Raw genomic sequence first — 115,343 nt, forward strand, 5'->3', positions numbered from 1 at the left:
GTATCTGGATTACTAAAAATGTCTTTATTATAAAGTTGTTCTAATTTTAATACCTGATTTATCGCATTAACTATTACTTTTTGCTGGCTTTTATCGATAGATTTTTGATTCTTTATATCTTGCATAACAGTTTCAAAATCTTTTGAGCCATCTTCCGTATTTGCTTGTAACAACTGTGCAATCCAATTTGTAAATGTCTCATCCATTTTTTGTGTGAATGTATCCCACTTAATATTTTCTACTGAAATCCCACTGTGGTTCCAAAAATAAATATGAGGCGCACCATATAATTTTTTAATGTTCGGATTTGTTTTTGCTTTTTCTTCTAGTGTCTTAAATTCTCCCTGTTCTTTTATATAATTTTTATAAATGTTTGCCATCGAGACAGGGTTTTTATCAGTTAGATACAATCTGAATCCATATTCTTTATTCTTATTAATAGAAGGATATTGATGTGTAAAACTAAACTGTATATCGGAATCAGCAGTGAAATGAATATTATCATTATACATATTGTCAGCTATATACATAATGGAATATTTAGATTTATTCAATGCAAAGAATCTCATAGAAAAACTTTCTACGAATGACATGTCTTGATCTTTTAAATATTCTTTCCAGTTTGGGTCATTGCTAGGTATATTTTTCCCTTCCGATAAGGGTAACGTATAGCTGTCCGCACTTACTTTAGGCCATGTAAATTCATTGGCTCCTTCAGACTTAGTAGATTTTAACTTAATACTTAAATAGGATTCTTTCTTTTCAATCTTCACATCTATTTGGTCATCTGGATAATTCCAAGATATACAATCATCTTTTTTTATTAGATTTGTTATTTTTTTCTTCGGTAGTGGTAAGGAAGCACTTTCTCTTACACCATCTTTTTCCACAAAAATCTCACCAGTTTCAGGATTCACATCAAAAGTGAAATTTTTGTATTGAGAAACCACGTTTTGTCCCTTTGTTGTAATATCCTTTTGTTGTGCATAACTTAGGGATGGTAATGTAAGACATATTGAACTCATCAAGATTGGAATAACTAGCTTTTTCATTTTTTTATTCATATTTATAAACCTCCTTATTTGTATTTCTATGATACAAATACATTGTGACAGGAATGTGACAATGTATTCATTGAAGCAAAATTATTCCTTTTTATTTAGCTTCATGATGAGTGGCTCAAAAAAGAACGAATTCTTGCCGTGCCCCATGCCCATCAACTTAAGAAATTTTAGTACCCCCAAGTACAAAAAACGGTTATTCTTTCTAAACTAAACAAGAAAGAATAACCGTTTTTTGTGTTGATTTGGAATAAAGATTGATAAAAATAAGAATTTTAATAGTGATTTATCTATATACAAAAATAAAACGTTTAGAACAAATTAAACTGTTGGTAAACTATCTAAATAACAACTAAGCACTCATTTGCTTTCTATAATAAATATAAAAAATTCCATACATTAGCAAAAGAATAAGTAAAACTTGTATTTCAACATTTTCTTGTAAAATAGTAGCTATCGGTTCTGGAAGATAAGGGGATTTTTGAGCACCACCTAGACCTAATGCTTTATTAACAATTCCAATTATACAAAAGAAAAAGATCCCTGACCAACTTGCTATAATTGCTTTATGTTTAATATCTTTATCTCTTTCATCATCTTTAATCCAAGGAGCTGATCCTTTATTACTTGTAAAAAATCCATTAATATAAGCCCACAATATAGCCCCCACAAAATATACTAAATAATTCATAATTCTATACTCCTTTCTTTAAAAAAAGTTCATCTACTGTTGTATTCAATACTTCTGAAAGATTAAAAGCTAATTTTAATGTAGGATCATACTTATTATTTTCAATTGCATTGATTGTTTGTCTACTAACCCCACATTTATTAGCCAAGTGCTCTTGCGACAATCCCTTTTTCTCTCTCAAATCCTTTATAATATTTTTCATATCTCTTCTCCATTTTTTATAATCAAAATGTCAAAAGTTTTTTACACATCAATTATAAAAAAACTCAATTGGATTGTCAAATGTTTTTGACACGATATATTACTATCAACTTAAGATGAAATTATACCCATAATTTATAGAAAGCGTTATTCTATTTGTAGAAATATACAGAAAGGATGGCGTTTTTGTATGAATCTATCGACTCAAGATGAGTTTCATTTGTTCGTTGAAGAACTACAACGATATCTATCTCTACATATTCTTCAACAACTTGCCCAAGAGACAGGCTTTGTAAAACGAAAAAGTAAGTATGGCGCACGAGATTTGGCTGCTTTATGTATTTGGATCAGTCAACATGTAGCAAGTAGTCCCCTTACTCGATTATGTAGTCAGCTTTATGCAAATACAACTACACTTATGAGTCCAGAAGGACTTAATCAACGTTTTAACCGATGTGCTGTTTTATTTCTACAGCGTGTATTTTCTCTTTTAATCAAAAGTAAACTAAACGATTCTTCTCAAATCTCAAACCAATACATTTCTTATTTTCAACGTATACGTATTTTAGATGCTACTATTTTTCAAGTACCCAACCATTTAGCTTCTATTTATCCTGGTTCAGGGGGATGTGCACAGACAGCTGGTATTAAGATTCAACTAGAGTATGATTTACATAGTGGGAAATTCCTCAATTTTCAAATGGAACCAGGTAAAAATAATGATAAAACCTTTGGTACAGAATGTTTGGATACCTTACGATCAGGAGATTTATGTATTCGAGATTTAGGATACTTTTCTCTAAAAGATTTAGACCAGATGGATCAACGAGGGGTATTCTATGTTTCTCGGTTGAAATTAAATAATAGAGTATATGTGAAAAATGAATCGCCAGAATTCTTTCGGGATGGGACAGTAAAAAAGCAATCTTTATATGTTTTGCTTAACCTTGAAGATATTATGCATCAGATAAAACCAGGAGATACTTATGAAATTCAGAATGCCTATATTGGACAACAAAAATTATCCTCACGAGTTATAATATACAGACTCACATCAACTCAAATTCATAGACGTAGGAAACAACAAACTTATGTTGAAAAGAAAAAAGGAGTTACATACTCTGAAAAAAGTAAACGTTTAACAGAAATCAACGTTTATATTACCAACATCCCATGGGAAATTGTTCCGATGGAACAGGTTCATGATATCTACTCACTACGTTGGCAAATAGAGATTGTATTTAAAACATGGAAGTCTCTTTTTGGTATCAATCATTGTTACAATATTAAGCGAGAGCGTCTAGAATGTCATCTTTATGGACAGTTAATCGCTATTTTTCTTTGTTCTTCCACTATGTTCAAAATGCGACAGCTGTTACTACAGAAAAAACACAAAGAATTAAGTGAATATAAAGCAATTTATATGATTCAAGATCATCTGTACTTAGTATATGAAGCTCTACAAAAAGACACCCAAGAAGCATCAAAAATTTTCCTTCGTCTGTTTGACCTCTTACAAAAAAACGGACGGAAATCCCATCGATATGAAAAAAAGACAGTATTTGATATTTTAGGTGTCGTTTATCAGTGTACTGTACCTAATCTAAAGCAGAAAACTGCATAATTTTTAAAAATACACCTTATCAAGGTTTATTTGGTATGCGTATTTTTTAAAAAAAATAAATAAAATATCCAGCATGTAGGCAACAAGAACGGAAGTTCATGGAATACCTAAACTTAGCTTGATGGGCATGGGGTACTGACGGCAAAACGCGGATTTTATACGCTAAGACAATTTCTAAAAATGAAATCTTATCTTTGCTACTGCAAAAAAATAGCCCCCCCTCCTCGCAAGAGGTGCTAGTTAACGTAAAATTCGTTATCGGAATTTGTTTAAAAAATATACACTCAACAATATGGTATAATGTGGATATTAAATCTTTTTGAAAGAGGGATCATAATGATAAAGAGAGGACTTATTTCAGGAATACTTCTATTACTTATCGTATCTGTAGAAGCTTATTTTAGTCGGGATTGGAGTCACATTTATTATGTATGTGGAACTTTCGGGTTAATTAGCATGGGGTTAGCTTTAGCTTACTTCATTGATAGCTTAATTTTAGGTAATAAAGGAACCCTATTTTCAAAAAAGGAAACCCTTTGATTGGCCGTATCGACCAATCAAAGGGTTTTTTAATAATGGCTATTCCAAATCTTATAGCAGCACTAGTTTACATCGTCATTTAATCAACTAAAAAAAGAGAAATTAAAGACCAAGCTTTCTCTTTTTTTAGTTATCTTCCTTCCCAGCGTATGATTCAACTATCTCCCTCGCAGACCTCCTGTTCTTATTTATTTCGATGATTTCATTTAATGATTTACTCACATCACTAAATCCCTGTTCAAATTTGACTCATCTGTAAAAGGATACCTTTGTAAACGCTCGTTCGCTTTTTAGGACGGTTCATTTGTAAAACTCACTAATTATAACTTTGTGCATAAATAATATAAGGAGTAAATTCCTGAATTTTTACAATATTTAGTATAAATAATATCAATTTACTATAATATGTAATTTATGTAAAATCATAATTAAGCTAAACTCTTCTTTAAATTCTTGCCCCTAACAAGGATTTAAAGACCATGCTATTTTTAGCTACAAATGCGTAAAAAGAAAAAAGCCAAATCTATACAGAATTTGGCTTTTTTCTTTGGAGTTCATGTAAATAACAACTTGAACCCACTACTCTTTTTCAAATGTAATTGTATTTTAGCATATTTTAAACGTTTTGTTGTTAGATTTTTTAACTTATCAGAAAGTTCCGGGTGAATATTTGGAACAATCTTTATCCTATGATATTGCCCCCTAACTATTTGTATATAATAGAAAGTAAAACTAAGTTCATGACTTTTTATAATTTGTAAAATTAATCATTAAATTCTTATAGCTAATGTGTACCAAAAGGTGTGTTTTGTTTTCGGTATAAACCTAAAATTATTTTCATACTTTTTGATATTGTACAAACAAATTAGTAATAAATTTCTCAATATGGATATTGTCACTAATTTTAGCTATAATATTTAAAATTAACAGTTAATGTAATATGATAAAAAAGTAATGGTTATCACCCTAGTTGTTTCTCCTTATACCATAGATAAGACCGAGTTCTGGTCTTATCTTTTTTATTTATATATTTTCTTGGGGGATGAATGGGTAGGCGGAATAGGGGTACAGCCGAGATACGTGTAAAAATAGGTCATAGAATTACTTTTATTTCCAGTTATGACCTATTGTGCTTATAGAGGTATTGCTTCTTCTATTGGATGAGGATTTTTTTGTAAATCAATTACATAATCGCCGAATCGTTTTATATGTCTACGATTCACAAAAGAAAGCATATGAGGTGTTCTAAAAATGAAAATACAAATTATATTGTTTGACGGCTTCGGAGAACTTGTCTCTTTCGCACCTTTTGAAGTACTCAAAAGAGCGATAGAAGAAGGGGCTCCATTTACGGTTGAACTAATATCAAGTGAATCAAAACAAGAAATTACTACTTCGTTTGGAGTTACGGTTAAACTAAATGATTTTTTACGAATGGATAATCGTCCAGATCTGTTAATTGTACCTGGTGGTGGCTAGAATCATAAAGCTGAACATGGGGCACGAAAGCAAGCAGAGCTTGGAACCCTGACCGAAATGATTAGAGAGATGTACAACGAAGGAACGATCGTTGCTGGGGTTTGTACAGGAGGTATGCTACTAGCTGCCTCCGGTATATTGAATGGTCGAAAGGCGACGATGCACTATTTGGCGCAGAATGAAATCAGTGAATACGGGGCAGAGCTTCTTCGTTACAGAATTGTTGATCAAGGGAATATTATCACGGCAAGAGGAGTCACTTCAGGACTTGATTTGGGACTTTGGATCACGGAAAGGTTCGCAAGCCCCAAAATTGCAGCTGCCGTTGAATATAGAATGGAATACGAGAGGCGAGGTGTTGTTTGGAGTTAATTTGAATTCTTTTTTATTGGGGTACGGAAACGATTCAAAGAATAACCCGCCACAACTGAAATTTTTTCCAATTTAGTGGGTGTTTTTTTATATTTTATGTAGTTTCCTATATGGGGTAGCACCACACCGCTATCAAGCTAAGGTTATGAAGTCCCCCCTAAACAAAAATTTTTATCTATCTACAATTCAGCTCATTTTTTCAGTTTGGGGTAACAACGAATTTCTTAAGTTGATGGGCATGTAAGGTGACCCCAATTATCCGATTACCACTCGAATTACAGGGGTTCACAGTGACCCATCTTCATACAGAACTTTTTTACTTTATTGCTTCAACTAAAAAGCAACCGTTTAATTGTGAGGTTACGCTTGCTGAAATTCAAAACCATCCTCTGATTTTACCGAGCACAGAAGGACTTGGAGTGCATTATTTGATTTTGGAAGCATTTTCGAAGGCTCAGCTACAACCGAACATTATTGCCGCATGCTCTGATATCTCCCTTTTATTTGATTTGGTTGCCTCTGACTTTGGAGGAGCTATTGTACCGGAAACCGTCATTAAACAATACAATAACGACGATATTGTTGCTTGCAAAATTACACATAGGGAGTTAGCTGCATCGATAGGCTTAATATGGCTGAAGAATCATTACCTATCACAAACCGCACAAAACTTTGCTAACCTTTTAACAACACACATGAATGATTGAGTCAGGTTTTAAAAAAATAAATTAGGGACAGTCATAACTGCCCCTAATTATTAAATGGGAAGAACCCTACTCGATGTTTTTATTGACTATAAAGTTAGCCCGCCATCTACAAGAACAATTGAACCGGACATATAGCTTGCCTTATCTGATGCTAAGTAAGCAACCATTTCAGCGAGTTCTTTCGGATCAGCATAACGACCCATTCTCATATTGGAAAACTCTTCTGGAACGTATCCACCTTTTGCAAACTGAGCTTCAACACTTGTTGTTAATGCTGTTTTCACACCGCCAGGACAGAGTGCATTAATGCGAATTCCTTTTTTCGTATATTCTAATGCAGCACCCTTGGTTAAGCCTACAACCGCATGTTTGCTTGCAGAATATACAGCTACACTGTGTTCAGGACGAACCCCTGCAGTAGAAGCAGTATTAATAATAGAGCCACTTCCTTGCTCCTCCATCACTTTTAACACATATTTCATTCCAAGGAAGACCCCTTTTACATTGATAGACATAATGCGGTCAAATTCGGATTCTTCTACTGAAGTGAAAGGTGCGAACTTTTGGATAACACCTGCATTGTTGAAAAATATATCAATACGTCCATATGTTTCGACTGCTTTATTTACATAGTTTTGCACATCTTCAGTTTTCGAGACATCGGCCTGGACGAAGATGCCTTCTCCACCTTGTTCTTTCACAAGTTTTAACGTTTCTTCTCCTGTTTCCTGATTGAAATCGACTAATACAACTGTTGCACCGTTACTAGCAAGTTTCAAACTGCTTGCTCTTCCGATTCCACTTCCTGCACCAGTTATGACAGCAATTTTATTTGATAATTCCATGTTTAATTCCTCCCTGCTTATAATTTCTTACATCAATCATTTTATTGCTTGTATAAAAATATATATTGTATTATCTTACGAATAATAGTATTTATTTAAGCATTCTAAAAATGTATCCAATTTCAAAAAAAATGAATGGAGTTTATGGAATAGATGGAAATAGTCATACAAGATTTACAACATATATGTGAGCTTATTTATGAAGTTCATCAAATACCTGTTTATTATGTCAATCAATTTGGTGAGATTGAATACGAATTTTCAAGTAGAGACTTACGGGATCATCCATATTACAGCCCGTTCAAAGAGCAGATCAGTGTCTATACTTATGAAGAGAATCCAAAGGATTTTCCTATCTTCTTTTCGAATTCAAATTTGAACTTTTTCTTTGTCAATCTAAAAAAAACGAACCTATTTTTAGGTACCATTATTTTAGGCCCTACCCTTGAGTCAGAAATATCTGATGAAAATATTAGCAAGATCCTTGATGCTTTTAAAGGAAACCTGAATAAAAGGAAACTCATTGAATACTATCATTCCATCCCCATTATTGATAGTCAACAATTCCTAACGATTAGTCTATTGGTTTATTATTTGATGTACCATAAAAAGCTTGATAAAACGATGGTCATCCAAAACAATAAAGCGTTGACCCTTGATATGATTGAATTAGAGAATCCGGATCTTGAGCTTTCAAAAGGGAGAAGGAATTTCATTTTTCATTCCAATCTTTCATATGAACGAGTTTTGCTTGATTATGTCAAAAACGGACGGATAAATAAATTAAAGGATATCTTCGATTACTCTATTGTCGGTGAGGCGGAATTAGGATTATTATCGAAACGAAATCGCCTAAGAAGTGAAAAAAATTTAATGATTACTGGAATTGCTCTTGTTTGCAGAGCGGCCATTGAAGGTGGTTTAAATGATGAAACGGCCTTTACCTTAAGCGATTTCTATATTCAACAACTCGAGGAATTAGGAAGCTTAAAAGCAATATTGAAATTAACGGAAGAAGCCATAATGGATTTTACCAATCGTGTGCACCAATTAAATGAAGAAAAATATTCTGCAACAATTACAGCTTGTCAACATTATATTTATGACCATCTTTATGACGATATCACACTTGATCACCTTGCACAAATGTGTCGTTTAAGCCCAAATTACTTATCATCACTTTTTAAAAAAGAAGTTGGTAAACCACTAAGTGAATACATTCAACGGCAACGAGTTGACGAAGCAAAAAAGCTATTACTTTTAACAAATTATTCGATTTTAGACATCGGCATGTGGCTGAATTTCAACGACCAAAGTTATTTTATAAAAATCTTTAAAAAATACACAGGTTTAACCCCCAGGCAGTTTAGAAATGATCATTTTTCCGATCATACAACGACATAATTATCTATCAATGAAAATTTGGGCAACAGATCAAATAGGGGTACCAGCACATCACCATCAAGCTAACCAGAATAGGTTGCCCCAAAATGATAAAAATGAACTTCGTTGCTATAAAAGGCATAGAATTTTCATTTTGGGGACATTAATTTCTTAACTTAATGGATACGGATTGCCCCCTGTTAGTATTAATCATCGTGAGTGAACTTCCTGTATTTCTTTTATAATCAGTTGAAGATTGTTCGTATATTCTTCCTCATCTACATTATCTATCCCAGAATGTTTAGGGATTACAATATAGGTACCTTTCGGAATTATAATGCAGTATGCTGACTCTAATTCCTTTACACTGTGTACTTTGTAACGATTGTATTCTAATTGTTCACCGTTAGAGATTATACATATATTTTTATTGTGGAGTTCAAACGAAATGGTTCCTATTACCCCACGATTTTTTTAAACTATCTTACGTATAAACATTATTGGTTTTACTTTTTGAAACAAGAAATGAATAATTATAGAAAAAACTATTATAAGGAAGGCTGTTCCTAACAATGGAATAAAGGAGGAAGTGTATTTATGTTTAGATATTTGATAATCAATAGTCCATGCTGAAAAAGAAAAAATATGAACAAATATCTCACTGTAAAGTAAAAGTCTTTTTGTAACGGTTGCTACTACGTATTTATAAGTATCTTCTGAAACATAGTAAGTTATATCCAAAAAGTCCACCACCCTTTTTAAGTAAGAGTATAATAAATTTTCTGTAAATAAAATACCCCCTAAAATGAAAAAACACGCTTTTTTAATTTGCCTTTTTTATCAAGGTTTATTAAGTTAATTTAATCAAACTTTGTTCCAAGGCTACAAAAAGAGCCTTTATCGATAATTACTTAGTAATCAAAGATAAAGGCTTTTAATTTCAATGTTTAGCTGTTGTTATATATATTTAACATCAGGCTATCCCTTCATCTTAATTTCACTATCTAATCCCGTTGGTTGAAGAAAGTTGTTGTCTGTTTTTATTAAGTGTCTTCGTCGCTTTTGTACTCCAAAATATCACCTGGTTGACAATCCAAAGTCTTACATATCGCTTCTAATGTTGAAAAACGAACCGCTTTTGCTTTCCCATTTTTCAGAATGGAAAGATTCGCCATCGTAATCCCAACCCTCTCCGAAAGCTCTGTTACGCTCATTTTTCGTTTTGCTAACATCACATCAATATTAATAATAATTGCCATATCCTCCACCTCAGACCGTTAAATCATTTTCTGATTTTATATTAATAGCTTCTTGTAAAAGTCTTTGGAGAACAGCAGCAAAAACGGCGATCACCATAGAGGCGAAAATAATGACCAATCCGATTGGTATGAAACTTGGAGGGTCAACTCTTTCCGCCATGAGATAGTAGAGTGGCATACCTAGCAGGTACAAGGTACTGATCGTGATGGCACAGTATTTTATATTCTTTAAAGCCTTTACCGATAATTCCGAGAACGCTTGGTTCTTATCAATATAGCTTAAAAGTTTAAAAGCTTGATACAGAGCAAAGTAAAAAGGTATCGCTGCCGCATACATATCGATTAAAACGAGAGATTTCAAATAAGCAATATTTGGATACAATTCTCCAGCAAAATTCCCGATCTTAGGCACCAAAAATATGCACAATGCAAGAACTGGGATTCCTATAAAAATAACAGCTAGCTTTAAAAAGAGTGTCGTAACTTGTTTCATAAAAAGCACCTCGCTTATTTAATGACAACATGATATTATCATATTATTTATCGTTTTACAATAAAATTATATTGTTTTTTATTATATTATTATTGTTATTGAAATATCCTTTTAATTTCGACAAAAATAAAAAGCATTTCTCATTACAAAGAAATGCTCTTACTTTAAAATGTTAAATTTACAACTTGTTCAACAAAACTTCCAAATAGTTTAATAGGCTCTGGTGCAAAATAAAATAATTAACTATAAATTTATCCGGACGCATATCATTCCCAGAGTAAATTATATCAACAGCAACTGTTACTTCTTTGGGAGGTGTTTCTTTCAAAGCTGCAGCCCATTCTTCTTCAATCTTCTTATATTCCTTCAAATTAACATCAGATAATTGCGATACCAAATTATCAATTTTAGGTGATCCTCCAAATCTATCACCTGCTAAATGCCCTGCATGGTCTTGTCCTTTTACTTTACCGGGTGTATTTTTACTATGTGATAATCTCTTCTCTCTTTCAGTTAATTGTAGCTTATCAGTTTCAAATTTTTCAATTCTTCCAAGACTATCGGTTTCATAAAAATAGTCAAACTCTCCTGTTTTATACCTAACATTCGGTTTTAACCTATTTTTTCTTCCGTTTGTAAAATGTTTCCTTTGTCCACTAATGTTTTAACTTCACTCACTTCAGCACTACTTTTACCCGTACCCTATGTTATAATCCCAAAATAAAAAGCACTTGTTGTCTTTAGTTGACAATCAAGTGCTTTAAGTTCATCTATTTTTAAGTAGCATTAAACTTGTAAGTTTTGTAGTAATAGTATGACACCTTTTGTATGTCATGAAAACTACTACGTTAAAACTAACGAGTTTGTACGAGCTCATTAGTTTCATATACATTCCATGTGTTTATATTCATCGCCCAATAAAATGTCATCTCACCTAAGGTCGTACTTCGTTTTCAGTTCTATCATTGCACGTAATACTTTATGATGGTACAACCATCATGGAGTATGTACTTTTTAACAGCCTATTCTTTTTCATCCATTTTCTGCTTTAAATATTCAGCAATTTCTGTTTGCCCAAATTCTCTAGCATATTCATAAGCATCCATATTCTTAATATTTTCTCCAGTGTATCTAATTGAAATATCTATTCCTTTTTCAACTAGAAACTCAGCTACTTCTTTATGTCCACCATAAATCGAACCAAATAATGGATTTCTTTTTGCTAAGCTCACATCTAATTCTGCGCCAGTCTCAATTAAATACTTTACTATCTCCAAATGCCCCGCTCCTGCTGCCAATCTTAAAGGGGAAGCATCAAATATATCACCTTTTGTATTAACATCGATTCCTTTATGGATTAAATATTCCACTATTCCAAAATGCCCTTTCTTTGCTGCAACATGTAACCACGTACCAAATGGTGTCATTGAATGTAAAGATTCTGGATTATCTCCTATTAAACTTTTTACTTCATTAATATCACCAATTTTAATTGCATTTCTTATTGCTTTATTTAAACTTTTTTCATCCATAACATTACCTCCTGTATCTCTACTATCTTGTACTAGCTATGTCTCCTAAATCTTTAAGAGTTTCAACAATATCATCAAAGTCACCGTCTATTGCTTCAACAACTCTTAACCGACTCACTACTTCCTCCAAAGCATCAAACCTGTGTTGTCCTATTACCGCATTTGGTGCCCAAACAAGATTTTCTTCACCAATTATCGGTTCTATTCCATACCTTCTTAATATTTCTTAACCTTCTTGAACAAGTACTTTTTGCTTCTGGCCAAGACCTTTTTAAATAGAATATGATGTGCATGTGGATTTATCATAGCAGTAGGTGGGTCACCTATTAGTCCTCTAAGATACTTACCAAAATCAAGTTTAATTAATGCTTCATTATATGCTTTAGTAATGCCTAAATCAGACATCTTTTTACTAATCTCAGACAACTCATCTACACTAAAAGTATTATTTTGAATAGCATTTTAAGCTTAATCATCTTTGTGGCATTGACACTACCAGCCTCGACTATATCATCAAGATAATCGCTTACAGCGTTACCCGTACCCTTAGCAAACGAAGCCTCTACACTCTTTATCTTATCATCTATAATCTTTTTACTCTCTATATGATGCTTATCAACCCAGCCATGGAAATATGTACCACCTTGCTTAATTGTTATTACACCATGTTCATTGATTTCAAATCTCTTGGTTTTGGCTGTCATATTATCTATGTTTTGCGGCATTCTTTTACCAAGCTAATACATCTTGTCATTTCCAAGTTTTCTATCTTTAAGCTAATCAGTTTTAAATAAACTAGCTCTCAGCTTGCTTATATGAATCTTTTATTTAAAATATCAGTTAAACAAATAATTTTCTTCTAAAACAAAAAGGGACATCTCATAAGCAAGTAAAACCGGCTTATGGGACAACCCTTTTTATTTCAACTATCTATTAATCATACAATTTGTTTAAAAGCTCAGTGAAATTACTTGCCACGTAAAATACATTTTCTCTCGCTACTTCCTCTGCTTCTTCTGTTGTAATCCCTTCACTTTCCATTAGCGCTTCTTTTTCCCATGCATCTTCATGTTCCCAAAAGACGACAATCGGATCTTCTTCATGATTTTTATAATCAAAGCAAATTAAATTCCCTGAAGGAGCAAACCCAAATGAAATTAATTTTTTAAGCATGTATCGCTAAAGTCATTACATACATCAACTATATATTCGTCACTATTTTCAGCAAAAGATAATAAGGCTCCAAAAAATTTTCACGATTATTCACATTAAATAATTCTAGTTCAACATTAATACTATTATTTACAGCTACACATTTTATATAATTACTTAAAAATTTGATACCTATTCCATTACCATTTTTTACACACCAATCACTTACAGCTTCATCAGCAAATTTCCATTCTACTTTACTCATTTATAGGCTACATATCCTATAAATGATTTTAAAATTGTCTCACCTCTTTAACAGAGTTTTTCCTGCTTAAAACTTCACAGAAAAATCTTGCAAGACAAACCCCAATCAAGTTTTTTACACATCATCTTCTCGCTTATTGCATCTCTATTCTTCATCCTTAAATTTCAATTGTAAAATGAGGTTTTCTAAACTATTAGTTATTTGTTTATACTCATTTAATTCAAAATCCTCAACAAAAATCTCACCTGTATTGTTGTCTAGCACTATTAACATCCCATTTGCTTCATAACCAATTGGGATATATTTACATATATCACCTTTAGATTCTGCGTAGTCTTTAACAAATGAAATAAAATAATCTGGTTCAACTCCCGGGATAACGGGGTGCAAATTAATATTATAAGAAGAAATCCATCCCGTTAATTCTAAAAACCAATACGAATTGAAATACTGCTTCACCGAATCATGTAACTGAACGTTATATTGACTTTCAATTTCATCGAAGTCAAATTCCACTCCCTTCTCTATTGGTTTCCAAGAAATATATCCATATTCATCTTCTTTACCTGTATATATAAATCCATCTACATCTTCATTCCATGCTATTTGCGGTAATGAATTGTTGTATTCCATCCATTTATCTAGAAATTTTTCAAAATAATCTTTTATAACCTCTTTCATATTAGAAATCACTCCTTAATAAGTTTCTGTAGTAACTCTGAATAAACTTTATCTTTACCCCATATTCCTGCTTCTTTTTCTATATTATGAATTCCACCGGAGCCTGGGTGTAGTTTTTGAGGCACAGGAAATGCTTGTCCACCTCCACCAATATGATGATGAACTAATTTATCTCCCCTAACACCTTTAACATCATATTGAGAGAAATATTCCCTAAACACCTTATCATTAACAGGGCTATCAGTAAACGGATTCCTACCTTCTATTATTGCCCTATTATTCGGGCTAAACGCTTCTGGATGTCGATCAAGTAGTTCCCTCCAAAAGTACTTTAAGTCACGTCTCCAACCTTCAGCATTAGTGTACTTTTCTCCTTTCCCTCCAAAAGGCATCTCAACGACTGTACGTTGATCTGCAATATAAACTGGATCTATATTTTGAAGATCTACATCACGATATGTTCTAATAGGATGATCAGTATCCCCTGTACCCTTACCAAAAACCTTCTCCCCATTCTCCTTCATAAACTGATAAACATCTTTCAAAGAGTCTAATCCTCTGCCTTCTCCCGTAGCCTTACCAAAAAACTCCTTCCCATTCTCCTTCATCGACTGATAAACATCTTTCAGAGAGTCTAATCCTCCGCCTCCTCCATGCCCAGCGCTAGCCAACGCAGTTTTAGGGCCGAAACTCGGGATCTCAATATTTTTAATCTTCTCCAAGGCATTCCTCGGCAACTTATTCATTAATGCCGTTATTTCTTCCAACTTACCAACTATTTTACCGCTTTTCGCGGCTGCTTGAAAGACTTTTGTACCCTCTGCGAATTTTCCGAATGCAGCTGTTCCTTTCACTGCGGCGGTTACTTCACCGACGCCGATAAAACAACTGCCAATATCAAATATCGCACCGCCAAGAGCATAAGGATCGGTCAATGCTTTTTCCACATAACCTTTTACGGAGTTAACTAGTGCCTTACCATACTTAGGATAATCCTGCCAGCTGATAATGGCTTGTCCAAGACTTTTTATCGTATTACCTGCTCCGTAAATATCGTCCAGTTTCCATTGTTCTGTTTCTACGCCGCGTATCGAATTAAAGCCCCACTCACCAAGCTCTGCGATTAGGAAACCTAATTTCGTTGCACCTATCGCTATCCCACTAATAGCGGAACCAGCCGCGCCTATAAAACCCTCTAACACCAAGGCTTTATCAGAAAGGTCTTTCAGTAAAGGAATGTTGTCCCCTACCCATTTTGTACCCTTTCTCAATACATCCCATTTCTCACCGGCACTCTTGGAAAGGTCTTGAAGCCAAGCCTCCAATGGATGATTTTCCGCCCATTCCTCTTGCTTTTTCTTCATTTCTCTTTCAGCTTCAAGTTTCGCTTCTTTTTCCGCATTCGTGATTTGTGTATCCATTTCATGAATGCCTTTTGCCAACGCATCTTGCGCAAAGAAAGCTCGAAGTTGCGGATCAGTATAAGATAAACTGCCCATGTCCCCTGCAATTTGAACTTGTTTGTTTAGGGCATTGAGAATGTTTTCCGCATTGCTTTCTGCTTTTTTGCTTTCAAATTGCTGTACTTTTTGAATCGTATCCTCTAGTTCTTTGCTGGCTGCAACCAGTTTTTCATCAAACTGGCTTTTCGGCATACTCAGTGAAATCAAATCACTTACGCTGTTGTAAATATTAGAGATGCGACTATCAAGTTCATGTTTCTTGGGTTGAAGATTGGAAAGTTTGTTTTGTGTTTGCAGTAATGCATCTTCCAGAATAACCGCATTCTCATCAGTTTCTCCCGTTGTTGACTGAAAATCCTGGAAAGTTGTCACCATTTCCCTAATAAGAATTTTATTGGTATCTTTCAACCCAATCACAACTGCATTTTGGTTATTATTGATGTCGTTGACAATCGCGTTTCCTGTTTCACCCTGCATGGCATCGGCCTGAATAATCCCATTCAATGCGTTTTTGGCTTGTTCAAGTTGTTCATTGGTTTTACTGGTGTCTTTTTGGAGTTTTTCCAGTACTTCCTTGAATTCCTTTAAATCTACTTGAAAGCCCACTTAATCCGCCTCTCTTTCTGGTGAAGTATGAATAGCTTCATAGAAAGCGAGCGCTTTATCTAGTGGTAAAAAGGCACTGGATAACTTGCCATTTGCTACTTGCATACTTCGTAAGAAAGTAAAAGCAAATTGTTCTTCCCATTCATTCGTCATCCCATGTGAAACAACTCGCTTAATCATCATATTGGACACATAAATCGCTGGTGTGTTGCTCATTTCACCAAATGGCCACAAGTAACCGAGATAATCTACCACATAATCGTTAAATCCCTCTCTTAACGGTACTTTGCGTCCTGTTAAAATCACGAGTTCTCCGAGTTCACTATTCTTGAACATATTTTGAATTACCTCTGGCATCATGTCTATGTCCAATTCCACAACGGTACCTAGCGGCAAAATTTCGCTATAACACGCATCAATCAAACCCATCAAACGTAAAAATTGAGAAAATGGAATGTCTAATTGCGTTTCTAATCGTTCAAAACGAATTGTCTCATTCGGATAATCAAACGTCACTGAGAATTTCGCACCAATTTTTGGTTTGTTTTCAAAGACATCTTCTTGATTTCGAAACGCCTTGTAAACTTCACGAAAAAGGGAAGGCTGATTCCCCAGCAAGTTACCCATTTGTAATAGTTCGTCAGTAATCTCTAAATCTAATATTTTGTCATTTTGTAAAACAACCTCTAAAAGTTCTCGTTTGTTATATTCGGCCATATTATTCGAACCTCGCTGTATTTTGTTTGATTACATTCGCCATTTTAGCATCTTCATCGACAATTTTGTCCGCGACGGCTTTCATTTTGCCTGTGTCAGCAGAAGATACTCCTTTAAATGCTTCTAAAGTTGTTCCGGCTTTCTCTACTAAATTGTGAAAACTCGTGAACCGAGATAGATTATTCTTGGTAATGTTCGGTGAGGGAACTTTCTCTATCCGACTAACTGCGTTCTCTGCTTTTGTGACTGCTCCTTTAAATCTCTCTTGATCTATACCTATTTTCCCCATTGGTATTTTCTCCTTTTTCGTCACTACTCAGCCACACATTTCATTTAGAAGTTTTCGGCATACAGATGGCTGCTATGAAGATAAAAATGGCCATGCACCTTGTTTCCTTTCTTTGTTTTCAAACGTTGCACGTGGCAGGAATAGTCCCTGACCGCTCCAATACATAGCTAGTCCCTCTCGCTCATTTAAAAAAGATGCTTTTTCTTTTTTTCATAGAGTGACTGAGTAGTTACCTTTTTCTATAACATAGCACGCAAACCGCTAATACTTGCTGAAATGCTCGCAATAGCGTCACCTATTATAGACTGATCCATTTCTAATAGAGTGATTTTCCTATTCATCGCGTTTAGCCTTTCATTGTGCTCCTCTTTATCTGCATCAAGTGCTGCCTTAATTTCATTTAATTTTGTATCGAATTTCTTACGACGTGCTCCTTGGAACTGGCTTGTTGTTAGACTCGTGCTTAAATGGGTAAACTCTTTCTTATAAGAATCAAAATGATGAAGTTCGCCCTGTAAAGATCTCTTTGCGGCTTTTAAGCGCTCTAACTTTTGGGCATTTGCCCTGTGGCTAGCCATTTTACTATCATAAGTTGCCTTAAATCGATCAACACTTGCATTGATATCTGCTATTCGTGCAGCTTCTTTGGCTTTATCTTCTTCTTGAGCCATAATGTTTTCCCTCCTCAAAATCTATTTCCCTATCAAGACTATCTTTCTGTTTGTAACTACTCAGCCATACACACCACTCGCAGATAAAGTGAAACCTTAATCAGCTCTCACCAATCGGGCGCATGCCAGCAGTTTATCTGCCACCTAACTTCTTAAGAAAAGCGGAAGCGGCTCGCTCAGAATCGCAGGACGTTGGAGCTCAAGGCAGAGAGGCGCTTTTGGCCTCGTCCGAGGGAGCGAAACGACCGGAGATTCTAGCCGCTAGAGCTGGACACTGCTTTTGCTGAATTTTGAGGTGGGAGTATTACTGCCCGCGAAGAGCGGGATAAAATGATCTACTCACTAACTAATTTCACTCGTCCTGCATTTCGTCCAACAAAGAAATGCGACTCATCTAATTCAACTGTTGGTTCACTATAATTAGATTTCACATTTATAAATCCTTGATCCACTAAACGTGTTCCAATCATCCCCGCTGGAATGTTTGCCCGTAATCGTTTATTAAATTCATCATAACTGTTCTCAATTTGTTTTTGATTGCCGTGGAAAATGAAATAAACACCTACTTTAGGACCATTTTTCAAATATTTATTGAATATTTCATCCGAAATAAATGTTTTATCGCCAAATATTTGCGCATCTGGAATATACACAAACATCGGTTGATTTTCACTTTGTGTCTCTCTTTCTTCTATTTCACTCATTAGATCATTAACAAAAGTACTGTACTCTATGTCTGACACAATCACATCGAAGCTTTCTTTGAATCTGCCAAATCGTTCGCTCCCATTAAACACAATTCTTTGTGCTTTCCCTTCAAAATGTTTGAAGTTTTGAACGATTATACGCTCAATATATTCCGTTTGCTGTGGCGTATCGTCTCCAATTACAAAATAACCATGTTCTTCTGGTACAAAACCAACGACATTTGTAGTTTCTTTACTTAGAGCAAGTGGTAGTTGTAGATTATCTAACATCCCTTGTACCTGTGGATTTGCATAAAAATCATGCATAGAGATCGTTTTAGATAACATCGGAATCTTGGTAGGACGTGTGCCCTTCCATTGCTGATTCATCTGTGCAATTTCTTGCTCTAAATTATTCAATCGATCAATATCATTTTTCCCATGAGTTGGTAAATAAATTTGAACTTCATGTGGCTCGTCTAGTTTGATTTGTGCTCGTCCAACAATTTCTTGCGGAATCAACGCATCACGTCCTACAACATCTCGAATTGCACCTTCTTCCACAAGGAATAGCCCAATATGTGATGGAATATTACTCGCCATACTCATTCTGAAGCTGTTCGTACGAAGAACCGTCATAACTGCATAGAGTCCCAAACTTGCTCCTTCTCGTAAAAGCTGATTTAATACAGATTCTATCGCTTCCTCTAAAGGACTCTCCTTAATTGAGTCAAAACCATCAACAATGGTAACAATCCCTGGCAACTGCTTTCCTGATTTCTCTTCATATTGAGACAGACTTGAGACACCATACTCTGTAAATGCGTCTTTTCGACTTTGAATTTCTTGGCGAATTCGTTTGAGGAACTTCATCAGTTTTTCTTCTTCCTCCAACCGAACAATATCCACCACATGCGGTAAATCTTTTATTGGAAGTAAACCATTCGTACCAAAATCAAATAAGTTAAACTGGACCTGTTCAGGATTGTTAATTCTTGATAAATTCATTACAAGAGTTTGTAATGCAGTGGATTTCCCAAAGCCTGGAGATCCATAGATTGCAAGGTGACTCAACTCTTCTAAATTAAGTAAAAAGTCAATTTGTTCTTGTCTTGATGGAATATCCATCAAACCAAATGGAACTGAAAGAGTTCTTTTCAAATTCCCTGAAGTTACTACATTAATCTTCGGACTATCAATTTCTGTTTTTAATGGAGGTAACCAAGGTTTTTCAGGAAGAACTGCATTTGTTTTTTCAGCATGAATCACAATATCTTCTACAATCGCGTCCAATTGCGTTTGTTTTTCCTCCTTTTTCATGGACACTTCATCATCTTGAGATAAATCTGTAGTTAACAATTCGTGCTGGCCCAATTGATTAATTAGCCAAATTCTTTCGTCTACTTTTTCTTCATATTGTGCATCTGGATTATAAGTTGCTCCACTCCACGCAGATTGAAACAGTTCATAAATTTCATTGTTTCCGACCTGTAAATACGCTCGTCCTGGTTGAGTAATCGTTGCTGCATCAGGTGTTTTAATAATTTCATTTGAATCACTTGGATCGGCTACTTTTAATGCTAATTTGAATCGTGAGTTTGACCAAATCTGGTCGTCCACCACTCCACTTGGCTTTTGAGTAGCTAAAATCAAATGAACTCCTAACGAGCGACCAATACGTGCAGTTGATACTAGCTCAGCCATAAAGTCTGGTTCATTTGCTTTCAATTCTGCAAATTCATCGCTGATTAAGAAAAGGTGCGGTAATGGCTCTGATGGATATTTTTTCTTTTCTACAGGATCAGTAATTTCTTTTCCCTGTTTGTACAACTTGGTATACCCATTAATATGATTAACACCAAATTCACCAAATTTCCGTTGTCTCTTTTGCAATTCTGCTCGAATACTTTGTAATGCTCTTGCAGAACTTGCACCGTCTAAGTTTGTAATCGATCCTAACAGATGTGGTAAATTCTTAAATAAATTCGCCATACCTCCACCCTTAAAATCAATCGGTAAAAAGCCAACGTCTTCTGGTGCAAAATTTACTGCTAAAGATAAAATATAACTTTGGACAATTTCCGATTTACCAGATCCTGTTGTACCTGCCACGAGTCCATGTGGGCCATGTGCTCGTTCGTGTAAATTCAAATAAACAATGTCATCTTTTCCTCGAACACCCAAAGGAACAGCTAATGACTTTGAAGTGTCTGCTTTTTGCCAACGAGTACTAATATTTAACTCTCCAACATTTTTTACATCATATAATTCTAGAAAGTCAATCGATTCTGGAATCGCATTTTTCTCTACCTCAACATGTTCTAAATTAGCTAAGCGTTGTATTGCTTGCTCAATTGGATAACTTTTAGGTAAATGGTTGGGAACAAAAAGTTGATTCACGTACTCATTATTATTATTAATTAATACCGCGGATTCGTTACTTTGATAATCAATAACTGTGGTTGCTGTCTCTGGCAACATGTTTAACGCGTCTTTCCCCCAAATGACCGTAACACCGTATTGACTCATATCTTCAGCTAAAAATTCATTTAATCCATGCCCAGAGAGCCAGCTCTCGTCTAAAATCGTAAACATATAATGCGGAGCAAAGGTTACTTTCTCATTGCCCGCCTCTTTGACTTGTTGCCGACGTTTTGTTAACAACTGATAGAACGAGTTTAAAACCATGTCACGTGTCTGTGAATTATGAATAATTCCTCGTAAATTTAAGCTCCGTATTTGAAAATGTGGCAACCAACGCCATGCATGCCAACAATCTTGATAATCTTCTTCTGGAACTAATGCTACAAATTCTACATCTCTATAAGAATGTAAAACGGAAAGCTGAAATAATATTGTCTGTACAGCTATTCGTAGTACTGTTTTTGTTCCTGCAAGTCCTAACGTTTGATTTAACATCGAGATGGCAATAGGTGCATCTTTTAACGTTTGATGTGGCCAAACAATTTTTTCTTCTGCAAAATTACTTAAAGCATCATCTTCTTCTCTTGAATGATAACTGACTTTATAACTACTTTGAATCTCTCCATGACCCAAACGAATACTTATAAAATCAGCATTTGTCATAGTTTTTTCATAAATTCGTGGACTATATTCTTTTGTCATCAAAGACAATGAATCCATGTCAGGGAAGTTATACGTTAAAGCTTCAAATTGCTTTTGAGAGAGCAACGACAATTCTTTTTCCTTTTGAATAAGATACTTTTCATAGTACTCACTTCGCTTAAGATTCTTTTGTTTCACTTCTTTCTTATTCGTAATATAACTTGAAACAGAGAACCCTGCCGTGAGTAAACTTACCCCCCCCATGCTTAACATCATAATAGGGTTTCCATTACTTAATACGCTCGTTGCACCACTTAAAACAACCATTGCCAATGGCGGAACAATCGTACGCAATAAATCACTTCTCCCATCAGTTTCCTCAGCTCTTGGAGGTTGAATTGCTATCTCTTCTTTAGGCTCTCGTAAATGAATTCTTGGACTACGTCTAAATTCAGGGAAATTTTTGGGGTATTCTGGAATAAATATCTCGTTAATAATCTCCCAAGAATTTAGTGAAAATTCATTGGTTATCTTACACAACTTAAATTGTTTTTCTCTCAATTCAATAAGCACACCATCAATAACAAGTTGATCCCCTACAGACAAAACTTTTTCTAATCGATCTACTTTCTTTCCATTAAAGTAAACTACTACCCCATTTGAAAACAGATTTAACTGGTAAGTTTCATTCTTTTCATTAAATGTGACCAGGGCAAAAGCCTTAGTCGGAATGGTGATTCCTGAGTCCTTTGAAGAAGAAATCACAAAATTTGTTTTCGGCTTGATAGTAGTTAAAACTTCTAATTTTTCATGAGGTAACGCGAGAATTCCGTCCTTCATATCACCTGTCCATGGATCTTGATCCAAGAACAAATGCGTGCCATCAAAAGAAATTTCATGGTTACCAATCTTAAGTGATGGCTTTGACATTGTTAGTTCGTGACGCGAAAATATATGACCAAATGAAAAAATATCATAGAGTACAGACGCTTTATTTACAATTTGATCATCAATTGGTACACCTTCACTAGATAATCTATTGTTTAGATTTCTGATCATCCGTCTTACCCTCCAATAACTTCATGTACTTTTCCATCTCTTCCTTATATTTCGAAAGTAATTCTTGTTTCTTCGCACCATTCATCTTGTTATCTGCATTTGTTACATCATAAACTTTTGTATAGGCGTGAAGAATATATTGATTATCTCCAATATTTTTAGCAATATTTAAGGCCTTTTCAAAGTCTCCTTTTCCTATATAGATCCAATAAAGTAATGTGTTATCATTTGATTTTTGGGAGATAGTCCCTAATACAGATTCTTTCTGCTCATTAGACAAGCTATCTAGTTGAATCGAGCTCACTGCTAACACATATAGTGCGCTTTTAGGAAGATTCTCTGGTTTGTCTTCCTTTAAAGAATCTAGAACATCTGAATAATTATTTGAAATAAACTTTGATTCGGCACTTATGATTCGTTTTTGCTGAGGTACAATATTTAATGAATATATCCCTACCCCTATTGAAAGACCTAATGTTGCAAGACCAAGAATAATTGTTCCCCACTTAAAAACAGTGTAATTCCTACTTTTCACCAGTATGCTTGTAGCATTTCTTTTTTCCTTTTGAATCGCAACTGTTTCCATTAGTAACTTGTCTATCTCTTCAAACGAAGAAGATTCTTGAATTTTTTCGGAAAAAGGATCTCGGACTGCACCGGCCCCATCAATTAGATTCTCAAAATCCAGTTTTGGATTTAAAATATAAAGAAGTAATGCCTTGTATTGTTTTAGATATACTTCTTCTGTTGAAAGATAAGGAATAACGGTATTCATTACGCCACGATGACCAATAAACAACTCTTCCCCAAAAATAAAGATATTTTTAGGATGGATAAATGGCGTTACTGGTTGGTTAAGATATTCTTTTAAGAAATTTACTTTTTGTGCTAAAAGAAGGCGATCAAATTCATCTAATTTTTTAACATATTGTTCAAGCGAAAAAGATAATTCATCTTTTTCATAAGTGATAATGACCTGTTCTTCATTCGCCACTTCTATCTTTCCAGTCAAAAAGTGTGGTGCTTTATTTAAAAATAACTGGAATTGCTTTACACCTGACAAAGAATATTGATTAGCTGTTAAGTGCACTTTAATAAAAGTAGATGTAGTTTCCTCTTTAATACCTATCAAACTATTTTTCATTTCCCCCATACTCTAGTGTTCCTCCAAACTCCCTATAATTTCTTTTACGGCTAATTGATCACCATCCGCCAATGGATATTTCGCCAATATAACATTTTCATCTAAACGAATTGGCTTATTTTTTACTTCCAATGAAAAATGAGTGGGCAATTCTATATTTACTAAAGATAATGAATCACCCAATAGTTCTTTCAATCTATTAGAAGAAACCTGATTAGGTATTGTTAAATCAAGTATTTGCTCATTAACATGAAGTTCGATATTAATCATTGTTCTTTCTGCCATTGTTTACTCCTTTTTCCGTATAAATAGGTTTGAAAATCTTTTACCTAATAACCAGCCTAAAATTAATATTCCAGTTACACCCATGCTTAACAGTATCCAGAAGGTCCATCTAGGAATTTCATAATTGGTATGTTCCACAGTTGCTTCATTTTCATTAGAAGCTGTGTAGTCTTTAGAAAACAGCTGCTTGGTAATTGTATCCTGTGGTTTCTTTTCTACACTCTCATCGGTAAGAAATACTTTTTCTTTTATACTTGAAGTACTCTTTCTATTTTCTTTCTCAAGTTCCTTATTTTTTGTGTTTTTGTCTTTTAAAAACAAATCTTCTATCCCTGTAACAGAATTATTATTTTTATGATTTTCTTTTTCATAAATCACGTTGTTATGAATCGTTAGTTTTCCATCTTCAGCATAAGCTAGACTGCTAAAACTAGTAAAAAGATTTGTCACACAAAAAGAAATTAGAAGAGAAAAAACGAGAAATTTTGGTTTTATCATTTTTTCCAAATTCGTACATCCTTTCTCCTAACAACATAAGCTATTGCTCTTGTTCAGCTTTCTCTGACTTTTTCACACCTGGAAAAGCAATGAAATTCGTACCAATTCCTACAACAATAATAATTACCAATAACAAGTAACTTTCCCATCCAACATGAATACCATTGCTTAGTGCTGTATAACCATTTTCTATGTTTTGAAGCGGTGAAAAACGATAAAGTAAATCGACAATACTACCCGGACGAGTATGCATTCCTAATAATGGTGTTAACATGAGATATAATCCTAAAAGTGAAACACAAACATAGAGTGTTATATTTTTAAACTGACGAGAAAAACCTGTTATTAATAAAGTTCCACCTAAAATATTTAGGAACGTGTAACTAAACCAAGAGATATTAAACACTCTCAAAATACTAAAAGTAGTTATTCCAGCAAAGAATAGTGAGATAATTAGACTGACACCTGTTACCTTCATAACATTAGGAACATTTAGCCATGCCCTTGTAGGTGTAATAAAAACCATATCTTTCGTAATTTCTCTACGTTGAATAGTACGACATAAGGAAATGCCGGTAATGACTGAAAGAACAGCTCCAACAAGCGTCATATAGTAAGGAATAATAGACGTTTGGCGAGTAGCTTCAAAACTTCCTTTTGTAGCAAGTGGGTCTGATAGAAAATTGAATACTTTATAATTATCTGCTCCACCTTGTTTGGTATTAGAAAGTACTTTGCTAAACTCTTCTGAGTATTGTTCATTTTTACTTGTATTCTTTTGAATTTGAGTGACTGAAGTATTTAAATTATTCAAAACAGTATCTGCATTTTTTTGAACATTATCTGTAGTTTCTTTTAACTCCTGAATTTTTGGAGAAATGTCATGAGCTTTCGCTGCAGATTTTTCTATACTTTCAGACGAGTTCTTTGAACTCTGAACTAAATCTTCCATTTCTTTTACTAAGCTATCTGTTTCTGAAGAAGTTGATATTGTATCGTTCTCTGCAGGATGTAGATTTTCTGCACTGTTTACAGATTCTTCTTGGATTTTTTCATTTTCTTTCCCTGATTGATACGTTTCATTAATCTGTTGATTGGCTTTCACAAACCAATTATTTAACTTGTCTGCTTCATTCAGAAACTTCTGAGGTTCAGTCATTAGATTTAAAGTTCTATATAATGTTTTTTTCGTTTCATCATCATTTTTATCCGTTGTTGATCCAATTGTTTCTTGTAAATCTTTTATTTGGTCTTCAATATCTGTATAGAGTTGATTTCCTTTATTCTTAAATTCTTCATAAATTTTATCTGTAATAGCATCTCTCTTTTGTTCATCTGTGATATTGTTATACATACGATAAACAGAGTTTGGATTTGCCAACTCTTCAAGAGTCTTCTCTTGATTTTCAGTTTTGTTAATCATATCTGCATAGCTATCAATAGATATGGAATTTTCTGGGTTACCAAATAAGGTAACAATTTGCTGTGCAGTGCTATCAAGCATTTGAAATTGTTTCAATAACTCAGGTAAGTCAGATATTAAACTCTTATTTACGTCTATATATTCTGCATAACTGGAATTCACTTGAGTTTGCTCATTAACAATCCATGAATAATCAACAGAGACAAAAGAGTTTTTCTTCATTTCTTCATCCAAAGTCCAATCTAAATCCGCCTTAAACGTTAGACTAAAACTTGAAGGTAACGACGGAAGATCCTTTTCTTCAGAGGTTGGCCTATTAGGATCATTTTCTGTTTCTGGTTTCGATCCTGTTTCTGGTTTCGGCTCTGCTTCCGGTTTCGATTCTGTTTCTGGTTTCGGCTCTGTTTCCGGTTTCGGCTCTGTTCCCGGTTTCGGCTCTGTTTCCGGTTTCGGCTCTGTTTCCAGTTTCGGCTCTGTTCCCGGTTTCGGCTCTGTTCCCGGTTTCGGCTCTGTTCCCGGTTTCGGCTCTGTTTCTGTGGGGTTCTTTTTCAATGAAATACTGAATTCATGATTAGAAACTTCACTCCACTCAGAAATGTACCCATATGATTTGAGTTTTTGATCCAATTCTGTTTTTAACACTGATAAAAGATCCGTCAAATTTCTTATTCCTAGACTTCCTTGTTCTGTATGGTCTGCCTCCAAAGAGATTCTATTATCTTTTGTTGGATCAATAGATATAGTGACCTCCCTACTATTTATAGAAATTATAGAGTCATGTTCAGAATTAGCTTCTAGATAGGAAAAGTTTCCTTCCTTTCCTATTTCTTTTTCAAAATTTTTCGCATAACGCCGAACTATAGTTAGCTCATCTTGGAATTTTTTGGATTGTGAATCAGTTATAATATTCTCAGCAATTAACTTTTGTAAAAGTTTTTCTAAAGTGTCTGCTGGAATATGTGATAGACTTTCTTCTATTATTTGACGATAACGATTATCTAAATTAACTTTATTTTCTTTTGAATCAGCCATTAGTTTCACAATCGCCTGTTTAATATCCTCCTCAGAAGCTATATCCGGATTTTTTTCTGCACTTCCATAATAAGTTTGTGCAATCTGTTTTCTTAAATCATTAAGAGTTTCAACTTGCGATTGCAATTGCTTAATTTCATCTTTTAGTTCATCAATTCGAGCAGTTTGTGTTTCTTGAAATAGCTTGGCGTTTAGCAAGAATTCCTTATAAACCCCAGCTGAATTCACTTCACCTGTTTCCGATGTATAAAAGTTTCCTAGTTGGTTAAACACTGATTGGTTCAAACCATCATATTTTGCTTTATATCCCGATAAATCAGATTGCCGTTGGGTTTCTAATTGCGTTTTCTGTAAGTTAAATTGATCCTCAAATTGCTTTAAGGAAACTTTTAACTTTTCATTTGTTTTATTGATATTTTCGTTAACTGATTTTTGGGCTTCTTTTGTCGAGGTACTGCCTGCTTCTAAGCTCTTATTATTACTATCCATTAGAGTTTTTACGGATGAAACAAATGCTTGTTGTTCCGAGAGAAAACCTTTATTATCTTCATCAAGAATACTCGAAACATTTGATAAATTATTAAATCCTCCCGACAACTCCTTAAATGGATTTTGAATATTTGTCATCAGATATTTCTTAGCATCAGTTTCTGCTCCAACAATTTTATTAACATTTCGTTGGGCTTCTGATAAATTTCCTACAATACTTGAGAAATACATCTGCACAATTCGTTGATTGAAATTTTTCAAAATATCATTTACTTGTGTTTGAACGGCTTGATTGGATATCTCATTTTGCCCTTTACGTACACGATAATTAATGGTCGCCTGTTCTGGTGCCATACTTTGAAGGGACAAAATACGTTCGGAGAAATCTTGAGGAATAATAATTTCTGCATCAAATTGACCATTCTCAATTCCTGCATTAGCAATATTCCTACTGACCGTCTGCCAACTATTTTTTGAATCTTGATTAATCAGAGTAACAAAGTCTGCACCTAGTTCATACTTCCTCCCCTCAAAAACAGCCCCTTTATCTTCATTCACTAAAACATATTGAATCTTGGATACTTTTTGATTTGTAGACCGGTACACATTATCATCTTTAAAACCAAAATAAGTGAAAGTCAAAATAAGAAATAATCCACCAAGTATAATGACGAGTAATGGAAAATAACTCTTATATTTTTTTATCAAAATACATTTCTTCCTTTCAGATAAATTAAAAAAGGTGTCAGCACAATGAGTTGCACTGACCCCTTTAAAAAAATTAACTTAAGCCAAACGAACCTGCATCCTGACGATCACGATCTGCGACAGTATCTGCATATTTGGTCAACTGCATATGAATACTTTGTAGTAAACTTTCCATTTGTTTCACATTACCTTCAAGCTGTTTGTATTGGTCCAAGTAAGCTCGAAAAGCTTCCCCCTGCCATTCTTGGGCAATCGTTGCATTCATAGAATTCACCTTACGAATAGCGTCTTCAATTTGTGAAGAAGCAGTTTGATAAATTTTCGCCTGAGATTTTAGTTGTTCGGGTGTGACTGTAATAGCTCCTGCCATAAAATCATCTCCTTGTTTTTGACTATCCATATGTACGGATAATATTATTCTAAAGCAATTTTCGTTCTATTGCAAGAATTTCCATCATTGGCAAAATATTAAACAAGAACGATTAGAATGTCATGTTTATGGAAAACCCATTTCCATTTTTTTATGTTCTTTTACTATGTTCAAAATGCGACAATTGATTCTAAAAAAGAAACAACAGGAATTAAGTGAATATAAAACAATTAGAATGATTCAAGATCATTTATACCTTTTGTATCAAGCCATACAAAAAAAAACCAAGAAATAACAAAGATCTTAATACGTCTGTTTCACCTCCTACAGAAGAATGGACGAAAATCTCATAGGTATGAGAAGAAAACAGTCTTTGATATTTCTTACGATTAGTCAATTGTTTTTTATAGATTTTTCACAGAGTAAAGGCTAGAGAATTCATATCATATATCCATAAATAAAAAGTCATACGAAATACCCCTAATATCTTTTAGTTTTTTTACTAGGGGAGAAATATGTTATGATAAATTAGGCTATGGTTTCAGGTAGTTAACCGATAATCATAGTGTGTATTATGTGTAATAAGGTAGAAGAGGAGCTTCAATAACTTATTTACACATGCGATAGACGCGACTTTATGACACTTGTTATAAGGTTGCGTTTTTAATTTATCATAATACTCGACAATATGGTTCTGTCCGTAACGCCGTTGTTTAATCATGTTCTGGATAATGAGAAAAAGAAGTTTCCGCAAGTGTTTATTTCCACGCTTATTAATCTTATCTTTGAAAAAAGTTTTTCCTGATTGAAAACGGCGTATATCAATACCTGCAAATGCATTGAGTTGTTTGTTATTTTTGAAGCGAGTAATATCCCCGATTTCAGCTAACAAACGTATAGCCGTATTGGGACCGATTCCTGGAAAACTAAGAATAATTGGATACTCTGTGCGACTTTCAGCTAATCGTACCATCTTCTCGATACACTGTTCTTTTTGATGAAGGAGCTCCTGATAGCGTTTTGCGTATGATTTGAGTTGTTCACATAAAACGTCATCCTGACGTACGGCTGGATAGGAATCCTTGGCAGCATCAAGTACTTTCATGGCTTTCTTTTCCGCAATGCTGATTGATATGTTTTTATTGGTATTCGTACGAATCCGATTCTTTATGACCGTTTTGGAAAGATTTTTAATAAGATCTGGGTGAGGGAACAACTGAACAAAGTTTAAAAATAAATCTGATTTAATTGTAAAAATCTGTTCCAATTCCGGAAATGTCAACTGAATGACTTTATGCATACGACTACGAATCACGGATAATTCGTCATCCAGTTCACTGTAAAACCTTGAGAGTGATTTTAATTGATAAAATAGGTGATCTGTACTTACCTTTTCTCTCCGGGAAGCCGTGAAATGAGTGAGAGCTAATTGATGTGCGTCGCTTCTATCGGTTTTATGAATCCGTAAGGAATCACATTGTAATTTCGCTTCTAAAGGGTTCAACAGACAGTATTCATACTTGTTATCTTGCATAAAACGCTCTAGTTGCCTGGAGTAAACACCGGTTGCTTCGAACACAATATGAGGTGATTTTCTATTTTCATTCGTAAGTTGGTCTATTCGTTTTCGTAGTTCCTCAAAATCAGGCTTAGAATGATTTATTTCACTTTCAAAAATACATTGTTTTTGAACATTATAAATAACCATATAACTCTTTCCCATACTAATATCAAACGCAATCACATGTCGCATATTTTGCCTCCTCATGTAGAGTTGAAGTCTTCACCTTACTCTTATCGATTCCCATTTCTTATACACGATCTCAGGGACCAACATACTAAACTGATTCAAATAAGGTAAGTGAAGAAGGTCTGTTTTGGGTACGGATTCGAGATCCCAATATCAAATCGACCTACTCTTCACTTCTACTATAAAAAAATAGTAGTGCAAACCAATGCCTTGGTCTACACTACTAATCTTAGTATGTTTTGAGTGTTGTCTATGAGTATAATAGATTAAGGAAACAAAAAAAACTGCATAATTTTTAAAAGTAGGCCCATTGAGGCCTATTTGGTATGCTCATTTTTAAAGACAGAAAATATTTTAAATGAAAGTTCATTTTGTTTCTGTTCTTAAGTTGATGGGCATGGAGTAGCACCAACAAAACGCGAATTTCGTACGTTAAGAAGAATTCTATAAAGAAAAAGGCGATTTCCTGTACGCAAAGGAATCGCCTTTTTTATGTTCTTACTTAATATTAAGTTCAATAAGATAATTAGTTTCTAAATTCACATAGAAAACGCTCTACATCTGGATACTTTTCACCTAGACTTTGGATAGGCTACACTGAACTAGACAAAAAAATTAAGGTCAAGTAGACTACAACTAATATATTTGAGGAGAATCTACTATGACGAACAATAAAAGAGAAAGAAGAACCTTTACAGCGGAATTTAAGCACCAAATGGTTCAACTGTATCAGAATGGTAAACCAAGGAAGCATTTCGCAAACGATCGTTACATCCATACAGGAATGAATAGATATAGTGCATAGGCTATAGCCATCCAAATTGCGAAAGATAGAACTTGTTGTGATGAAAGCGTCGAAAAAATACTAGAGGAATAATAAAGAATGAAAGTATCTAAAAACAACCCTATTCCGGTGCCGAAGATCCCCCACCTAACTTCTTTACTTTTTCTGAATTTTGAGGTGGGGTCTTACTGCCCGTTAACGCGGGATAAATAAAAAGAGGAAGAAAAGCCTAAAATCAACTTCTCTTTCCTCTATTTTTTTTATGAGATTGTATTGTCATGGAATCACAAGGTGTGTAGTAAATTTGTGGAGTTGCTTTATTAACAAGCATTGCAAAAGTAAGCAGACCAATGATGAAGAAGATAAAAACTATAAACAAAATAGCACCTATCGTTAAAAGAATCATAACACCACCCCTATTTCATTCATGATATTACACTCTTCGATATACTATGAAAGGAATCCTTGTTATATAAACAAACGTAACAAAATAATCACAATCACCCCAGTTAACACTATTCCTAACAGGCTACGTGTATAAACAGCAACAAAGAATGTCGGAATTGCTGCAATTATATAATCCCATTGCGTCGTTTTATTCATAAAGAGTACTTCGGCAAGGAGCGCTGCTAATATAGCAATTGGTATATAACTTAACCATTTTAGCCCCCAATCTGGAATTTGTATTTTACTAAATACAATGAGCGGTAATAAGCGCGGAATTAAAGTAACTACCCCTGCACCAATTAAGAGCAATAGCACATCTAGTCTTACTTCCATTTTTCAAACACTACCCCTATTGTTGCTGCTGTAAGTGTTGCAATAATAACTGCTACGCTTGCGGGAACGAAAAAGTGCATGCTATATGCGATTACAATAGCCACAATCGCAACACTAAGATGAATGGCTATCTTTGGATGACTACTCATTAACTGCAATACAAATAAACCAATAAACATAGCTGGTAGTGCATAATCCATGCCATACGTATGAGGATTTGGTATCCATTCACCAAAAATACCACCGATGATATTCGCAATGATCCAATTTAAATATGCTGTCACATTTAAACCAAGCATCCATCTCTCGCTTAAATACTTCTTTTTTGAAGCTTGCTGAACCGCAAGTCCAAATGTTTCATCTGTAATTTGCGAGCCGATTATCATATTTTTCAAGAAAGGGACTTTCATTAAATACGGGGCGAGCGCAGCACTCATTAACAGATGACGTAAATTCACAAAAAATACTGTGAAAATAATTGCAGAAGTAGGTGCTCCAGCCGCAAACATACCAGCGAGTATAAATTGTGAAGAACCAGCATAAATCAAAGTAGACATTAACGCTATTTCAGCTAATGAAAATCCTGCTGTTTTTTCAATTACACCAGCTGCGATACCAATACTTAAATACCCTAGTACAGTTGGTAAACAATCTTTCACGCCTTGCTGAAATGTTTCATTCCCGTTCATTGTCATCTGTACTTCAGCCCTTGCCATTACTCTTCCCCCTTCATTTCATGCATCAAGCGTTTACCCGTTACGACGTGAACTAAATCTGCATTACCACGCCATAATGCATCTAATTTATCAGGACCAAATTCCCGTGTAATTTCTTCAACCATAATGTCATGACGAATATATTCTGTTGCGACAAGCACTAATGCTGGATCATATGTTGTAACAGCCCAGGATGTACCATGCTCTGAAAAATTGGCAATAAGCACCTCTTTTCCATCTCGTGCAACAATTGTTAAATGCCCCCCCATCCGCTCTTTCACAACATCTGGAGTCATATAATTATGATGAAATGTTGTTCCTATTTTTGTTTGAGGTGCCCCAAAAAGTATCGAAAAAACATGTACACCTTCTTGTTCCTTTTTGTGAATAAGAGGCTCCAGCTCGCTCACTTGCTGTTCCCATACAGAAATCCATAACTCTTCTTCTGCACGCTCAATAATGTTACTTATTTCCTTTAAAATTCGTTCATCCGTACGAATATGAGAGATTACATCTACTTGACGCTCCTGCTCTAAACAATTTAACTGTTGATCAAGGAAATCAAATGACTTTTCAAAATCCTGTCGCATTCGATTCATTAACTCACTTGCCGATACTGGAACGTACTTAACTGGTTCTGACGGTACTAAATGCACTGCGCCTTTATCCATCAATTTCCCAAGTACCTCATAAATCATGGAACGCGGTACACCCGTTTGTTTACTAATTTCATATCCTGTCGCAGGATAATGTTTTAATAAACCGATGTATGTTTTACATTCATATTGCGAAAATCCTAATTTTTGTAACTCCTTCATGACGTCATCCATTGTAATCCCTCACTTCAATTTACCTCTATTTGCATTTACATGACAGCGCATACTTCAAAACGACAATTTTGCTTTCTTTACTTTTACAACTTCAAAAGTATTCTCACCTTATGTAAGTACGCCTGTATCGCATTCTTGTCCTCCACCAGTTGGATAAAATATCGTTTCTTTTACAAATACTCGATTTCCATCCACTCTTGTTACTTCTGTTTGACAGTTTTTCTATATGCATCCTGTAAAAATAATGCCTCTGTCATACCCCTACTCCTTTAGTAGTTATTACTATACCTACTAATATAAAAAGAAAAAAATGTATAGTCAATAAAATTCTGAATCTTAATTCAATTAGCAAGAAATAAGCTATCTTTAAAACAAGATAGCTTGATTACATTTATCCCGCTGCTAATCCTCAGCGAAGGTTTTCTGCCGGAAATGATAAAAAATAATAGAGCTACTTTCTATCAACTTCATAAAAACCAATAGAAAGTAGCTCTCATTGTTTCATGGGTACTATTTGTTCTTTTGTATCCATTTTGTCATGCTGACGTTTGCTTTTCTCCAAATATTGTTTACACATATTCACAAAAGACGGTAATGTTCGAATTTGATCAATATCTGAACTCTCAATAAACCGATTCATTTGATTTGTCATTTCGCCCATACTAGAAATAAGCTCTTCTTTTTCCTGCCTCAATCTCTCGTTTTCAGCACGAAGATTTTGAAGCTCTTTCTGTATATCTTGTGTATTATTTTCCTTTATATGCCCAGCCGCCATACTCGAAAGTTTATAAATCCCTTCCATAAATTGATATAGTTCTTGTTTTTTCCCCTCTGCGCCAATTGTTTCAAAATTATCGACAATCCCTGATAATATAGTAACTAGATTTACTTCTGTCTTTTCACTTTGAACCACTACACTTTCTACTTCCTTCTCATTCACATACTGTTCTGATTCATGTTTTTTCTTACGTCCTGGCTTTCCCTTTTTAATATTTTCAAATGATAGCTCTTTGTTTTTCAACTTATAATACGTATTCTGTAGTTGACTTTCTGTTTTCGGAAATAATTGCAAATTTTCCTTACTAATTGCCTTTGAAGTACCTGCAATATTTAAATTATACTGCTGACAAAATTGGTATGTAACATATAAAAGTTCTAATTCAGATTTCAACCACATCATTTGAGATTGTTCGTATGCAAATAAACCACCCATTTTTTCAACATCTCTTTGAAAAGTCATCATTTTATTATATAAGTCCATTAATTCTTCATACGTCACATGGAACTCTCTTTCTATTTTTCTACATTCCTCTTCTACTTTTTGAATAGTCCTTGTTCCATTTGCAATATTTTTCAAAAGATCTAATGCATGAATTGCCGTCTGTTGGTACATTTATATTCACTCCCACTCAACATTTTTGCAATTTCAACTTCTTCTTTCTCTTTTATAAAAATAAAAAAATATTATAAAAATATTTTATAATATTTCTGAATTATTAGTCAATAAAGTGTAAAATTGACACATTCTATTTTTATATTAAGATTAACTTATAGCAATATGAGGGGGATCCATATGGAACATAATATTTTAAAAGTCATTGCACTAGCAGAAAAACTAAAATATGAAATGAGACATAGCTGGCTTTCAAACGGACGTCAGGAAAGTGTTGCTGAACATACTTGGCGTATGTCACTTATGGCTATTTTAGTTCAGCCTTATTTAGATCAAGAAGTAAACATAGAGAAGCTATTAAAAATGGTTATTATCCATGACCTTGTAGAAGCGGAAGCTGGTGATATCCCTGCTTTTGACACAATGAACAGTGAACAATTACAATTACAAAAACAAGAAAATGAACAAAAAGCCATTTTGAATATTAAACATACATTAGAAGGTCCTCTCGGGGACGAACTGTATGATTTATGGATGGAGTTTGAAGCAAAAGAAACGTACGAAGCGAAAGTGGCAAATGCTCTTGATAAACTAGAAGTTAAAATTCAGCATAACGAAGCTGACATCGATACGTGGCTTCCAATTGAACATAAAATGACATTCCAAGTTGCAAAACATACTGACTTTGATTCATTCCTATCAAAATTACAAAAAATGATTGAACAAGAAGGCGAAAAGAAATTAATTGCTGCTGGCATTGATATTGAGGCATGTAAACAGTAAACAGCTCATAATAGTGAGCTGTTTTTTTCATACTTTTGTATGAAAAATTCCCCATTCTTTTTATTGATTTAACCTAAAAAAATATGGATTACAATTACAAATAAGAACAATATATTAGCCAAATAGGAGGATTACTTATGATTAAAGGATTATACGAAGCACATTTGCCTATTCGCAATCTAGAAAGATCCATACCATTCTACGAATCATTAGGATTAAAACTATATAAAAAATATGAGGATACTGCCTTCTTTTGGATTGTAGAAAAACAAAGTTGGCTTGGGCTTTGGGAAGGAGAAGAATATAAAACTCCGTATCATCCTTCTCTTCGCCATATTGCGTTTCAAGTGGACTTCGAGTTTCTTCATACATCTATTCAGTGGCTGAAAGAGCGAAACATTGAACCAGTTCCATTCGGTAGTCGAACGACTACCGAACCTTTCGTTCGTCCTAACCAAGGCAATGCTTCTGTTTATTTTAAAGATCCAGATAATAATAGTATTGAATTTATTAGTTTCGTTAATGTTCCAGATGAATTAAAGCATATTACAGAGAAACTTTCTTTAGAAGAATGGGATCAACTTTTACAAAAGCAACCAAAAAGCTAGCACAAATGGTACACATGCTAGCTTTTTGGTTGCTCTATTTAAGTCGCTGTAAATGATAGTATATTCTTATTTTCTTTATTCAAATTAAAATCGATACTCATATACAATGTAATCAAAAATGTTTGTAAACCCTAAGCTCTCTGCTATAGCAATTGAAGGTTTATTCACTTCCATACAGTCCCAATAGGGCACATACCCTTGTTTGAAACATTCTTGAACAAATATATGTGCGACTTTCTTGGCAAGATTCTTCCCTCTATGTTCCAAAATTGTCTCGATATTTACCGCATGCATATTCCCACTTACAAATCCTGAAAAACAAAGACTCACCACTTGATCCTCATGCAAAATCACATACCCAATTCCTTTTTCAAAAAATGATTCCACCGAATTCCAAAATGATGTAATTTGTGAAACGAAAAATGATTGTTCCAGCAAAGCATATGCTGCAATATTCTCCTTCGTTATTTTTAATACTGTATATGTCTCATCAATCATTGGTTCATTATATGTTTTGTACGCACTTTCATATAATTTGTATACTTTTTGATTGGATTCCTCGTATGATTGTTCACACAATATTTCTCTAATTGTACGATCCCACCCTACTTGATGACCAAATCCTTCAAACCACTTCAAGTCCAAACAGGCTGCTTCTTGTGCAATTTGTTCCCTTAAAACCTTTTTTATTTCAAGGTTAAACATTTTGTTATTTGCCTCACCAATAAATACAAAACCATCTAAATTTCCAAGCCAAACTAAACCAGACCGTGGTTCGCTCGCATTGTCAACAAATATACGGCCCGAATTATTCCCTTCAATGATAGCTTGCACTTCTATATGCCTTTCCTTTTGTAGAAGATGTTTGCAATTCATAAACTGGTCTTTCTGCAATTCGTATATCATCTTTTTTCTTTCCTTTCATGTGTATCAGCGCTTAGGTTTCATCACCTGCTGTACAATCTATGAATCCCTGCAATAACTTTCTATCTTCTAGAAAAGAAAGGGAAATACCTTCGATCTCTTCACTGCTTTTCCAAGCCACTTCATAAATTAATCCATCTGGATCACATATTTCTTGATTTCCTCCAATTATTTCTACCTCATAGTACAAAATATGAACATCATATCCATTACTATCCCCCTTCTTTTCATACACGCTTTTAATAACTCGTACATCATATCCTGTTTCCTCTTTCACTTCTCGTATACAACACTCCTCAAATGTTTCCTCTTCCAATTTCCCACCAGATGGGATAGACCACTTTAGTTCTACTTCTTTTACATCTGGGCGCCCTTGCAATACCATTAACAATTTCCCATCATTATTTTTACATAATGCCGCTGCTCCTTGAAATATTCCCATTTCTCTCCCCACATTCCTTAAAATAAAACCATATTTCCTGTTCGTTTCGCATGCTTTTCTGCTTTTCGAACAAGCACATATGATATTCCAATTAAAATGATTAATAAGCTAGCTAATAAACCTAACTCTGGAAATACATTTATAATATTTTTTCCTTCCATTAATAATGAGCGGAAAATTTGAAGTACATACGTTAATGGAAACAAAGCTGCTAATACTTTGCCCCATAGTGGTAATACAACAATGGGAATGCGTACACCCGCAAAAAATTGCATCGGTTCTTCTAATATTGTAAATAGAATACTAGCATCTCGTGAAAATAAAAAAACCGTATTTAAGCAACCTCCCCACACAACAGCTGAAATACATAAAATCATAAAAGCAACTACAATATTTTCAACTGGTGGTATCGGTCTGTCATTCAGAAACAATGCGATGAGAATCGAAAACATCGTAAACATCCATACTCCTTCTATTAAATTTGCACCTGCCCGGCAATACATCATCCATACACGCGATGCTGGTGTTAAAAAGATAAGTTCAAGTGTTCCATTTTGGCGTTCCCATGACATTTGCCATGCCGATTGAACGAGGCTCCAAAAGAAAACATATCCAATATAACCTGTAAGGAGAAAAAAACTAATCTGTTTTGGATCCATCCATTTTGCAAGCGGGCTAGTATTTGAAGTATCAAATGGCTTCACCGAAAAATAAGCCGTTGCAAATAATAAAACCGGCCAAATGAATAAAGAAAAATAAACCATCTTACTATGAAAATGATTGCGGTGACTTTTTTTCCATTCTGCCAAAAACATATTCACGCACTCACCTCATTTGCAATTTGTAATATTGCATCTTCCAATCTTGCTTTATGTGTTTCTAACTGTAATATACGAATTTGATATTTTGTTAATAATGATAAAACCGTTGTTGTCATATCAAAAGATGCCTTTAGTTCATATCGTATATGTTCACTCGTATGTTCTTTTTCATATTGAATTCCCTTCAGCCCTAGAGAATACTCTAATCGTTCTATCGTTTCATTCTTCATTTCAGGAATCACAATTTCTAAACGATATTCACGGACAATAGACTGGATAATTTTATCGGGAGTTCCTTCATAAAGAAGTCGTCCTTTTTCAATAATATAAAGGTGATCACAAAGTTCCTCTACTTCTTCAAGATAATGGCTCGTTAACAAAATACCCTTATTTTGTTCCTTCGCCAATCGATATACCATTTCTCTCAGCTTTTTCGCTACAGGTGCATCAAGTCCTAATGTTGGTTCATCAAGAAATAAATAATCTGGATCATTAATAAGACCTCTTGCGATTTGCAAACGCTGCTTCATTCTCTTTGAATATCATTCTACAGGTGTATTAGCAGCTTCTTTGAGCTCTACTTGACCAAGGAGAAACTGAATACGTCCCTCTAATTCGGCTCCTTTTAATCCATACAAACTTCCAAAATACTGCAAGTTTTCTTTACCTGTTAAACGCCAATACAACATGCGTTCACCACCTGCAATCATATTGATCTTTTTCTTTACAAGTAAATCTTGCTTTGTGCTGTCTATACCATCAATTTCAATAGCACCTGAAGTTGGTTCCAGAAGCGTTGCTAACATTTTAATTGTTGTTGTCTTCCCAGCCCCGTTCACACCTAGCAATCCTACAATCTCTCCTTTTTGAATTGTTAAATCTAGTCCATTTACTGCTTCAACTACTCTTCTTTTTTTACGAAAAAAACCTACTTTCTCTTTTAACTCATACCGCTTTACAAGTTGTTTTGCTTGTATCATGATAAGCCCTCCTATGCAAAATGTGTTTCAATCACATACTTTTCCATGCGTTTCATCGCATATACACCCGCAATAAAATACGCAACTCCTAATCCCAATAACCACATAAGTTCAATTTGTATGGAAGCTAAATTCCCACCTTCAATCATACACAATCGAAATGCTGATAAACCATGTGAGAGCGGCATCAATACACTCATAGGTTGTAAAAATGCAGGAAGATAACCTACTGGAAAAAACACACCACTGACAAGGCTCATAAAAATAAACAATGTATTTTGTGTTAAATATGTATCACGAAAATAGAGCATAAAAGCCCCCAATACTAGTGCTTGAGCGAATATAGCAAAAAAGAAAATAAATAATAAAAGTACCACTGGTATCATATTTATTTCTCGAAACTGTAATCCAAAAAACAAACCAAAAATAAAAATCGTGATAAATTCAAGTACCACACGCAATATTCCTTGCGCAGCTGCTCCTAGAAAATAACCTTGCCGAGATGATGGCGTTAATAATAAAACATCCAGCGTCCCTTCACGCAGTTCGGTTATCAACGTCCGGCTCACAATCATTAATAGAGAAACAGAAAATGAATAAAAAACAGCTCCTAATATAACGTACGAAAGATAATCATCCGTCTTCCCTAACTTTGCAAAATTAGTATCTAACTTTCCTTGAAACATAAAATGATACGTTAAATAAGCAAACAATACGATATATACACCAGTTAAAATATGTCCTAGAAAAAATGACCATGGGTACGCTCTACGCATCGTATAGAAATCACGACGAAATGTAGCCATAAACGTTAGCCACATGTTCTTCCCTCCTCTAATTTTTGAACAATTGGGCAATCCATAAATTGATCTAAATCAACACGAATTTGTTCTAATCGTTCTCGATTTGTCTTATAAAATACGTAATAACCTTTTCGTTCCTTTTGTATAAGACCTGTAGACTCTAACATTTTCAAATGATTGGAAACCGTTGATTTTGTAAGACTATACCGCTCTGTTAATTGCTGCGTACAAAAAGATTGAAAAGATAAATCTCTTAGCATTTTTAATCTCGTTTCATCTGATATCGCTTGTAAAATCCGCAAAAGATCCTTTGGTACTTCATCTGTATATGAAGATGCAATTTCCACCTCATAATAGACTTTTATATGCGTAGAAATAAGGTTATCTATTAGTAAATGAGGTGCGACAAAAGTTGATGGATATAATGTAATTGCTAATAAATCCTCATAACGATATTGCCACGTACGAGCTTTTAAAAAAGTTATCTCCTTATCATCAATTAAAAATCTCGGATGCAAACTTTTAGAAAGGGCCAACGGATTCCTTTTGATTATTTCTTTCACATCATATACAGATTGTTCTAACCACGGCTCAATGCGAAACAGCTCACGTGCAAAATAACGCTGATGATACGTAAGTAAAAAATTACAAACCATACCTTTCTCTAAATCCGGAAACATCTCCTGAAATCTCTTGGTGTCTGTCGCCCGTAATTTTTCAATCCCTTCTTCAACATAGACTTCAGCCTGAAACTCAGAGCACCAATCTATAAAATGTAACCAGCCATCGCTTTTCTCATTAATCTCATATAATATTTCTTTTTCCTCCTGATCCATCTGATTTAATACATTTTCTGCCCACTCTAATCGTTTTACATGATGGGTAGGATTAGATAAAACATGTAAGCTTAATAACATTTCGCGAAATGGTGAATATACAACTTTGACATGTCGTTCAAACCATGATGTAACTCGCAACATAAATCCCCCTCTCTTTGATTCGATTTCCATCGAATCAATTTTATAATTTTGCAAAATTATTCAGTATATTAACAACTTACACTGTAAACGTCAATGAAAAATTAGAAATATTTTCATAAAAAAGACCTCAGCTACGCTAAGGTCTTTTTACTTAATTCTTTTATGTTTTTAAAATACAGGCGTGTTTCTTTCTCTTCTCCCTCATCAAACAAATTGAGTTGTTTAATGATTTCAGCTGCAAACTCGACATACGCAGAGCCAACTGCTGTAATGATTTTCTCATCCACTGTTACATCTGTACTTTGTTTATACTCCCACTTATGGAGATGTGCTAAATGTTCCACCTCTGATGTTAATGATGTTGAGAATTTTTTATTTTTCAACACATCTGCTGCATGTAATAACGCAGTTCCTGCACAAATACCAGCTAACCATTTATTTTGTTCATTTAGCTCTTGAACAATTGATAATAACTTAAGATTTTCTAAATGATGAAAAATCTCTCCGCCAGGGACAATTAGAATTTCATACTCTTTTGCAATTATATCATCTATGGAAGTATGCGGTTTACATAGGAAACCTCCTTCTCCTTTAACAGTAGCACCATCTACACTTACTGTGACAATTTCAAACCCCTTACTTTTTAAAAATAAACTTGCTAAATTCACTTCAAATTCTGCAAATCCATCAAATAGGAAAAACAATGCCTTTTTCATTTCATCAGCCCCTTTATTTTCGACACACTTATACATATTCGAAAATAACAAAACTTCTCCTTCAAAAAAAACAAACCTGCTAATGCAGATTTGTTTTTAACTTATCTTCTATTAAACCCTTTTTTACTCAAAAACTCCTTCATATGCATTCTTTTCTCTTTTGACATAAAAGCACTCATTGATCCTGTCCATGTTACATCCTTTTGATTTGTAGATCTTTCCTTATAATATTCATTAGTCGTACGGTCATATTCCTCTAGTAATTCATCATATTTATTTTCGTCATATACGTTTTCATGTAAAATCGCTTCAACTGGCAAACGCGGTTTCACTGCATGACTTTCATTAGGTACTCCAACTGTCATCCCAAATACCGGGTATACTTTATCTGGTAAATGGAGCAGTTCACTCACTTCTTCTGGATTATTCCTGATTCCTCCAATATAACAAATGCCATATCCTAGTGATTCTGCAGCGAGCGCTAAGTTTTGTGCAAATAAGGATGCATCTACTGTAGCTACAATAAAGTCCTCTGCACCATCATGTTTAATCTCTGTTCCATGTTTCTCACATGCTGTTTCTAAGCGCTTTAAATCTGCACAGCAAACAAAAAATGCCGCGCAATCTTTCACATGACGATTACCTGATAACTCTGCCAATTGCACCTTTAAATTTTCATCTGTAACGTACATAACTGAATACGCCTGAACAAAATGTGATGATGCTGCATATTGCGCTGCTTGTACCATTCTTTCCACTATATTCTTAGGAATTGGTTCTTGTTTATATTTCCGAACTGATGTATGTTGCTCCATTTTATGTATCATCTCATTCATAGTAAAGCCTCCTTTTTCTTATTACTGAAAAATTAACATATCCTTTTCATTTATCACAACTTTTATGCCCATCTAAAAACTTCTATATAATATGCTCTTTTTTCACCTCAATTAAAGCAGAACCCTTCCAACCTATACAAAAAGAGGACGAACTTTTAACCATTCGTCCTCTTTCATTCTTGAAAAAATAAAGTGAAACTTTAATCAGTGGGGGGGTTTCTTCATCCCCCACTGATTATTAGCCCTCACCAATCGGGCTTTTACGGACAGTTGATCCCCCACCTATCTTCCTCGTTTCTCTCTGAATCTTGAGGTGGGGGTCTTACTGCCCGTTAATGCGGGATAAATCGTTTAAGCTGCTCTCAGCACTTTAACACCTTTAACAATATTCCAAACAAAGTAATAAATACCTACAATTGCAAAAGTTACATAGGTTACAATCATTCCGATTCCAACACTTGCGGATTCTCCAAAACTTAAACCGAATACACCTGAAAATGCCAATCCACCAAACAAAATTGCATATGGGAAAATATGTGTCCAAAATGCCTTTTTCGCATGATATTTCACATCATCTTCTGCAATAAAGTAGACGATGATTGGGAATAGAAACGGTGCAAAGAAAATACTAAAATAACAAAGTGAAGATAAAATATTATTGCCTTTCATACGATTCACTCCTAAAGTCTCGTTGTTTTTGTTACCTTTATTATGGCACTTCACTACTTTAGGAACTATCGTTTTACCTTTCAATCAGATTACATTTTTGTAAGCTTCATTACTATATACGATTCGTTAGCCAATACTGTGTAATCGCAAAATATTCCCTCACATTTGACTGAATAATAATCGATTTAGGTGTTTTCGCAGGAAGTCCATTTACCTTTAACCCTTGTTTTTCAGCAATTTTTTTGGCCCGAAACATATGAAAATCATTTGTAACAATCATCCCTTTTTTCTTATTTGCTGGAATAAGAGACTTTGAGAATTCAATATTTTCATCTGTATTTGTAGAACGATCTTCCATTATAATTCTTTGTTCTGCAATACTTTGTTTCATTAATCCTTTTTTCATGGCCCGTGCTTCTGAAATGTCTTCTCCTTTTCCTTTACCACCGGATACAATAACAATCGTTTGTTCATGTGTTTTTAAATATTCCGCTGCTTTATCAATACGATATTGTAAAGAATAAGAAGGCTCTGTTCCTTTCACCTTTGCTCCTAAAAGAATCATGTAGTCTGCATCGTTCGGTGCTTCCATATGACCATGCTTATAAATGTTATATTGTAAAAATCCTATATAACCTACTATAATCATTATCACAACTAAACTATACTTCATCATCTTTTTCTTCTTTATCATTTACATTTACTCCTATTTTTTCTATTTTCTCATCATAATATTCTTCTCATTATTTGTATAGATTTAATTTCCTAATTGAACTACCCCCACCTTCACTTCGTTTAGAGGAGGGGGTCTTCTCGGTTAAAATGATAAATAAAGGGAATAGTGGATAAGGTATATATAATTGATAATGGGAACTTTGCATTAAGGAGTGTAATCATTGATTATTTTTTTATGTAATGTAACATTCTTCTTTGTATTATTTCTTATATCGCTTAAACTGCTAGGAAAATCTGCACTTGCACAGCTTACACCACACGATTTTGGAGCCATTATCTTTTTATCTTATTTAGCTTTTCGGGCTATACCTGTTGATGGTGCTTTGCAAGCCATTGTGGGTATGATTGTAATTACTTGCCTCCATCTCTTGATTACAAAATTAAGCTTGCTAAATAAACTGAATCGTTTCATTCTTGGTCACCCCATTATTTTAATTAAACATGGAGATATTGTTTTTGAAAATCTAAAGAAAAGTAGATATCCAATTGCTGAGTTGCTATCCAATCTTCGCGTAGCAGGATATCCTAGCGTACATGAAATCGAATATGCCATTTTAGAAGCGAATGGCGCCATTAGTATTTTACCCAAAAGAGAGCTTGTTCCTCTCACTCCAAAAGATATGCATATAGATGTAAAATATGCAGGATTACCAATTGCCCTTATCGTTGATGCACAAATTCAATACGATAATTTAAAATTAATCCATAAAAATGAAAAATGGCTTCGGAAAGAGTTACTAGAAAAAGGATTTGAAGATATAAAAAACATTGCATTTGCTTCTGTACAAGAAACTGAAGGCTCTTTTGCAATTAGCCTAAAAAATAAGAAATCCCCTTAAATACATTTAAACATACTATAATTAAAAGAGGATATTATGTTCAATATAGAGCATAAATCCTCTTTTTTTATACATAATGGAATGAATAATCAGATATTACGAATATTGTCTATTATGTATATAATGTTATAGATGAAAATTTGTTGTTAGTTAGGGGGACAAAGCCCACAGCGGGAGGCGTAGTGAGGTCTATAAACCGAACGTAAAAAAAATGGTTTTAGGTGGTGAATGTCTATGAGGGTCCAAGAGGTGCTTTTAGAGAATAATAGTAAGAGATACATATTAGTAGATAATGAAGGCATTCCTGTGATTCCTGTGATGAAATACCTGAAGTATTTAGATGTTACAGGGAAAAGCAACAACACACAGAAAACGTACTGTTATGCACTAAAACAGTATTTTTTGTACTTACAGGAGATAGAGAAAAATTACAGAGATATAAGATTAGAGGACTTGGTGGAGTTTGTAGGATGGCTTCGGAATCCGTATGAGAGCAGCAAGGTAATGTCTCTTCGACCTGTGAAGGCAAAGAAAACAGAAAGGACAGTGAACCTTACGGTCACCGCTGTTACAAACTTCTATGACTATTTGTACCGGAATGAAGAGTTACCGCGTGATATGGAAGAGAAATTGATACGTCAGGTCTTTACAGGCGGGAGAACACGGTATAAGAGTTTCCTTCATCATATCAACCAGGACAAGCTATCTATGCGGAATGTATTGAAGGTAAAAGAACCTCGCAAGAGGGTGCAGACGCTCTCAAAAGAACAGGTGAAACAGGTCTTAGCAGCAACAACGAATATACGGGACACCTTTCTCATCCAGCTCCTGTTTGAGACAGGGTTAAGAATTGGAGAGACGCTTTCTTTATTTTTAGAGGATTTCAAGTTTAGTCATCAAAAAGGGCATCGCATTCGTCTGACGGATCGCGGGGAATTAGAGAACGGTGCGAAACTGAAAACAGGGGAACGGGAAATCTTTGTTTCACAGGACCTCATGGACTTATATGATGACTACATGTACGATGTCATTGACGAATTGGACGTCGAAACCAACTTTGTGTTCGTCAAATTGCGCGGTAAAAACATGGGGAGACCGATGACCTACGGGGATGTAGAAGCTCTATTCAAACGACTGCGTCAGAAAACAGGAATCGATGTCCATCCTCACCAGTTTCGTCATACGCACGCGACGATGTACTATCAGGAGACGAAGGATATTAAACAGGTACAAGAGCGCCTTGGTCATTCACAAATCCAAACGACCATGAATTTGTACCTTCATCCTTCGGATGAAGACATCCGCAAGGATTGGGAAAAGGCACAGGGCGCATTTCAAATCAAAGAACCGAACGGTAGGAGAGAATGAAACAAGTTTATCAGGTTAATACAGAACAACTTGGATTTCATGAGCGATTGCAGCGTGACCTGTCAGGTTATCCCATGAAGACCATAGAGAAGGATGACTCAGTTATCATCCATCACGTGAAGGATCCCTACTTCTTGGTCAAAGACATTTGGAATGTTGACTTTTTGGAAAACATTCCTCAATTTCAGGAAATGGTTGAGAAATATAAAGGTACAAATCGCAATGTGCGTTTTCAAATCAATAACGCGACTGTTAACCTGGAAATAAAATATGTGTGGTATCAGAAATTATTTAAGGATGAATGGTCATTAAGCACCGTATTTGGAGAGCCAGCAAGGCTCTTACGAAGGTTAACAGTATTTCTCAACGAAAAATACCCTAACCTTTTCTCCCTTCTTGATCTGGACATCGACCAAACAGAACGGGAATGGTGGTTTTGGTTAGAACAGCAAGGGATATCAACACAATATAAAAGAAAAGACGTGACAGGTGGCGTTTATATACATAAAGCACCCATCGCAAGCTTTTTACGATTTATTCATTCCAATTTTCTTGTCCTGACTGATACGCGTGAAGAATGGGAGAAAGATCGATGGGATGTGCGAATGTTACATGACAAATATGGAATTAACTATAACAAGACCAAGCCTGACTATTACCTTGATTTCACCAAAATTGAACAAGTGGAAATGCGTCAGCATATTAAAAGGTATTTCAAACAACGCTTACTTAGTAAGAATCATTTCTCATGGGGTTCAGCTCAAGGTTATCTAACTCATTTATCAAGGTTCTGGTCACTTATATTTTCCTTAGAACCTTCATGGACGAATTTAAAAGGGTTGAAACGATCGCATATGGAACGGTACATCCAATGGTTACATGAATATACAAGAAGTAATTTGACTCAAAAAAATGCGCACCCTGAAAGCCATATACAACTTACACTGACCTACATAGGAAAGTTCTTGAGAGACACCCAGCGATATGAATACGATATCGCTCCTGACACCCGTATACAATTGTTACTCTTTCCAGAAGACAAGCCGAAGTTAAAAAAGAAATCGATTGATCAAATTGATTACATTCCTGACTATGTGTTAGAACAGCTCTTTATGCACATCGATGATTTACACAAAGAGGTCGTTCCTGTGGTATGGGTTGCTTACAAAACAGGGCTTCGCATTTCGGATGTATTAGGTTTAACCTCGAATTGTTTGGAGCGGATTAACGGTAAATACTCCATTGTCACGGATATTGAGAAAACCTATGTACAAGGACACCGAATTCCAATTGACGAAGAATTGGCAAACATCCTTGCGATTCTCATTCACAAATCCAAAGAGAACAGCAACCAAGGAAATAACCCCGAAGGGTTCATTTTCGTTCGTTATCGTGGCTCTCGAAAAGGCAATCCTTATTTTCAAAAATGGATTCAACGAGAATTAAACAAACTAGCAAAACAAAAGAACATTGTAGATGAGAATGGAAAACTGTTCCACTTTAAACTTCATCAATTTCGACATACCTACGCTGTCAAAATGTTAAATAGCGGTGCAGACATTCTAACTGTACAGGAATTGTTGGCGCATGCCTCGCCCGAAATGACCTTACGGTATGCCAAACTGTTGGATGACACGAAGCGAAAGGCATTTGAAGCGGTCTTTAGCAAAGGGCTATGTTTCGACAGAAATGGTAAGGTGCAAGAAATTAAAGCGGATGAAGATATCCCAAAGGACATCCTGCAGGCCCTTTGGCAAGATCATAAATTAAATGCGATGGAAAATAACTATGGAACGTGTCACGCTCGTTTAAGTGGCGGCTGTGCTTATTTGGAGGAAGCGCCTTGTTTAACGTGTGGTAAGGAAGGCACTCCTTGTAAGGACCTAGCAATTGGCTTTTCCGATTTCGATATCGGGAAATATGAGGATCATATCAAAAGAACCTCCAGAAATATGGAATTGGCAAAACAGTATGGACGTGAAGACATTGTGGAAAAGGGTTCTAGAAATTTGAAGCGTTATGAAGAGATTTTAAGCAAGCTCCAGGAAGGGAACGTTATCTTCGGCAGAATGGAACGAATGAAGCGAAAGCAAGGTGTAGAAAATGGTTAACTATGACCGTAAAGAACATTTAAAAGCAATTCATGCATCAAGAAAAGCGACTACTTCGCAAAAGGTGGATAAAGCCATCCAAAGGCTCGTGCGAGCCAATGATCCTATCAATTTTAATAGTGTGGCAAGCGAGGCTGGCGTAGCAAAAGCCACGCTATACAATAACCGTGAACTGCGTGAACGGATTGAGAGCCTGCGCCAGCAACAAGCGGAAGCTCCTACGCCAAAACAAATCAAGCGTGAGATAGATGAAAACAATAAAGATGCAATTATCGCCTCTTTGAAACGTAAGATTAAGAAGTTAGAAGAAGAGAAAAAACAACTGCGTGAGCAATTGAAGGTTGCTTATGCAGATGTATACAAAAAAATTTAGGATATGAGGAGTGTTCAGTTTGAAAAATGTTTTAGACTGAACCTCCTTGGTCTAATTGGATATTACTATTTGTATTTGTTTTATTAACTAGAATATAGATTTAGACTAACGAATCGTTTATATTTCATGATAAGGGTTTTATTAAAATAAAGTATTAGACTGGATAGTGAATATACATTTTGTCTAATGGAAATGAGGGAGAGAAAATAATGGGGATTCCAAATGAAACGTTAGTTAAAGTTCTTAGTGAATATGGACTTGTTCGACCAGAAATCACATTTCTCAAACATAATGAAAATATGACCTATAAGGTGACAGACTTAGCTGATGGCTTTATCTATTTATTACGTGTTCATCAACCTTTCACAGAGAATTTATCTGGACTACAGCACACAAAAGAAGGATTAACAAGTGAGCTTCAACTACTTCTTGATATTGCTAACAATACAGATTTTGAAGTACAGACCCCTATCAAAAATAGTTTTGGCAAATTTATTGTGGAATTTGACTACCAGAAAACTACTACTATGACCTCCCTTACAAAATGGATTGATAGCCGAACCTTAAACAAAGAAGACTTTTCAAATCCCAAAATAGTCAAAGCGTTTGGAACTCAGACAGCCAAATTACATCAGTATTTACGTACATATAACCGAGCACTTCAACAAGTTAGACCGAATTATGGAGCAAAAAGAATAGATACTATGATTCAACAAATTTATCGCGGCATTGAGAAAGGATTGTTCAGTCAGTCTAATTTTAATACGGTCGAGAAATCTTTGAATTTGATCAGCTCACGTCTTGTGAATTTAGAAGGACTAAATGCATGGGGAATCATTCATGGGGATTTGAACATGAGCAATGTTCTTGTTACAAAACTAGGAGGCGTCGCCTTTATTGATTACAGTCTATTTGGGTATGGGTATTACTTGTTCGACGTGGCAATGGGGGCATTAAATTCCACGGCTACAACCAGAAATTTATTTTTTGAAGGTTATTTCGGAAAGACTGAAGTACCTGAAGATATTTTGATGGTTGTTGAAGGATTCATGCTCATGTCTGTATTAGGTTATTATGCTTTTCATATGGAAAATGAAAAGATTCATACATGGATTAGAGAACGGATGCCTTTGTTATGTACAAAACATTGTCTACCTTTCCTGAATGGAGAACGTATACTTTATAATTTCTAGTTAGTATTACTGGTAGCAGTTAAACTAACTAGGAGCTACTGGTAACTAAGTAAAAATCTAACTTTAACAGAATTCATATAAAAAAGGTGTTTTCAAGTATGGAAAGCACCTTTTCAGTCTACAACTATTTTTCTATAGTCTAAAACATTTTTTAAATTAAACAAGGAGAACGTTGTTCTCTCCTTTCTTATTTCACAAATGAAAACACGGCCGACAAGTGAAATCGGCCGTGTTTTTGTACAATCCTAGCTTATTGCGATTTTAATGATATCGGAAGTCACTAATTTATAAAATCCCTGTCATTCCCATAAAGGAATAAATATTCAAATCTATTCTCATTAATCCTTCTTCACCAACAATACCCATACCTTTAGTATTAGCTTAAAAAACCAGTAAAACACAAAAAAGTTAAAGACAAATCCCAATGGATTAAATCCCAACATCCCTTTAACGAAATAGGAGAAATTTTGTGCAGGTATACCGAAGTAAAGAAAACTTCCATCACTACCATTATCTGTTCCTGTTGTAGGGATGAAGGCAAAGACAACAGCGAAAATCAGACTGATAAAGTACAACTTATTTTTGGTTGAACCCATTCTTTTTTTGTTCTTTAATAAACAATAAGTGATTAAGAACACCATCCCTAAAAAGAAAAGTATTACTTCCATTTGACACCTCCTCACCATATGTTTTTAATTCAATAGCGTAATACTGTCAGGGCCAATATCAAATGCAGGATAATTGAACAAAGTTAGGAAAGAATATACCATAAAAAGGGTTCGAGAAAATGAAAAAAATCGTTTTTGTAGTCTTGGTTTTGTTAATTTCTATTGGTACAGTTGAGAAAGTATCTGCTCGTTCTTTACAATCAACTGATGATACATTAGAAGCTGTTAAAAACCAAGAATTATCAATAATACAAGCAATTGAATTAGCATATCCATCTGCATTGAAATGGAATAAAAACGCTCAATTATTACAGGGAGTTAATATAGACAGAGATAAGCCTGGGAAGTCAATTGGGAGCAATGGTAAAAGAAAATACTGGAATATTGATTTTGGGGTGCCAGATACTAATAAAATATTTTTAGTCACAATCTATGAGGGGAAAATTATTGAAGAAAAGGATCTAACTGGGAAAGATGATTCTCCTTATCCTAAAAAAGTGTTTATACAAATGAAAGATATTAAGTATGATTCACCAGGATTGCTTAAAAAAGCACTGAAAATGGGGAGTATTTATCCAGGTAAAGATTGGGCTAAAGGCTATAATTTTATAATTAGAAAAGACACAGAGAGAAACATTAATCTAATATTAGTGATAGGTTGGAATAGTGACCAGACAAAAATGAAAGCAGTGGGCTTTAATGCTTCAACAGGAGAATATATTAAACCATAGTATGTAATTTGTTGTTTCTTCTTCAACAATCGGGCGCGATTGTTGAAAAAGGGTGATACATATTATACATGACTAATATGTATCACCTCTTATTTTTCATGATTTTTTCCATTTAGGTCTTGATAAAACTTACTAAGGGGATTTCTATCATGCCACATGTTCTCTTTCTATATTTCGTACTGATACCGGATGAGAAATACGATTCATTCCAAATACGATAATCGCTGTTAATAATTCAGCGACTGGCATTACAAGCCAAATCCCATTCACTCCAAACAGCTTTGGCATAATCCATAATAATGGAATAATAAATAATAAACCACGGCTTAAAATAATAAAAACTGACTTCCTCGTTTGTCTTACCGATTGGAAATATTCTCCGTATACAATGTTATAGCCTAAAAATACATATTGAATAAAGAAAAGGCTAATTCCCGTCACAGTTAGCGTGAGTAATTCTGTCGACTGAACATCAAATAAACCGATAATATATTTCCCAAAGAATAAACCGATCACAATCGCTACACATCCAAGTGCAACAGCAGTTTTTACTGCAAAGTGTAGTCCTTCTTTCAACCGTTCCGGTAAATTGGCACCATAATGGAAACTTGCAATTGGTTGTAAGGCTGCTCCAACACCAAAGAACACTAATAGTGTCATGGAGTGAATACTATTAACCATTGCATATGACGCAACACCTAATTCCCCCGCATATTGAATAAAGGCTATATTAAATCCAATTGTTACAATCGCTACTGTTATTTCTGTTGTAAAGCTTGGAAAACCAATCACCATAATTTGTTTGACAGTCTCCCATTCAAAATGAAATTTGGTCCATTTTAAAATACTACTTTTTCTAAAGAAATGACTTAATAAAACAAGAAAACCAATTGCTGCTGACAGGATAGTCGCTGCCGCTGCTCCTGTTACGCCCCAACCAAATATAAAAATAAAGATATAATCAAATGCAATATTTAACAGCGCTGTTACAACAAGTCCCGCCATCGCTAAATTTGGATTTCCATCGTTTCGTATAAATGTACTTAAAATATTTTCTAATACGTATATCATTCCAAATGTTAATAATACAGTTAAATAGTCTAATGCGTACGGTAGGATTACTTCATTAGCTCCAAATAAATAAGCTAAATCTTCTATTCTCCATAAACAAATGACCATTAAAATACCGACAATTACAACCGCCACTGTCATTGATTGTGTAAAAATAGACCGTGCCCGCTCTATTTTATTTTCACCTAATGCTATGGAGTACAGTGTAGCTCCGCCCATTCCAATCCATAATGATATCGAGAAAAAAATGGAAAAGGCCGGGACAGCAACGTTTACTCCCGCTAAGCCATTCGCTCCGACACCTCGGCTAATCATAACGGCATCGATTACAATATTCACCGACATTAATACCATTCCGAGAACCGCTGGTATTAAATAAGATATAAATAAACTTTTTATTGGTTTTTCTCTTAATTTCTCAGTTGTTTCCATAACAAAATGCTCCTTTACAATTCTCTGTTCATATTTTAAACCTTCAAGTTACTTGAAGGTCAAGTGAGAATTAAAAATACATTTATATAACCTCTTACTTTCTTTTTATTACCGGAATTTGTATCTCTGTAACTTGCTCTTCTGGATTTCCCGTCACAGACCAGTCAATTAAAGCAAGCTCAATCGCATCTCCAGACACTTCATATTCTTTCTCCTCGATATCCATTAACAGGTTCTTATAAGTTCCACCCGTTTCTTCATATGGCCCATGGTGATAAGAGCAGGCGAATATCCCTTCTTTAATTTCATCTGAAGTAGTAATTTGAAACGGCATATAATCAAGAAGAATAAAAACACTATTATATGCTTGAAATTCATTTTGAAGTAACCCTTCTTTTGACACTGTCACACCCAGGTCTCCTGAAAATAAACTGTCATCTATTTGCTTCATATTCTTTTGAAGTGAATGGATATAATACTCAAACATATCATCCGTTATATTTGGTGCAATAGCTAACGCTGTAATTTTTCTCTTTGGTAATTTTTTAAATGTCACATTATTAGCTTTTGACTTTGTAGCTTCTTTCATCAAATCGATTTTATGCTTCATTTTAGCCAAAGCATATTCAATTTCTCTTTGTTTTCTTAGCATCATCTTTTGGTGTTTTTCAAGTAAATTTAGGGCATAAGATGGGTTTCTTTCATCAATATATTCCTTTATTTCTTTTAAAGAAATATTTAATTGCCGTAAAAATTTAATTGTATCTAAAAGTGAGAATTGGTCGATTGTGTAGTATCGATAATTTGTTTGTGGATCAACAATGGATGGATGAAAAATACCTTTTTCATCGTAATAACGTAATGTTGACTCCGCAATATTATGCATTTTTGCCATTTCTCCAATAGTAAAACGTTGATTGAATAACATATTTTCTACTCCGTTTCTTTCAAATAAATTGATTCCTTAAAAACAAATTTGTTTTTCTTCCTCTTCATTATATAGACATTTATTCCTTATTCAAAATGAATCATCCCCAATGAAAATCTGCCAATTTAACATTGATTTTTCTTGAAATTTATTATATATTTATTACAGGTTCAAATTACGAGTTCAAAAGAACCTGTATAAAGACCTCTTGTTTAATGTGTTTTACATATTAGTACATTAGGCAAACTCCGAGAAATCGTTTAATAAAAACAAAAAATGAAAAGGAGAGATGAGATGGAATTTTTCTTTCAAATTGCGTTAATTTTACTAAGTACCAAAATTGCTGGTGACATTAGTGTGAGATTAGGGCAACCTTCTGTACTCGGGAAATTAATTGTTGGTATTGTAATCGGTCCGGCGGTATTAGGTTTAGTTAACAATTCAGATTTACTCACACAGTTAAGTCAAGTAGGGGTTATTCTCCTTATGTTTATGGCAGGTCTAGAAACAGATTTAAAAGAACTAAATGAAAATCGCAATTCATCCTTAGCTGTTGCTGTTGGCGGTATTATTCTCCCATTTGTAGGTGGTTATATTTCAGGACTAATTATGGGTATGGAACAAGCAAATGCTGTCTTTTTAGGATTACTTCTATGTGCAACAAGTGTTAGTATCTCTGTACAAACACTTCGTGACTTAGGAAAAATGAAGACTCGGGAAAGCACAACAATGTTGGGAGCAGCTGTATTTGATGATATTCTTGTTGTTATTTTACTAGCATTTGCCATGAGTTTCTTAGGCTCAGGTGATGTGAGCTTAACAATGATTATTTTGAAAAAGGTTGTTTTCTTCCTTTCTATCATCCTAATCGGTTGGAAAGGTGTTCCAATGATTATGCGTTGGTTATCACCACTGCGCGTATCAGAGTCTATAATTAGTGCGGCTCTTATCATTTGTTTCGCTTTTGCATATTTCGGTGAACTATTAGGAATCGCAGGCATTATCGGAGCATTTGCAGCAGGTATTGCTATCTCTCAAACAGATTACAAACATGAAGTAGAAAAGAAAGTAGAACCAATCGCTTATGCAATGTTCGTTCCTATCTTCTTTGTAAGCATTGGTATGAATATTACGTTTGCAGGCATTGGAGATAAAGTATGGTTTATCTTGGCTTTAACTGTAATTGCTGTATTAACAAAACTGATTGGTTGTGGTTTCGGAGCGCGCATGACAGGATTTGATTTACAATCATCTACAATCATTGGGGCCGGAATGGTTTCACGCGGTGAAGTTGCTCTTATCATTGCAGGACAGGGGCTTACTTCTGGACTACTAGCACAAGATTACTTTACAGCAATTATAATTGTCGTTATTTTAACAACAATGATTACACCACCAATGTTAAAATATTCTTTCGGTGTAAAAGATAAGCAATTAAAACAAAGTGCATAGTAGCTATATAGAGTACTAGTTTCATAATATAAAAAACGAGATGATTCTCTTCAAAAGACAATCATCTCATTTTTTATTGAGCCTATCCTATTCGGCTCGCTTTTCTATCCCTTTATTCAATACGTTCCATTGCTGTCTTCAATGTCCCGACAACAAAAGCAATTTCATCACTTGAAATAATAAGAGGTGGCGCTAACGTTAAAACATTATTATAGCCTGCTGTTGTCATTCCGTTACGTCCAATGATTAATCCTTTTTCTTTACAAGCATTCACTACACTGGCAATTTTATCATTATCAATTGGTTCTTTTGTTCCTTTGTCATTTACCAGCTCAATGCCAACTAGCAACCCTTTCCCTCTAATATCTCCAACAAGTGGATGATCATCTCCTATTTCTTCTTTTAATTGCTCTAATAAAAGCGATCCCATTTGTGCAGAACGCTCAATTAAATTTTCGTTTTCCATAATTTCTAAGTTTTTAAGTGCTAACGCACAAGCAGCTGGATTCCCGCCAAACGTGTTAATATGACGGAAAAATTCATATTCTCCCTTTCCTTTAAATGCTTCATAAATCTCTTTCTTCACTGCTGTTGCTGATAACGGTAAGTATGCACTTGTAATCCCTTTTGCCATTGTAATGATATCAGGCTTTACATCATAATTCATAAAACCAAACGCTTTTCCTGTACGACCGAAACCACAAATTACTTCGTCACTAATTAGCAATGCACCATGTTTTTGACACGTCTCATGAACAGCTTTCATATAATCTTGCGGGGGCATCAAAATTCCTCCGCCTGTAATAATTGGTTCCATAATCAATCCAGCTATCGTTTCACTTAGTTCCCACGTCATAACACGATCAATTTCTTTCACACACTCTACATCATAAATATCTTGTGACGCAATCTCTGGCATCCGGTAACAATCTGGTGGCGTAACATGTAAAAAACCAGAAGCAAACGGCTCATACTGATACCTCCGCTGTGCCTGTCCTGTCGCTGCCATCGTCGCCATTGTATTTCCATGATAACCACGATAACGTGACATAAATTTATAACGGTGCGGCTCACCCTTATATGCATAATATTGACGAGCAATTTTAAATGCTGTTTCATTCGCTTCCGATCCACTATTAGAGAAGAAAATAACGTACTCTCCTCCCAGCCATTCATTTAACTTTTCAGCAAGCTGAATTGCAGGTTCATGAGATTGTGACATTGGAAAATATGATAGTTTTTGCAATTGCGCGTACGCTGCTTCAGCAAGCTCTTTTCTTCCATATCCACTATTCACACACCAAAGCCCACTCATCCCATCCAAGTACCGTTTTCCCTCTATATCTTCTACCCAGCATCCTTCTGCTTTTGCCCCAACCATTGTACTATTTGGACTAAAAGGACGCATTCCATGCCACACATACTTTTCATCCTTTGCTAATAATGCATCTGATTGTTTCGTTTTCATCATACATTCCACCTTCCAAAACAACTTATATTTTTCCAAGCTGTACTGGCCCATGATGAGGTAAAACTTTCCCCTATTTATTTTCATTCCACATGAACAAAACAAATCCTACCAACTGCCGAGTAATATTTTCAAGCAAAATGACAAAACAAAAGAGCTCTCCAAGCAACTGGAAAGCTCTCTTTCTTCTTAATGCGCAGACACGTCACTAACCCCATGACCTGTGTTAGATTTGACAAGGATTTCATCGAACTTTGCTGCATCTTCTTTCTTACTTGAAAAGATTGTCCCTAAATACGCTGCTAAAAATCCAAGTGGAATAGAAATAATTCCAGGTGTTGTATAAGGGAATAATGCTTTTCCAACAAAGATTGCTTTCCCAGCTTCAGGATTCCAAACATTCGGGCTTAGTACCACTAATACGATAGCTGATACTAACCCAACAACCATTCCACAAATTGCTCCTGTTGTATTAAAGCGTTTCCAATAAATCGTAAACAAAATCACTGGTAAATTAGCACTTGCAGCAACCGCAAATGCTAACGACACTAGAAACGCAACATTTAACGTTTGAGCAAATAAAGCTAAAATAATAGATAGTACTGCCACACCAATTGATGCATAGCGTGCCATGGACACCTGCTCTTTTTCTGTTGATTTGCCTCGGCGAATAATTTCATTATAGAAATCATGTGCGAAAGCTGAAGCGGCTGTTAAAACTAAACCAGCGACAACTGCTAAAATCGTCGCAAATGCAATTGCAGAAACAAATGCAAATAAGAAATCTCCTCCAAGTGCTTTTGCTAATAAAGGTGCTGCCATATTACCAGCTGGATTTGCCTGAATAATTGCAGCATTTCCTACAAATGCAGCTGCACCAAACCCTAAGAAAATCGTCATAATATAAAATGCACCAATTAACCACGTTGCATATACAACAGACTGACGTGCTGTTTTCGCGTCACGAACAGTGAAAAAGCGAACAAGAATATGAGGTAAACCAGCTGTCCCTAAAACAAGACCTAAATTTAAAGAAATCGTATCTAATCCATTCTTATATTTCACACCTGGATTTAAAAATGCCTCTTTTAGAGGTGTTGCCGTTTTCATCTGCGCGAACATTTCTGTCACGCTAAAATTAAATTTTGCAAATACAATTACTGAAATAATAAATGTTCCTGCCATTAGCAAAACTGCTTTTACAATTTGCACCCAACTCGTCGCTGTCATACCTCCGAAAATTACATACACTGTCATTAACGTTCCAACAATTAAAACGGCTGTCGTATATTCAATTCCTAATAATAATTTAATAAGTGCTCCTGCTCCCACAAGCTGTGCAATCATATAGAAAATTGAAATCGTCATCGTATTTAAAGCTGCAACTCCGCGCACCTTTCTCGCATCAAAACGTGCTGCAATCATATCAGCTAATGTATATTTCCCTAAGTTTCTAAGCGGTTCAGCAACAAGATATAATACAACTAAATAGGCAACAAGAAAGCCTATGCTATAAAAGAAACCATCAAATCCAGTTAATGCGATTGCCCCTGCAATCCCTAAAAAAGAAGCAGCTGACATATAATCTCCCGCAATGGCCAAACCATTTTGCCACCCAGTTAAGCCTCCTCCTGCCGTATAAAACTCGCTCGCATTTTTCGTCTTTTTCGATGCAAAATATGTAATGACGAGCGTACCAAGAACGATAATCAAAAATAGTGCAAACGCCGTTACGTTCAAATTTATCCCCTCCCTTTTTGTATATCTTGAAGAATTTTTTGTGAAGTCTTATCGAACGATTCCGCTTTTTTGCTATACATCATACATAACGACCACGTCATAACAAATTGTGCGAAAGCAAAGATCCACGCCCATGTAACATCTCCAAACGCTGGTGTATTCAACACTTTTGAATAAGAAGTCAAAAGCGGCAGAGCAATAAAAAAGCTTAAAAAGAAAATGCTCATCGGAACAATAAATTTCCGCTTCTTTTCTAACAATGCTTGAAATTCCGCTGACTGGACGACTTCTGTATAATTCACCTCACTTTGTAACTTGCGTGCTGAACTATCATCTCGTTTCATTTCCCCTGTCCCCTCTCCCTCATTCTTTAAATCAAGTTCCCCCTCACAAACAGAAAACTAAATTTTATAAATATTCAGAAACTTACATTTATTTTAGACAATCTTTGCTTCTCTGCACAGATTTTTCGATAGACATTTTTCGTCATATTTCCCCAATTTTTTAATATATTTTTTTAAAATAAAAAGAAGTGCTCATCGCACCACTTTCTTGTCCTTCTCTTTTTCTAAGTTACGTGCCGTCCTACTTAATTCAACATCTTTTCCGTTTTTATAAGTTCCAAATAAGAAATCATAAACTGGATTCGACACACCAAACCAATAATTTTCATTTTTATAATGATGCAAAATATGTTGTTTTTTTAGCCATCTACCAAAACCAGTCAAAGGACGGATTGGTCTATGAGCTATATAATGTTTCCATTCATAGACGAGCAACATGATAATCATCCCAATTCCAAATGAAAATGTAATCGTTATATTACTTGTAAGTCCATACAGAATGAACAAATAAATTGCAAATCCTGTCATGCTATACCATACTGGTAAAAATAATAGCTTTAAATCATCCGGGTACACATGGTGATCATAATGTAATCTCTTTAACATTTTTAGTAAAAATGGATTTTTAGGAGGTTTCATATGAAATAAAAACCGATGTGTTATATACTCATTGATTGTATAAAAAACGATTCCCGCAAGACATGATAGAATCGCCACCCCTGTAAATAATTGCATTTTCAAAATAATGATAAACAATATAAATACTCCAAACACAATCATAATATCATGTTGGAAAAAGAACTCCTTCATCACCCTTTTCATTCATCCTATCCCCTTTCTTAGAAAAAACAGCCCTAACATATCGTTACGACTGTTTTCATTCTATCTATCTTATTCTCTTTTACTCACAAATTTGCTTGCTGTTCTATTGTAGAGAAAAAATTCTGTGAACCAAATATATTTTGTTTCGGTATAATATGTTCAACTGCAAAGACAGTGACTTCACCTCTCTGTACTTCTCCAATAATCAGTCCCAGCATTGCATGATTTACAGCAAATGTTGGCTGCTTTGTTTGAAGTAGTCTTTCAACAGTTTGAAGAACGGCCTCATATAAAGGGTCCCTATCCGTTACTTCTTTTCGGATTTTTGGTGCTAATGTAATGATAATTTCTTTTCCATTAACTGTGGTTCGATACATAAAAATCTCCCCTTCAATCTTATATGAACAACTGTAAAGCTTTATACGCAAAATGAATCGAATACCCGACTAAGATAAAACCAGCTCCCGCTGTAATATAACCGAGCGCCTTTGGCTTAAGCAATGTGCGTCCAAAATGAACAGAAAAGGCAATATTTAAATTCCATAAAATAATGCCACCAATTATGCAAAGACTATATAAAAAGGCCTCTTGTTTTGTTACTTTCGTGAGCAGTGAACTAAGCGTACTCCCATATACACCAAACCAAAAGACAAGATTTAACGGATTAGATACCGCAATTAAAAATCCTGCCATAAAGGATTGACGAAGTCCACCTACCTCTTCTTGTTTATATTCCATATTTGAATGTAAAATTCCTTGTTTTACACTTTGAAATCCTAAATAAAACAATAAGAAAAAACCTATACAATACATAAATGCTTGTACATATGTATACATAAATACAGAAGATAATCCAAAGTAAATAAGCAACATAAATAAAATATCTGCACTCATGCCTCCTATCCCAACAAGCCAAGCATGCCAAAACCCACGTTCAATCCCTCTTTTTAACATTTCAATATTAATTGGCCCTACTGGTGCCGCTAATGAAATTCCTAGTATAAATTGCTGTATAATTGCTCCAAACATCGCTCTATCCTTTCTATATCGTTTTACTATTAGCTAATGTAAATAGTACTAAAAATAGACTAGCTTTTATAAAAAATATACATATATAAAATGCCCTTTTTTATCCAAAACATGCAAAAAAGCCATCCTTAATGATGGCTTTCATTTTAGTACTTTATGATGAAATGGACATTTCCCTTCGATTGGTTCGATGTCATCTCCAATAAAATATTGTTTCCATTCCTGATGATTTGGATCACCATAGTGACTAATATTGGGATGTTTCGGCAGCCGATCCCACTTTTCCACTCGTTCTCTAACCGTTTGTCTGGAATATGCCCCTTTCGGTCGATCTCCTTCTAATCCATCAAATATGATCCGTGGCTGAAATCCTATAATGAGCGAATTTCCTAAATGCCTCGTTTTTCTCTGTTTATAGGCAGGAGCATTCCCAAATGCAAACATCGGCTCACCACCAAATGAAAATTCCCATAAGTAATGATCTGGATTTTTTGGAATTTGCTCTGGCCATGGCTTTTCATCCTTTTCATGTAAATATTGTAGCACTCTCCAAAAGTACGTGCGGTAATATTCGAGCGATCTCTCTTCACACTCTGGCTCAACAAAAAGAAAAAAACCTCTTCTTACAACTGGTCGCTCATTCATTAACTGTAAAAAAGAAAACAGAGTCTTGGGTAAATGACTCCAATCATCCTGAGATAAAAACGAGTAACGAAGTTCATTTTTCTTTAAGGCCGTTAAGCCAAAATAGCACGGAAAAGTTGGCTCTAATACAACATTAGAAAAATTCTCAAATTCTTTTGAAACCCAACTTGGTATATCACCCCTAGTTTTAATTTCTTGATTATCTAACAAATAAGACTTACTCATTCTCTCACCTCATTATGTACAGCATTCATTTAAGCATATTAAGAATAAAAGTTGTCCTATACCATTTTAAAAACTTGTGTGAAAAATTATTTAAAAATACAAAAAGATAAAACCGCTTACTTGACTAAAATCTACCATTTCGTGTATATTTAAAATATCATTTAGCAGAATATTCGATAATATAGCATTTTCAGTTTTATGAATTCACAAATATTTCAAATGAAATTCACTAAATGAAAAAGGAATCGTTTTTTAGGAGGAATTGTAACATGCAAGGAAAAGTAAAATGGTTTAACAACGAAAAAGGTTTTGGATTTATCGAAATTGAAGGTGCTGACGATGTATTCGTACATTTCACAGCTATTCAAGGCGAAGGCTACAAAGCTTTAGAAGAAGGTCAAGAAGTATCTTTCGACATCGTTGAAGGAAACCGTGGACCACAAGCTGCTAACGTAGTAAAACTTTAATCCAACATATAACAGGAGGTTACCTTATTTGGTAACCTCCTTTGTTATTCCTTTGTATATTTCCTTTTTACAGAGTAAAAACTATGTGAAATGTGACAGAATACAAAGGAGGAATCGACAATGGGTTCACATGTAAATGATTTTGAAGAAGTAAAATTCCGCGTAGAAACAGCACAAAAAATGGTAGGTTCTGCAACAATTACAATGGATCCTGAATCACTGCAGCACGCGACAACTGCAGTAGAATCTGCACGCTCTCAGCTTGAAACAATGAAATCTGTTGCAACAGATTTAGACGAGCCTTTCTTAATGAATGAAGAAAAAAAACTAAGCCTATGCGAACACCAATTGAAAGAAGCTAAGCATTAAAAAAACATCCAGAGCTACCTCTGGATGTTTTTTATGATAATTGATTGCCATATTCTTTTAACTTCGCTCCCACTGTGCATTGCCGAATACAAAAAGAATGGGCATAGTACTTACTTTGTGTTTTTCTATAGTGTTCTTGTAAAAAACACCCTCCACAATACGTCTCTAATAAATCATTTACCTCTATAATGAGCTGCTTCTTATTCACCAGTGCACCTCTCTATTCTGTTACTTCCTTATGACTATCGATCGGTGTCCCTTCCAATGCTTGCGCGGCCAATTGATGTGCTTCTTTATTTTGTTTTCTTGTTACTGGCTCACAGACAAGCTTCAATTTCATTTGCTTTGCTTTTTGTTCAATTTGATCTAAATAGTGATTCAAATGTTCATCATAGCATGGCCACTGTCCAGCTAATTGCTGAAGTACGACTTGAGAATCACCATAAAGCGTAACTGATTCATATTTTATTCCTAATTCTTCCAATACATCCATTCCATATAATAACGCTGCATACTCTGCCTCATTATTATCATATATACCTTCTATGTAAGCATTTCGACGAACACGATACACTTTTTTCCCTTTTTTATAGTACACGCATATTCCAAGTCCCGCCTCTTTCGTTTCGATGTCATACCCTCCATCAAAGTAAATGCAAATTTCTTGCGGATCTTCTTCCACTTGTTTACTCAATTTTTTCATTTCTTTCAGCGTCCATTCCGCGCCCATTTCATCGTAAAATACGAGTTCTTTTACTCTTCCCGTTTTCTCAAAATCCACTGCAAATTGGAGAGCTTCTTCCATACTCATATAATCTGTTATTAATTCTGTTTGAAGACCATGTTTTGTTTTATACAACCAATTCATTTTATACTTCATACTATTTTCCCCTTATATAAGACTTCATATTTTTATTTTACCAAGAGTCACAGTATTATATGCGAATGAATCAAATCATATTGTAAGTAACTACCATTATCTGAACTTAACTTAGACTGCTCTCCTAACTCACAAGAAAGAGGAGAGTCTGTATGATTAGAGGGGCTTCATCCTCCATCAAAGTCCTTTGAACTCCTCAAAATTTTGAGATAAAGTGAAACTTCCATCAGTGGGGTTTTTCTTCATCCTCCACTGATGGTTAACCAATCGGGCTTTTACGAGCAGTTATCCCCCGCCTATCTTCCACATTTCTCTCTGGATCTTGAGGTAGGGATCTTACTGTCCGTTAATGCGGGATAAAACGAAACTTTAATCAGTCCTCACAAATCGGGATAAAGCGATTACTTATAGAAATACTAACTTAAATTTAGCCCTTATCCTCTTCGAAAACAAAAAAGAAAATTCAGTCACGTGTTATAGTAATGAAAAAACTATCAATTCTAACATCACAATCATTAAAGTCCCTAATCCAACAAATGCAATTTTTTTCTGAATCTCGGTTTCTTTACTGCTATTAGATATACTGAGAGAACTTACTTATATACAAATAAAGAGGCTACCCAATCCTTTCGATTTGGTTCAGCCTCTTTATTTATTACATCACCTTTTCAAATTGCACTCGTTTATTAATCCAATACATAACAGGCATACCTTTACGTGGGATGATGGTTTCGAACCACGTGATTCGTTTTTAAACAACAATTTTATACTGTACGCAATAGCAAACCATTCGTCAATAGATTCCTACCATCCACTACCCTTTTTCTTATAGACCACGTATAATACAGGATATGAAAGATTTAGGAGGTTTCACTTCATGACAGCAACAATTCAAAATGAAAAAGTGATCGTTTCCATCTCTGAAAAAGGTGCAGAGTTACAAAGCGTCCGCTTAAAAGAAGATAACACAGAATATATGTGGCAAGGTGATCCTAACTATTGGGGGCGCCGTGCACCAATTTTATTCCCAATTGTTGGTAGGTTAGTGAGCGATACATATTATGTAGATGGTAAACCGTATTCATTAACACAACATGGTTTCGCCCGTGACCTTACATTTTCAGTAACAGAACAAAGTGAAACAAAGATTACATATGCAGCCACTAGTAATCAAGAAACTTTACAAAAATATCCGTACGAGTTTGAGTTACGTGTTTCTTATGAACTAGACGAGCAAAATATACATATTACTTATGAAGTTATCAACCCTACTTCAAAAGAAATGTTCTTTTCTATCGGAGCACATCCAGGCTTCAATTGTCCTTTAGTAGAAGGTGAATCATTTACAGATTACCATTTATCATTTAATGGCCCTGAATATTTAGAAACAAGCGTTCTAGAAGGACCATTTCTTTCACAAGAAAAACAACTAATGGTTGAAAACAAGGCAGAATTACCACTTACATACGATTTATTCAAAAATGATGCCCTTATTTTTGAAAATATGAATACAAATGAAATTTCCATTCGCTCTCATAAACATAATAAGTTTGTAAAAGTAGCATTTGAAAGTTTCCCATTCGTTGGTGTGTGGACACCAGGAAATGACGCTCCTTTCTTATGTATCGAACCGTGGTATGGAATTGCTGATGAGGTAGAAGCAGCTAAAGATTTCAAAGAGAAAAAAGGCGTACAGTCCTTACAAGCAAATGAAACGTTTACATGTCGCTACAGCATTACAATTGGATAAAGTGCATTTTTCATATTCTATCCCCCGCCCCTAGAGATTTTTAGGCGGGGTGATTACTATCAGCTAACGCTATATAATAATGGAGGTATTCAATTTTGATTGAAGTATATATTGATGGTGCATCAAAGGGAAATCCAGGCCCTTCTGGCGCTGGAATTTTTATTAAAGGTGTGCAGCCACCTGTGCAATTATCACTGCCACTTGGAATCATGTCCAACCATGAAGCTGAATATCATGCATTACTGACCGCATTAAAATATTGCATGGAACATAATTATAGCATTGTATCTTTTCGCACAGATTCACAGCTTGTTGAACGTGCTGTAGAAAAAGAATATGCAAAAAACAAAACGTATGCACCACTTTTAGAAGAAGCACTAGCGTACATCAAAAGCTTTGATCTTTTCTTTATAAAGTGGATTCCAAGTAGTCAAAACAAAGTTGCCGATGAATTAGCAAGAAAAGCCATTTTACAAAATTAATGGGGGTTTTAGTGTGAAAAAAGGATGGATTGCTCCTCTCGCTTTATTATTTGTCTCCTTTATTTGGGGAGCCACATTTGTTGTCGTTCAAAATGCAATGTCATTTGTTGGGCCATTTACTTTTAATGGTGTTCGCTTTTTATTTGCTGGAATCATTTTATTATTTGTCCAATTTATATTCTCGAAAAAAACTTCAAAACAAGAAGTTCAACATAGTAGCATTGCTGGTTTAATTATCGGATTTTTCTTATTTATCGGTTATTTATTACAAACATTTGGATTACTCTATACCACTTCTTCTAAAGCAGGATTTCTAACTGGACTCAGCATTGTTATGGTTCCGATTCTTTCATTTATCTTTTTAAAACAAAGAGTTACACCTTTTATCATACTTGGCATTACTGCTGCAACAGCAGGCTTATATTTACTAACCGCTGGTGATTCTTTTCAATTGAATATTGGTGATATACTTGTTCTCGGCTGTGCAATTGCTTTTGCAGCCCATATTCTCATTAACGGAGTCTTTTCTAAAAAAATATCCCCTTTATTATTAAGTACAGCTCAAGTATTATCCGTTGGAATTTTCTCTTCTATCTGTGCTTTTTTATTCGAGGACTGGAAAAAGTTATTTTCAATCTCTTTATGGACGAATTCTGCTTTTTTATTTGCTCTACTTGCAACATCCGTGTTCGCAACATCCATCGCTTTTTTTATTCAAACAGCTGCGCAAAAACATACCTCTCCAACGAGAGTTGCCATTATTTTTGCAATGGAACCTGTCTTTGCTGCATTAACAGGTGTTCTTGTCGCAAACGAACAGCTTTCTATTCCTTCAGTACTTGGTTGCCTTTGTATTTTCTTAGGCATGATCTTCGTTGAACTTCCTTCAAAAGCAAAAAAAGAAGCGCAGGCTGCGTGAAGTTACGCTTGTAACGTCCGCATAAAAGCCTTTGCGCTTTTTTTATCGGTAATTTTCTCTTCCTTCAAACGCTCTAATAAAGCGATAAAATAACTACCATCAAACTGTAATTGATGTTTAATTGTTGCTTCAATCGCTGCATTCACAAGCCCATCAGATGCACCCGTATATCCTTGACCAAACCTAATAAACCCTTGTGCATCCTCTGATAATTTAAATCCTTTTGTGTGTAAGAATGAAAGATAATCTTGTACCGTTTGCATGCTGTTCCCACCTACCAAAAAATTCTCCACTTCCTATCATACATGTTTTTAGGCTTTATGAGAATGACTTTTCCTTGACAATCTCTCTTAGATTTCTTGATTTCCTAAAAGATAAAAACAACACTAATTACTTCACTAATTTTCACTTTCTCTCCTTGGTTATATTGTAAGGTATTACATGATGTGAAGATCAATAAAGAAAATGAAATAATTCCCTTATATAAAAAGGATTCATCTACAGCATCACGAAATAAATAAAGTGTGACTTTAATCAACGGGAATTTTCTTTATTCCGTACCTGTCTCTCTATCTATATTCTAAACATCGAGACAAACTTATTACCTACAAATCACGAAATAAAAAGGAGAAATATAATGAAACAAGCTCTATTAATTATTGATGCTCAACAAGAACTTATTGATGGAAACGAGCAAGAATCTGCAGTATTTCATAAAGAGCAATTATTAACGAACATAAATATAGCCATTCAAAAAGCAATTCAATCCAATGCTCTTATTATTTTCGTCAGAGATACTGATGTTGCTTCTGGTATGGGGAAAGGATTTCAAGTACATGAGGAACTCAGAATTCCGCATGCAGCACAAATCATAGACAAACAAGCCACCAATTCATTTTATAACACCTCTTTACATGCCATTTTAAAAGAGAAAGAAATTGGTCATCTCGTTATAGGCGGCTGCAAAACCGAGCATTGTATTGATACTGCCGTTAGAACAGCAACTGTACAGGGATTTGATGTCACTTTAATTAAAAATGGGCATTCCACGAATGATTCTACGATTTTATCAGCAAAAAAAATTATTGAACATCATAATAAAACACTACATGGCCATTATAATGTCGATCATTTTTCTGTTGTTAGAGATGTCGAAGAAGATCTATTTTCCCCTATTCATAATCAATATCGAGAATAGAAAAATCACATTTATAAATTAAAAAGATTCCTTTTTTAAAAGGAATCTTTTTAATTTATAAATATCTGTGCAGCAATTCCATATAATTCACCATTTCTTTTCAAAAATTGAGTGCTGTTTTTCAACATAATTGGCGGTTGATTTACCTTTTGAAATCCAACTGTCTCGAGCACTGTCATAAAAAATTCTTTTCCTTCTAGTACATCAATTCTAAGTCTTCCTTTATAATCTTTTGCCAAATGATGAACAATTGTAGTTGCGATATGATCATTCAGCGCGACAATTGGTCCTATAATTCTATTTTCTGGAGTTTGTACGCTCATTCCATATCCCACAATATAATTTTCTTTGTCTTTTACAACTATACATTGCTCAGATTGTTCAATTCTTCTCTGTATAAAATTACTTCTATTTACCCCGAAAGCGGCTTCATCTAACTTCACAATCCCATTACTATCTCCCTTATCATAATCCATAAAAATATGTTGCTCATTTCTATCGTAATCTTTAGGAATTACATACTGATTACATATATACTTTGAAACTTTAATCAGTGGGGGTTTTCTTCATCCACCACTGATTATTAGCCCTCACCAATCGTTTTTTTTTACGGGCAGCCCGATCCCCACCTACCTTCCTCGTTTTTCTTTGAATCTTGAGGTGGAGATCTTACTGCCCACGAATAGCAGGATAAATAAGGAAGAACTCTATTATTCTTGCTTATTGATAATTTGTGCTAAATCCATAAAAAAGCTTAATGATTCAGGATTGACCATGGAACCTTGATTGACTACCTTTTCTGCTGGAAACCCTAATAGAATTTTTCGAATTGGAACTTCTAATTTCTTTCCACTCAATGTTTTTGGAATTTGCTCTACTACGTAAACTTCATCAGGGACAAATCGGGGTGAAACCTTTTGTTTTATTTCAGCTTTTATTGCTTCTTTTAGATCATTACTCATATTCACTCCAGGTTTTAACACAACGAATAGCGGCATAAATGATTTACGTCCAAGGAGCTCTAAATCTACTACTAAACTCTCCATAATGGCATCCAGGGACTCAACTATACGATAGATTTCGCTCGTCCCTAGACGTACACCTAGCCGATTGATCGTAGAGTCTGATCGCCCGAAGATAACACAGCTCCCTTTATCATCAAATTTGATCCAATCACCATGTCGCCAAATCCCTGGATACATCTCAAAATAACTTTCAAGATAACGCTTATTATTGTCATCTCCCCATAAATATATAGGCATAGATGGCATTTGAGAAGTTATAACCAACTCTCCAACTTCATTAGTAATCGAATTCCCTTCATCATCAAATGATTGTACGTTTGCACCTAAAGAACGAGTTTGTATTTCACCTGCGTAAACAGGCAATATAGGAGAGCCACCAACAAATGCAGTACATACATCCGTTCCTCCACTGGTCGAAACAAGCCATACATCTGTTTTCACATTTTCAAATAAAATCCCTTCAGAGTTATAAATGAAGGGATCTCACAGAAAATTTCATCTTATTCAATTACTGGATAGACGATACGATACATGCCTTTTTTCAATTTTTTCCTCTATTTCTCTTAAATTCTCTTTATCACTTAATAATAATTGTTTATTCTCTATCAATAATTGTTTAAAGGATTTTCTTATTTTTTTTCGCATGTTTTTTCCTCCTTCATGATTACAAATAAATTATCAAAGGATCATTTATATAAAAGATAAGTAATTATCTGTGTAGTCTTATAATAAAAGATTCGTGTGAAATCTATTTGAATTCCAAATGAAAACTAAGTATTTTTTCTGATAACTTTATCGATTAAAAGAAATCACATAAAAAATAACGCCTAATCAAAATATATTTGATCAGACGTTATCTATAGTTGTAAGCAATCTCCCTAGCATTGCTTTTACAGCATATTTATAAATATTTCAGGTCTTCCCCAGTTCATTTGGTCGCAAACAAATCGTACTTTCTCTTCATCAATTGTATGCAGTCCTTCTTCTAGCAAGCATGAAATCGGAACTTCACAATGAATTTGTGCTAATTGTAATGATATGTTTAAATTCTCCAAATCATTTTCAATTTTTGTACGCTGTGCTTTTGTTAATGCCACTATATTTTCTAATACTGCCGCTACGGTTCCGTGTTCTTGAATTAGTTTATACGCTGTCTTTTCGCCAATTCCTTTTACACCTGGATAATTATCACTCGTGTCCCCCATAAACGCTTTTGCATGAACGATTTGCCAAGGTTCTACACCCTTTTCTTCCCTAATCTTCTCTGGCGTATAATACTCATAGTTTCCAATACCTTTACGAAGAAGCATTACCGTAACATTTGTATCAACAAGCTGTAATAAATCTGTATCACCTGTTAAAATATATACTTCTGCCTCACTAGCGTATTCTTTTGCCAACGTACCAATACAGTCATCAGCCTCATAGCCTTTCAGTCCAATTACAGGAATAGATAACTTCGATGTCATCTCTTGCACGAGATCAAATTGCGGAATCAATTCTTCTGGTGGTGCTGCACGATTTGCTTTATAGTTTGAGAAAGATTCTGTTCGGAATGTCGTACTTCCCATATCCCAGCACGTTACAATATGCGTCGGTTCAATCGCTTGCGCCGCTGTTAATAAATGTTTCATATAACCATGAATCCCGTTTGTTGGGGTACCATCTTGTCGTTTCATAAATTGGCCGTAAACACTTGTTGCGTAAAAAGCACGAAATAATAGTGCCATGCCATCAACTAACAATACTTTTTTCATAATTCCTCTCCTACTAACAAAAAATAATAACCTCACGTTATCACGTAAGGTTATATAAATAGATTACCATTCTACGTTTCTGTTCAACTTTATCTATTATACAATGTTTTCATATATTTAGCACCATTAACAGCTCAAGATGTTTGGCTACAGCATGTATGAAGCAATCCAGAATACGTGTTTTTACCTGTTGAAACGACCACAGCCTTCGCAGTTCCGTTTACAATATGTGTACCTTTAAAACATACATTTTCAAGTTGAAGTGGATTGTAGTCTTTCATACGTTTTAATGGAATAAAACGTTTGCGTTCAAGGTGATAACAGCTTTCAAATTTCTCTACATTTATTTCTTTCCCTGTTAACACCGATTCATTTACTAGCAAATCTTCCGCATAAACAATACGTACATCAGCTGGAACTGTATCACCTGCTGAAAGAAAAACCATATCCCCTGGAACTAGCTCCTCAACTGGAAGTTTCATTATTCTTGATTCACTATTCATACCTACATTTGTACATCCTTCTACTCTAGAAACGGTAACCGTCACAATCTCACACTGATTTTCATTATGAACACGTTGCTTTACAAATCCAGGAATCATTTCGCCTAATTTCATCATTACATCCGAAAGAATTGCTCGCTTTGAAGATAATTCATTTTTTCCGTACACGTGAATACGTTTCTGTGCTTCTTTAATAGAAAGACCATCTCTTGTTGTTTTAAAATAAGCAAATACAGATTTCACATCTCTCGTTGCAATTTCAATTAACAAGTCTCTATTTTGTTTTAACATAGATTGTTCTTTCATTATTTTTTTACTTTGTTTATAAGAAGTGTTACCCACAAGTTTGTTTACATATAACATATTATCGTCTCCTCCTTTATAACATAGGAAGAAACGCTTTGTTTCTCAATTTATCTCACTTTAACAATGGATATTCCTAAACTCAGTTAAAGTGTCTATGCTCAACTCATAATTATTTCAGCACATAACTATAAGCTGACCGCTATTTTAGTGATAAATTATAGAGGGAGGAACAAGTCGTTTCCTGCCTACATCATATATTTTTGTTTTGCAGTATATGGGTAACGGAACCGAGTCAGAATTTGACATGCTCCTCACCTCCTCTTTCATTTTTTAGTCAGTATTTATACTATGGAAATGGTCATAGTTTGTTAATAAAAAGACCTCTACTCATAAGCGAGTAAAGGTCATTACATACATAAATAAGCGATTCCTAATAAACATAGAAATCTGCGAACCTCTCCCTCGCCGAGTTTTAGCACTGTATAGCATAGGTACGTTACCAGCTACATTAAGAAAAACCTTAATTCGATCATTCCTGTTGACCCATTGGCGTCTCTCGACATTTTTGGGCAGTAGCATTTCTCTATACAGGAGCCTCACCTAACAGAGACTTATTTTTTTATTATATAAAAAATGTTACTCCTATTTAAAATAGATGTCAACACCTTGGATTCAAACTTTTCCTTATTACAACAAGTATTTCCTAGAAAATGAATCGAATAGAAGCACGCCTATTCTAGTACTAATTGTTTAAGATTTTGTATGCTTCTCTTCTCAAGATTACACGCTTGGAGAAAGTAGGTTTCAATATCTCCATACATTTCTACAATTTCATGATAAACCTCATCTAAATATTCACATCACACTTCTAGCATTGGCTTGATCCGCTCTGGTGAAGCTTAAAATAAACTCAATCACAGATTAAGAAAAACATTTCTCCCCATCTGTAACTCTCTTTAAAGTGTTATTTATTTTCATATTTATTTCGATATACAGCTTCATATTAGGCTCTACTATGTTGTCTTGAAGTAACTTGATATTAGGAATTCATACACTCTTGAACCAGTAGTTAGCCCAAATCTTCTTTTAACTTTTGGGCTAACTACTACAACTAAGTCACCATTAGATCCAGTTGACTCAAAACTTTGGTTATTTGGTCCAAATTTATTTAGTTTTGACGAAACTATAATATAAGCATCTATAGGGCCAATCCCTTTTTTGACTGCTTCTCCCGACACAAAAAATGTTTTCACATCCATATATAAAATATCTCTTCTTGGTAACTGGCTACAATCTATCTCATTTAGAAATCATTTTCGAACCACTTTACATGCTGCTTTTCTTCAACGTTCCTTGCATTTGATTCTTTAATAGTTATGGTTCCTTCATTGGAAAGTATAAAAATTAGTTCTTCAAAAAAAACAACAATTAGACCTTCGATGCTAGAAGACATTTCTGCCACGCGAGTTTTAACATTTCTACAATAACTTTTGGACTCTGTTCTTCTTTTGGTGCAAACGTTATTCTTTTTATCTGGAGATAAAGCTTCGATATGTTCTAAAAGAAACATACCTTTCCCCTTCATCATCCCTCTGTCAGGGTATTAACGTAAATTCATTAATTTGGCCCATCAATATCTGACAAAGATATTACTACATCAAATGACTTGTGTGTATATTCATACCTAATATATCCTTCATACTTATTTACTATAGATACTACACTTTTCAAACCCCATCCATGAAATTTTTTATCTTCCTTAGTTGTTAAGAAATGATTATTTAAAAGCTTTGGCTCAATCAAAATACTGTTTTCTATTTTCAAAAAAATCATTTCATTAATTTTTTTCATTGTAATCTTTATCCACCGTTCGTCAAACCGATCAATATGTTGACATGCTTCAATCGCATTATCAATAAGATTAGACAGTACAGCTACAATGTCATTATCAGCTATTTTCAATTCTTGGGGAATTTCTACCTCAATAGTATTTTTAATTTTTTCTTCCTTCATCATTTCCATTTTATTGTTAATTACAAAATCTACAATGGTATTGTTAGTAAAAATATTTCGTCCATAATTACTCAATATTGGTTTTGATATATTATTAATATAATCCAACGCTTTTTCACTTTTATCGTCTTTAATTAATTTATACAAAGTTGTCATATGATTATTTAAATCATGATAAGTTTTAGCATTATTTTCATAAAGTTCACGCATTTTAATGAAGTCTTCTTGTAATATCTTATTTTTGAACTCGATTATTTTCTTTTCTTCTTCTTTTTCATAATTAGTGAAAAATAATACAATTAAAAATAATGTTAATATTCCAAAAATGATGAATGCAATCCAACTTGATACGATAACTTGATTCACATAAACAAATGATTTTTTTGTAACAAAATAAGATATAAAAAAACCTAAAATAGCAATCAATAAGAAACGTTTATACTTTTTAAAAATAGTGTTCACATCAAATTTCCTTGAAATAATTTTATAAAAAAGATATAAAATTATTATTTCTATAATCCTGATTATATAAATAACAATTACGTAGTCCATTGATTGATTACGTGCATCCCAATTATTATCATTTAGTGCATTCGTAATAACTAACGCGATGCTATTGCAAAATAATATTGCAGAAAAATAAAAAGACACAAGAGAAAATATAAATTTCATTTTAGTACTATATAAAATTATTGAAGTAACTGTAAAATAAATAATACAAAATAGAAGCGTTAGTAAATCCGGTAATCCCACCATATTCAGAATGTAAATAATTAATGATAAAAGAACAGAGAAACAAATTTCATATATAGTTGTTTGTTTATTATTAAATCTAATTGGAAATAATAAATTTAATACTCTGTAACCTATTATAATTGAAAAAATTGAAGTTAAATAATCTAAATTCCAAAATATCACAACAAATTTTCTCCCCAAAACATATGAATTTTAGACTTTAATTCATTAATATGATTTCTACTTACTGATAAAATTTCATTATTTTTTAAAACAGCCATATTATCTTGGATCTTCATTACATACAATATATTAACAATAATCCCCTTATCAATGTAAAAAAATTCTTTACAATCAATTTCTGAAAAAACTGCAGCTAAAGGCTTTCTTACCTTAATTGAATCATCTTCAGTGACAAAAACTGAATTTTTCCCATCCTTATATAGATATAAAACACTATTCAGAGGTATTTTATGAAATCTCGTTTTAGTTTGAATAGTATAACATTTTTTATTTTCTAAATTTATCATTTTAATAGCATCTTTAATAGCTAGAGGCAATTTTTCCTCCATTCTATCTTTTGGAATATACCGAAAAATATTCAATTCATAAGAATCAATAGCGAATTCTAAATGTGATGTTATAAAAATAATTAATGAATTTTTATTTTTCCTCCTTATAATCTTTGCTATTTCTATTCCAGTTATGTCCGGCATCTCTATATCTAGAAGTATTAAATCAAACATCTTGTCTTCCAAAGTAAATAAGAAAGAATCTCCAGAAATAAATGTGGTTATTTCAGAAATGACACCTTCTTTAATAAGTATAGATTTTAATAAATTAAGTTCTTGATTTAGAATATTTTCGTTATCATCTACAATACTAATATTCATACTATCTCCTCTTTTGAATTTATTAAATATAACAAGTTTATAAAGTTTAATTATATTCTATATTCAAATTATACCAAACTGAATTTTTTATATCAATTTTAACAAAAAATGAAATGTATGGAATTAGTATAGTTATATGAACACAACTAAGTTAAGTCAGTAAAATGCGCTTACATAGGAGTCTCCGTAATAAAACAATGATGGTCGAGTCGTATCGTTTTAGAGGACCGGTAAAAGAGTTAATTAGTGAATACGGCGGGAAGAGCTAGCACTTAGGATTACTTAAAAACTTAACTGTTTAGTATACAAGGTATTGACGTAGATCCAATCAAAAAAATATGCATTTTTATTTAACTTCATTTCAAACAAAAAAATCGTCCAAAGACGATTTTTTTGTAATAGTTCATACGCTAAAATATGCTTCTGTTGAATAGCCTAAACAGTAATCAATTTAAAAATAAAATACTTTGCTATTAAATCCTCCCATCAATTCGTTAAAAAAATTTTATACTTCATCAGTAAAAGAAGATAATGAGACATAATAGTCTTCCTCGTTTTCTTCTCCAACACTTAATCTTTCAGCTACTTTTTCAACAGTTTCTAATTGAAATAACTCTTGCAATGTAATACGAATTTTAGTTTTCATCTCTATCATATTAACTAATCGAATTGCTTTAAGTGAATTTCCACCCATTTCAATAAAACTATCTTTCATGCTAAGATGACAAATGTTTAATACGTCTTGGAAAATATCAAATGTAATTTGTTCCCATTCATTTCTAGGTAGTACATTTTGTTCATTCCTTTTAAATTCCGGTACTGGTAATTCTTTGAAGTTAACTTTTCCATTAACGGTTACTGGTAATTCTTTAAGACGAATGAAATATTGTGGAATCATGTATTCTGGTAACTCATCTCGAAGAAAATTCTTAATTTCTTCCTCATTTATTTCTTCATCTTGAATTAAATAAGCACATAAATAATCAAAACCATTATCATTTCTTAGTAAAATTGTTGCATTCTGTATATTGTTTAATTTTTTTAATCTATTTTCAATTTCTTCCAATTCTATTCTGAAACCATTTAATTTAACTTGTTTATCAATCCTTCCTAAATAAATTAAATTGCCCTCATTATCCCATTTTACTAAATCACCAGTTTTATAGAATCTTTCACCATTGACATCTTTATCAATTACAAATTTTTCTTCACTCATTTTATGGTTATTTAAATATCCCTGGGCTAATCCCGGTCCCCCGATATATAGTTCTCCTGGAACACCTATTCCACAAATCATATTATCAGATTTAACTATTGCCGATGTGTTAGTAATAGGTTTTCCAATTGGTATTTTTTTATCGAAATTCATACTACTATCAATTTGATAGAATAAGGAAAATGTAGTCGCTTCGGTCGGACCATATACATTGTATAATTTTAGAGATTCCTGTTTATTTTCCATTAATCGACTTACATGTTTATTAGAAGTAGCTTCTCCGCCAAAATAAAGCTGATTTAACGAATTAAATACAGTTGGTTCAATTTCTATATATTGATTAAATAACGCGGTTGTGACGAACATTGTATTTATTTTTTTTGACAATATATTTTCTTTAAGCAATTCAATATTAGATAAAACCTCTTTATCAGCAATATGCACATACCCACCATTTAATAAAGGACCCCAAATTTCGAAATGAGATGCATCAAATGACAATGAACCTGTCTGAAGTATTGAAATATCAGAAAAATCTGTGTAATTCACATCTTTTACTAACCTAATTATACTTTTATGTTCTATCAGAGTTCCTTTAGGATGGCCTGTTGTCCCAGAAGTGTAAATTACACAAGCTATATCAGTTGGATTAATATCTACTGACTGGTATACGTTTTTCTCGAGCACTGTATAGTCTAGTTTATTTGTATTGATCATTAAAACTGAATCATCAATAAAATCAGCTAATTTATCATTCTGAACTAAAACAATCTTTAGTCTACTATCACTGATGAGATAATTGATTCTATTTGGAGGATAATCTGGATCGATTGGTAAATATGCATAACCGGCTTTTAAAATGGCTAACATTGAAACCACTGTATATATATTTCTTTCAACAACCACTCCAATATAGTTATTACCTTCTTCTGAATTATTCAGTAAACTGTTAGCTAACTGATTTGCTCGTTGCTCTAGTTCTAAATATGTCATTTCATTAAAATCATCACTCAATACAATTTTATCAGGTGCCATCCTAACTTGTTGTTCAAACAATTGAAGAATAGTATGTTGAACATTAGAAATTTCGTTACATTTACTAAACGAATCTATAACTTGTTTGATTTCATCGTTAGATGAAATTTGAATATTTAATATTGGTATAGCTGGATCTTGAAGTACTTGTTCTACAATATTTAACAATTGAGAGAGTAATTTTTTTGATGTATTTTCATCGTAACAATTAGAATTAGTCAACAGTTGTAATTCTAATTGTTCATTCTGATAACCTACTAAAGTCATATCATAATTAGTTTGCTCTCTATTAGTTTCTAAATCAAATTTCAATTTATTATCTGCTTCCTTCTCTGCTTTATAATAATTCTCGAAAACAACTACAGATTTCACTAAATCTTTCCCTAAGTTAGTACATTCTGTTTGAATTTCAGCTAATGAATAGTGATCATATTCATTACTTGAAATGGCTTGTTTTTGTATTTTCTTAAGCAAATCATTAAATTTTGTCTGCTGCTCGTTAACTACTCGGACAGGAATAGTATTTATGAAAAGCCCAATTGTAGATTCAATATTATTTATCTCAACATCTCTTCCTGAAACAACTTTTCCAAAAACTACATCTTTTTGTCCTATATGTTTTTGAAGTAATACTCCCCACGTAGTTTCAAGGAATGTATTCATTGTAACACCAGTGCTGCGACAAAGTTTTTCTAGTTGTGCCATCGTTTCTTTGCTAAGTGATGTTTCAGAAATAATGATTTCTCCTGATTCTAACTCGCAATTAGAGTTTATTTCAATTTGAGCATTTTCATCATATCCTTCTAATACTTCTGACCAATATTTAATTCCTTCTTCTTTCTCAGTGAACCTAATAGTTCGAATATATTCTTCATAGTCATAACGACTATGAAGTTCTTTACTGATTTCACAATCTAAAATACCTGATTCTAACTGAGAATAGAATTGACTTAAGTCATTCATTAAAATGGACATACACCAGCCATCCATAATGATATGATGGAAACTAATCACCAATTGAGATGGTTCATTTTCTAAGTGAATTAAAGCTACACGAATTAAACTATCGTTTTCTAAGTCAAAACCTCTTCGAACATCTGCTTTTAAGAAGGTGTCTTTTTCCTTCTCTTGATTTTTTGATTTGGAAAGGTCGATTTCATTAAATTCAATAGCTCTTCCCTTTAACATAACTTGTCTTGGTTCACTTACATTTTGATACACAATACTGGTTTCAAGCACGCCGTGCTTTTCTTTTAATAAGTCCAAACTCAATTTTAAATTCTCAACAGAGTTTAAGCCACTAACGGAATACACACTTTGAACAACATACTCACTTGACTCTTCATTTAGCAATTTGTGATACAACATTCCTTCTTGCATCCCTGTCATTGGGATAATGCGATCAATCTCATATCCCTTTTCCACATACTTTTGAACAACTTTGTTGTATTCTTCAAGTGACCAATATTCTTCTCCATGGTCAAAAGGTGTCCGAATGGTTTCTTTTTGTCCCAAGCAATGGTGAATTACTTCTAGTAATTCATCTTTGATTGCTTGTATAAAAGTATTCATCTCCTCTTTTAAGTACTCTGAACCATTGAAACTTAAAACTAAACTTAATTTTTTATCTGAGATTGCACCATCTAAAGATAATTTGGTATGGAAAGTATCCTTTTCTGAAACATCCCTTCCATGTGAAAGACTACTCTCTGAAAAATCTTCTCCGGATTGACTAAATTGAAACTCTCCAAGATAATTAAAGGTTAAATCCGGTTCCACTCCCTCAAGAACGGTCTCCCCCAATTTATTAAGAATGCCATATCCAATCCCATGATGAGGGATTCTCCGTAAGTTTTCTTTAGTCTTACTAATATCCGTTCCGATGGAATCACCAAGTTCCTCTAAGACAACTGGATACGTACTAGTAAACCAGCCGACGGTACGATCAATGACCACATGATCCACAATCGCTTCACGTCCATGACCTTCCATATGAATAGCTAAAGAAGTTTGACCTGTCATCTTGTTCACCGCACGACCAACCGCCGTTAATAGTAAATCATTGATTTCAGTTGAATAAGCCATGCTGGCTTTTTGTAGTAAGTCCTCAGTCTCTCTTTTAGATAAAGACATTTTTACTTTTTGAGGATCTAAGTATAACTCTCCTTCTTTTACAGGCAATAACAATTTCCCATCATTCACTTTAGACTCAACTGTCTGCCAATAATTCACTTCAGACTGTAATTGAGAGCTTTCACGATAAGATTGAAGTGCTAAACTCCACTCCTTAAAAGAGTGAGTTTTAGGAGGAAAGTTAATCTCCTTCCCTTTTTTAGCAGCTTCATAGGCCGATTTAAGATCCTCCACCAAAATTCTCCAAGAGACACCATCTACCACTAAATGATGGATACTCAAAAGGAGATAATCACCATCTGTTAGACTAAAGATTCCAGCCTTTAAAAGTGGACCATTTTCCAAATCCATACTAGCTTGAATTCTAGTAGCCTGCTCATCAACCATGTAATAAGCTTTTTCCAATGGGAACGTGGTGTAATCATAGCTTTCTACTGTTACTAATTCACTTTCAGCTATAGGTAGAATAACTTGTTTCCCGTCTCTATAAGTAGCTCTTAACATATCATGATGGATTGCCAATGATCTTAACGCTTGCTTCAAAGGCAGGAGTGCTAATCCCGTAGGGATTTGTAAGAAAACGGATTGGTTAAAATGGTGCTTATCTATTCCTTTATGCTTCATAAACGCTTTTTGAATTGGAATCATCGGAACCTCTCCCATAACTTCCGATTGGTTAATCTCCAACACTACCTCTTCCACTTGAACACCTTGTCCTATTCTTCGAGGTGTTTTTTTATCCATAATATCTGGGACTTTTAAGCTGTACCCTTTTTCTCTTAACTTCGAAATAATACGGATCGCCTTAATAGAGTCTCCACCTAATGAAAAGAAGTTCGCATCGATTCCTAGTAATCCATCAATATTCAACACATCTTTAAAGGCTTGTACAATAGCTTCTTCTCTCTCATTTCTAGGTTCAATATATTCTTCTAAATCTGTAAAACTAGGGTCCGGTAAGGCCTTACGATCTAATTTACCAGTTCGAGTTCGTGGGAAATCTTCCAATTGCACAAAACAAGCAGGTATCATATATTCCGGTGAATTTTTACTTAGTTCTTCCTTTAAGTACGCAGCTTCCACAGAAGATTCTGTTATAATGTATCCGCAAATCATCTTTGAGCCGTTATTTTCTTTGACCAACACGACAGCATCTGACACTTCAGGTATCGCTCTGAGTTTACTTTCAATTTCACCCAACTCAATACGGAAGCCTCGAATTTTTACTTGTTCATCTATTCGACCAAGATAGTCAATATTTCCATCTGAAGTCCATCTCGCTAAGTCTCCCGTTCGATACATCTTTTGTTCAGGAATATATGGATTTTCTACAAATTTTTCTTCTGTTAAATCTGGTCTATTTAAATATCCCCGAGTTACTCCATCGCCACCAATACACAATTCTCCAGGAACTCCAATTCCACAAAGCTGATTCTCATTTAAAATGAACAGTTGAGTATTTCCAATTGGTCTACCAATTAAAACAGTTGAAAGATTCTCTTTACTATTAAAGTTGTAACTAGTAGAACAAACTGTGCATTCAGTAGGGCCGTATAAATTATAGACATCTTCTATTTTTTCTCCAATCAATTCTTTGAGTTGATGAACCAGATCGATTGGCAAACTTTCTCCTCCGAGATAAACCTTGTTGAATAAAAGTTCTTTTTTGCTTGTTTTTGTATAATCTACTATAACTTTAAACATTGAAGGAACCATTATAGCTTGTCTATTTCTCAACAATTCTAATAATTTTTCTGGATTATTTCTATCTTCTTCTGGAACTATAACCAATGTTGCCCCAGTTAGTAAGGCAGGAAAAATTTCCCAAACTGATCCATCAAAAATGTAATTAAAGAATTGCAAGACCTCCGTAGTTTTCGTATATTCACCTGTATTCTTTTGCCACTCCACCAAATTTATTACATTTTTATGTTCTACAATAACTCCTTTTGGCGTTCCTGTAGTTCCTGATGTATAAATCATATAAGCAGCATCATCTGCGCTTGATATAATAGATAAGTTATTTTTATTACTTGAATAGTACTTTTCTATATCTAAGAAACTGATATTTTCAAATTTCTCTTTTAAACCTTTAATATTAGAACTTTTAATAACTAGTTTTGTATTACTATCACTTAGCATAAAGTTAATTCTTTCCATCGGGTATCCTGGATCTAAAGGTAAATAACCCGCACCAGATTTTAAGATACCAAAAATCCCAGCAATCATTTCGAATGATTTTTCAGAAATAATTCCAACAAAATCTTTCTTATTGATTCCTCTATTTCTAATTTCTTCTGCAATTGAATTTGCCCAATAATTAAGTTCCTTATAGGTTAATGTTTCTTCATTATATCTTACTGCAATTGAGTCAGGATAATTAGCAACTGTTGCTTCAAATATTTCAATAATATTTCGATCATTCAAATATGCCATCTGAGTATTATTAAATTCTGAAAGTACTATCTGCTTTTCTTGTTCCCCAATCATTTCAATATTTTTTATCTTTATATCCGGTTTTTTTATAATACTCAAAATTATTGATTTTAAATTTTCTAATAGCCTAACTGAGAAAGTACCGCTATATATTTGAGCATCATACATTAACTTCAATGTAAGACTATCTTCATTCAATATATCTAGAGTAAGTGGATAGTTTGTTTGCTCTCTTAATTTCTCAAAATGCAGAGAAAAATCCTCAGTCTGCTCAATATCAGTCTCATAATAGTTCTCAAAACCTACTATATTAGTGATCAAGCTATCATTATCAGTACATTGACTTTGTATTTCATTTAAAGGGCAATAATCAAAATTCCCACTTTCAAGTGCTTGATTTTGCAGATTTGTCAATAATTCAAGGAATGTTTCATTATGATTTACTTTTACCCTTATTGGTATTGTATTAATAAATAAGCCAACCATTTTATCAATTTCTTTAAGCTCTATATTTCTACCTGATACGACTTTCCCAAAGACAATATCATCTTGATTGGTGTATCGTTGCAATAAGATTCCCCATACGGCTTCAATAATCGTATTTAAAGTAACTCCATGTTTACGACTCAATTCTTCTAATTTTTCTTTTTCATCTTTTCTAAGATGGATACTGGTTAATCTAACCTCATTATTATTTTTTTCAACTTCTCCACATGGTAAAATCATTGATTGGTTATCATAATCCTCTAATAACTCTTTCCAATACTCAATTCCTTCACTAATATTCTTTTCTCGCATTAGATACACAAAATCTTCATAAGTTGAACCACTTTTCTCTAAATTATCAATTTGACAATTTTCTTTTCCTGTACTAATTTCATTATAAAAATTGAGCAAGTCATTAATAACAATTGATGTGCACCATCCATCCATTATTATATGATGGAAACTAAGAATCAAACGATAATCTCCTTCACTATGTCTCACTAAAATAGCTCTAATTAAATTATCATCTTCTAAATCAAATCCCTTTTCCATATCCAAGCGGCAAATCCTATCAAAATCACTATCTGTATTTTCAGATGCGCTTAAATCGATTTCAATTAATTCTACAGGTCTTCCTGTAATTACTGCTTGTCTATACTCACTTACTTCTTTATGAATAATACTGACTGATAGCGCAGGATATTTTTCTTTCAATAAATTTAGACTTCTATTTAAATATTCTTTATTAACTTTCCCTTTCAACCTAAATATATTTTGAACAAAATAAACTGATGAATCGGGATTTTTTAATTTATGGAAAAGCATCCCTTCTTGTAAAGGCGTGAGTGGATAAATGCGACTTAATCCCTGATTTTTAGATTTCAATTTTTTTTCAACATTTATATACTCAGATAGTGTCCAAATTAACTCACCTTTATCTGAAGGTGTAGATTGTGTTTCAGAGGACATACAATGGTAAACAACTTCATCTAATTCATTAATATAATAATCTTTCAACTTATTAATGAAGCTCTCTTCAAATAGTCCAGAATCATATATTAATGTAACATTCAATGCTTTTTCGATGACTACACAATCTACTACGATAGGACTTCCAAATCGATTAAACTTTGAAACTTGCTCGCCATGGTCTGTATCTTTAATTTTAAGAACTAACCCATTATTTTCTTGAGAAAAATTCCCCAAATAATTAAACGTGATATCTGGAATTTCACTTTTCAATACTTTATCTCCACAATATTTAAGTACTGAATAACCAAACCCATGATTTGGAATTTTCCTAAAATTTTCTTTGGTATTGCAAAGATCCTCTGATATACTCTTACCTATATCTTTTATAGAAACAGGATAAATTGTGGTGAACCAACCAACAGTTCTATCAATTGGTATATATTTGTCAATTGATTCCCTTCCATGACCCTCCATTAAGATAGAAATATCCGTTTGACCCGTTAACTTGTTAATTGTACGATAAAGAGCCGTTAACAATAAATCATTGATTTCTGTATTATATGCTTTATTTGAATTGTACAAAAGATTATTCGTAGTCTCTTCAGATATTTGAAATACTTCATACTCAGTTCCAACTTTTTCGATAACTTTTTTATTGTTAAAATGACTGTTCGGAATATTCTTTTCCACTTCTATCCAATAAGGTATTTCCGAAGACAATTTATCTGAATTTCTGTATTTGTGCAGTTCTTCACTCCATTCTTGGAAAGAAACAGTCTTATTGGGAAATTCATTTTTTTCATTACTTCTGATTTTTTGATAACCATAGTTTAAATCCTCAGCAATAATTCTCCACGAAATACCGTCTATTACTAAATGATGAACACAGATAAGTACATAGTCTTTATCTTTAGTTCTAAAAATAGCCCCTTTTATTATTAGTCCTTTTTCTAGATTTAGTAATCTTTGAATATTGTTTCCTTCACTTAATATAATCTCATTTATATTATTTTCTTCATTTAAATGCATAAGGTCAAAGAAAAGAAAATTAAAGTCATTTTTATTATAATCAGAAATAGGACTTATAATCTGATTACCTTCTCTACTATACTTTGCTCTTAACATATCGTGATGTTTAACTAAGGAAAAAATAGTCTGACTCAAAGCATCTGAATCAACCTGTTCTTCGCTCTCAAATAAGACAGATTGATTAAAATGATTGGGCTCTTCCATTTCGGATTCAAAAAATTGCCTTTGAATTGGAGTTAGTTTAACTTCCCCTGTGATTTCAGATTGATTAATTGTATATTTTTGAATCTTTTCGATAGTTTTAGCAATATGCCCAACCGTTTTTTCTTTAATTACCGACTCCACGGATAAGTTAAAACCTTTTTCTCTTAGGCTAGATACCATACGGATAGCTTTTATTGAATCACCACCATAATCAAAGAAATTTGAATTTAGGCTCACTTTTTCAATCCCGAGAACTTCTGAAAAAGCATTTGCCACACATACACTTTCAAAAGAGTCTGGTTGAATATATTCTTCACTATATTCAAATATCGGTTTTGGTAATGCCTTTTTGTTTATTTTTCCATTTAATGTAAGAGGGAATTCACCTAGCTTTATAAAATATGCAGGAATCATATAATCTGGTAAATCATTACTTAATTTATCTTTCAAATCAGTAGTGGAAATTTCTGAGTCTCCAATAATGTATGCACATATATATTTCTCTCCTGCATCCTCAATCAAAGTTACTATCGCATTTTCCACCTGTGCAATCTCTTTTAATCGACTTTCAATCTCTCCAAGTTCAATTCTAAATCCTCTAACTTTTACTTGATCATCAATTCTACCTACATATTCAATGTTTCCATCAGGTAATTTTTTGACTAAGTCTCCAGTACGATATAAACGCTCTAAATGATTTTCGGGATGATAAACAAATTTCTCTTGAGTTAAAATATATTGATTCAAATACCCTCTAGAAACCCCTATACCACCTAGATACAATTCACCAACTTGACCGACTTCACATTCAACTTCTTCCTGAAAGATATATGCAGTTGTATGGCTAATCGGTTGTCCAATAGGAGTTTTATTACTAGTTTTCTCCAATGTTTTTATTGGATAAAATAATGAAAAGGTAGTTACTTCAGTCGGTCCGTAGATATTGTAAAAAGCCAAATCATCGCTTTTATGTTTTAAGAATATCTCCACATGTTCCTCTGAAGTAGCTTCCCCGCCAAAATATAATTGTTTTAATAAATTGAATACTTCTGGATCTAAACTGACAAACTGATTAAATAGAGCAGTTGTAATAAACATAGTATTTATTTTTAAGTTTCTAATTACACCTTTTAATAAATTTATATCACCTAACAATTTTTTTTCAGCTATATGAACATGACCACCATTTAGTAACGCACCCCAGATTTCAAAAGTAGATGCATCAAAAGATAAAGATCCTGTTTGTAAAATGGAAATATTTTCGAAATCACAATAATTAGTTTCTTTTACTAATCTGATAATATTCCTGTGCTCAACCATTACCCCTTTCGGAGTTCCTGTCGTTCCAGATGTATAAATTAGATACGCCAAATCTTCTGGTCTCGAAATAGAGGGATTATTCAGATTAATGGAATCATCACAATAAACGACCTTATTTAAATTTAACATTGGAGTTTGAAGCATTAAATGCTTCAAACTCTCCTCATGTTGCGTCAAAATATATTTGGTTCCACTATCTTTCAATAAATACTTAATTCTATTGTCTGGATATGATTCATCTATCGGCATATAGGCAAAACCAGCTTTAATAATACCCAGTATTCCAATGATAGTTTCTACTGTTCTTTCAACTACTATTCCAACGTATTGTCCATCCCGAGTAATTTCGTTTCTAATTTTGTTGGCAACTACTGTTGATTTCATATCTAATTCTTGGTAAGAAATCTCAGTATTTTTATCAGAAACAGCAATTTTTTGGGGATGCTTTTTAACTTCTCTTTCAAATAAAGTTATTAAACCATCTTGGAAAATAGAAGAAATTTCTTGACTATCAAATACTCCAATGTTTTGTATATTCAATTCTTTCTCAGACATTTTTTTCACTACCTTCAGTTTATTTAACTTGCATATATGGATTAATTTTTTCCAGTAACAGATCTTTAATATTTTTATTACAGTTCTCAAATACTGGGTAACGAACTAGTAATTTATCTTCATATTTACTAAACGTTATCTCTCTTGCTGCTTCATAATTATCAGAACTTATGTCTTCAATATAATCTTTGTAATTCATCTCATAGAGACCTAAATAATTAATTAACAAAACTTTATCCATCAATTTAAAGTTGTTTCTAAAGATATTTAACCAATTTAATCCAAAAGTTTTTTTCATTAAATTAACTTGATTAATTTGGTCCAGTATTGAGAAATCTGATTTCTTCATTAATGGAAGCATATCGATTATAGGTCCAGTTTGATTCATAAATTTATGGTCAATACTGCTTCGTTCTTCTTGCACTAATTGCAATGGAACTACATCACTTCCATTAGTAAGTTTATTTTCAAAGACTATTACATCCAATATCATTTCTATTAGACCCCATACTTCTTCATCAAAACTGCTTAATATCTCTTCTGGAATTGTCAAAACAGCGAGCTCCAAACGAACAATGTCATTTTGATAATTTAATTGAGAATAAGTTATCAATGATCTCTTATACTCTGAAATAAATTTAGTTAGTTTTTTATCCTCACTTTCTGTTAATCCATTAGAAAGTTCTGCATAATCAGCATACTTACTTCTAGAAATATTACGTTTTAACCCATTCTCAAGTATTTCAACAAGTTCATTTTCTAAGATCAATGAACTTCCTTTGTCCCAAACACTATGATGTGATGAAATATGAATACTAAATGTAATTTCATCTTCATGAACAATAAAAATATTACTTAATAAATCCCATTCATTAATATTTTTATAACGATTAATAGACTTCATTTCTTTCATTGTTTGATTATAAGTTTCTAAAGAGCTATATCTCAAATCAATATATTCAATACCTGGGGCTTCATTAATTGCAATTTCTCCTATTAGATTGAATCCATTAGCTTTCAATAGTACACTTCTTAATGAGCCATGCTCTTCGATTAAATACTTTATAACTTTAATGACGTCCTCAGCATGGTAGGCTCCTCGAATAGTAATTTCATCTTGAATAATTGAATAAGGTAATGCTAAAAGATAATCTTGTATTGGGGATGGCGAATACACATCAACCTTATCCATTTCGACTGATTTTTGTAAGTTTGCTCTATCAATTTTCTTGTATCTAACAATATTTTCACTAATCTCATTATCAGAAAGAACCATTTTAAATTCCGACTTCGACATATTATCCCTAAATTCCCCAGAGTCTTTCATATCTAAAATATAATTTGGAAAAACTTCCGGCTGCATATTAAGATTTATCGCCTCTAAAATTCTTTTCTTTAAATTCAAGGTAATGTTTTCTACAAATAGAATACGATATTTAATTTTATCAACTAAAACCACTTTTTCTTTACTATAAATATCTGTTCCATATTCTTTTAAAATATATTCATCTAAATTGAAATTCACATTCTGTTTTGTTTCTTTTGTAAGTAATAATTTTTCATTTTCAAAGAATTCACTGATTTTCCGTGCTGATTTCCTATCCATTATTTCTCTAATATTGCAGTCATAGCCTTTTTGTCTAAGTTTTGAAATAACTTTAATAGCTTTTAGTGAATCACCACCATAATCAAAGAAACTATCATTAACACTTATTCTTTCAGAAACCTCCAGAACTTCTTTGAATATATCAATCACCACCTGTTCCATAGTATTTCTAGGTTCTTCATACTTGTTCTGTACGATCAATTTAGGAACTGGCAATGCTTTTTTATCAACCTTCCCTGACTTAGTTTTAGGAAATTCTTTTACTACCGTCATATAATGGGGAACCATGTAATCAGGTAACTCTCTTTCTAAATTTTTATAAATGTAATCAAAATCAATTGTTTTTTCACTTAAAATATATGCGCATAGTTCATGAGTGTTATTAATTCTCTTAGCTATCACAATTGCATCTTTTACACCATTAATTAACCTAAGTTCCCCTTCAATTTCACTAAGTTCAATTCGATAGCCTCGAATTTTTACTTGCTCATCAATTCGACCAAGATAATCAATATTTCCATCTGAAGTCCATCTTGCTAAATCTCCGGTTCTATAAATACGTTCTCCAGGTGTATATGGATTCTCAACAAACTTTTCTTTTGTAAGTTCAGGTTGATTAACATATCCATCACTAACACCTTCACCTGCAATACAAAGTTCCCCTTCAACCCCAACACCACATAGTTTATTTCCTTTCAAAATATATAACCTTGTGTTACCGATAGGCTTACCAATTAATACTTCTTTGATTTTTTCTTTTGAATTAAACCTATGGTAAGTTGAACAAACCGTTGTTTCTGTTGGACCATATACGTTAAATACATCATCAATCTTTCCATTAGAAATATTTTGATATTTTCTTATCACATCTAGAGGGAGCTTTTCTCCTGCTAAAAATAATTTATCAAACGAATTAAATTGTTCTATCATATTATTTTCCATTGCATACTCCATTAACGCTGTAAAAAGAGACGGTACTATTGTCAATTGACGATCTTTGAACATATTAATTAAAGATGAGGGATCGTTCCTACATTCTTCTGGCACAATTTCTAAGGTGATGCCTGATAATAAAGATGGGAATATTTCCCATGCCGATCCATCAAATATATAATTAAAATACTGCAAGACAACCGTTTTATTGTTGAATTCCGCATTATTTTTCTGCCATTCTACTAAATTTAGTACATTCCTATTATTAATTTTTACACCTTTAGGATTCCCTGTTGTCCCAGATGTATAAATAATATAGGCTAAATCTTCTATATCATTTATATATGGTAAGTTTGGCATACTTTCGATACTAATATCATTTATAGTAATAGAATTATAATTATTCAAAATTTCTGAACCTAATGTTTTTCCAGAGCCTTTTAATATTACATTAACTGATGCATTATCAAGCATGTAATTCACACGTTCATCTGGATGAGATGCATCAATAGGTAAATATGTTGCCCCAGATTTCAATATCCCTAATATCCCAGCTATCATTGCACTACATTTTTCTGTCACCAATGCCACTACATCATTTTTACCTACTCCAAAATTTCTTAAACTATAACCAATACAATTAGCCCAGTTATTTAACTCTTTATAAGTAACAAGTTGGTTTTTAAATTTCAAAGCTACTTTATCAGGATTATTCTTCACTACATCTTCAAATACTTCTACAATTAATTTAGAATTAGCAAAATTCATCGTAGTATTATTAAAGTTATTCATCAACAGATGTTTTTCTTCTTCATCAATAAACTCAATTTCATCAATTAAAATATCCTTTTTAGCGATTACTTCTTTGATAATTTTTATGAAATGATGAGAAATAGAAATAATATCACTTTCTGTAAATTTGTCTGTTTGATACATGAAACCAAACTTTAAGGCCTCATCTTTATACGCAGCTACAGTTAAAGGATAATTAGTTTCTTCTCTGCCGCTTAATAATTCCAATTTTAGCGCTGTCTCTTGCGGACCTTCCTGTGTGTAATAATTTTCAAAAGCAATTACTGTTTGGACTAAATCATTTTCTAAATTTGTACATTGCGATTGTATTTCTGCTAAGGGACAATAATCAAATTCGCTACTTTTAATAGCTTGTTTTTGTATCTTTGATAACATACTTAAAAAGGTTTCTTTGTTTTTTGTTTCAACTCTAATTGGAATTGTATTTATAAACAATCCAACCATATTTTCGATACCAGCTATATTAATATTTCTACCTGATACTATTTTTCCATATACAACATCACTTTGATTTGTATAGTGTTGTAATAATATCCCCCATGCAGCCTCTACCACAGTATTTAATGTTAAACTTTCAAATTGACATAATTCTTCAAGTTTTCGAGTCTCTTCTATACTTACATCAACTTCAAGTACTCGGATTTCTCCATCAATTGAATTATTTTCTACAGATCCTTTAATTACAGACTCATTATCATAGTTTTCTAATAATTCTACCCAATAGTTTCGCGCAGCTTTCTTATCATTTTTTTGCATTAAGCGAATATAACTCTCATAATCATATCTAGATGATAAAGTATCATTAATCTTATTTTTTTGTAGCCCCGCTTCCAATTGAGAATAAAACTGGATTAGATCATTCATTAAAATTGAAGTACACCAGCCATCCATAATGATATGATGGAAACTAATCACCAATTGAGATGGTTCATTTTCTAAGTGAATTAAAGCTACACGAATTAAACTATCGTTTTCTAAGTCAAAACCTCTTCGAACATCTGCTTTTAAGAAGGTGTCTTTTTCCTTCTCTTGATTTTTTGATTTGGAAAGGTCGATTTCATTAAATTCAATAGCTCTTCCCTTTAACATAACTTGTCTTGGTTCACTTACATTTTGATACACAATACTGGTTTCAAGCACGCCGTGCTTTTCTTTTAATAAGTCCAAACTCAATTTTAAATTCTCAACAGAGTTTAAGCCACTAACGGAATACACACTTTGAACAACATACTCACTTGACTCTTCATTTAGCAATTTGTGATACAACATTCCTTCTTGCATCCCTGTCATTGGGATAATGCGATCAATCTCATATCCCTTTTCCACATACTTTTGAACAACTTTGTTGTATTCTTCAAGTGACCAATATTCTTCTCCATGGTCAAAAGGTGTCCGAATGGTTTCTTTTTGTCCCAAGCAATGGTGAATTACTTCTAGTAATTCATCTTTGATTGCTTGTATAAAAGTATTCATCTCCTCTTTTAAGTACTCTGAACCATTGAAACTTAAAACTAAACTTAATTTTTTATCTGAGATTGCACCATCTAAAGATAATTTGGTATGGAAAGTATCCTTTTCTGAAACATCCCTTCCATGTGAAAGACTACTCTCTGAAAAATCTTCTCCGGATTGACTAAATTGAAACTCTCCAAGATAATTAAAGGTTAAATCCGGTTCCACTCCCTCAAGAACGGTCTCCCCCAATTTATTAAGAATGCCATATCCAATCCCATGATGAGGGATTCTCCGTAAGTTTTCTTTAGTCTTACTAATATCCGTTCCGATGGAATCACCAAGTTCCTCTAAGACAACTGGATACGTACTAGTAAACCAGCCGACGGTACGATCAATGACCACATGATCCACAATCGCTTCACGTCCATGACCTTCCATATGAATAGCTAAAGAAGTTTGACCTGTCATCTTGTTCACCGCACGACCAACCGCCGTTAATAGTAAATCATTGATTTCAGTTGAATAAGCCATGCTGGCTTTTTGTAGTAAGTCCTCAGTCTCTCTTTTAGATAAAGACATTTTTACTTTTTGAGGATCTAAGTATAACTCTCCTTCTTTTACAGGCAATAACAATTTCCCATCATTCACTTTAGACTCAACTGTCTGCCAATAATTCACTTCAGACTGTAATTGAGAGCTTTCACGATAAGATTGAAGTGCTAAACTCCACTCCTTAAAAGAGTGAGTTTTAGGAGGAAAGTTAATCTCCTTCCCTTTTTTAGCAGCTTCATAGGCCGATTTAAGATCCTCCACCAAAATTCTCCAAGAGACACCATCTACCACTAAATGATGGATACTCAAAAGGAGATAATCACCATCTGTTAGACTAAAGATTCCAGCCTTTAAAAGTGGACCATTTTCCAAATCCATACTAGCTTGAATTCTAGTAGCCTGCTCATCAACCATGTAATAAGCTTTTTCCAATGGGAACGTGGTGTAATCATAGCTTTCTACTGTTACTAATTCACTTTCAGCTATAGGTAGAATAACTTGTTTCCCGTCTCTATAAGTAGCTCTTAACATATCATGATGGATTGCCAATGATCTTAACGCTTGCTTCAAAGGCAGGAGTGCTAATCCCGTAGGGATTTGTAAGAAAACGGATTGGTTAAAATGGTGCTTATCTATTCCTTTATGCTTCATAAACGCTTTTTGAATTGGAATCATCGGAACCTCTCCCATAACTTCCGATTGGTTAATCTCCAACACTACCTCTTCCACTTGAACACCTTGTCCTATTCTTCGAGGTGTTTTTTTATCCATAATATCTGGGACTTTTAAGCTGTACCCTTTTTCTCTTAACTTCGAAATAATACGGATCGCCTTAATAGAGTCTCCACCTAATGAAAAGAAGTTCGCATCGATTCCTAGTAATCCATCAATATTCAACACATCTTTAAAGGCTTGTACAATAGCTTCTTCTCTCTCATTTCTAGGTTCAATATATTCTTCTAAATCTGTAAAACTAGGGTCCGGTAAGGCCTTACGATCTAATTTACCAGTTCGAGTTCGTGGGAAATCTTCCAATTGCACAAAACAAGCAGGTATCATATATTCCGGTGAATTTTTACTTAGTTCTTCCTTTAAGTACGCAGCTTCCACAGAAGATTCTGTTATAATGTATCCGCAAATCATCTTTGAGCCGTTATTTTCTTTGACCAACACGACAGCATCTGACACTTCAGGTATCGCTCTGAGTTTACTTTCAATTTCACCCAACTCAATACGGAAGCCTCGAATTTTTACTTGTTCATCTATTCGACCAAGATAGTCAATATTTCCATCTGAAGTCCATCTCGCTAAGTCTCCCGTTCGATACATCTTTTGTTCAGGAATATATGGATTTTCTACAAATTTTTCTTCTGTTAAATCTGGTCTATTTAAATATCCCCGAGTTACTCCATCGCCACCAATACACAATTCTCCAGGAACTCCAATTCCACAAAGCTGATTCTCATTCAACACATATAGTTTTAAATTAGATATTGGTCTACCAATCAATACTTTTTCTACATTATTCATGCCTGAAAAATCATAACAAATAGCCGAATCTGTTGTTTCAGTTGGTCCATAGATATTGTAAACCTGATTTAAATTCCTACCAGTAGTGTTCATATAATCTTTTAGTAATTCTATCGGTAATACTTCTGCCGCTAAATATAATTTGTCAAATTGTATTAATTTATCAATCAAATTATGTGCTTTTGCATATTCTAAAATTTCTCTAAACATCGAAGGAACACAACAAAGTTGAGAATTAACCAATAATTCCAAATACTTTCTAGGGTTCTTCTTATCCTCTTCTGATAGCATTAATAAAGTTCCCCCTGCTATTAAAGTAGGAAAAATTTCAGAAACAGAAGCATCAAATATATAATTATAATTTTGTATAACTCTAGTTTTATTATCAATCTCTCCATTTAGAATTTGCCAATAACTAACATTTACCACACTCTGGTTCTCCACCATTACTCCTTTGGGTGTACCAGTAGAACCTGAAGTAAAAATGATATAAGCCAAATTATTTGGGCTTGATACAAGAAATAAATTACTACTAATTTCGGTTTTATCACTACATAAATCAATCGTTTCTAACTCATTAAACTCAACAAGTAATTGATTTAGTGTTTTACTTCCTCCTTGTCCGAATAGAATTACCTTTGCCTCACTATTGTGAAGCATATAGCTAACTCTATCTATAGGGTGCTTTGGATCAATTGGCATATAAGCAGCTCCAGATTTTAGTATACCTAATATTCCTACGATCATTTCCACAGAGCTTTCACTTATTAAACCTACTATTTCATCCGGTTTAATGCCTAAATTTCTCAATTTTTCACCAATAGCATTAGCTCGACCATTAATTTCTTTATAAGAATAATTTTCTTCTTCAAAAACTACAGCTATACCGTCAGGATTTTGCATCACCTGTTCTTCAAATAATTGTATTATTGTTTTATCTTTAGGGTAATAAGCTTCTGTTTCATTAAATTCTTCTAAAATTAATTTTTCTTCAACTTTGTTAATCATACTTAATTCACTAATTAAAGAATTAGGATTATGCAAAATATTCTCTAATAATGTTTCATAATGCTTCGCCATAATTGTAATTGTTTCGTCTTTAAATAGATCTGTACAATATTCCCACCCAACTGTATACCCGTCATTTTTGGATATCATAGTTAATGATAAATCAAATTTTGCAGTAACTATTTCTGGATTAATTAGTTTCGCCTTAAGTGTATCAAGGTAAATCGCTTCAGAAGTATTCTCTTGAGCAAACATAATATCAAATATTGGATTTCTAGACGAATCCCTGGTTAAATCAAGATCAGATAATAAATTTTCAAAAGGGTAATTTTGATTTTCGTAGATGGAAAAGCACTTTTCCTTTACTTGTTCTAAATAATTCAAGAAATTTTCGCTACTCTCAACTACTGTTTTAATAGGGAGCGTATTGACGAACATTCCTAACATATTCTGTAACTGAGCATTAGTTCGTCCTGAAAATGGCGATCCAATAATAATATCATTCTGTCTAGCATATTTGCTCAAAAGAATATTGAACACTGCTAAAAAAAAGATAAACTCAGTTGAGCTATTTTCTGAACAAATCTTGGCAATTTTATGATTTAATGATTTATTAAGTTGTTTGATTTTTACTTTTCCGTTGTAACTTTGTTTATTTTTCCGTGGGAAATCAGTAACTAATTCAACTGTTGGAACGTCTTCTCTAAATTCATTTATCCAAAACTCCTTTTGTTTTGTTAAATCCAGCTTGTTTGCCCAAGCACTAAAATCTTTATATTGAATTTTAGATTTTTCTAATTCTTCACCTGCATATGCTTTCGATAAATCCCTCCAAATTAGTCCAATTGACTCACCATCAGCAATTATATGATGAATATCAATCATTAAATAAGTCATTCCATTAAGTTCTTCAATCAACTGAACTCTCATCAAAGGACCTCTTGTTAAATCAAATGGTTGAATAAAATCTGCATAACAACTTTCAATATCTTCTACTTTTTTAGTATTACAGTAATCTAATGTAACTAATTGTGAGTCACTAACAACCTGAACAAACTCATTATTTTGGATAGCAAAAGTAGTTCTCAATAGTTCGTATTTTTCAGAAAGTTTTTTAATTGCATCTTGTAACTTATCTTTTTCTATTTTCCCCTCAAAACTCATCATTACAGGCATATTATATGAGGTTCCAACATCTTGCGATTGATCGATTGCAAATAATCTTTTTTGAACAGAACTCATCCTATATTTTTTTATCATTACTATAATGCCTCCGCTTCACCAATTATCATATTTTCCATTTCATAAGAAGTATCAACATTTCCTTTTAAAACCTCTTCAATTTTTTCACTAACTTTTCTAATAGTCTTCAGTTCTAAAACGTCTTTTATATTGAAATTAATATTGAAATTTGTTTCTATTGAATTCACTACTTGAATGGCTTTTAATGAATTCCCTCCCAAACTAAAGAAATTATCATCTAATCTGATTTGTTCTACATATAAAACACTTGTATAAATTTCTCTAACTAATTTTTGAGTCAAATCATATTTTTCTTCCACTGCATGGTCTAGAACTGTTGATAAATTCCCCATCATTGATAAGGCTTTTTTATCAATCTTTCCACTTCCTGTTAGCGGATATTTATCTACTACTAAATAGAAATTAGGAATCATATAATCTGGTAAATTTTCTGATAAATCATCGTTTATCTGATCTGTTAGTATTTCGTCTTTTGACAATACATAAGCTGCCAAATATTCATTACCAGTATCATTATTAATCATAACAATTGCATCTGAAATACATTCTATTTTCCTTAGTTTTTGTTCTATTTCACCTAATTCAATTCTAAAACCCCTAAATTTTACTTGATCATCCATTCTGCCAAGGTATTCAATATCTCCATTCTCATTCCACCTTCCCAAATCACCAGTTTTATAGAAAATTTCTTCAGAATCATGTAGATTTAAAATAAATTTTTCCTTTGTCATGGTCTCTAGATTCAAGTAACCACGAGCAATTCCAATACCAGCTAAGCAAATTTCACCTACTATGCCGATTCCACATCTTTGATTATTTTGAACTATTGTCACCTTTGTTCCAGTAACTGGTTTTCCAATTGGAATACTACTTTCATTTTTAAGCGTGCCAAGATTATAACTCGTTGCACATACTGTATTTTCTGTCGGCCCATATAAATTATAGATATCTTTTATTTTCTCTTTACCTAAACTTTTCATTTTCTCCACCAAATCTAGCGATAACGTTTCACCTGCTAAATAGAGTTTCTTAAATTTTAATAGTTCCTCTACCATATTATTATCAACTGCAAAATCAATCATTGCCCTAAACATAGAAGGAACAACTTGAAAATGTTTATTATCTAAAGTTTTAATAAGCTTTCTTGGTTCTAATCGTATTGATTCAGAAATCAACTCTAATGTACATCCACTTAGCAAAGCTGAAAATATTTCTGACACAGAGCCATCAAATATATAATTAAAATATTGTAAAACGACGTCTCCAGGAATATACCCCCCGATTTCAGCTTGTGCTTTAGCTAAATTAACAACCCCTTTATGTTCAATCATTACTCCTTTAGGGTTTCCTGTCGTTCCGGAAGTATAGATTACATAAGCAAGATTATTTTGATTGAATTTTATCTTTTGATACTCCTCCAATTCTTCGTCTCTTAAATTTTTAAAATCAATTATTTCTTTTATCCTTTCAAATTGTTCCACTTTTACATTTGATAAATGATTAGGTCCTAGAATTAAAGTCTTAACAGAGCTATCCTTTAACATATAATTTATTCTTTTTGTTTTATGGGTTGGATCAATAGGCAGATAAGCTGCTCCCGCTTTTAAAATCCCTAATATTCCAATAATCATTTCAATTGATTTATCTGTAATTAATCCAATTCTTTCTTCTTTTTCTATTCCAATATCATATAATTTATTACGAATAATACTTGATTTCATGTCTAGTTCTTGATAAGTAATCTCTTCTTCACAATATTTCACAGCTACTTTATTTGGATATTTTTCAACAATTTTTGAAAATGCATCGATAATTGTTTCTTGACTGTTTAAAGATTTTTTTTGATTGTTAAATACTTTCTCTAATAACTCCAATTCTTTTTTATTGGTTATATTAATGTCTTTTAATTTCTTGGAGGGATATATAATCAACTCTTTAATAATCTCAATATATTGTTCTGAATATCTAGAAATAGTAGAATTTTTAAATAATTCAACGCAGTATTCCCACGATAATTTATATTCTTCAGTTAATTCTTCTACAGATAAAGTTAAATCGAATTTTGAAATTTTATTTTTAATATCCAACATTTCTAATTTTAAATCACCCAACATATATTCAGGCATTTCATTATTTTGCAACACAAACATAGTATCAAAAATTGGGTTTCTTGAACTATCAGATTCAAATGAAATTTTTTCATATAATTTTTCAAATGGATATTCCTGGTGTTCAAAACTCTCTAAACAATCACTATTAACTTTCTTTAAAAAATCACTAAGAGATACACCCTCTTCAAGTTCCATTTTTAAAGCTAATGTGTTTACAAACATACCAATCATATTTTGAGTTTCAGGATGATTTCTTCCCGCCGTTGGAGTACCAACTACTATTTCCTTTTGTAAAGAATTTTTGTTCAAAAGAATATAGTACGCACCTAAGAAGAAAGAATACTCACTAATTTTGTTTTCCTTGCAAAATTTCTTTATCGAACAATGGATTTTTTTATCTATAATGATTTGAAAATCATTCCCTTTATATGATTTATATTGCCCTCTAGTATAATCTGTATATAAATTTAATACTGGTGCTCCATCTGAAAATTTATCGGTCCAAAACTTTTCATGTCTTAATTCATTTTGACTGTTTTTCCACATCGTATAATTTCGGTACTGTATTGTTTGTTTTTTCAATATTTCATCTTTGTATAGTTGTGATAACTCATTAAAGAAAGGTCTCATAGACCCACCATCAAAAATAATATGATGAAAATCCAACAGTAAGAAGTCAGATTCGTTCATATGAAGCACCTTAACTCTAAACAATTTACTACTTGATAAATTAAAAGGTCTAATAAATGATTCAATTTCAAAATCTAATTTGGAATAAATAGAACTTTCCTCAATAGAAATTTCATACGGATTATCAATAACTTGATAATACTGACCATTTTCAAATTTAAATGACGTTCTCAAAATTTCGTGTTTTTGAATTAGAGCATTTAATGCCCTTTTCAATTTAATGATATCTATTTTCCCATCGGATTTTAAAACCATTGGCACATTGTAAGTAATATTTTCATTTTGTGACTGATCAATAATAAATAATCTTTTTTGTACTTCTGACATTAAACTTTTCATTCTTTTCTCCTCTTCCAAATAATTAGATTCAAACCTAAATAATGATTTTTGCATAATACATTCCCTATTCTGAGTATATAATTCTGAGTATATATTTTTTGGGTGTTTTCAATCATTTTGTCCCTTAAATGTATGCTTTTGACCTTTTTAAATTTGTATATACTAATGTCATTGACGGAGATTTTAACCGCATGGTATAAATACATACAACATGTATCTTTGGATCTACGACAATATTTTGGACACTAAAAAGTTAAGTTTTTAAGCAATCTTACGTGCTGTCTCTTCCATTGCTTAAGATGTATTTTATAGCCCATGTCATTGTGAATTCGTCTTCTGTCGTTTCACCCTTCAATATATTGAAAGAGTGTTAGTTTCGCCTCATCAAATGGCACATACCTTGTTTGGTACACCTCCTCTTTCTTTCATGAGACGTGCAGGCAGCCTTTTCGACTAAAAGATGGCTTCATACTGTGTGTTGCGAGTAAAGTTTGAAATTCTTGACTTGTAATTGTATTCCCAAGTCTATGTGTAAAAATAAATTCATCTGATGATCTGCACATGTCACAAGCGTTTTCTAACGTCTCTATTACACATTTTTCATGAAATGAATAGCCAATTAATTTGTTAGAATGCAACTCTAAAACGGAAGCCAAATAACACAAACCTCCACATGAAACATAAATATACGTAATATTAGCCACCTATTTTTCATTAATATCCTGTTTCATTACAGACATTGCTCTGTAAGCATATTTTACTGACTTAACTTAGTTGTGTTCATATGATTATACTAACTTTTAGTAAGCTAAGGAGGTGAATAAATGGCACATAATAAAAATTCTCAAAATACTTACAATTCAACTCTTGAAGTTGCATCAAATCTTTTTTTAGAAAAAAGATTTGAAAATATTACTATTACAGAAATTGCAGATAATTTAGAAGGACTGACCAGAGGTGTAGTTTATCACCATTTTAATAATAAAGAAGAAATTTCAAATAGTATTCTCAATAAAATGACTAATGACCGTATTTCTATTTTTGATACTCTCGACAGTCAAAGCGATTTATCTGGAGTTGAAAAAGTAAAACAAATGTTAAAACACTCATTGATAATAAATGAGAATCTAGAACTTTATTTAGCAACCAATGATTTACAGAAGAATCCAATGGCTCTGACGAACAAATGAAATATATTGATGAATTCTCACAATCATTTGCTTTACTAATAAATTTTTGCTGTAACCCATCAATTTATAAAATGAATCAAACTAAATTTTATAATAGATTTACTTTTTTAAAGAAACTATCAAACACTCTTAGATTTCATGTTATTGATGAAGAAATATTGTTGCTTGCTCATCATTACAAATTATATTAATTAAAGGAGATTAAAATGGAAAACCAAAATAGTGTCCCACTTAAAATATCGAATGTTATTAAAACATTTGATGGTCATGATGTGATTAAAAAATTTAATTTAACTATTGAAGAAGGCAGTATATATGGTTTGTTGGGGCCTAACGGTGCTGGAAAAACCACTTTATTTAAACTCATTACAGGTCTGCAACAATTAACTAACGGAAAAATTGAAGTATTTAATAGAAATATCGCAACACAAAAAAAAGAAATACTTCGAAATATTGGCATTATTATAGAAGTTCCTATTTTTATCGAGCATCTTTCGGCTACTGAAAATCTTTCAATTCATCTTAAATATATGAATTGTTCTGACGGAGATATTGTTAAAGTACTTGAAGATGTGGGTCTCGAACCTACAAATAATCAACCAGTCTCTAATTTTTCCCTTGGGATGCGACAAAGATTAGCAATTGCTAGGGCGATTGTCCATAATCCAAAACTACTCATTTTGGATGAACCTATTAATGGACTTGATCCAATGGGGATTCGAGAAATGAGGCAACTTTTCTTGAACCTAGTTCAAAATAAAAATATGACTATCATTATTTCAAGTCATATTTTAAGTGAGATTGAGCATATCGCTGACAAAATAGGAATTATTGTAAAAGGCGAATTAAAAACAGAAGTAACTATGAAGGATGTAAGAGATGAGCACCCTGAAGGTCTAGAGGAACTTTTCTTAAATATCGTAACGGGAGGGACATTAAAATGAACGAACTCATTAAACTTGAACTGAAAAAGGTGGACTTACGAACATATGTAATTGCTACTCTTGCTATAGCTGCTATTTTACTCGGTTTAATTGCCCTATTCGGTTATGTTTCTCATAATGAAGGTGATGTTGAAATGCAAAATTTCACCTTTTACAAATCTTTAATTCCACTTGGTGAATCTATGATTCTAGTTGCTTTTGGTGTACTAAGTTCAGTTATGTATTCCAAAATAATTGTTGAAGCTTATAAAGAAAAACAAGCTACACTACTCTTTATGTATCCAGTAAGTAGAAAAAAAATGATAATTGCTAAAATAGTAAGTGTTTATATTTTTATATTTTTCACTTACCTATTAAGTTCATTATTTATCTTTACTTGTCTTGTCCTTATAAATTCGGCACTTCATTTCATGTCGGATTCATTCGCCTTGTCCTACCTTTTAAATAATTTAATTCAATTTTCATTATTAGCAAGTAGTATCGGTGTCATTTCAGTAGGTATTGGTTTTATTAAAAAAAGTGTGCCAACAACAATTCTTTCTTCGGTAATTTTAGGTTCAATATTTTGCAATATTGTATTTAATCTATCCGATAGTGCGAATGTATCGAATTTATTTAATATCTTTTTAGTTCTAATATTAATTGGCGCTACAATATCAACTCTCTTCTTAGCTAATAATGTAAAAAAAATGGAGGTATAATATATGGAAAACTTTATTGATCAAAAATTAGATGACCTCTTTGATGGAACTGGGTATTCGCTTTTTGGAGGAAATAGCTCTACAATATTGGGTGCAAATATTGTTTTTAGTATTATTTTAATCCTTATTGGTACAGTATTAATTAAAAACCGTAAGAACAGTAACAAAAAGAGTTCAATTGGTTCTATGCTTCTTGTCTTCGGACTTGTCATGGTCGTATTTAATCTAATAAGGATAGTACTTTAAAAGTACTATCTTTCGAAAGGTGAAAAAATGAAAAAATATATTTTAAAGAAACCCATTATCTCGCTCTTCACTATTCTGTTAACTATCATTAGTTCTTTAGCTACTGTATATGTCGCTTTGCTCTTACAAGAGGTTATTGATTTAGCTACCAAAAAAGATTTCAATCAATTCGGAAAAACAATAATTATCGCGCTACTGTATTTCGTTTTGCTTGGAGTATTGAAATATCTCAGTACATTATTTGGAAAGAAAATGATTAAGATTATTACACGATCTATGAGAACAGATATTTTTTTAGGTATTATGAATAAAAACACAAGTGAGTTTGCTAAAGTCAATTCTGCCGATTATATCTCTTTATTAAGTAATGATATTAAAATAATTGAAGAAAATTACCTGCTTCCTATGCTACAAATTTTATCTAATATAGCTGTCTTTGTAGGTACTTTAGTGCTCATCTTAAAATACAGTCCTCTTGTAGCTATTTATTTATTTGTTGCTATGTTTATTATGTTTATAGTCCCAAGTTTAATTGGAAAAAATATGCAATCAAAACAAAATGAATTAGCTGCACAATACGCTTTATTCACAAAATCAATAAAAGATTATTTTTCAGGATTTGAGGTAATTAAATCCTATAATATGAAAAATTTCGTTGAAAAGAAGTTTTTGAATGAAAATAAAGAATTAGCTCAAGTAAAATATAATGCTGATAAACTTTTATCATTAAATGAAACTGTATCAGACGTTCTTGCAACTGTCTCTATGCTATCAGTAATATTCATTGGTGCTTATTTAGTATTAATCGATAATATTACTGTAGGTACATTAGTCGCGCTGATTCAATTAAGTAGCTTTTTTGTAAATCCAATTATGATTATTATGCAAAGTTTACCTAAAATAAAAAGCACTAAACCTATTTTAGAGAGAATTGAAAACAATGCTTGTATTCAAAATGAAAATATTTCAGGAGTTCCTGTAAAATATGAAAATGAAATACTTTTTAATAACGTATCTTTTTCATACGATATTAATAGCGAACAAAAGGTTTTGAACAATATATCGTTACGTTTTAAAAAGGGAAAAAAATATGCAATTGTTGGTCCAAGTGGATGTGGAAAAACTACTTTAATCAAGCTCTTAACAGGAAATTATCAAAATTATACTGGGGACATTCTTTATGATAAAACTAGTTTAAATGATCTAAACAAAAAAAGTTTAAATGATCTATTATCAGTTTTACATCAAAACGTGTATCTTTTTGATTCTTCTTTTTATTTTAATATTTGTCTTCATAACGAATACACTATGGATGAATTTAGAAAAGCTGTTCTGTTTAGCGGTTTAGATAAGCTTGTCGAAGAAAAAAATACAGATTTTAACTTTTTGGTTGGAGAAAATGGCGCTAATTTATCAGGCGGTCAAAAGCAACGTACTGCATTTGCAAGGTCCATTATAAAAAATCCTCAACTATTAATCTTAGATGAAGGTACATCTTCATTAGATATTAAGACATCTAGAGATTTAGAAACAAGACTCTTAGCACTTGAGGATACAACTGTAATTTCAATCACACACAAAATTGATGAGGGTATCCTAAATCAATATGATGAAATTATTTATATTGAAAAAGGTTCCATCATTGAACATGGTTCATTTAATGATTTACAAATTAAACAAGGTTCGTTCTACAACTTTTACACTAACCAATTAGATACTGATGCTATTCCTGACAAAGTTTTAGCAAATTAATCAATTGGAAAATGAAATAATAAAAATTAATATATAGAAAGGATATACTATGAAGTTATTTTGCTTACCTTATGCAGGAGGAAGTTCATCTATTTTTTATTCTTGGAAAAAAATTTTATCACCTGAAATTGAACCCATCCCTATTGAACTTCCTGGTAGAGGAAAAAGAAGTACTGAACCATTAATTGAAGATTACAATTTACTTATTAATGATCTATTGGATTTTATTGATAAGAATACTAGATATGGCGAAGAATTTCAATTATTCGGACATAGTATGGGCGGACTATTAGCTTATTCAATAGCAAAATACGTTGAAAAAAAACAGTTTTCTAAATACACAATTAATCATCTATACTTGTCAGGTGCTAGACCGCCAAACGTTCTTTTGAAGGATTCCTATCCTATTTCTTCACTTCCAAATAAGGAATTCATTTCTAAACTTACTGAATTGGGTGGGATGGATGAAGAAATCCTTAATTGCCAAGAATTAATGGACTACTTATTACCTTCAATTAGAGCTGATTTTCTTGTTTTAGAAACTTTTAATGATGTTAATAATGACTACAAAGTGAAGTGCCCTACTACTTTGATAAATGGAATTACTGACAGCTCTGTTATATTTCATGAAAAAAAATGGGGGCATTATTTACAAAATATTGAGAATATAAAACATCTAGAAGGAGGACATTTTTTTATTAATGACTACCCTACATTGATATGTAACCTTATAATGAATAACCAAATTCAAACTCTTCAAAAAACATCATATTAAAATATGATGTTTTTTGATATATTTTGCACAACAGAAGCTTATTTCTCATATAAAGTATTCAAGTTGACAAAATCCACATTTTTAGAATTACGCCTCTTTTCATATACTTTTTACTTTCTACATTATATATAGAAAGAATAAAAAGCTACTTCTCGAATTATATAAGGTCAAAAAATCATAACTTTATATTTCACTAATAAAATAAGTAATAATATCATCTACAGCTACTTCACTTATGGTTTCTATTTCAGCTGCTAAATAACATACCGCAGCTTTATAATTATTGCTGATAGGAAGTAATGTGAATTTTTCCTTTTTTTCTTCATTTGATTTTATCACTTTTATATTTTCATCTACTATTTCAAAGCAAAATGAATTAAGAGGTATTGTTAATCCTTCTCCAATATATTTTATATAACTTTCTTTCAAACACCAATATGAATAAAAATATTCATACTTTTTCAAATTAGGCACGGAAGAAATTTCATCATATTCACTCTTACAAAAAAAATTGCTGGCTATATCTATATCTATATCTTGAATTTTCTCTATATCTATTCCAATCTTTTGATCACTAATAGCACATATAAGATAAGAACCAGAGTGAGACAAATTAAACTGTATGCCGTAATTGCAATCAATATATGGTTTTCCAAATTCATTTTTTTTAAATACAATATCAGAATTTTTAATACTAGAATTCTTGCAAATTGTATATCTAACAAGTAACTCCCCTAGAATTGAGCGTATTTTATCTTCCTCAAATCTAAATCTTTTTATGTTATTAACTCTTTCAGATGAAATAAATTGTGTCAAATCTAATAGCTTATTAATCGTTACATTCTCATTAATTTTTACGTAATTTATTATCAACATAATTTGGACTCCCCTTTACATGAACAATATTACATTAACTTGAAATTCCCTTAAAACATATAGATTCTTATATCAAAGTTCGCTTTAATTTCCCCTAAATAAATATTTTTCAAAATATGGATCTTTTTTAGTATATCCACTAAAAAGTTAAGTTTTTAAACATTCTTACGTGCTACCTCTTCGATTGCTTAAGGTGTATTTTAGGTGCATCATATTCACTATTTAAATCTTTTACTGGTCTTCCAGAACAATACAACTCGACTACCATTATTTTTAAATTCCTTATTAATATTTTGTTTCATTACGGACACTTCTCTGTATGCATATTTTACTGACTTAACTTAGTTGTGTCTATATAACTATACTAACTCCATCACTTAAAATTATAAATATATTCTTATTTTATAGATATTATTCTAGCAGATTAGGTGAAGTTGCTTCATATAAAAAATAAAGACCACATACCTCCCCTAGTGCGAGATATGTAGTCTTTATTTTTTAGTATTTATTCAATACGGTTTAGCAAAAACAAGCATCGATGTTATTGTACTTATAAGGATAATACAAGCTCTAATGCTGCTACAATTACATAAAGACGAAATGGGCTATTTCCTAAAGTAATGAACAAACTCATTGATTATATCTCAAAATGGTTAACGAATGAAAAATAAAAACCTTACGTATAAAACGTAAGGTTTTTCAATATGTTAAACACCCAGCAATCACGATTCCGATGGAAATTGATAAAAACATAAGGAAAAGTCCGACGGCCTGATTATCTTCTTCGATGCTTTGATTGATATTAAAACGCGGTGTGAGCCATTCAGCTAAATAAAACACAATAATCTGTGCTAAAATTCCAATCGCTCCCCATAAAACCATATCCATTAATGAAACAGAATGAGCAGCCGTAGAATACAAAACAATGGCAAGGCCAAGAAGTCTTCCTCCAAGTGCATAGCTTGCTGCTTTATTCCCTTTAGCCATTAATGAAAATTCCTTCACTTTTGTTGTCACTTCCATAAGAAAAAGACCAATACATAAAAGACCGATTGAGATTGCTAAATAAAGTAAGAAATTTATCATTTCTAATCCTCCTTTTTAATTCCTACAGGTAAATAATATGATTCATTCCCCGTAATTTTTTCACCAGCACGTATACCAATACTACTTGGCTTCCCAGCAATTAAAAATGATCCAAACACATATGACAGCTCCTCGTTCCCCTTTTCAGTCTCAAGAGAAACAACTGGAAGCTTTATATATTTTTGAAATACAGGAAGCTCTTTTTTATACGTTTGATATGAATTTTGATTAACAATATTGGTGTCTTTATCGCGAATTATAACCGTGTCGCCTTCTCTACCGAACGAAGGTTTTTGAACAAAAGAATTTTTCCCTAAAAACAGATCTGCTTCTAAGTAAGTAGGAAGCATGTACTCTTTAATCCATTGTTGTTCCTCATTTGTATAAAAAGCACCTGCCTCCGCTAATCCCCATATGATACATTGAACCGATTTCGGCTGCAGTAGAAAAGATGAAATCGGATTTATAATAAAAAGCTTTCCTTCCTTTACAAGTTGTAGTAATTCGATCCCTACAAGATCTCCAGTGTTAGGGTCCCGGTCCTCAACTAAGTGTTCAATAGGATATGTCTGGCGATACAAAACATCAATTGGTACACCATCTCCGTCCAGTAAAGCATCTTCAGTAATTCTGAGTTCTGACATTGACACCACTTTGTTGCTAACCTGACATAGCTGACTCAAATACCGAGTCGTATTCCAATCTTCTATATGTTCATGATGGGCTGTAAAGACAACGTTTGGCCTTTCTATCCCTTTAGCTGCTTCCATCACAGCTTTTGTGATGCCAGAAGAGAGAAGACGTTCCTGATTGTTGTTTGGGTCATGATAATCTAATTCTTTGCAGACCTCCCCATTCATTTGAAAGCATTCCATGATAAAAGTCGGAGTATCACTATTAAACTCAAGCATTTTGATACCAGTATCTGTCATTGCAAAATCAAACCGTGAAATAACAGATTCAGGAAATAGAGATTTCATTCTAATAAAAGGCAGACTTGAAGAAGGAAAACCAAGTTCAAGAAGCTGAGCGTCAGACAAGGTCCGAAGAAGCCTAGCAGTCTTAAAAAATACTTTTCCCATTCGTTCCGTTGCTAATTGCAAATCTTGGATTGTTTGTTCTGTTATTTCAAAAATATGAAAAAGGCTATACTCACTCCCATATAAGTCGGACCAAAAGCGAGAGAATCTTGAATAAAATTTACTTCGTTTCTTTATGTAAGGCGACATAATTTAACCTCCGAATCCGCCCTTTGAACCGCTTCCAATTCCCCCTTTAAAATTGGATGAAGCTTGATAGGACTTAAATTCAGAAGAATTTTTGAAAGTTGATTTATTTTGATAGTATCTACCACCGTAATAATAACTCCCATGATAACTTGAACGGCTGTCATCGCATCGCCACACGCCAAGTTCATCATCCCAATCCCAATCTGCACAACTCTTATCTTTTGGTTTTGGAGGGAGATCTTCTGTACAGCCAGATAATGTACCGGCCACTAAAGATGTAAGAACACCTGTTACTAACCATTTGGTTTTTGTCACTTTCCAACGCTCCTTTATATATTATATTTTTATTATAAAAGAATTAATGATAAAGTAGAAGAAAAAGAAAGAGGGATTACAATTGCGGTTAGAATATCGACTTAATGATGAGACGAAACAATATCCTGCCCTATGGAACTATGCGGATATTTCTGTGTCTGAAGCGGTCGCAAGGATGACTTGTGAGTACTTTATTAAAGAAGGGGATACATATGTCGTAACATCGACCGCAATGGATCCCGATGGAACAGCAGTATTATACGTCCAAAAAGAAACGTTCTTCAACGACCCTTCAGAACCTATATATTCTCATATAGGTTTTGAGATTAGAGAGCTAGAAGGAACAAATTCAATTTTGATAGAAAGTAAAAATGTATGGAACCATGACGAGATCTTAACTTATCTCCATTCCGATATTTTATACATTAAAAAGAACGGACTATTTATGGAATTCACCTTAGATTCAAGAGAGATTGATGAAGATCGAAAGTGCTATGTTTATTATGGAAATTTTACAGGTGAACACAGATAACAATCAAGTGAACCCCCGCCATTTGGAGTTCATTTGATTTCTACTATTTTTATGCTTTCCACACAATGAAATTCCAATCACTTCTAACGTACCGAAAAAAGGTTCCTACAACAAAAAAACCTTACGTATAAAACGTAAGGTTTTTTATATAGCCCCACACATGCCGTTCTCTCTAGATGTCCATAAACCTGCTCTCACAGGTGGATGTTCTCATAAATGCTTTCAGCTTCCTTCTTAAAAAGATGGCATGCTGTTTACATTTAGATATTGAACTTCCGTATTATACTTATTGGTTTAAGACATACATAAGCTACGTACACCGTAGGAATTTTATATAATGTTAGTTGAAATAAGACCCCCGCACGTGCCGTCCCTCGTAAATGTCCAAAAACCCGCTACTCGCAGGTGGATGCCCTCACAGCTACCGTACATCTTCCTCCACATGGAAGGCTTGATGATGGTCGCTAAATGTTGAGCTTCCGTATAACTAACATCGGTTTTAGACATAAATAAGTTACGTACACCGCAGGATGTTTTATTTACTTGTCGTTATCTTATCACATTGTATGCAATGTGTAAAATGTAATATTTTGAAGCAAATTCTTGCTTGTGACCTTATTTTAATACAAAATATTTTTGCATGCAAGAGGTTACTGTCCTTCTTTTACAATTTGGTTTTCTGGATAAGAAATCCAATCACTCCAGCTTCCAGCATATAACTTCACGTTACGAAAACCAGCTGTTTGTAACGCTAATACATTCGGGCATGCTGTTACACCAGATCCGCAATAGACGATTGTTTCCTTCTCTTTACTAAGATAGTGGAAACGATCTTCTTGTTCCTCTTTATCTTTGAACTGACCTTCCGCTGTGATTCCATCTTTCCAAAAATAATTTTCTGCTGTTGGAATGTGACCAGCTTTAGGATCAACAGATTCTTCAGCGCCAGCATAACGTTTTGGCTCTCTCGAATCAATTAACGTAACATCTGCATTTGTACGAATTTTTTCTTTCACATCTTTCATCGTTACAAGCATGTTGTTTTGCACATTCGGTATGAATTTTTTCCGTTCAATGGTTGGAACTTCAGCTGTTATAGATGAATTTTGGTCTTTCCAAGCAGGAAACCCACCATTTAACACATATGCTTTTTGATGTCCTACATATGTTAATAGCCACCATAGACGCGAAGCCATTGCACCAGCTTGACTGTCATATGCAACCACTGTCGTATTTTCATCAATACCAGCTTGAGAAAGCTTTTCGGCAAAATCCTCAAGGTTTGGAAGTGGATGACGGCCACCATGCTCCGTAATAGAACTCGATAAATCAAGATTCAAGTCAAAATATAGCGCATGAGGAATATGTTCTTTTTCATACTGCTTTCGTCCCCAATTTGGATTAGCTAAGTCAAAACGACAATCGACTACACGGACATGCTCATCTTCTATGTGATCACGTAACCATTCGACTGTAACAATCATGCTTAACGACCTTCTTTCTCTTGCAGACGACCTACATACTCCATAACCATATCTTCTGTTACAATTTTACGTTGCGGTGCAACCCCTCGTTTGGCAAGAGCATTGATTTGCTTCGTTACCATATTAATTGCATCTACTGAGAAATGTTTTCCATTTGACGCAAGTGCTACTGCTGCTTCAATTGCCGCTTCACGCTGTGCTTCTAACTGTAAAAATGTTGTCACAATTTCATTTTGTTTACGAGAATGTGCTGTAATTGCTTTATGTACTTCCATCTTCTCTTCCCCCTAAATAATTTATACTTTCTCGCCAATTCTTCATAAGAAAATGACTAGAGTTCCATTGTAAGCCGAATCATATCTCGGCATACAATCCCATTTTCGATAATCTCTTCTTCATAATGCTTCGAAAAGTAATCAAAATCAATAGAAAAAATACGAAAACCACATTTTTGATAGAAAGCAAGCTGTGAAATACTAGAATTCCCTGTCCCTACCTCAAGGTTATGCATGTGTTTTTCTTTGGCAGTTGCAATTGCGTGCTGTAATAATTGTTTTCCAAGTCCTTGCCCTTGTAGTTCTTCTGAAACAGCGATATTCATAATTTCCATTGTTTGCGGTCTTGTTTCAAGTAATACATATACGCCTATAACATTTTCTTCACATTTGGCAATATATAAAAGACCTCTCTTCAAATATGAATTAATTTGCCTCTCACTGGGATCAGCAAGCAACAATAATGACATCGGCGCCTTATCTTGCGAAATACATTCCATGACAATTTTCATGAAATTTCCCCTTTCTCTCTTGTTCTAAACCCTCCTTGTCTACCATAAGTAATACAAAGGAGGGATTCACCATGGACAACAATGAGAAAAAATGCAACGTCATCTCGATTGATGGAAAGAAAAAGAAAAACGGAACATATTCCCACCCAAAATTAGTTGTAGATGGAAAAACATATGAGTTTTCTTCATTCGTCTTATGCGGTGAAACACCAGATGGCAGACGGTTAGTTCTGACTCATATGATTTCTACAGATGAATTTGCAGGATTCGTAAAATCACTGGATGCTGTATTGCAAAAGAAAATTGAACGAATCTTTTTTTCATAGAGCTTATAAAATATGAATTTCTTTTTCGATTGCTGCTAACTGTTTCTGTAATTGTTCCTTACTTTGTTCATATAGCGACACATCAATTGTCTCTGCTAAAGCGAATAATACACTTGCATAATATTGCTTAACATCTTCCTGCATCACTTTTTTGAATAAGTCCCATTTCAATTCCCATTCTTGTTTATAATGCTGGATAAATATCTCTTCTTCATCAGCTACATATCGGGATACGACAGGCTCAAGTGATTCCTTCGTATCTTCCTGCATTGTTGCTTTATCATTTTTTTCAAAGAAACTTTTCTCATTTTTGAAATGAGATAATGCCTTTTTAAAATGCTTTATTTCTATAGAAGGAAACGGCTCTTTATGCGTAATAACTTGGTATTCATAATCTGCTGTCCCATTCATAGAAATAGATTCATTTTCCAACTTACATTTCACTGCAATTTCATCCTTTGCACGTCGCATCGCTTCATCCATCCATTTTTCAAGACGTAGTGACGTTGCTCGCATTTCCTGTAATAAATCATGTTGGATAAAGGCTACAAGTTCCATGAGACATTCTTGCAACTTAATTTTCACATTTCCATCTGTTCGAAGGGATGCTGGGTTAATAAATTCAGTAAACACATCGTTATAACGTAAAAATAGACGTTGCTGCACATAATATAACAGTTCTTTCACTTCATTTTGCATCGCTTGCTCTTCTGCAAGTACACTATACGATGAAATAATATGAAGTAGCTGCTCACGTTCTGCTTCATATTTTTTTATTTGTTTTTCTTTCTCATCGTTCCCTTGCTTTGCTCCTTGTATCATATTTACAAGAAGCTGCTCAGCACTTTGCAATGCGCTATATAAAGAATGGACAGATACGAGCATTAAATCACGCATCATAAAGGATGTAAATGATTCTTCAAACTTTGTAATCCCCGAATTTTTCAAGATACCATACTTTTCTTTTGCAATACTCTTTCCTTGTTTCTCCTCAAGTGCACATAAGCTCGAAATTGCAAATAGACGTGGATTTCGGATACCGTATTGCAGGAGCTGGTCTGCTATATAGCCTTTTACCATTTCAAGCTCATCCTCAGACTGAGCTAAATCCGCTGCATTAATTAAAAAGAACATTTTATCAAGCGCAAATGTATCTTTGACACGGCCAAGTTGAATTAAAAATTCACGATCCGCCCTTGAAAAGACATGATTGTAGTATGTTACAAATAAAATCGCATCAGCGTTTTTAATATATTGGAATGCAACGTCTGTATGTCGAGCATTAATAGAATCTGCTCCTGGTGTATCAACAAGTGCAACGCCTTGTCTCGTTAAAGCACAATCATAGTATAATTCCATATATTCAACAAAACATGATTTCTCTTCATTCGCTACATAATCGGAGAATTCTTCTAACGTAACTTGCACTTGTTCTCCCAAATGATTAGAAACTGCTTGATATCCCCTCTGCACTGCACGTAAAAAACTAAATGTTGTTTTCTGCTTTCCACTTGGTGACGGGTATTGTAGGATTGTATCTATTTGTAATAACGCTTCTTCAAATGTCTTTATTTCATAATGAAACAATTTATAAACTGCTTTCATATCTTCTAATAGCGCCTGCTTCGATTTAAACTGAACAATTACTGTGCCGTGAGGTTTGTCTTCTGTAATCGGTAAAATCTGATTAATCGTCGCCGTTGTTGGATTTGGTGATACCGGGAGTACATTCGCACCAAGTAATGCATTTGCAAATGATGATTTCCCTGCACTAAAAGCTCCAAATAACGCTACTGTAAATTGCTTTGTTTCAACACGTTTTCTTTTCCCAACAACTTCTTGATGCAAATGTTTAAGTGTAGGAAGAAATTCTAATATCATTTCCGCACCTTTTACTTGTTCTAATATACGATGAATATTTAATGTTGCTGTTGTTTTTATATTTTCTTCCTTATACGAAATACTATCACTTTGTACCTCTTGTTCTTGTAATGTAAACTTCTCGTTTACAACCTGTTTCTTCCCTTGTAATACTTTTTCTACTTGCAATTCATTTGGCACCGGTACATGATCGCTCCAAATACCTTGTAAGTAATTCTCGTATTTATCATACGCCTCAATATATTGTAATTTTGTTTCTTTTGCTGTCTGTAACATAGTATATTGCTCAATTTCTTGTTCAATATGAGCAATCTCTTTCTCCGTCTTTTTCCGTAAAACGCCCGTGCTTTGCTCAAAAATTTGCTGTGCTTTCATAAAGTAGCGTTTCTTCAGCTCATTCGCAACATCCGCTGTATAAAGAAGCAAGTAATCTCCTGTAAATCCTGCACCTTGTTTAATGGTTTCTGCTAATAATTCTGGGCCAAAAGAAATTCGCAGTGCGTATATGTCTTTTCCGACTTCTTCTGTAAACATCCCTTCATCTTTTAAGAAAGCCACAATAAACTCTTTCACATGAAAATCAATCTGTGTTTCAACGGTCTTCCCTAGTGCTGAATAAAATGCATCTAAACGCCGCTGTTTTTCTTGCTCTGTTTTTCCTTTTGCAAATAGCAAACCAACTTTAAACTTCGTTAGCTTCGTTTCTAAATATTGATTTGCTAGCTCTCTCATTTCAAATGGCATTAAGTAAGCATTGTCTAATATTGCTTGCAATCCTTTTATAAATTCATTTTTCACGTCCGATTCTTTACTAGCCACACGTCGTTTATTTTCAATAAGCTCTTCTTTCTTTTCCATTACGCCTGTAAGCGATAGAGGTGATGCTAATTCTTTTTGGTAGGGCATTAATTGTTTTTCATTTTCTGAAAGAATAAATGAAAAATGTTCTTGTAATAAATATGCCGTTTCTCTTTCCATACCATTGCTCACATACTGCTCACGCTCTTTCATAATCGAAGAAAGCAATTTCTCTAATCTTTGTATTTCATTATACGGATGGTTCATCATTCGTAAAGAAGTATAAAAAATACCATCTACTTCAATATCCCAGTTAGAAAACGATTGACTCACACTTTGCCTATAATCTTCAAATGATAGCTCATTTTCTTTATGCTTATCGATTTGATTGATAACAAGATAAACTGTTTTATTACGCTGCTTTAATTCTTTCACAAACTGCAAATTCACTTCTGACTGAACATGGTTATAATCCATCATGTAAAAAATAACATCCGCAAGATGGAGTGTTGATTCTGTTGCTAATTGATGCGCATCATCTGTTGAATCAATTCCAGGTGTATCAACGAGCATAACGCCATCAGGAATTGGCGCATCATTTCGATAAATATGAACGCCAATTATTTCATCACCATTTTTACAAAGCTGTTTCAATTCTTCCGCCGAGTATGCACCATCATATTCATAATGCTCTCCAGATTTCACTGTCACAACAACACGGTCCTGTCCCTTTTCAATTTTAACAACGTTCGCGCTTGTCGGAATCGGACTTGTTGGTAATAACTGTGCTTTATATAAGTGATTCATCATTGTCGATTTTCCAGCAGAAAAGTGACCGCAAAAAGCAATCATAAGCTGTTCTTGCTTATATTTTTGAATCACTTCAAACAACTTCAAACTATTTTCCGTATCACCATGCTTCTGCCATTCTTCATAAAAACAAACAAGCTTTTTCATACTGTTTGTCTGTACTATGTTTGTCATCCCCTTGTTCCCCTTTATTCCAAGATGTATATACCCTACTATCATACTAAATTTTCAGGATATTCTCATTAAAAATAAAAAATCCCTTTCATTCTTTTGACAGATGAAAGGGATTTTATGTAAGTTTGTTCATTTTGTTGCTCCGACTCCATTTAACACATATTTTGTAACGACAGCATACACAGCCACCGTTCCTGCAACTAATGCATATACCATATTTAGCACACCAACCTTTTTTTGATAATGATTATCACTTTTGAGTATATTTTATCATTAAAGAGAATCATTATCAATATTAATTTCTAAAAAAGAAGCTCCTTAAAAATAAGGAGCTTCTTTACTGCCTGTCTTAAAGGAGTGAAAAACTTGCTGTGCATCCTTATTATATCTCATAACAAACATCTTAACAGTTTCAAAAATTGGAAATCCCACCACCTCCTTTTCTTTACATTACTGTATAATAAAAGAAATTTACTTAAAGGAGGAAATCAATGACACAAAACATTTCACAAAGCGAGAGGATTCATTCTATTGATATTATTAGGGGAATTGCTGTATTTGGTATTTTTCTTGTTAACTGGCCTGTTATTGCTGGTGTCGACTCTAGTGATATTACAGGAAGTTATGAAGGAATAGATCGTTACATTCGTCTGTTTTATGACATGTTTATTCAA

The 115,343-nt window shown here is 33.5% G+C and carries 96 protein-coding genes, 2 other RNA genes, 9 pseudogenes and 1 riboswitch (2 of these 108 only partly in view); of the genes and pseudogenes, 31 read left to right on the forward strand and 76 right to left on the reverse strand.

All coding sequences use genetic code 11. The features are described 5' to 3' along the window. The 3 genes from MHH45_RS07825 to MHH45_RS07835 form a co-directional block, all read right to left on the reverse strand. On the reverse strand, window positions 1-1,064 hold the 5' end (the start) of the coding sequence (locus tag MHH45_RS07825) for a glycoside hydrolase (protein WP_016114260.1). The gene continues 1,267 nt to the left of window position 1, outside the view; the window shows 1,064 of its 2,331 coding nt (coding positions 1-1,064); its start codon is at window positions 1,062-1,064; its stop codon lies off the left edge, out of view. Window positions 1,065-1,413: 349 nt separating this feature from the next. Beyond that, the gene (locus MHH45_RS07830) at window positions 1,414-1,752 is read right to left on the reverse strand and encodes a hypothetical protein (protein ID WP_016114259.1); all 339 of its coding nucleotides are present in this window, start codon (window positions 1,750-1,752) and stop codon (window positions 1,414-1,416) included. Window positions 1,753-1,756: 4 nt separating this feature from the next. Then, entirely contained in the window at window positions 1,757-1,954 is a 198-nt protein-coding gene (locus tag MHH45_RS07835) for a helix-turn-helix transcriptional regulator (RefSeq protein WP_016114258.1), read from the reverse strand. Window positions 1,955-2,143: 189 nt separating this feature from the next. Here MHH45_RS07835 and MHH45_RS07840 point away from each other — a divergent pair, with 189 nt between their 5' ends. The 4 genes and pseudogenes from MHH45_RS07840 (at window position 2,144) to MHH45_RS07855 (ending at window position 6,675) form a co-directional block, all read left to right on the forward strand. Further along, window positions 2,144-3,577 (forward strand): IS4 family transposase, encoded by a 1,434-nt coding sequence (locus tag MHH45_RS07840; RefSeq protein ID WP_340862211.1) that lies wholly within the window; start codon window positions 2,144-2,146, stop codon window positions 3,575-3,577. 336 nt (window positions 3,578-3,913) lie between these two features. Next, complete coding sequence (locus MHH45_RS07845; RefSeq protein ID WP_016114256.1) at window positions 3,914-4,117, forward strand: hypothetical protein; 204 nt, start codon at window positions 3,914-3,916, stop codon at window positions 4,115-4,117. A 1,251-nt stretch (window positions 4,118-5,368) separates the two neighbouring features. After that, window positions 5,369-5,968: pseudogene (locus MHH45_RS07850) on the forward strand (DJ-1/PfpI family protein). A gap of 245 nt (window positions 5,969-6,213) precedes the next feature. Continuing rightward, entirely contained in the window at window positions 6,214-6,675 is a 462-nt protein-coding gene (locus MHH45_RS07855) for a LysR family transcriptional regulator substrate-binding protein (protein WP_229165997.1), read from the forward strand. Between the two features lie 86 nt (window positions 6,676-6,761). Here MHH45_RS07855 and MHH45_RS07860 read toward each other — a convergent pair whose 3' ends face one another. After that, entirely contained in the window at window positions 6,762-7,520 is a 759-nt protein-coding gene (locus MHH45_RS07860) for an SDR family NAD(P)-dependent oxidoreductase (RefSeq protein ID WP_016114253.1), read from the reverse strand. Between the two features lie 153 nt (window positions 7,521-7,673). Between MHH45_RS07860 and MHH45_RS07865 the strand changes: the two genes are divergently transcribed. Continuing rightward, window positions 7,674-8,924: a helix-turn-helix domain-containing protein gene (locus MHH45_RS07865; RefSeq protein WP_016131300.1), complete on the forward strand. Its 1,251-nt coding sequence runs from the start codon at window positions 7,674-7,676 to the stop codon at window positions 8,922-8,924. A gap of 1,022 nt (window positions 8,925-9,946) precedes the next feature. Here the strand turns inward: MHH45_RS07865 and MHH45_RS07870 are convergent. The 18 genes and pseudogenes from MHH45_RS07870 to MHH45_RS07955 all read right to left on the reverse strand — a co-directional run bounded on the left by MHH45_RS07870 (window position 9,947) and on the right by MHH45_RS07955 (window position 28,791). Further along, entirely contained in the window at window positions 9,947-10,162 is a 216-nt protein-coding gene (locus tag MHH45_RS07870) for a helix-turn-helix domain-containing protein (RefSeq protein ID WP_016114251.1), read from the reverse strand. 10 nt (window positions 10,163-10,172) lie between these two features. After that, window positions 10,173-10,655, reverse strand: coding sequence for a DUF2975 domain-containing protein (locus MHH45_RS07875; protein ID WP_088094603.1), 483 nt, complete (start codon window positions 10,653-10,655; stop codon window positions 10,173-10,175). A 178-nt stretch (window positions 10,656-10,833) separates the two neighbouring features. Next, complete coding sequence (locus MHH45_RS07880; protein ID WP_088094602.1) at window positions 10,834-11,316, reverse strand: DNA/RNA non-specific endonuclease; 483 nt, start codon at window positions 11,314-11,316, stop codon at window positions 10,834-10,836. 41 nt (window positions 11,317-11,357) lie between these two features. Further along, a pseudogene (locus MHH45_RS07885) lies at window positions 11,358-11,541 on the reverse strand (hypothetical protein). Window positions 11,542-11,677: 136 nt separating this feature from the next. After that, entirely contained in the window at window positions 11,678-12,187 is a 510-nt protein-coding gene (locus MHH45_RS07890; RefSeq protein WP_088094601.1) for an ankyrin repeat domain-containing protein, read from the reverse strand. A gap of 431 nt (window positions 12,188-12,618) precedes the next feature. Beyond that, window positions 12,619-12,912 (reverse strand): hypothetical protein, encoded by a 294-nt coding sequence (locus MHH45_RS07895; protein ID WP_088094600.1) that lies wholly within the window; start codon window positions 12,910-12,912, stop codon window positions 12,619-12,621. Between the two features lie 208 nt (window positions 12,913-13,120). After that, window positions 13,121-13,604 (reverse strand): annotated as a pseudogene (locus MHH45_RS07900) (SMI1/KNR4 family protein). A gap of 144 nt (window positions 13,605-13,748) precedes the next feature. Then, on the reverse strand, window positions 13,749-14,285 hold the full coding sequence (locus MHH45_RS07905) for a SecY-interacting protein Syd (RefSeq protein WP_088094599.1): 537 nt from the start codon (window positions 14,283-14,285) through the stop codon (window positions 13,749-13,751). A gap of 8 nt (window positions 14,286-14,293) precedes the next feature. Further along, on the reverse strand, window positions 14,294-16,354 hold the full coding sequence (locus tag MHH45_RS07910; protein ID WP_088094598.1) for a T7SS effector LXG polymorphic toxin: 2,061 nt from the start codon (window positions 16,352-16,354) through the stop codon (window positions 14,294-14,296). Beyond that, window positions 16,355-17,071, reverse strand: coding sequence for a DUF4176 domain-containing protein (locus MHH45_RS07915; RefSeq protein WP_016114216.1), 717 nt, complete (start codon window positions 17,069-17,071; stop codon window positions 16,355-16,357). A 1-nt stretch (window position 17,072) separates the two neighbouring features. Beyond that, window positions 17,073-17,360 carry a TIGR04197 family type VII secretion effector gene (locus tag MHH45_RS07920; RefSeq protein WP_016114215.1) on the reverse strand — a complete coding sequence of 96 codons (288 nt, stop codon included), beginning with the start codon at window positions 17,358-17,360 and terminating at the stop codon, window positions 17,073-17,075. Between the two features lie 239 nt (window positions 17,361-17,599). Next, the gene (locus tag MHH45_RS07925) at window positions 17,600-18,031 is read right to left on the reverse strand and encodes a DUF5082 family protein (protein WP_016114213.1); all 432 of its coding nucleotides are present in this window, start codon (window positions 18,029-18,031) and stop codon (window positions 17,600-17,602) included. Window positions 18,032-18,366: 335 nt separating this feature from the next. Then, a complete protein-coding gene (gene essC / locus MHH45_RS07930; RefSeq protein ID WP_088094597.1) occupies window positions 18,367-22,842 on the reverse strand; it encodes a type VII secretion protein EssC in 4,476 nt (1,491 codons plus the stop codon). Next, on the reverse strand, window positions 22,820-23,995 hold the full coding sequence (gene essB / locus MHH45_RS07935; protein WP_016114211.1) for a type VII secretion protein EssB: 1,176 nt from the start codon (window positions 23,993-23,995) through the stop codon (window positions 22,820-22,822). Before essB ends, essC begins: the two co-directional genes overlap by 23 nt. A 3-nt stretch (window positions 23,996-23,998) precedes the next feature. Further along, window positions 23,999-24,271 (reverse strand): hypothetical protein, encoded by a 273-nt coding sequence (locus tag MHH45_RS07940; protein WP_016114210.1) that lies wholly within the window; start codon window positions 24,269-24,271, stop codon window positions 23,999-24,001. Between the two features lie 3 nt (window positions 24,272-24,274). Next, window positions 24,275-24,769 carry a type VII secretion EssA family protein gene (locus tag MHH45_RS07945; RefSeq protein WP_229161532.1) on the reverse strand — a complete coding sequence of 165 codons (495 nt, stop codon included), beginning with the start codon at window positions 24,767-24,769 and terminating at the stop codon, window positions 24,275-24,277. A 40-nt stretch (window positions 24,770-24,809) separates the two neighbouring features. Further along, window positions 24,810-28,421, reverse strand: coding sequence for a type VII secretion protein EsaA (gene esaA, locus MHH45_RS07950; RefSeq protein WP_088094596.1), 3,612 nt, complete (start codon window positions 28,419-28,421; stop codon window positions 24,810-24,812). 73 nt (window positions 28,422-28,494) lie between these two features. Continuing rightward, entirely contained in the window at window positions 28,495-28,791 is a 297-nt protein-coding gene (locus MHH45_RS07955; protein ID WP_016114207.1) for a WXG100 family type VII secretion target, read from the reverse strand. Window positions 28,792-28,873: 82 nt separating this feature from the next. Between MHH45_RS07955 and MHH45_RS07960 the strand changes: the two are divergent. Continuing rightward, window positions 28,874-29,184, forward strand: a pseudogene (locus MHH45_RS07960) (IS4 family transposase); the annotation flags it as partial. Window positions 29,185-29,332: 148 nt separating this feature from the next. Here MHH45_RS07960 and MHH45_RS07965 read toward each other — a convergent pair. Beyond that, a complete protein-coding gene (locus MHH45_RS07965) occupies window positions 29,333-30,544 on the reverse strand; it encodes an IS110 family transposase (protein WP_016132771.1) in 1,212 nt (403 codons plus the stop codon). A gap of 658 nt (window positions 30,545-31,202) precedes the next feature. Between MHH45_RS07965 and MHH45_RS07970 the strand changes: the two genes are divergently transcribed. Next, the gene (locus MHH45_RS07970) at window positions 31,203-31,346 is read left to right on the forward strand and encodes a hypothetical protein (RefSeq protein WP_242227049.1); all 144 of its coding nucleotides are present in this window, start codon (window positions 31,203-31,205) and stop codon (window positions 31,344-31,346) included. Between the two features lie 214 nt (window positions 31,347-31,560). On the opposite strand, the gene MHH45_RS07975 is transcribed toward MHH45_RS07970, so the two are convergent. The 6 genes and pseudogenes from MHH45_RS07975 to MHH45_RS08000 form a co-directional block, all read right to left on the reverse strand. Then, complete coding sequence (locus tag MHH45_RS07975) at window positions 31,561-31,731, reverse strand: DUF3951 domain-containing protein (RefSeq protein ID WP_016114206.1); 171 nt, start codon at window positions 31,729-31,731, stop codon at window positions 31,561-31,563. 62 nt (window positions 31,732-31,793) lie between these two features. Beyond that, window positions 31,794-32,105 carry an AzlD domain-containing protein gene (locus MHH45_RS07980; protein ID WP_016114205.1) on the reverse strand — a complete coding sequence of 104 codons (312 nt, stop codon included), beginning with the start codon at window positions 32,103-32,105 and terminating at the stop codon, window positions 31,794-31,796. After that, window positions 32,096-32,821: an AzlC family ABC transporter permease gene (locus MHH45_RS07985; RefSeq protein WP_016114204.1), complete on the reverse strand. Its 726-nt coding sequence runs from the start codon at window positions 32,819-32,821 to the stop codon at window positions 32,096-32,098. Before MHH45_RS07985 ends, MHH45_RS07980 begins: the two co-directional genes overlap by 10 nt. Next, window positions 32,821-33,651, reverse strand: a complete 831-nt coding sequence (locus MHH45_RS07990) for a TrmB family transcriptional regulator (protein WP_016114203.1) — start codon at window positions 33,649-33,651, stop codon at window positions 32,821-32,823. The genes MHH45_RS07985 and MHH45_RS07990 overlap by 1 nt, the downstream gene beginning before the upstream one ends. Before the next feature lie 111 nt (window positions 33,652-33,762). Then, a pseudogene (locus tag MHH45_RS07995) lies at window positions 33,763-33,908 on the reverse strand (alanyl-tRNA editing protein); the annotation flags it as partial. A 236-nt stretch (window positions 33,909-34,144) separates the two neighbouring features. After that, window positions 34,145-35,044: a DNA-binding domain-containing protein gene (locus MHH45_RS08000; protein WP_016114202.1), complete on the reverse strand. Its 900-nt coding sequence runs from the start codon at window positions 35,042-35,044 to the stop codon at window positions 34,145-34,147. Between the two features lie 180 nt (window positions 35,045-35,224). Between MHH45_RS08000 and MHH45_RS08005 the strand changes: the two genes are divergently transcribed. Continuing rightward, entirely contained in the window at window positions 35,225-35,827 is a 603-nt protein-coding gene (locus MHH45_RS08005; RefSeq protein WP_016114201.1) for an HD domain-containing protein, read from the forward strand. Window positions 35,828-35,964: 137 nt separating this feature from the next. Then, window positions 35,965-36,435: a VOC family protein gene (locus MHH45_RS08010; protein ID WP_016114200.1), complete on the forward strand. Its 471-nt coding sequence runs from the start codon at window positions 35,965-35,967 to the stop codon at window positions 36,433-36,435. A gap of 84 nt (window positions 36,436-36,519) precedes the next feature. Here MHH45_RS08010 and MHH45_RS08015 read toward each other — a convergent pair whose 3' ends face one another. From MHH45_RS08015 to MHH45_RS08060, 10 genes and pseudogenes are all read right to left on the reverse strand, one after another. Beyond that, the gene (locus MHH45_RS08015) at window positions 36,520-37,341 is read right to left on the reverse strand and encodes a GNAT family N-acetyltransferase (protein ID WP_016114199.1); all 822 of its coding nucleotides are present in this window, start codon (window positions 37,339-37,341) and stop codon (window positions 36,520-36,522) included. A 31-nt stretch (window positions 37,342-37,372) separates the two neighbouring features. Then, a complete protein-coding gene (locus MHH45_RS08020; RefSeq protein WP_077295296.1) occupies window positions 37,373-37,801 on the reverse strand; it encodes an NUDIX hydrolase in 429 nt (142 codons plus the stop codon). Window positions 37,802-37,818: 17 nt separating this feature from the next. Then, window positions 37,819-38,616: an ABC transporter permease gene (locus MHH45_RS08025; protein ID WP_088094064.1), complete on the reverse strand. Its 798-nt coding sequence runs from the start codon at window positions 38,614-38,616 to the stop codon at window positions 37,819-37,821. A 2-nt stretch (window positions 38,617-38,618) separates the two neighbouring features. After that, a pseudogene (locus MHH45_RS08030) lies at window positions 38,619-39,602 on the reverse strand (ABC transporter ATP-binding protein). An 11-nt stretch (window positions 39,603-39,613) separates the two neighbouring features. Beyond that, entirely contained in the window at window positions 39,614-40,423 is an 810-nt protein-coding gene (locus MHH45_RS08035) for an ABC transporter permease (protein WP_016114194.1), read from the reverse strand. Then, a complete protein-coding gene (locus MHH45_RS08040) occupies window positions 40,414-41,385 on the reverse strand; it encodes an ArsR/SmtB family transcription factor (protein WP_016114193.1) in 972 nt (323 codons plus the stop codon). Before MHH45_RS08040 ends, MHH45_RS08035 begins: the two co-directional genes overlap by 10 nt. Before the next feature lie 131 nt (window positions 41,386-41,516). Beyond that, window positions 41,517-42,101, reverse strand: a complete 585-nt coding sequence (locus MHH45_RS08045; RefSeq protein WP_033671071.1) for a DJ-1/PfpI family protein — start codon at window positions 42,099-42,101, stop codon at window positions 41,517-41,519. A 101-nt stretch (window positions 42,102-42,202) separates the two neighbouring features. Beyond that, window positions 42,203-42,937, reverse strand: a complete 735-nt coding sequence (nfsA, locus tag MHH45_RS08050) for an oxygen-insensitive NADPH nitroreductase (protein WP_016114191.1) — start codon at window positions 42,935-42,937, stop codon at window positions 42,203-42,205. Between the two features lie 351 nt (window positions 42,938-43,288). Next, window positions 43,289-43,606: a DUF4870 domain-containing protein gene (locus tag MHH45_RS08055; protein WP_018764335.1), complete on the reverse strand. Its 318-nt coding sequence runs from the start codon at window positions 43,604-43,606 to the stop codon at window positions 43,289-43,291. A 112-nt stretch (window positions 43,607-43,718) separates the two neighbouring features. After that, entirely contained in the window at window positions 43,719-44,297 is a 579-nt protein-coding gene (locus MHH45_RS08060) for a YdcF family protein (protein WP_033671070.1), read from the reverse strand. Window positions 44,298-44,502: 205 nt separating this feature from the next. Here MHH45_RS08060 and MHH45_RS08065 point away from each other — a divergent pair, with 205 nt between their 5' ends. The 5 genes from MHH45_RS08065 (at window position 44,503) to MHH45_RS08085 (ending at window position 50,225) form a co-directional block, all read left to right on the forward strand. Next, on the forward strand, window positions 44,503-45,180 hold the full coding sequence (locus MHH45_RS08065) for a DUF421 domain-containing protein (RefSeq protein WP_016114189.1): 678 nt from the start codon (window positions 44,503-44,505) through the stop codon (window positions 45,178-45,180). Window positions 45,181-45,414: 234 nt separating this feature from the next. Continuing rightward, complete coding sequence (locus tag MHH45_RS08070; protein ID WP_088094063.1) at window positions 45,415-46,548, forward strand: tyrosine-type recombinase/integrase; 1,134 nt, start codon at window positions 45,415-45,417, stop codon at window positions 46,546-46,548. After that, entirely contained in the window at window positions 46,545-48,659 is a 2,115-nt protein-coding gene (locus MHH45_RS08075; protein ID WP_088094062.1) for a tyrosine-type recombinase/integrase, read from the forward strand. The genes MHH45_RS08070 and MHH45_RS08075 overlap by 4 nt, the downstream gene beginning before the upstream one ends. Next, window positions 48,652-49,032 (forward strand): DUF6262 family protein, encoded by a 381-nt coding sequence (locus MHH45_RS08080; RefSeq protein ID WP_016132679.1) that lies wholly within the window; start codon window positions 48,652-48,654, stop codon window positions 49,030-49,032. The genes MHH45_RS08075 and MHH45_RS08080 overlap by 8 nt, the downstream gene beginning before the upstream one ends. 209 nt (window positions 49,033-49,241) lie before the next feature. Then, window positions 49,242-50,225 (forward strand): phosphotransferase enzyme family protein, encoded by a 984-nt coding sequence (locus MHH45_RS08085; RefSeq protein ID WP_077295292.1) that lies wholly within the window; start codon window positions 49,242-49,244, stop codon window positions 50,223-50,225. A 338-nt stretch (window positions 50,226-50,563) separates the two neighbouring features. Here the strand turns inward: MHH45_RS08085 and MHH45_RS08090 are convergent, their stop codons facing one another. Continuing rightward, window positions 50,564-50,893 (reverse strand): hypothetical protein, encoded by a 330-nt coding sequence (locus MHH45_RS08090; protein WP_016132677.1) that lies wholly within the window; start codon window positions 50,891-50,893, stop codon window positions 50,564-50,566. Window positions 50,894-51,012: 119 nt separating this feature from the next. Between MHH45_RS08090 and MHH45_RS08095 the strand changes: the two genes are divergently transcribed. After that, entirely contained in the window at window positions 51,013-51,624 is a 612-nt protein-coding gene (locus MHH45_RS08095; RefSeq protein ID WP_088094061.1) for a hypothetical protein, read from the forward strand. Window positions 51,625-51,771: 147 nt separating this feature from the next. On the opposite strand, the gene MHH45_RS08100 is transcribed toward MHH45_RS08095, so the two are convergent. Together MHH45_RS08100 and MHH45_RS08105 are read right to left on the reverse strand one after the other, a co-directional pair. Beyond that, the gene (locus tag MHH45_RS08100) at window positions 51,772-53,127 is read right to left on the reverse strand and encodes an MATE family efflux transporter (protein WP_016114188.1); all 1,356 of its coding nucleotides are present in this window, start codon (window positions 53,125-53,127) and stop codon (window positions 51,772-51,774) included. A gap of 94 nt (window positions 53,128-53,221) precedes the next feature. After that, entirely contained in the window at window positions 53,222-54,055 is an 834-nt protein-coding gene (locus MHH45_RS08105) for a MerR family transcriptional regulator (RefSeq protein WP_016114187.1), read from the reverse strand. Between the two features lie 294 nt (window positions 54,056-54,349). Between MHH45_RS08105 and MHH45_RS08110 the strand changes: the two genes are divergently transcribed. Next, window positions 54,350-55,507: a cation:proton antiporter gene (locus MHH45_RS08110; protein WP_088094060.1), complete on the forward strand. Its 1,158-nt coding sequence runs from the start codon at window positions 54,350-54,352 to the stop codon at window positions 55,505-55,507. 112 nt (window positions 55,508-55,619) lie between these two features. Here MHH45_RS08110 and MHH45_RS08115 read toward each other — a convergent pair whose 3' ends face one another. From MHH45_RS08115 to MHH45_RS08145, 7 genes are all read right to left on the reverse strand, one after another. Continuing rightward, window positions 55,620-56,975 carry an aspartate aminotransferase family protein gene (locus MHH45_RS08115; protein WP_016114185.1) on the reverse strand — a complete coding sequence of 452 codons (1,356 nt, stop codon included), beginning with the start codon at window positions 56,973-56,975 and terminating at the stop codon, window positions 55,620-55,622. A 189-nt stretch (window positions 56,976-57,164) separates the two neighbouring features. After that, complete coding sequence (locus MHH45_RS08120; protein ID WP_016114184.1) at window positions 57,165-58,715, reverse strand: solute symporter family protein; 1,551 nt, start codon at window positions 58,713-58,715, stop codon at window positions 57,165-57,167. A 2-nt stretch (window positions 58,716-58,717) separates the two neighbouring features. Next, window positions 58,718-59,059: a DUF485 domain-containing protein gene (locus tag MHH45_RS08125; RefSeq protein WP_016114183.1), complete on the reverse strand. Its 342-nt coding sequence runs from the start codon at window positions 59,057-59,059 to the stop codon at window positions 58,718-58,720. Window positions 59,060-59,251: 192 nt separating this feature from the next. Beyond that, window positions 59,252-59,881 (reverse strand): sterol desaturase family protein, encoded by a 630-nt coding sequence (locus tag MHH45_RS08130; protein WP_016114182.1) that lies wholly within the window; start codon window positions 59,879-59,881, stop codon window positions 59,252-59,254. Window positions 59,882-59,964: 83 nt separating this feature from the next. Further along, complete coding sequence (locus MHH45_RS08135) at window positions 59,965-60,258, reverse strand: hypothetical protein (RefSeq protein WP_016114181.1); 294 nt, start codon at window positions 60,256-60,258, stop codon at window positions 59,965-59,967. A gap of 19 nt (window positions 60,259-60,277) precedes the next feature. Next, window positions 60,278-60,910: a LysE family transporter gene (locus MHH45_RS08140; RefSeq protein WP_016114180.1), complete on the reverse strand. Its 633-nt coding sequence runs from the start codon at window positions 60,908-60,910 to the stop codon at window positions 60,278-60,280. Window positions 60,911-61,051: 141 nt separating this feature from the next. Continuing rightward, window positions 61,052-61,780, reverse strand: coding sequence for a YqcI/YcgG family protein (locus tag MHH45_RS08145; protein WP_016114179.1), 729 nt, complete (start codon window positions 61,778-61,780; stop codon window positions 61,052-61,054). Window positions 61,781-62,049: 269 nt separating this feature from the next. On the opposite strand from MHH45_RS08145, the gene cspB reads away from it, so the two are divergent. Both cspB and MHH45_RS08155 read left to right on the forward strand, forming a co-directional pair. Further along, the gene (gene cspB, locus MHH45_RS08150; protein WP_003196492.1) at window positions 62,050-62,247 is read left to right on the forward strand and encodes a cold shock-like protein CspB; all 198 of its coding nucleotides are present in this window, start codon (window positions 62,050-62,052) and stop codon (window positions 62,245-62,247) included. 120 nt (window positions 62,248-62,367) lie between these two features. Further along, window positions 62,368-62,616 (forward strand): DUF2564 family protein, encoded by a 249-nt coding sequence (locus MHH45_RS08155; protein ID WP_003206638.1) that lies wholly within the window; start codon window positions 62,368-62,370, stop codon window positions 62,614-62,616. 31 nt (window positions 62,617-62,647) lie between these two features. Here the strand turns inward: MHH45_RS08155 and MHH45_RS08160 are convergent, their stop codons facing one another. Together MHH45_RS08160 and MHH45_RS08165 are read right to left on the reverse strand one after the other, a co-directional pair. Beyond that, entirely contained in the window at window positions 62,648-62,824 is a 177-nt protein-coding gene (locus MHH45_RS08160; RefSeq protein ID WP_088094059.1) for a zinc-finger domain-containing protein, read from the reverse strand. 12 nt (window positions 62,825-62,836) lie between these two features. After that, on the reverse strand, window positions 62,837-63,496 hold the full coding sequence (locus MHH45_RS08165; protein ID WP_088094058.1) for a ribonuclease H family protein: 660 nt from the start codon (window positions 63,494-63,496) through the stop codon (window positions 62,837-62,839). Window positions 63,497-64,373: 877 nt separating this feature from the next. Here MHH45_RS08165 and MHH45_RS08170 point away from each other — a divergent pair. From MHH45_RS08170 to MHH45_RS08180, 3 genes are all read left to right on the forward strand, one after another. Further along, window positions 64,374-65,246 carry an aldose 1-epimerase family protein gene (locus MHH45_RS08170; protein ID WP_016114177.1) on the forward strand — a complete coding sequence of 291 codons (873 nt, stop codon included), beginning with the start codon at window positions 64,374-64,376 and terminating at the stop codon, window positions 65,244-65,246. A 95-nt stretch (window positions 65,247-65,341) separates the two neighbouring features. Then, window positions 65,342-65,728, forward strand: coding sequence for a reverse transcriptase-like protein (locus MHH45_RS08175; protein ID WP_016114176.1), 387 nt, complete (start codon window positions 65,342-65,344; stop codon window positions 65,726-65,728). Between the two features lie 13 nt (window positions 65,729-65,741). After that, window positions 65,742-66,647: a DMT family transporter gene (locus tag MHH45_RS08180; protein WP_016114175.1), complete on the forward strand. Its 906-nt coding sequence runs from the start codon at window positions 65,742-65,744 to the stop codon at window positions 66,645-66,647. A 2-nt stretch (window positions 66,648-66,649) separates the two neighbouring features. Here MHH45_RS08180 and MHH45_RS08185 read toward each other — a convergent pair whose 3' ends face one another. Next, entirely contained in the window at window positions 66,650-66,910 is a 261-nt protein-coding gene (locus MHH45_RS08185; protein ID WP_016114174.1) for a DUF6123 family protein, read from the reverse strand. A 374-nt stretch (window positions 66,911-67,284) separates the two neighbouring features. Between MHH45_RS08185 and MHH45_RS08190 the strand changes: the two genes are divergently transcribed. Further along, window positions 67,285-67,845 (forward strand): cysteine hydrolase family protein, encoded by a 561-nt coding sequence (locus tag MHH45_RS08190; RefSeq protein ID WP_003196473.1) that lies wholly within the window; start codon window positions 67,285-67,287, stop codon window positions 67,843-67,845. Between the two features lie 50 nt (window positions 67,846-67,895). Here MHH45_RS08190 and MHH45_RS08195 read toward each other — a convergent pair. From MHH45_RS08195 to MHH45_RS08255, 14 genes and pseudogenes are all read right to left on the reverse strand, one after another. Continuing rightward, window positions 67,896-68,390 (reverse strand): annotated as a pseudogene (locus tag MHH45_RS08195) (GNAT family N-acetyltransferase); the annotation flags it as partial. 165 nt (window positions 68,391-68,555) lie between these two features. Further along, a pseudogene (locus MHH45_RS08200) lies at window positions 68,556-69,335 on the reverse strand (AMP-binding enzyme); the annotation flags it as partial. Window positions 69,336-69,374: 39 nt separating this feature from the next. Next, entirely contained in the window at window positions 69,375-69,515 is a 141-nt protein-coding gene (locus MHH45_RS08205; RefSeq protein WP_016114171.1) for an FbpB family small basic protein, read from the reverse strand. 245 nt (window positions 69,516-69,760) lie between these two features. After that, a complete protein-coding gene (locus MHH45_RS08210; protein ID WP_016132675.1) occupies window positions 69,761-70,627 on the reverse strand; it encodes a 5'-3' exonuclease in 867 nt (288 codons plus the stop codon). Between the two features lie 134 nt (window positions 70,628-70,761). After that, window positions 70,762-71,493 carry a P-type ATPase gene (locus MHH45_RS08215; protein WP_016114169.1) on the reverse strand — a complete coding sequence of 244 codons (732 nt, stop codon included), beginning with the start codon at window positions 71,491-71,493 and terminating at the stop codon, window positions 70,762-70,764. A gap of 394 nt (window positions 71,494-71,887) precedes the next feature. Further along, window positions 71,888-72,051, reverse strand: a riboswitch (M-box (ykoK) riboswitch). Window positions 72,052-72,167: 116 nt separating this feature from the next. Next, window positions 72,168-72,281: pseudogene (locus tag MHH45_RS28040) on the reverse strand (tyrosine-protein phosphatase); the annotation flags it as partial. A 168-nt stretch (window positions 72,282-72,449) separates the two neighbouring features. Continuing rightward, the gene (locus MHH45_RS08220) at window positions 72,450-72,695 is read right to left on the reverse strand and encodes a hypothetical protein (RefSeq protein ID WP_016114168.1); all 246 of its coding nucleotides are present in this window, start codon (window positions 72,693-72,695) and stop codon (window positions 72,450-72,452) included. 44 nt (window positions 72,696-72,739) lie between these two features. Continuing rightward, on the reverse strand, window positions 72,740-73,006 hold the full coding sequence (locus tag MHH45_RS08225; protein ID WP_229161510.1) for a hypothetical protein: 267 nt from the start codon (window positions 73,004-73,006) through the stop codon (window positions 72,740-72,742). Between the two features lie 47 nt (window positions 73,007-73,053). Next, window positions 73,054-74,367 carry a sensor histidine kinase gene (locus tag MHH45_RS08230; RefSeq protein ID WP_016114166.1) on the reverse strand — a complete coding sequence of 438 codons (1,314 nt, stop codon included), beginning with the start codon at window positions 74,365-74,367 and terminating at the stop codon, window positions 73,054-73,056. Continuing rightward, a complete protein-coding gene (locus tag MHH45_RS08235; protein ID WP_016114165.1) occupies window positions 74,364-75,077 on the reverse strand; it encodes a LytR/AlgR family response regulator transcription factor in 714 nt (237 codons plus the stop codon). Before MHH45_RS08235 ends, MHH45_RS08230 begins: the two co-directional genes overlap by 4 nt. A gap of 505 nt (window positions 75,078-75,582) precedes the next feature. Next, window positions 75,583-86,463: a non-ribosomal peptide synthetase gene (locus tag MHH45_RS08240; RefSeq protein WP_242227055.1), complete on the reverse strand. Its 10,881-nt coding sequence runs from the start codon at window positions 86,461-86,463 to the stop codon at window positions 75,583-75,585. Window positions 86,464-86,482: 19 nt separating this feature from the next. After that, window positions 86,483-95,620, reverse strand: a complete 9,138-nt coding sequence (locus tag MHH45_RS08245; protein WP_340862242.1) for an amino acid adenylation domain-containing protein — start codon at window positions 95,618-95,620, stop codon at window positions 86,483-86,485. Between the two features lie 2 nt (window positions 95,621-95,622). Further along, on the reverse strand, window positions 95,623-98,817 hold the full coding sequence (locus tag MHH45_RS08250) for a non-ribosomal peptide synthetase (RefSeq protein WP_249922711.1): 3,195 nt from the start codon (window positions 98,815-98,817) through the stop codon (window positions 95,623-95,625). A gap of 371 nt (window positions 98,818-99,188) precedes the next feature. Continuing rightward, on the reverse strand, window positions 99,189-99,419 hold the full coding sequence (locus MHH45_RS08255; protein WP_016114161.1) for a hypothetical protein: 231 nt from the start codon (window positions 99,417-99,419) through the stop codon (window positions 99,189-99,191). Window positions 99,420-99,587: 168 nt separating this feature from the next. On the opposite strand from MHH45_RS08255, the gene MHH45_RS08260 reads away from it, so the two are divergent. From MHH45_RS08260 to MHH45_RS08285, 6 genes are all read left to right on the forward strand, one after another. Next, a complete protein-coding gene (locus tag MHH45_RS08260; protein WP_016114160.1) occupies window positions 99,588-99,953 on the forward strand; it encodes a TetR/AcrR family transcriptional regulator in 366 nt (121 codons plus the stop codon). Between the two features lie 206 nt (window positions 99,954-100,159). Continuing rightward, the gene (locus MHH45_RS08265; protein ID WP_016114159.1) at window positions 100,160-100,897 is read left to right on the forward strand and encodes an ABC transporter ATP-binding protein; all 738 of its coding nucleotides are present in this window, start codon (window positions 100,160-100,162) and stop codon (window positions 100,895-100,897) included. Next, on the forward strand, window positions 100,894-101,598 hold the full coding sequence (locus MHH45_RS08270; protein WP_016132670.1) for an ABC transporter permease: 705 nt from the start codon (window positions 100,894-100,896) through the stop codon (window positions 101,596-101,598). The genes MHH45_RS08265 and MHH45_RS08270 overlap by 4 nt, the downstream gene beginning before the upstream one ends. Window positions 101,599-101,601: 3 nt before the next feature. Further along, window positions 101,602-101,844 carry a hypothetical protein gene (locus tag MHH45_RS08275; protein WP_016114157.1) on the forward strand — a complete coding sequence of 81 codons (243 nt, stop codon included), beginning with the start codon at window positions 101,602-101,604 and terminating at the stop codon, window positions 101,842-101,844. A gap of 27 nt (window positions 101,845-101,871) precedes the next feature. Further along, on the forward strand, window positions 101,872-103,596 hold the full coding sequence (locus tag MHH45_RS08280) for an ABC transporter ATP-binding protein (RefSeq protein WP_016114156.1): 1,725 nt from the start codon (window positions 101,872-101,874) through the stop codon (window positions 103,594-103,596). Between the two features lie 49 nt (window positions 103,597-103,645). Further along, on the forward strand, window positions 103,646-104,371 hold the full coding sequence (locus tag MHH45_RS08285; RefSeq protein ID WP_016114155.1) for a thioesterase II family protein: 726 nt from the start codon (window positions 103,646-103,648) through the stop codon (window positions 104,369-104,371). A gap of 183 nt (window positions 104,372-104,554) precedes the next feature. Here the strand turns inward: MHH45_RS08285 and MHH45_RS08290 are convergent, their stop codons facing one another. The 4 genes from MHH45_RS08290 to MHH45_RS08305 form a co-directional block, all read right to left on the reverse strand. Beyond that, window positions 104,555-105,247, reverse strand: a complete 693-nt coding sequence (locus MHH45_RS08290; protein WP_016114154.1) for a 4'-phosphopantetheinyl transferase family protein — start codon at window positions 105,245-105,247, stop codon at window positions 104,555-104,557. 699 nt (window positions 105,248-105,946) lie between these two features. Then, window positions 105,947-106,333, reverse strand: coding sequence for a DUF350 domain-containing protein (locus MHH45_RS08295; protein ID WP_088094054.1), 387 nt, complete (start codon window positions 106,331-106,333; stop codon window positions 105,947-105,949). Between the two features lie 2 nt (window positions 106,334-106,335). Next, the gene (locus MHH45_RS08300) at window positions 106,336-107,562 is read right to left on the reverse strand and encodes a glutathionylspermidine synthase family protein (RefSeq protein WP_088094053.1); all 1,227 of its coding nucleotides are present in this window, start codon (window positions 107,560-107,562) and stop codon (window positions 106,336-106,338) included. 3 nt (window positions 107,563-107,565) lie between these two features. Continuing rightward, the gene (locus MHH45_RS08305; protein ID WP_016114151.1) at window positions 107,566-107,877 is read right to left on the reverse strand and encodes a hypothetical protein; all 312 of its coding nucleotides are present in this window, start codon (window positions 107,875-107,877) and stop codon (window positions 107,566-107,568) included. Window positions 107,878-107,959: 82 nt separating this feature from the next. Between MHH45_RS08305 and MHH45_RS08310 the strand changes: the two genes are divergently transcribed. Then, window positions 107,960-108,409, forward strand: coding sequence for a hypothetical protein (locus MHH45_RS08310; protein WP_016114150.1), 450 nt, complete (start codon window positions 107,960-107,962; stop codon window positions 108,407-108,409). A gap of 147 nt (window positions 108,410-108,556) precedes the next feature. Here MHH45_RS08310 and ssrS (MHH45_RS08315) read toward each other — a convergent pair. The 5 genes from ssrS (MHH45_RS08315) to MHH45_RS08335 form a co-directional block, all read right to left on the reverse strand. Next, a non-coding RNA gene (ssrS, locus tag MHH45_RS08315) (6S RNA) lies at window positions 108,557-108,740 on the reverse strand. Window positions 108,741-108,761: 21 nt separating this feature from the next. Next, window positions 108,762-108,944: non-coding RNA, 6S RNA (gene ssrS, locus MHH45_RS08320), on the reverse strand. A gap of 115 nt (window positions 108,945-109,059) precedes the next feature. Further along, the gene (locus MHH45_RS08325) at window positions 109,060-109,893 is read right to left on the reverse strand and encodes a sulfurtransferase (RefSeq protein WP_016114149.1); all 834 of its coding nucleotides are present in this window, start codon (window positions 109,891-109,893) and stop codon (window positions 109,060-109,062) included. A 2-nt stretch (window positions 109,894-109,895) separates the two neighbouring features. Further along, window positions 109,896-110,168: a DUF2533 family protein gene (locus MHH45_RS08330; protein ID WP_003196439.1), complete on the reverse strand. Its 273-nt coding sequence runs from the start codon at window positions 110,166-110,168 to the stop codon at window positions 109,896-109,898. 56 nt (window positions 110,169-110,224) lie between these two features. After that, complete coding sequence (locus MHH45_RS08335) at window positions 110,225-110,680, reverse strand: GNAT family N-acetyltransferase (protein ID WP_016114148.1); 456 nt, start codon at window positions 110,678-110,680, stop codon at window positions 110,225-110,227. A gap of 71 nt (window positions 110,681-110,751) precedes the next feature. Here MHH45_RS08335 and MHH45_RS08340 point away from each other — a divergent pair, with 71 nt between their 5' ends. Then, on the forward strand, window positions 110,752-111,006 hold the full coding sequence (locus MHH45_RS08340; RefSeq protein ID WP_000369734.1) for a DUF3931 domain-containing protein: 255 nt from the start codon (window positions 110,752-110,754) through the stop codon (window positions 111,004-111,006). 3 nt (window positions 111,007-111,009) lie between these two features. Here MHH45_RS08340 and MHH45_RS08345 read toward each other — a convergent pair whose 3' ends face one another. Beyond that, window positions 111,010-114,669 (reverse strand): dynamin family protein, encoded by a 3,660-nt coding sequence (locus MHH45_RS08345; protein ID WP_016132666.1) that lies wholly within the window; start codon window positions 114,667-114,669, stop codon window positions 111,010-111,012. A gap of 491 nt (window positions 114,670-115,160) precedes the next feature. Here MHH45_RS08345 and MHH45_RS08350 point away from each other — a divergent pair, with 491 nt between their 5' ends. Next, on the forward strand, window positions 115,161-115,343 hold the 5' end (the start) of the coding sequence (locus MHH45_RS08350; RefSeq protein WP_088094052.1) for a DUF418 domain-containing protein. The gene runs 981 nt beyond the window's last position; only the first 183 of its 1,164 coding nucleotides appear in the window; the start codon lies at window positions 115,161-115,163; the stop codon falls past the right edge of the window.

Origin of the sequence: Bacillus sp. FSL K6-0042, from assembly GCF_038006685.1 — a bacterium.
Taxonomy (GTDB): domain Bacteria; phylum Bacillota; class Bacilli; order Bacillales; family Bacillaceae_G; genus Bacillus_A; species Bacillus_A pseudomycoides.

Bases quoted from the DNA above. Each gene is read 5' to 3' on its own strand.
- MHH45_RS08110 (WP_088094060.1), top strand. From the start codon at position 54,350: ATGGAATTTTTCTTTCAAATTGCGTTAATTTTACTAAGTACCAAAATT.
- MHH45_RS08055 (WP_018764335.1), bottom strand. From the start codon at position 43,606: ATGAAAGGCAATAATATTTTATCTTCACTTTGTTATTTTAGTATTTTC.
- MHH45_RS08035 (WP_016114194.1), bottom strand. From the start codon at position 40,423: ATGTGGCTAACGTTTATGGCTACATTTCGTCGTGATTTCTATACGATG.
- MHH45_RS07990 (WP_016114203.1), bottom strand. From the start codon at position 33,651: ATGGATGACGTCATGAAGGAGTTACAAAAATTAGGATTTTCGCAATAT.
- MHH45_RS08005 (WP_016114201.1), top strand. From the start codon at position 35,225: ATGGAACATAATATTTTAAAAGTCATTGCACTAGCAGAAAAACTAAAA.
- MHH45_RS08100 (WP_016114188.1), bottom strand. From the start codon at position 53,127: ATGGAAACAACTGAGAAATTAAGAGAAAAACCAATAAAAAGTTTATTT.
- MHH45_RS07945 (WP_229161532.1), bottom strand. From the start codon at position 24,769: ATGATAAAACCAAAATTTCTCGTTTTTTCTCTTCTAATTTCTTTTTGT.
- MHH45_RS08270 (WP_016132670.1), top strand. From the start codon at position 100,894: ATGAACGAACTCATTAAACTTGAACTGAAAAAGGTGGACTTACGAACA.
- MHH45_RS08240 (WP_242227055.1), bottom strand. From the start codon at position 86,463: ATGTCTGAGAAAGAATTGAATATACAAAACATTGGAGTATTTGATAGT.
- MHH45_RS08155 (WP_003206638.1), top strand. From the start codon at position 62,368: ATGGGTTCACATGTAAATGATTTTGAAGAAGTAAAATTCCGCGTAGAA.
- MHH45_RS08265 (WP_016114159.1), top strand. From the start codon at position 100,160: ATGGAAAACCAAAATAGTGTCCCACTTAAAATATCGAATGTTATTAAA.
- cspB (WP_003196492.1), top strand. From the start codon at position 62,050: ATGCAAGGAAAAGTAAAATGGTTTAACAACGAAAAAGGTTTTGGATTT.
- MHH45_RS08300 (WP_088094053.1), bottom strand. From the start codon at position 107,562: ATGTCGCCTTACATAAAGAAACGAAGTAAATTTTATTCAAGATTCTCT.
- MHH45_RS08335 (WP_016114148.1), bottom strand. From the start codon at position 110,680: ATGAAAATTGTCATGGAATGTATTTCGCAAGATAAGGCGCCGATGTCA.
- MHH45_RS08295 (WP_088094054.1), bottom strand. From the start codon at position 106,333: ATGATAAATTTCTTACTTTATTTAGCAATCTCAATCGGTCTTTTATGT.
- MHH45_RS08235 (WP_016114165.1), bottom strand. From the start codon at position 75,077: ATGAATATTAGTATTGTAGATGATAACGAAAATATTCTAAATCAAGAA.
- MHH45_RS08015 (WP_016114199.1), bottom strand. From the start codon at position 37,341: ATGATATACGAATTGCAGAAAGACCAGTTTATGAATTGCAAACATCTT.
- MHH45_RS08285 (WP_016114155.1), top strand. From the start codon at position 103,646: ATGAAGTTATTTTGCTTACCTTATGCAGGAGGAAGTTCATCTATTTTT.
- MHH45_RS07840 (WP_340862211.1), top strand. From the start codon at position 2,144: ATGAATCTATCGACTCAAGATGAGTTTCATTTGTTCGTTGAAGAACTA.
- MHH45_RS07975 (WP_016114206.1), bottom strand. From the start codon at position 31,731: ATGATTCTTTTAACGATAGGTGCTATTTTGTTTATAGTTTTTATCTTC.
- MHH45_RS08245 (WP_340862242.1), bottom strand. From the start codon at position 95,620: ATGATAAAAAAATATAGGATGAGTTCTGTTCAAAAAAGATTATTTGCA.
- MHH45_RS08135 (WP_016114181.1), bottom strand. From the start codon at position 60,258: ATGTATCGAACCACAGTTAATGGAAAAGAAATTATCATTACATTAGCA.
- MHH45_RS08165 (WP_088094058.1), bottom strand. From the start codon at position 63,496: ATGAAGTATAAAATGAATTGGTTGTATAAAACAAAACATGGTCTTCAA.
- MHH45_RS07865 (WP_016131300.1), top strand. From the start codon at position 7,674: ATGGAAATAGTCATACAAGATTTACAACATATATGTGAGCTTATTTAT.
- essC (WP_088094597.1), bottom strand. From the start codon at position 22,842: ATGATCAGAAATCTAAACAATAGATTATCTAGTGAAGGTGTACCAATT.
- MHH45_RS07980 (WP_016114205.1), bottom strand. From the start codon at position 32,105: ATGGAAGTAAGACTAGATGTGCTATTGCTCTTAATTGGTGCAGGGGTA.
- MHH45_RS08075 (WP_088094062.1), top strand. From the start codon at position 46,545: ATGAAACAAGTTTATCAGGTTAATACAGAACAACTTGGATTTCATGAG.
- MHH45_RS08020 (WP_077295296.1), bottom strand. From the start codon at position 37,801: ATGGGAATATTTCAAGGAGCAGCGGCATTATGTAAAAATAATGATGGG.
- essB (WP_016114211.1), bottom strand. From the start codon at position 23,995: ATGGGGGAAATGAAAAATAGTTTGATAGGTATTAAAGAGGAAACTACA.
- MHH45_RS07965 (WP_016132771.1), bottom strand. From the start codon at position 30,544: ATGCGACATGTGATTGCGTTTGATATTAGTATGGGAAAGAGTTATATG.
- MHH45_RS07905 (WP_088094599.1), bottom strand. From the start codon at position 14,285: ATGAAAGAGGTTATAAAAGATTATTTTGAAAAATTTCTAGATAAATGG.
- nfsA (WP_016114191.1), bottom strand. From the start codon at position 42,937: ATGAATGAGATGATACATAAAATGGAGCAACATACATCAGTTCGGAAA.
- MHH45_RS07830 (WP_016114259.1), bottom strand. From the start codon at position 1,752: ATGAATTATTTAGTATATTTTGTGGGGGCTATATTGTGGGCTTATATT.
- MHH45_RS08225 (WP_229161510.1), bottom strand. From the start codon at position 73,006: ATGTTTCTTTTAGAACATATCGAAGCTTTATCTCCAGATAAAAAGAAT.
- MHH45_RS08125 (WP_016114183.1), bottom strand. From the start codon at position 59,059: ATGAAACGAGATGATAGTTCAGCACGCAAGTTACAAAGTGAGGTGAAT.
- MHH45_RS08000 (WP_016114202.1), bottom strand. From the start codon at position 35,044: ATGTACCAACAGACGGCAATTCATGCATTAGATCTTTTGAAAAATATT.
- MHH45_RS08330 (WP_003196439.1), bottom strand. From the start codon at position 110,168: ATGGAAGTACATAAAGCAATTACAGCACATTCTCGTAAACAAAATGAA.
- MHH45_RS07940 (WP_016114210.1), bottom strand. From the start codon at position 24,271: ATGGCAGAAAGAACAATGATTAATATCGAACTTCATGTTAATGAGCAA.
- MHH45_RS08025 (WP_088094064.1), bottom strand. From the start codon at position 38,616: ATGTTTTTGGCAGAATGGAAAAAAAGTCACCGCAATCATTTTCATAGT.
- MHH45_RS08260 (WP_016114160.1), top strand. From the start codon at position 99,588: ATGGCACATAATAAAAATTCTCAAAATACTTACAATTCAACTCTTGAA.
- MHH45_RS07895 (WP_088094600.1), bottom strand. From the start codon at position 12,912: ATGCCGCAAAACATAGATAATATGACAGCCAAAACCAAGAGATTTGAA.
- MHH45_RS07875 (WP_088094603.1), bottom strand. From the start codon at position 10,655: ATGAAACAAGTTACGACACTCTTTTTAAAGCTAGCTGTTATTTTTATA.
- MHH45_RS08170 (WP_016114177.1), top strand. From the start codon at position 64,374: ATGACAGCAACAATTCAAAATGAAAAAGTGATCGTTTCCATCTCTGAA.
- MHH45_RS08140 (WP_016114180.1), bottom strand. From the start codon at position 60,910: ATGTTTGGAGCAATTATACAGCAATTTATACTAGGAATTTCATTAGCG.
- MHH45_RS07835 (WP_016114258.1), bottom strand. From the start codon at position 1,954: ATGAAAAATATTATAAAGGATTTGAGAGAGAAAAAGGGATTGTCGCAA.
- MHH45_RS08340 (WP_000369734.1), top strand. From the start codon at position 110,752: ATGGACAACAATGAGAAAAAATGCAACGTCATCTCGATTGATGGAAAG.
- MHH45_RS08290 (WP_016114154.1), bottom strand. From the start codon at position 105,247: ATGTTGATAATAAATTACGTAAAAATTAATGAGAATGTAACGATTAAT.
- MHH45_RS07925 (WP_016114213.1), bottom strand. From the start codon at position 18,031: ATGGCTCAAGAAGAAGATAAAGCCAAAGAAGCTGCACGAATAGCAGAT.
- MHH45_RS07985 (WP_016114204.1), bottom strand. From the start codon at position 32,821: ATGGCAAGGGCTGAAGTACAGATGACAATGAACGGGAATGAAACATTT.
- MHH45_RS08345 (WP_016132666.1), bottom strand. From the start codon at position 114,669: ATGACAAACATAGTACAGACAAACAGTATGAAAAAGCTTGTTTGTTTT.
- MHH45_RS08115 (WP_016114185.1), bottom strand. From the start codon at position 56,975: ATGAAAACGAAACAATCAGATGCATTATTAGCAAAGGATGAAAAGTAT.
- MHH45_RS08145 (WP_016114179.1), bottom strand. From the start codon at position 61,780: ATGAGTAAGTCTTATTTGTTAGATAATCAAGAAATTAAAACTAGGGGT.
- MHH45_RS08070 (WP_088094063.1), top strand. From the start codon at position 45,415: ATGAGGGTCCAAGAGGTGCTTTTAGAGAATAATAGTAAGAGATACATA.
- MHH45_RS08085 (WP_077295292.1), top strand. From the start codon at position 49,242: ATGGGGATTCCAAATGAAACGTTAGTTAAAGTTCTTAGTGAATATGGA.
- MHH45_RS08045 (WP_033671071.1), bottom strand. From the start codon at position 42,101: ATGAAAAAGGCATTGTTTTTCCTATTTGATGGATTTGCAGAATTTGAA.
- MHH45_RS08280 (WP_016114156.1), top strand. From the start codon at position 101,872: ATGAAAAAATATATTTTAAAGAAACCCATTATCTCGCTCTTCACTATT.
- MHH45_RS08090 (WP_016132677.1), bottom strand. From the start codon at position 50,893: ATGGAAGTAATACTTTTCTTTTTAGGGATGGTGTTCTTAATCACTTAT.
- MHH45_RS08185 (WP_016114174.1), bottom strand. From the start codon at position 66,910: ATGCAAACGGTACAAGATTATCTTTCATTCTTACACACAAAAGGATTT.
- MHH45_RS08105 (WP_016114187.1), bottom strand. From the start codon at position 54,055: ATGTTATTCAATCAACGTTTTACTATTGGAGAAATGGCAAAAATGCAT.
- MHH45_RS08275 (WP_016114157.1), top strand. From the start codon at position 101,602: ATGGAAAACTTTATTGATCAAAAATTAGATGACCTCTTTGATGGAACT.
- MHH45_RS07970 (WP_242227049.1), top strand. From the start codon at position 31,203: ATGACGAACAATAAAAGAGAAAGAAGAACCTTTACAGCGGAATTTAAG.
- MHH45_RS08205 (WP_016114171.1), bottom strand. From the start codon at position 69,515: ATGCGAAAAAAAATAAGAAAATCCTTTAAACAATTATTGATAGAGAAT.
- MHH45_RS08040 (WP_016114193.1), bottom strand. From the start codon at position 41,385: ATGTTGCGAGTTACATCATGGTTTGAACGACATGTCAAAGTTGTATAT.
- MHH45_RS08325 (WP_016114149.1), bottom strand. From the start codon at position 109,893: ATGATTGTTACAGTCGAATGGTTACGTGATCACATAGAAGATGAGCAT.
- MHH45_RS08130 (WP_016114182.1), bottom strand. From the start codon at position 59,881: ATGAAAAGGGTGATGAAGGAGTTCTTTTTCCAACATGATATTATGATT.
- MHH45_RS08190 (WP_003196473.1), top strand. From the start codon at position 67,285: ATGAAACAAGCTCTATTAATTATTGATGCTCAACAAGAACTTATTGAT.
- MHH45_RS08215 (WP_016114169.1), bottom strand. From the start codon at position 71,493: ATGTTATATGTAAACAAACTTGTGGGTAACACTTCTTATAAACAAAGT.
- MHH45_RS07860 (WP_016114253.1), bottom strand. From the start codon at position 7,520: ATGGAATTATCAAATAAAATTGCTGTCATAACTGGTGCAGGAAGTGGA.
- MHH45_RS08095 (WP_088094061.1), top strand. From the start codon at position 51,013: ATGAAAAAAATCGTTTTTGTAGTCTTGGTTTTGTTAATTTCTATTGGT.
- MHH45_RS07920 (WP_016114215.1), bottom strand. From the start codon at position 17,360: ATGGGGAAAATAGGTATAGATCAAGAGAGATTTAAAGGAGCAGTCACA.
- MHH45_RS07845 (WP_016114256.1), top strand. From the start codon at position 3,914: ATGATAAAGAGAGGACTTATTTCAGGAATACTTCTATTACTTATCGTA.
- MHH45_RS08010 (WP_016114200.1), top strand. From the start codon at position 35,965: ATGATTAAAGGATTATACGAAGCACATTTGCCTATTCGCAATCTAGAA.
- MHH45_RS07915 (WP_016114216.1), bottom strand. From the start codon at position 17,071: ATGGCCGAATATAACAAACGAGAACTTTTAGAGGTTGTTTTACAAAAT.
- MHH45_RS08210 (WP_016132675.1), bottom strand. From the start codon at position 70,627: ATGAAAAAAGTATTGTTAGTTGATGGCATGGCACTATTATTTCGTGCT.
- MHH45_RS07955 (WP_016114207.1), bottom strand. From the start codon at position 28,791: ATGGCAGGAGCTATTACAGTCACACCCGAACAACTAAAATCTCAGGCG.
- MHH45_RS08080 (WP_016132679.1), top strand. From the start codon at position 48,652: ATGGTTAACTATGACCGTAAAGAACATTTAAAAGCAATTCATGCATCA.
- MHH45_RS07890 (WP_088094601.1), bottom strand. From the start codon at position 12,187: ATGGATGAAAAAAGTTTAAATAAAGCAATAAGAAATGCAATTAAAATT.
- MHH45_RS08220 (WP_016114168.1), bottom strand. From the start codon at position 72,695: ATGGATGTGAAAACATTTTTTGTGTCGGGAGAAGCAGTCAAAAAAGGG.
- MHH45_RS08250 (WP_249922711.1), bottom strand. From the start codon at position 98,817: ATGCAAAAATCATTATTTAGGTTTGAATCTAATTATTTGGAAGAGGAG.
- MHH45_RS07870 (WP_016114251.1), bottom strand. From the start codon at position 10,162: ATGGCAATTATTATTAATATTGATGTGATGTTAGCAAAACGAAAAATG.